The sequence below is a fragment of the Planomicrobium stackebrandtii genome, from assembly GCF_030814955.1.
Classification (GTDB): domain Bacteria; phylum Bacillota; class Bacilli; order Bacillales_A; family Planococcaceae; genus Planococcus; species Planococcus stackebrandtii.
This window is the reverse complement of the sequence record NZ_JAUSWB010000003.1, coordinates 230686-346028: the sequence shown is the minus strand read 5'-3', so window position 1 is coordinate 346028 and position 115343 is coordinate 230686. Positions and strand designations below refer to the sequence as shown.

At 45.4% G+C, this 115343-nt stretch carries 105 protein-coding genes and 1 tRNA gene (2 of these 106 only partly in view); 49 read left to right on the top strand and 57 right to left on the bottom strand.

Annotation, left to right across the window (positions count from 1 at the left end):
• Positions 1–859, bottom strand: partial view of an extracellular solute-binding protein gene (locus tag QOZ98_RS07695; RefSeq protein WP_308786892.1) — the 5' portion only. The gene continues 443 nt to the left of window position 1, outside the view; 859 of the gene's 1302 nt are visible here — the first part of the coding sequence; the start codon lies at positions 857–859; its stop codon lies beyond the left edge, outside the window.
• A 366-nt stretch (positions 860–1225) separates the two neighbouring features.
• On the opposite strand from QOZ98_RS07695, the gene QOZ98_RS07690 reads away from it, so the two are divergent.
• Positions 1226–2428: an ROK family protein gene (locus QOZ98_RS07690; RefSeq protein WP_308786949.1), complete on the top strand. Its 1203-nt coding sequence runs from the start codon at positions 1226–1228 to the stop codon at positions 2426–2428.
• A gap of 445 nt (positions 2429–2873) precedes the next feature.
• Positions 2874–4487 carry a glycoside hydrolase family 43 protein gene (locus QOZ98_RS07685; protein WP_308786891.1) on the top strand — a complete coding sequence of 538 codons (1614 nt, stop codon included), beginning with the start codon at positions 2874–2876 and terminating at the stop codon, positions 4485–4487.
• 554 nt (positions 4488–5041) lie between these two features.
• On the opposite strand, the gene QOZ98_RS07680 is transcribed toward QOZ98_RS07685, so the two are convergent.
• Positions 5042–6100: an AbrB family transcriptional regulator gene (locus tag QOZ98_RS07680; protein WP_308786890.1), complete on the bottom strand. Its 1059-nt coding sequence runs from the start codon at positions 6098–6100 to the stop codon at positions 5042–5044.
• 111 nt (positions 6101–6211) lie between these two features.
• Positions 6212–8020 carry a S9 family peptidase gene (locus QOZ98_RS07675; protein WP_308786889.1) on the bottom strand — a complete coding sequence of 603 codons (1809 nt, stop codon included), beginning with the start codon at positions 8018–8020 and terminating at the stop codon, positions 6212–6214.
• Positions 8021–8311: 291 nt separating this feature from the next.
• On the opposite strand from QOZ98_RS07675, the gene ade reads away from it, so the two are divergent.
• Positions 8312–10039: an adenine deaminase gene (ade, locus tag QOZ98_RS07670; RefSeq protein ID WP_308786888.1), complete on the top strand. Its 1728-nt coding sequence runs from the start codon at positions 8312–8314 to the stop codon at positions 10037–10039.
• Between the two features lie 246 nt (positions 10040–10285).
• Here the strand turns inward: ade and QOZ98_RS07665 are convergent, their stop codons facing one another.
• Positions 10286–11179, bottom strand: a complete 894-nt coding sequence (locus QOZ98_RS07665; RefSeq protein ID WP_308786887.1) for a sulfurtransferase — start codon at positions 11177–11179, stop codon at positions 10286–10288.
• Positions 11180–11363: 184 nt separating this feature from the next.
• On the opposite strand from QOZ98_RS07665, the gene cysK reads away from it, so the two are divergent.
• From cysK to QOZ98_RS07645, 4 genes are all read left to right on the top strand, one after another.
• Entirely contained in the window at positions 11364–12284 is a 921-nt protein-coding gene (gene cysK, locus QOZ98_RS07660) for a cysteine synthase A (protein WP_308786886.1), read from the top strand.
• 431 nt (positions 12285–12715) lie between these two features.
• The gene (locus QOZ98_RS07655) at positions 12716–13504 is read left to right on the top strand and encodes an ABC transporter ATP-binding protein (protein ID WP_308786885.1); all 789 of its coding nucleotides are present in this window, start codon (positions 12716–12718) and stop codon (positions 13502–13504) included.
• Positions 13488–14243 (top strand): ABC transporter permease, encoded by a 756-nt coding sequence (locus tag QOZ98_RS07650; RefSeq protein ID WP_142828354.1) that lies wholly within the window; start codon positions 13488–13490, stop codon positions 14241–14243. Before QOZ98_RS07655 ends, QOZ98_RS07650 begins: the two co-directional genes overlap by 17 nt.
• 59 nt (positions 14244–14302) lie before the next feature.
• Positions 14303–15289 carry an ABC transporter substrate-binding protein gene (locus QOZ98_RS07645; RefSeq protein ID WP_308786884.1) on the top strand — a complete coding sequence of 329 codons (987 nt, stop codon included), beginning with the start codon at positions 14303–14305 and terminating at the stop codon, positions 15287–15289.
• A 181-nt stretch (positions 15290–15470) separates the two neighbouring features.
• Here the strand turns inward: QOZ98_RS07645 and QOZ98_RS07640 are convergent, their stop codons facing one another.
• From QOZ98_RS07640 to QOZ98_RS07605, 8 genes are all read right to left on the bottom strand, one after another.
• Positions 15471–17744: a glycoside hydrolase family 65 protein gene (locus tag QOZ98_RS07640; RefSeq protein ID WP_308786883.1), complete on the bottom strand. Its 2274-nt coding sequence runs from the start codon at positions 17742–17744 to the stop codon at positions 15471–15473.
• A 48-nt stretch (positions 17745–17792) separates the two neighbouring features.
• Positions 17793–18464 (bottom strand): beta-phosphoglucomutase, encoded by a 672-nt coding sequence (gene pgmB / locus QOZ98_RS07635; RefSeq protein WP_308786882.1) that lies wholly within the window; start codon positions 18462–18464, stop codon positions 17793–17795.
• A gap of 47 nt (positions 18465–18511) precedes the next feature.
• Positions 18512–19531 carry a LacI family DNA-binding transcriptional regulator gene (locus tag QOZ98_RS07630; RefSeq protein ID WP_308786881.1) on the bottom strand — a complete coding sequence of 340 codons (1020 nt, stop codon included), beginning with the start codon at positions 19529–19531 and terminating at the stop codon, positions 18512–18514.
• A gap of 61 nt (positions 19532–19592) precedes the next feature.
• Positions 19593–20312 carry a YesL family protein gene (locus tag QOZ98_RS07625; RefSeq protein WP_308786880.1) on the bottom strand — a complete coding sequence of 240 codons (720 nt, stop codon included), beginning with the start codon at positions 20310–20312 and terminating at the stop codon, positions 19593–19595.
• Positions 20313–20337: 25 nt separating this feature from the next.
• Complete coding sequence (locus tag QOZ98_RS07620; protein WP_142828343.1) at positions 20338–21174, bottom strand: carbohydrate ABC transporter permease; 837 nt, start codon at positions 21172–21174, stop codon at positions 20338–20340.
• Positions 21174–22049: a carbohydrate ABC transporter permease gene (locus tag QOZ98_RS07615; protein WP_142828341.1), complete on the bottom strand. Its 876-nt coding sequence runs from the start codon at positions 22047–22049 to the stop codon at positions 21174–21176. The genes QOZ98_RS07620 and QOZ98_RS07615 overlap by 1 nt, the downstream gene beginning before the upstream one ends.
• A gap of 88 nt (positions 22050–22137) precedes the next feature.
• Positions 22138–23376: a sugar ABC transporter substrate-binding protein gene (locus tag QOZ98_RS07610; protein WP_142828339.1), complete on the bottom strand. Its 1239-nt coding sequence runs from the start codon at positions 23374–23376 to the stop codon at positions 22138–22140.
• Between the two features lie 94 nt (positions 23377–23470).
• Positions 23471–25855 carry a glycoside hydrolase family 65 protein gene (locus QOZ98_RS07605; RefSeq protein ID WP_308786879.1) on the bottom strand — a complete coding sequence of 795 codons (2385 nt, stop codon included), beginning with the start codon at positions 25853–25855 and terminating at the stop codon, positions 23471–23473.
• 305 nt (positions 25856–26160) lie between these two features.
• Here QOZ98_RS07605 and QOZ98_RS07600 point away from each other — a divergent pair, with 305 nt between their 5' ends.
• Positions 26161–26877, top strand: coding sequence for a 3-ketoacyl-ACP reductase (locus tag QOZ98_RS07600; protein WP_308786878.1), 717 nt, complete (start codon positions 26161–26163; stop codon positions 26875–26877).
• Positions 26878–27005: 128 nt separating this feature from the next.
• On the opposite strand, the gene QOZ98_RS07595 is transcribed toward QOZ98_RS07600, so the two are convergent.
• A complete protein-coding gene (locus QOZ98_RS07595) occupies positions 27006–28295 on the bottom strand; it encodes an MFS transporter (RefSeq protein ID WP_407676701.1) in 1290 nt (429 codons plus the stop codon).
• Positions 28296–28474: 179 nt separating this feature from the next.
• Here QOZ98_RS07595 and QOZ98_RS07590 point away from each other — a divergent pair, with 179 nt between their 5' ends.
• A complete protein-coding gene (locus tag QOZ98_RS07590; RefSeq protein WP_308786877.1) occupies positions 28475–28993 on the top strand; it encodes a hypothetical protein in 519 nt (172 codons plus the stop codon).
• Positions 28994–29046: 53 nt separating this feature from the next.
• Here QOZ98_RS07590 and QOZ98_RS07585 read toward each other — a convergent pair whose 3' ends face one another.
• The 3 genes from QOZ98_RS07585 to selB form a co-directional block, all read right to left on the bottom strand.
• On the bottom strand, positions 29047–30186 hold the full coding sequence (locus QOZ98_RS07585; protein WP_308786876.1) for a glycerate kinase: 1140 nt from the start codon (positions 30184–30186) through the stop codon (positions 29047–29049).
• Between the two features lie 136 nt (positions 30187–30322).
• Entirely contained in the window at positions 30323–31735 is a 1413-nt protein-coding gene (selA, locus tag QOZ98_RS07580) for an L-seryl-tRNA(Sec) selenium transferase (RefSeq protein WP_308786875.1), read from the bottom strand.
• Positions 31732–33636: a selenocysteine-specific translation elongation factor gene (gene selB / locus QOZ98_RS07575; protein ID WP_308786947.1), complete on the bottom strand. Its 1905-nt coding sequence runs from the start codon at positions 33634–33636 to the stop codon at positions 31732–31734. Before selB ends, selA begins: the two co-directional genes overlap by 4 nt.
• Before the next feature lie 160 nt (positions 33637–33796).
• On the opposite strand from selB, the gene QOZ98_RS07570 reads away from it, so the two are divergent.
• The 7 genes from QOZ98_RS07570 to QOZ98_RS07540 all read left to right on the top strand — a co-directional run bounded on the left by QOZ98_RS07570 (position 33797) and on the right by QOZ98_RS07540 (position 39983).
• A tRNA-Sec gene (locus QOZ98_RS07570) sits at positions 33797–33892 on the top strand.
• A gap of 751 nt (positions 33893–34643) precedes the next feature.
• Positions 34644–35639 (top strand): glycosyltransferase, encoded by a 996-nt coding sequence (locus QOZ98_RS07565; RefSeq protein ID WP_308786874.1) that lies wholly within the window; start codon positions 34644–34646, stop codon positions 35637–35639.
• 51 nt (positions 35640–35690) lie between these two features.
• A complete protein-coding gene (gene selD, locus QOZ98_RS07560) occupies positions 35691–36740 on the top strand; it encodes a selenide, water dikinase SelD (protein ID WP_308786873.1) in 1050 nt (349 codons plus the stop codon).
• Positions 36741–36867: 127 nt separating this feature from the next.
• Positions 36868–37770: a phosphate/phosphite/phosphonate ABC transporter substrate-binding protein gene (phnD, locus tag QOZ98_RS07555; RefSeq protein WP_308786872.1), complete on the top strand. Its 903-nt coding sequence runs from the start codon at positions 36868–36870 to the stop codon at positions 37768–37770.
• 11 nt (positions 37771–37781) lie between these two features.
• Complete coding sequence (gene phnE, locus QOZ98_RS07550) at positions 37782–38537, top strand: phosphonate ABC transporter, permease protein PhnE (protein WP_308786871.1); 756 nt, start codon at positions 37782–37784, stop codon at positions 38535–38537.
• A gap of 12 nt (positions 38538–38549) precedes the next feature.
• Positions 38550–39320: a phosphonate ABC transporter ATP-binding protein gene (gene phnC / locus QOZ98_RS07545; protein ID WP_308786870.1), complete on the top strand. Its 771-nt coding sequence runs from the start codon at positions 38550–38552 to the stop codon at positions 39318–39320.
• 42 nt (positions 39321–39362) lie between these two features.
• Entirely contained in the window at positions 39363–39983 is a 621-nt protein-coding gene (locus QOZ98_RS07540; protein ID WP_308786869.1) for a polysaccharide deacetylase family protein, read from the top strand.
• A 41-nt stretch (positions 39984–40024) separates the two neighbouring features.
• Here the strand turns inward: QOZ98_RS07540 and QOZ98_RS07535 are convergent, their stop codons facing one another.
• A complete protein-coding gene (locus tag QOZ98_RS07535; protein ID WP_308786868.1) occupies positions 40025–40504 on the bottom strand; it encodes a DinB family protein in 480 nt (159 codons plus the stop codon).
• A 144-nt stretch (positions 40505–40648) separates the two neighbouring features.
• Here QOZ98_RS07535 and QOZ98_RS07530 point away from each other — a divergent pair, with 144 nt between their 5' ends.
• Positions 40649–43408, top strand: a complete 2760-nt coding sequence (locus tag QOZ98_RS07530) for a YfhO family protein (protein ID WP_308786867.1) — start codon at positions 40649–40651, stop codon at positions 43406–43408.
• A 52-nt stretch (positions 43409–43460) separates the two neighbouring features.
• Here QOZ98_RS07530 and QOZ98_RS07525 read toward each other — a convergent pair whose 3' ends face one another.
• Positions 43461–45494 (bottom strand): Na+/H+ antiporter, encoded by a 2034-nt coding sequence (locus tag QOZ98_RS07525; protein WP_308786866.1) that lies wholly within the window; start codon positions 45492–45494, stop codon positions 43461–43463.
• Between the two features lie 155 nt (positions 45495–45649).
• Here QOZ98_RS07525 and QOZ98_RS07520 point away from each other — a divergent pair, with 155 nt between their 5' ends.
• The 5 genes from QOZ98_RS07520 to QOZ98_RS07500 all read left to right on the top strand — a co-directional run bounded on the left by QOZ98_RS07520 (position 45650) and on the right by QOZ98_RS07500 (position 50934).
• Entirely contained in the window at positions 45650–46387 is a 738-nt protein-coding gene (locus tag QOZ98_RS07520; RefSeq protein ID WP_308786865.1) for a hypothetical protein, read from the top strand.
• A 180-nt stretch (positions 46388–46567) separates the two neighbouring features.
• A complete protein-coding gene (locus QOZ98_RS07515; protein WP_308786864.1) occupies positions 46568–47716 on the top strand; it encodes an NAD-dependent epimerase/dehydratase family protein in 1149 nt (382 codons plus the stop codon).
• 43 nt (positions 47717–47759) lie between these two features.
• Positions 47760–48899, top strand: a complete 1140-nt coding sequence (locus QOZ98_RS07510; protein WP_308786863.1) for a glycosyltransferase family 4 protein — start codon at positions 47760–47762, stop codon at positions 48897–48899.
• Between the two features lie 27 nt (positions 48900–48926).
• Positions 48927–49382, top strand: coding sequence for a GtrA family protein (locus QOZ98_RS07505; RefSeq protein ID WP_308786862.1), 456 nt, complete (start codon positions 48927–48929; stop codon positions 49380–49382).
• Positions 49383–49788: 406 nt separating this feature from the next.
• Positions 49789–50934 (top strand): CapA family protein, encoded by a 1146-nt coding sequence (locus QOZ98_RS07500; RefSeq protein ID WP_308786861.1) that lies wholly within the window; start codon positions 49789–49791, stop codon positions 50932–50934.
• Positions 50935–51121: 187 nt separating this feature from the next.
• Here the strand turns inward: QOZ98_RS07500 and QOZ98_RS07495 are convergent, their stop codons facing one another.
• Positions 51122–51670 (bottom strand): alpha/beta hydrolase, encoded by a 549-nt coding sequence (locus tag QOZ98_RS07495; protein WP_308786860.1) that lies wholly within the window; start codon positions 51668–51670, stop codon positions 51122–51124.
• 262 nt (positions 51671–51932) lie between these two features.
• Between QOZ98_RS07495 and QOZ98_RS07490 the strand changes: the two genes are divergently transcribed.
• The gene (locus QOZ98_RS07490) at positions 51933–52145 is read left to right on the top strand and encodes a helix-hairpin-helix domain-containing protein (protein ID WP_308786859.1); all 213 of its coding nucleotides are present in this window, start codon (positions 51933–51935) and stop codon (positions 52143–52145) included.
• Between the two features lie 61 nt (positions 52146–52206).
• On the opposite strand, the gene QOZ98_RS07485 is transcribed toward QOZ98_RS07490, so the two are convergent.
• Genes QOZ98_RS07485 through QOZ98_RS07475 form a run of 3 tightly spaced genes read right to left on the bottom strand, consistent with a single transcriptional unit; the run spans position 52207 to position 55829 of the window.
• Positions 52207–53475, bottom strand: coding sequence for a PTS ascorbate transporter subunit IIC (locus tag QOZ98_RS07485; RefSeq protein ID WP_308786858.1), 1269 nt, complete (start codon positions 53473–53475; stop codon positions 52207–52209).
• 24 nt (positions 53476–53499) lie between these two features.
• Positions 53500–53766 carry a PTS sugar transporter subunit IIB gene (locus QOZ98_RS07480; RefSeq protein ID WP_308786857.1) on the bottom strand — a complete coding sequence of 89 codons (267 nt, stop codon included), beginning with the start codon at positions 53764–53766 and terminating at the stop codon, positions 53500–53502.
• Positions 53763–55829 (bottom strand): BglG family transcription antiterminator, encoded by a 2067-nt coding sequence (locus QOZ98_RS07475; protein WP_308786856.1) that lies wholly within the window; start codon positions 55827–55829, stop codon positions 53763–53765. Before QOZ98_RS07475 ends, QOZ98_RS07480 begins: the two co-directional genes overlap by 4 nt.
• Before the next feature lie 447 nt (positions 55830–56276).
• On the opposite strand from QOZ98_RS07475, the gene QOZ98_RS07470 reads away from it, so the two are divergent.
• The 3 genes from QOZ98_RS07470 to QOZ98_RS07460 all read left to right on the top strand — a co-directional run bounded on the left by QOZ98_RS07470 (position 56277) and on the right by QOZ98_RS07460 (position 59005).
• A complete protein-coding gene (locus QOZ98_RS07470) occupies positions 56277–57122 on the top strand; it encodes a DUF4097 family beta strand repeat-containing protein (RefSeq protein ID WP_308786855.1) in 846 nt (281 codons plus the stop codon).
• Between the two features lie 242 nt (positions 57123–57364).
• On the top strand, positions 57365–57742 hold the full coding sequence (locus tag QOZ98_RS07465; protein ID WP_142828289.1) for a YidH family protein: 378 nt from the start codon (positions 57365–57367) through the stop codon (positions 57740–57742).
• Between the two features lie 45 nt (positions 57743–57787).
• On the top strand, positions 57788–59005 hold the full coding sequence (locus QOZ98_RS07460; protein ID WP_308786854.1) for an EAL domain-containing protein: 1218 nt from the start codon (positions 57788–57790) through the stop codon (positions 59003–59005).
• A gap of 50 nt (positions 59006–59055) precedes the next feature.
• Here the strand turns inward: QOZ98_RS07460 and QOZ98_RS07455 are convergent, their stop codons facing one another.
• From QOZ98_RS07455 to QOZ98_RS07420, 8 genes are all read right to left on the bottom strand, one after another.
• Positions 59056–59901: a YitT family protein gene (locus QOZ98_RS07455; protein ID WP_308786853.1), complete on the bottom strand. Its 846-nt coding sequence runs from the start codon at positions 59899–59901 to the stop codon at positions 59056–59058.
• A gap of 287 nt (positions 59902–60188) precedes the next feature.
• Positions 60189–61052 carry a PPK2 family polyphosphate kinase gene (locus tag QOZ98_RS07450; protein WP_308786852.1) on the bottom strand — a complete coding sequence of 288 codons (864 nt, stop codon included), beginning with the start codon at positions 61050–61052 and terminating at the stop codon, positions 60189–60191.
• A gap of 132 nt (positions 61053–61184) precedes the next feature.
• On the bottom strand, positions 61185–61628 hold the full coding sequence (locus QOZ98_RS07445; RefSeq protein WP_308786851.1) for a VOC family protein: 444 nt from the start codon (positions 61626–61628) through the stop codon (positions 61185–61187).
• Positions 61629–61646: 18 nt separating this feature from the next.
• The gene (locus QOZ98_RS07440; protein WP_308786850.1) at positions 61647–62147 is read right to left on the bottom strand and encodes an SRPBCC domain-containing protein; all 501 of its coding nucleotides are present in this window, start codon (positions 62145–62147) and stop codon (positions 61647–61649) included.
• 103 nt (positions 62148–62250) lie between these two features.
• Positions 62251–63375: a zinc-dependent alcohol dehydrogenase family protein gene (locus QOZ98_RS07435; RefSeq protein ID WP_308786849.1), complete on the bottom strand. Its 1125-nt coding sequence runs from the start codon at positions 63373–63375 to the stop codon at positions 62251–62253.
• A 27-nt stretch (positions 63376–63402) separates the two neighbouring features.
• Positions 63403–64851, bottom strand: coding sequence for an aldehyde dehydrogenase family protein (locus tag QOZ98_RS07430; RefSeq protein ID WP_308786848.1), 1449 nt, complete (start codon positions 64849–64851; stop codon positions 63403–63405).
• A gap of 377 nt (positions 64852–65228) precedes the next feature.
• Positions 65229–65786, bottom strand: coding sequence for an MEDS domain-containing protein (locus QOZ98_RS07425; protein ID WP_308786847.1), 558 nt, complete (start codon positions 65784–65786; stop codon positions 65229–65231).
• A 133-nt stretch (positions 65787–65919) separates the two neighbouring features.
• On the bottom strand, positions 65920–66720 hold the full coding sequence (locus tag QOZ98_RS07420) for an SDR family NAD(P)-dependent oxidoreductase (RefSeq protein WP_308786846.1): 801 nt from the start codon (positions 66718–66720) through the stop codon (positions 65920–65922).
• Positions 66721–66853: 133 nt separating this feature from the next.
• Here QOZ98_RS07420 and QOZ98_RS07415 point away from each other — a divergent pair, with 133 nt between their 5' ends.
• Positions 66854–67741, top strand: coding sequence for a GNAT family N-acetyltransferase (locus QOZ98_RS07415; protein WP_308786845.1), 888 nt, complete (start codon positions 66854–66856; stop codon positions 67739–67741).
• Between the two features lie 68 nt (positions 67742–67809).
• Here QOZ98_RS07415 and nhaC read toward each other — a convergent pair whose 3' ends face one another.
• Both nhaC and QOZ98_RS07405 read right to left on the bottom strand, forming a co-directional pair.
• Entirely contained in the window at positions 67810–69267 is a 1458-nt protein-coding gene (gene nhaC / locus QOZ98_RS07410; RefSeq protein WP_308786844.1) for a Na+/H+ antiporter NhaC, read from the bottom strand.
• Between the two features lie 221 nt (positions 69268–69488).
• Entirely contained in the window at positions 69489–69752 is a 264-nt protein-coding gene (locus tag QOZ98_RS07405) for a hypothetical protein (protein ID WP_308786946.1), read from the bottom strand.
• A 348-nt stretch (positions 69753–70100) separates the two neighbouring features.
• On the opposite strand from QOZ98_RS07405, the gene QOZ98_RS07400 reads away from it, so the two are divergent.
• From QOZ98_RS07400 to QOZ98_RS07385, 4 genes are all read left to right on the top strand, one after another.
• Positions 70101–71927 carry an LTA synthase family protein gene (locus tag QOZ98_RS07400; RefSeq protein WP_308786843.1) on the top strand — a complete coding sequence of 609 codons (1827 nt, stop codon included), beginning with the start codon at positions 70101–70103 and terminating at the stop codon, positions 71925–71927.
• 139 nt (positions 71928–72066) lie between these two features.
• Positions 72067–72597 (top strand): TlpA family protein disulfide reductase, encoded by a 531-nt coding sequence (locus QOZ98_RS07395; protein WP_308786842.1) that lies wholly within the window; start codon positions 72067–72069, stop codon positions 72595–72597.
• Between the two features lie 122 nt (positions 72598–72719).
• Positions 72720–73265: a hypothetical protein gene (locus QOZ98_RS07390; protein WP_308786841.1), complete on the top strand. Its 546-nt coding sequence runs from the start codon at positions 72720–72722 to the stop codon at positions 73263–73265.
• A 113-nt stretch (positions 73266–73378) separates the two neighbouring features.
• The gene (locus QOZ98_RS07385) at positions 73379–73714 is read left to right on the top strand and encodes a hypothetical protein (protein ID WP_308786840.1); all 336 of its coding nucleotides are present in this window, start codon (positions 73379–73381) and stop codon (positions 73712–73714) included.
• A 44-nt stretch (positions 73715–73758) separates the two neighbouring features.
• On the opposite strand, the gene QOZ98_RS07380 is transcribed toward QOZ98_RS07385, so the two are convergent.
• The gene (locus QOZ98_RS07380; protein ID WP_308786839.1) at positions 73759–74658 is read right to left on the bottom strand and encodes a 3-hydroxyacyl-CoA dehydrogenase; all 900 of its coding nucleotides are present in this window, start codon (positions 74656–74658) and stop codon (positions 73759–73761) included.
• Positions 74659–74768: 110 nt separating this feature from the next.
• Complete coding sequence (locus QOZ98_RS07375) at positions 74769–75518, bottom strand: phosphatase PAP2 family protein (protein WP_308786838.1); 750 nt, start codon at positions 75516–75518, stop codon at positions 74769–74771.
• Positions 75519–75677: 159 nt separating this feature from the next.
• Here QOZ98_RS07375 and QOZ98_RS07370 point away from each other — a divergent pair, with 159 nt between their 5' ends.
• The gene (locus QOZ98_RS07370) at positions 75678–76583 is read left to right on the top strand and encodes an oxidoreductase (RefSeq protein WP_308786837.1); all 906 of its coding nucleotides are present in this window, start codon (positions 75678–75680) and stop codon (positions 76581–76583) included.
• Between the two features lie 71 nt (positions 76584–76654).
• On the opposite strand, the gene QOZ98_RS07365 is transcribed toward QOZ98_RS07370, so the two are convergent.
• The 3 genes from QOZ98_RS07365 to QOZ98_RS07355 are packed head-to-tail and all read right to left on the bottom strand — an operon-like array spanning position 76655 to position 78621.
• Entirely contained in the window at positions 76655–77128 is a 474-nt protein-coding gene (locus QOZ98_RS07365) for an NUDIX hydrolase (RefSeq protein WP_308786836.1), read from the bottom strand.
• A 42-nt stretch (positions 77129–77170) separates the two neighbouring features.
• Positions 77171–77896 (bottom strand): ABC transporter permease, encoded by a 726-nt coding sequence (locus QOZ98_RS07360; protein ID WP_308786835.1) that lies wholly within the window; start codon positions 77894–77896, stop codon positions 77171–77173.
• Complete coding sequence (locus QOZ98_RS07355; protein ID WP_308786834.1) at positions 77893–78621, bottom strand: ABC transporter ATP-binding protein; 729 nt, start codon at positions 78619–78621, stop codon at positions 77893–77895. The genes QOZ98_RS07360 and QOZ98_RS07355 overlap by 4 nt, the downstream gene beginning before the upstream one ends.
• Positions 78622–78913: 292 nt before the next feature.
• On the opposite strand from QOZ98_RS07355, the gene QOZ98_RS07350 reads away from it, so the two are divergent.
• The 4 genes from QOZ98_RS07350 to QOZ98_RS07335 all read left to right on the top strand — a co-directional run bounded on the left by QOZ98_RS07350 (position 78914) and on the right by QOZ98_RS07335 (position 82783).
• The gene (locus tag QOZ98_RS07350; protein ID WP_308786833.1) at positions 78914–79528 is read left to right on the top strand and encodes a hypothetical protein; all 615 of its coding nucleotides are present in this window, start codon (positions 78914–78916) and stop codon (positions 79526–79528) included.
• A 145-nt stretch (positions 79529–79673) separates the two neighbouring features.
• On the top strand, positions 79674–80567 hold the full coding sequence (locus QOZ98_RS07345; protein ID WP_308786832.1) for an oxidoreductase: 894 nt from the start codon (positions 79674–79676) through the stop codon (positions 80565–80567).
• A gap of 151 nt (positions 80568–80718) precedes the next feature.
• Entirely contained in the window at positions 80719–81732 is a 1014-nt protein-coding gene (locus QOZ98_RS07340; protein WP_308786831.1) for an STAS domain-containing protein, read from the top strand.
• A gap of 139 nt (positions 81733–81871) precedes the next feature.
• Positions 81872–82783, top strand: coding sequence for a DMT family transporter (locus QOZ98_RS07335; RefSeq protein WP_308786830.1), 912 nt, complete (start codon positions 81872–81874; stop codon positions 82781–82783).
• Positions 82784–82841: 58 nt separating this feature from the next.
• On the opposite strand, the gene QOZ98_RS07330 is transcribed toward QOZ98_RS07335, so the two are convergent.
• The 6 genes from QOZ98_RS07330 to QOZ98_RS07305 all read right to left on the bottom strand — a co-directional run bounded on the left by QOZ98_RS07330 (position 82842) and on the right by QOZ98_RS07305 (position 89747).
• On the bottom strand, positions 82842–83963 hold the full coding sequence (locus QOZ98_RS07330) for an NADH-dependent flavin oxidoreductase (RefSeq protein WP_308786829.1): 1122 nt from the start codon (positions 83961–83963) through the stop codon (positions 82842–82844).
• Between the two features lie 202 nt (positions 83964–84165).
• The gene (locus QOZ98_RS07325) at positions 84166–86148 is read right to left on the bottom strand and encodes an ABC transporter permease (protein WP_308786828.1); all 1983 of its coding nucleotides are present in this window, start codon (positions 86146–86148) and stop codon (positions 84166–84168) included.
• A complete protein-coding gene (locus QOZ98_RS07320; RefSeq protein WP_308786827.1) occupies positions 86141–86908 on the bottom strand; it encodes an ABC transporter ATP-binding protein in 768 nt (255 codons plus the stop codon). Before QOZ98_RS07320 ends, QOZ98_RS07325 begins: the two co-directional genes overlap by 8 nt.
• Positions 86909–87211: 303 nt before the next feature.
• Complete coding sequence (locus QOZ98_RS07315) at positions 87212–88228, bottom strand: sensor histidine kinase (protein ID WP_308786826.1); 1017 nt, start codon at positions 88226–88228, stop codon at positions 87212–87214.
• On the bottom strand, positions 88221–88910 hold the full coding sequence (locus tag QOZ98_RS07310; RefSeq protein WP_308786825.1) for a response regulator transcription factor: 690 nt from the start codon (positions 88908–88910) through the stop codon (positions 88221–88223). Before QOZ98_RS07310 ends, QOZ98_RS07315 begins: the two co-directional genes overlap by 8 nt.
• Before the next feature lie 225 nt (positions 88911–89135).
• Entirely contained in the window at positions 89136–89747 is a 612-nt protein-coding gene (locus tag QOZ98_RS07305) for a type 1 glutamine amidotransferase family protein (protein ID WP_308786824.1), read from the bottom strand.
• A gap of 140 nt (positions 89748–89887) precedes the next feature.
• Between QOZ98_RS07305 and QOZ98_RS07300 the strand changes: the two genes are divergently transcribed.
• Both QOZ98_RS07300 and QOZ98_RS07295 read left to right on the top strand, forming a co-directional pair.
• Positions 89888–91360: a protein adenylyltransferase SelO gene (locus QOZ98_RS07300; RefSeq protein ID WP_308786823.1), complete on the top strand. Its 1473-nt coding sequence runs from the start codon at positions 89888–89890 to the stop codon at positions 91358–91360.
• A 232-nt stretch (positions 91361–91592) separates the two neighbouring features.
• Complete coding sequence (locus tag QOZ98_RS07295; protein ID WP_308786822.1) at positions 91593–92480, top strand: fructose bisphosphate aldolase; 888 nt, start codon at positions 91593–91595, stop codon at positions 92478–92480.
• 63 nt (positions 92481–92543) lie between these two features.
• Here QOZ98_RS07295 and QOZ98_RS07290 read toward each other — a convergent pair whose 3' ends face one another.
• The 3 genes from QOZ98_RS07290 to QOZ98_RS07280 all read right to left on the bottom strand — a co-directional run bounded on the left by QOZ98_RS07290 (position 92544) and on the right by QOZ98_RS07280 (position 96001).
• Positions 92544–94100 carry a class I adenylate-forming enzyme family protein gene (locus QOZ98_RS07290; RefSeq protein WP_308786821.1) on the bottom strand — a complete coding sequence of 519 codons (1557 nt, stop codon included), beginning with the start codon at positions 94098–94100 and terminating at the stop codon, positions 92544–92546.
• A 266-nt stretch (positions 94101–94366) separates the two neighbouring features.
• On the bottom strand, positions 94367–94732 hold the full coding sequence (locus QOZ98_RS07285) for a PH domain-containing protein (protein WP_308786820.1): 366 nt from the start codon (positions 94730–94732) through the stop codon (positions 94367–94369).
• 57 nt (positions 94733–94789) lie between these two features.
• Positions 94790–96001, bottom strand: coding sequence for an aminotransferase-like domain-containing protein (locus QOZ98_RS07280; RefSeq protein ID WP_308786819.1), 1212 nt, complete (start codon positions 95999–96001; stop codon positions 94790–94792).
• A 191-nt stretch (positions 96002–96192) separates the two neighbouring features.
• On the opposite strand from QOZ98_RS07280, the gene QOZ98_RS07275 reads away from it, so the two are divergent.
• Positions 96193–96681, top strand: a complete 489-nt coding sequence (locus tag QOZ98_RS07275; RefSeq protein ID WP_308786818.1) for a BsuPI-related putative proteinase inhibitor — start codon at positions 96193–96195, stop codon at positions 96679–96681.
• A gap of 87 nt (positions 96682–96768) precedes the next feature.
• Here the strand turns inward: QOZ98_RS07275 and QOZ98_RS07270 are convergent, their stop codons facing one another.
• The 7 genes from QOZ98_RS07270 to QOZ98_RS07240 form a co-directional block, all read right to left on the bottom strand.
• On the bottom strand, positions 96769–97125 hold the full coding sequence (locus QOZ98_RS07270) for a hypothetical protein (protein ID WP_308786817.1): 357 nt from the start codon (positions 97123–97125) through the stop codon (positions 96769–96771).
• 40 nt (positions 97126–97165) lie between these two features.
• Positions 97166–97318 (bottom strand): hypothetical protein, encoded by a 153-nt coding sequence (locus QOZ98_RS07265; RefSeq protein ID WP_308786816.1) that lies wholly within the window; start codon positions 97316–97318, stop codon positions 97166–97168.
• A gap of 89 nt (positions 97319–97407) precedes the next feature.
• Positions 97408–97854 carry an SRPBCC family protein gene (locus QOZ98_RS07260; RefSeq protein WP_308786815.1) on the bottom strand — a complete coding sequence of 149 codons (447 nt, stop codon included), beginning with the start codon at positions 97852–97854 and terminating at the stop codon, positions 97408–97410.
• A 222-nt stretch (positions 97855–98076) separates the two neighbouring features.
• Positions 98077–98952, bottom strand: a complete 876-nt coding sequence (locus QOZ98_RS07255) for an AraC family transcriptional regulator (RefSeq protein ID WP_308786814.1) — start codon at positions 98950–98952, stop codon at positions 98077–98079.
• 83 nt (positions 98953–99035) lie between these two features.
• Positions 99036–99926: a macrolide 2'-phosphotransferase gene (locus QOZ98_RS07250; RefSeq protein ID WP_308786813.1), complete on the bottom strand. Its 891-nt coding sequence runs from the start codon at positions 99924–99926 to the stop codon at positions 99036–99038.
• Between the two features lie 619 nt (positions 99927–100545).
• On the bottom strand, positions 100546–102159 hold the full coding sequence (locus QOZ98_RS07245; RefSeq protein WP_308786812.1) for a glycoside hydrolase family 13 protein: 1614 nt from the start codon (positions 102157–102159) through the stop codon (positions 100546–100548).
• A gap of 766 nt (positions 102160–102925) precedes the next feature.
• Positions 102926–103579 carry a hypothetical protein gene (locus tag QOZ98_RS07240; protein ID WP_308786811.1) on the bottom strand — a complete coding sequence of 218 codons (654 nt, stop codon included), beginning with the start codon at positions 103577–103579 and terminating at the stop codon, positions 102926–102928.
• A 238-nt stretch (positions 103580–103817) separates the two neighbouring features.
• Between QOZ98_RS07240 and QOZ98_RS07235 the strand changes: the two genes are divergently transcribed.
• Positions 103818–104030, top strand: coding sequence for a TM2 domain-containing protein (locus QOZ98_RS07235; RefSeq protein ID WP_308786810.1), 213 nt, complete (start codon positions 103818–103820; stop codon positions 104028–104030).
• A gap of 38 nt (positions 104031–104068) precedes the next feature.
• On the top strand, positions 104069–104578 hold the full coding sequence (mug, locus tag QOZ98_RS07230; protein WP_308786809.1) for a G/U mismatch-specific DNA glycosylase: 510 nt from the start codon (positions 104069–104071) through the stop codon (positions 104576–104578).
• Between the two features lie 37 nt (positions 104579–104615).
• On the opposite strand, the gene QOZ98_RS07225 is transcribed toward mug, so the two are convergent.
• Both QOZ98_RS07225 and QOZ98_RS07220 read right to left on the bottom strand, forming a co-directional pair.
• On the bottom strand, positions 104616–105155 hold the full coding sequence (locus tag QOZ98_RS07225) for a DUF1697 domain-containing protein (RefSeq protein ID WP_308786808.1): 540 nt from the start codon (positions 105153–105155) through the stop codon (positions 104616–104618).
• A gap of 17 nt (positions 105156–105172) precedes the next feature.
• Entirely contained in the window at positions 105173–106150 is a 978-nt protein-coding gene (locus QOZ98_RS07220) for an Abi family protein (protein ID WP_308786807.1), read from the bottom strand.
• Positions 106151–106790: 640 nt separating this feature from the next.
• Here QOZ98_RS07220 and QOZ98_RS07215 point away from each other — a divergent pair.
• Together QOZ98_RS07215 and QOZ98_RS07210 are read left to right on the top strand one after the other, a co-directional pair.
• Complete coding sequence (locus QOZ98_RS07215; protein ID WP_308786806.1) at positions 106791–107870, top strand: S-layer homology domain-containing protein; 1080 nt, start codon at positions 106791–106793, stop codon at positions 107868–107870.
• A 216-nt stretch (positions 107871–108086) separates the two neighbouring features.
• Positions 108087–108620: a DUF2798 domain-containing protein gene (locus QOZ98_RS07210; protein ID WP_308786805.1), complete on the top strand. Its 534-nt coding sequence runs from the start codon at positions 108087–108089 to the stop codon at positions 108618–108620.
• Between the two features lie 60 nt (positions 108621–108680).
• On the opposite strand, the gene QOZ98_RS07205 is transcribed toward QOZ98_RS07210, so the two are convergent.
• On the bottom strand, positions 108681–109181 hold the full coding sequence (locus tag QOZ98_RS07205; RefSeq protein WP_308786804.1) for a pyridoxamine 5'-phosphate oxidase family protein: 501 nt from the start codon (positions 109179–109181) through the stop codon (positions 108681–108683).
• A 316-nt stretch (positions 109182–109497) separates the two neighbouring features.
• On the opposite strand from QOZ98_RS07205, the gene QOZ98_RS07200 reads away from it, so the two are divergent.
• The 6 genes from QOZ98_RS07200 (at position 109498) to QOZ98_RS07175 (ending at position 114420) form a co-directional block, all read left to right on the top strand.
• Positions 109498–110826, top strand: a complete 1329-nt coding sequence (locus QOZ98_RS07200) for a sigma 54-interacting transcriptional regulator (RefSeq protein ID WP_308786803.1) — start codon at positions 109498–109500, stop codon at positions 110824–110826.
• Positions 110823–112187: a YjiH family protein gene (locus QOZ98_RS07195; protein ID WP_308786802.1), complete on the top strand. Its 1365-nt coding sequence runs from the start codon at positions 110823–110825 to the stop codon at positions 112185–112187. The genes QOZ98_RS07200 and QOZ98_RS07195 overlap by 4 nt, the downstream gene beginning before the upstream one ends.
• Positions 112188–112486: 299 nt before the next feature.
• Positions 112487–112798, top strand: a complete 312-nt coding sequence (locus QOZ98_RS07190; RefSeq protein ID WP_308786801.1) for a hypothetical protein — start codon at positions 112487–112489, stop codon at positions 112796–112798.
• A 645-nt stretch (positions 112799–113443) separates the two neighbouring features.
• The gene (locus tag QOZ98_RS07185) at positions 113444–113923 is read left to right on the top strand and encodes a DUF2975 domain-containing protein (RefSeq protein WP_308786800.1); all 480 of its coding nucleotides are present in this window, start codon (positions 113444–113446) and stop codon (positions 113921–113923) included.
• 10 nt (positions 113924–113933) lie between these two features.
• The gene (locus QOZ98_RS07180; protein ID WP_142828188.1) at positions 113934–114158 is read left to right on the top strand and encodes a helix-turn-helix domain-containing protein; all 225 of its coding nucleotides are present in this window, start codon (positions 113934–113936) and stop codon (positions 114156–114158) included.
• A gap of 52 nt (positions 114159–114210) precedes the next feature.
• On the top strand, positions 114211–114420 hold the full coding sequence (locus QOZ98_RS07175) for a DUF2975 domain-containing protein (RefSeq protein WP_308786799.1): 210 nt from the start codon (positions 114211–114213) through the stop codon (positions 114418–114420).
• Between the two features lie 82 nt (positions 114421–114502).
• Here the strand turns inward: QOZ98_RS07175 and QOZ98_RS07170 are convergent, their stop codons facing one another.
• Positions 114503–115343, bottom strand: partial view of a 2-hydroxycarboxylate transporter family protein gene (locus QOZ98_RS07170; protein WP_308786798.1) — the 3' portion only. 470 nt of this gene lie beyond the right edge of the window; 841 of the gene's 1311 nt are visible here — the last part of the coding sequence; its start codon lies off the right edge, out of view — the gene reads right to left on this strand; its stop codon occupies positions 114503–114505.

The following is a 115343-nucleotide window of genomic DNA, read 5'->3' as shown; positions in this document are numbered from 1 at the left end:
AGTTTGGAAGATCCCAAGTTGCGATCAAGTACATTGGCGATTGTCCGCTCATGAACATGGATTTGGCTTCTTCGTCTGCAAGGCCGTTAAATCCATTGACAAAAGCGCCAGAGTCAACAAGTTCCTGTGTTTTAGCAGCTGCTTCAACCAGTGCCGGGTCTTCAAAAGATCCTGAACGGTCAATTGCTTTATTCAATACCTCTGCGCCGCCGATTCGGTCAGCGAGATACATATACCACATAGAGCCTGTCCAAGAATCCCGGTTGCCTAAAGCAATTGGCTGAATTCCGGCATCGTTGAATTCTGCTATGGCAGTTTCAAGCTCCTCGTAAGTCTCAGGAGGTGTGATGCCCTGTTCCTCGAACATTGCCTTGTTATAATATAAAGAAACAATGTTCAATTCCAATGGAAGTCCGTAAGTAGCTCCGTCCAATGCATAAGCTTCTGTCGTTCCCGGTACAAACGCGTCGCTCAAATCTTCTTCGATCACATCATCCAGCGGTGCAAACATATTGCCGCCAACATAAGGTTCCAAAAATCCAGCTGCCCAAGTCAAGCCGACATCCGGAAGATCCCCAGATGTGGAGAGAACTCTCAATTTATCTTTGTACTGTTCGTTGCTCAATACTTCGAGGTCGACTGACACCCCTTCGTTTTCTGCTTCGTACTCAGCGATGATTTCATTTACCACATCATAATGTTTTTTCGAACTGCCTTCCGGCCATAAATGCATGAATTTTATTTCTGTATCAGATGCCCCCGATGCATCACCTGTTTCGCCGGAATCCGAGCAGCCTGTTAAAACCATTGACAAAGCAAAAGCGGATGATAGAAGTGTAAGCGTTTTCTTCTTTCCCATTTTTTCTCTCCCCCTCGTTCAATTTAGTATTACAACAATTTTCAGATTGTTGTATGCGGTTTCATTGTAGCAAATATATTTTTGTTAGTCTAGTGGCTAAACAAAGTTTTATTTTCATGTTAAAATGCTCATATGACAAGCTTTATTACTCAAAAGGTAAAAATGAAGGTACAATATAAAGATATACTTTCAGCAAATTTATAACTATGTAAGTGGGCAATAGCAATTTTACAGTTCAGTTTCCGGCAGAACCTTGCCCCATTAAAAAATCGTTGCCATTGAACTTTCTCATTTTTTTTGGGCAGTCTTCCTAATAAAATTACTTTAAAACATTCTTAAAAGATAAAGGAGTGGATAAACATGAATATTAGAGAAAATAGGACTTGGAATCATCATGTGGTAAAAGAGGGAAACAAATCCCTGGTCTTAAAAAAAATCATTAACCACTCCCCTATTTCCAGGGCAGCTGTAGCTCAAGAAGTCGGTTTAAACAAAGGCACCGTATCTTCCCTGGTAAATGACCTGCTGGAAGATCATTTGATTTATGAATCCGGTCCTGGAAAATCCAGTGGCGGCAGACGCCCCGTAATGCTGCTTTTCAATGAAAAGGCTGGATATTCGGTAGGCATAGATATTGGAGTCAATTACCTGTTGGGCGTGTTGACGGATTTGAACGGCAATATCTGCAATGAAAAAGAAGTCACCTTTAAGAATTTATCGTATGAAGAAATTGAACTGCAGCTTTTCCATACCATCGATTATCTGATTGCCTCCGCACCTGAGAGCCCACACGGCATCATTGGCATTGGCGTCGGTGTACCGGGAATCGTCGATAACCATGGAGAAATCTTGCTCGCTCCAAACCTTAAGTGGAAAAACCTGAATTTAAAGCTTGTTCTTGAAAACAAATACCATTTGCCAGTCATCATTGAAAATGAGGCAAACGCAGGCGCTTATGGAGAAAAGAAGTTCGGCGCCGGAAAAGATTCCAAGCACATTATCTATGTTAGTGCAGGCATCGGTATTGGCGTCGGTTTGATATTGAATGGCTCTTTGTATAAAGGCTCAAACGGCTTTTCAGGAGAGCTCGGGCATATGACCATTCAAGTGAACGGACCTACATGCCGCTGCGGCAATAAAGGATGCTGGGAATTGTATGCGTCTGAGCAGGCGTTGCTGACCGCTGCTGAGAAAATGAACCTTCCTTCTTTAGCTGGGAAAGAGCTGGAGCTGAGCGATCTTCTGGCACTTGCCGAACAGGGCGATCCAAAAGTGATATCCCTGTTTGAACAGGCAGGCGACTATCTCGGTGTCGGCATCAATAATATCATCAACAGCTTTAATCCCCAGCAGGTAATTATCGGCAATCGAATGGCTTCCTCCTATAAATGGCTGAACAAGACGCTGACTGATCGTGTGTCGAACCAAGCTCTGTGGTTCCAGCAAAATGACTTGACCATCTGTTTCTCAGAATTGAGTACGTTCTCAAGTGCTTTAGGCGTTTCTGCTTTTTCAATTGAAAATTTCCTTAGCGTCAGCATGCAGCAAAAAGTAAGCTTGAATGTGTAAAACATCTGATAACGCATGACGTGCCGATTTCCATTAACGGAGATCGGCTTTTTTATGCCTTAAATCTTAACTATTTCAAAAACTTAGTTTACTCGCTAGACTAAGTGATGTATGATCGTTTATAAGTTACTATATATGTTGAACTAAAGATTTTGATTTGCTGATATTCTGCAAATCAGCTCCGCTTTTGGGTCTTACAGGATGCAGGTCTTGCAGTTGGTACAACAGGGCTTCGCGATAGCAGCTGCCAAAGGCTTCCGGGAGTTCCGTTGATTGGCTCCATCTCTTTGATGGATACAGCGAAAAACTTAGGCTTGCTTTGATTTCACTCTATCTCTTAGCGCCGGCGTGCCCAAAGCGGTTTATAACATGAACATTCTTAAGTTCAACTTATCTAGCTGAATCTTGTAAGCACTTACACATTTTGAATGGAGGATGAACAACAATGAGCGTGATCCAAAATCCGATTTTAACTGGTTTCAATCCCGATCCATCTATTTGCCGTGTTGGAGAAGATTACTATATTGCCGTTTCCACATTTGAATGGTTCCCCGGGGTAGGCATTTACCACTCTAAAGATTTGAAAAACTGGCGGTTGATTTCTAGGCCCTTAAATCGCTTGAGCCAATTGAACATGTCAGGCAATCCGAACTCCGGCGGCGTTTGGGCTCCTGCCTTGTCGTACAGTGATGGCCAGTTTTGGCTGATTTTTACGGACGTTAAAGTAACAGAAGGCCAATGGAAAGACTGCCATAACTATTTAGTTACGTGTGAAACAATCGATGGAGAATGGTCAGAACCTTCGTATCTGAACAGTTCTGGATTTGATCCTTCTCTCTTCCATGACGAGTCGGGAAAAAAATATTTCGTTAATATGTACTGGGACCATCGTGTTGGGCATCATCCTTTTTACGGCATCGTCCTGCAGGAATTCGATCCGGCAACGCGTAAGCTGATCGGTGAATCCAAAATCATCTTTAAAGGCACTGATATTAAATTGACCGAAGCGCCGCACCTCTACAAGATTGGCGAGTATTATTACTTGCTGACAGCAGAAGGCGGAACGAAATACGATCATCAGGCGACCATTGCCCGCTCGCACCAAATTGATGGGCCTTATGAAGTCCATCCTGAAAATCCATTAATCACTTCATGGCCATACCCAAGAATCCCGCTTCAAAAAGCCGGGCACGCTTCGATTGTTCAAACCCATACTGACGAATGGTTCCTGGTGCATTTGACAGGACGCCCGCTGCCGCAGGAAGACCAGGCTTTATTGGATCCACGTGGTTTTTGTCCACTTGGCCGGGAAACTGCTATCCAGCGGTTGGAATGGCGAGACAATTGGCCGTTTGTCGTCGGAGGCAATCAGCCGGCTTCGCAAATTGAAGGTCCCGCCATTGAAGAAGTTACCTGGCCGGCAGATTTCCCTGAAAAGGATGATTTCGATTCTGCCAAATTGAACAGACATTTCCAGACGCTGCGCATTCCACTTGGCGAAGAAATCGTTTCGTTGAATGATAAGCCTGGCCATCTCCGCCTCTACGGACGCGAATCGCTGACTTCCAAGTTCACTCAGGCGTTTGTGGCAAGGCGCTGGCAGCACTTCAACTTTACTGCCGAAACGAAAGTCGCCTTCCAGCCAACTACTTTTCAGCAAGGTGCCGGACTTGTAAACTACTACAACACGGAAAACTGGACCGCTCTTCAAATTTCCTGGCATGAAGAAAAAGGCCGCATTCTTGAACTTACAGTGTGCGACAATTTCTCCTTCTCGCAGCCGCTTCAAGGAGAAGAAATCAGCATTCCTGAAGAGATTGAATACGTTCATATGCGTGTGGAAGTAAGAACAAAAACTTATATGTATTCATATTCTTTCGATGGCGAGAACTGGGTTACGCTGCCGATTAAGTTCAATTCTTCTACACTGTCAGATGACTATATTCAAGGCGGTGGATTTTTCACCGGTGCATTTGTCGGCATGCAATGCCAGGATTTGTCCGGCCAGCAGCAGCCTGCTGATTTCGATTACTTCGTCTATAAAGAATCAAAAGAATAAGCCCACAGAAAAGGCAGCCCCGGACTTAGTGTCTGGGGCTGCCTTTAGCTTGTAGACAAAAGAATAGTGATGAAATTCAATGAATGACTCCTCATTTTTCTTGGTTGTACGGGATCCTGCGCTCCAGGCGGACGCTTTCCGCGGGCTTGCGCCGAACTAACTCGGACTTGGGTCCGAGTGGATTTCGGCACTTCGCTATCCCGCAGGAAAGACATTGGTCGAAGCTAGCGAGACCAAGTCTTTGCGACGAAGCTAGCGCAGCGATGCAGGAGCACATGTTGGCCCTTCGCCGCCTTGCGCTCCGGATCCTGGAGTGACGGAATGACCAGGCTGGTTGGAGTTCTTTTTATGGAAAAACGAACTAATGAGTTTCTCCCTTTGATTAAAGTTGCATGCTCCCAACCGGGCTGGCCACGAAGACTTCTGTGGAATCAGCGAAAGCTGAAGACCCCGCAGGAACGTAGTGACGAGGAGGCTGAAGCTGAGCCCACGAAAAGCGAAGTGGCCGGACCGGTTAGGATGATACACTGCTATTCATTTTGATTAGATTTTGTCTATCCTGCGTTTTCTGCAGAAATTTTTTTCCGCTGTTCGCTGCGGGCGGCAGCAAATTTAACGAACGGCACGATCAATACCGACAGAAACAAAATTCGGAACAGCTGAAACGCCGTTACGACGGTTACATCGGCATGAACCGATGCCGCGATAATGCCCATCTGGTCAAGTCCCCCCGGCACCACGCTCAGAAAGCTGGTGGAAAAACTTAGTCCGTAGAGGTCCTGCAGGATAAAGCTGATGCCGTAGGCAAAGGCGATCAACACAGCACTCGAAAAAAAAGAATAGAAAATCATTCGTTTTGTCAATTTCAAATCCTCTTTCTTCAAAAGCAATCCAATGTAAATACCGATGAATAATTGGGCGATGTGCAGGAAAGAGCCTGGCATGACCGGCACTGCTAGACCAGCCAGATTGAATGCCATGATCAGAAAAACTGGCCCCAGCAAAAAAGCTGTGGGCACTTTTATTTTTTGTGCCAGCATCCCCGCTCCATAGCATAGCACCAGCAACCCGAGGAGCTGCAGGGAATACTCCCCTTGTCCCAGCTCTTCCACATGGGAAGATCCGCCGTTTGCAACGATAAATGGAACAATGGCGACAATCAATAGGACACGGAGAACATGATAAAATGTCACCGCCGTCAGATCAATGGTTTTCTGCTCTTCTGCAAACGTTATGATTTGCGACAAGCCTCCCGGGACGCAGCAGGTCATCGCTGTTGCCTGATCCACTTTTGTCCGGGAAGCCATCAACGAACTGATAAAGAGGAAAAGGACGAAAAAGACGATATTAATCACTACCATCGCCAAAAAATAATGCCTCATCCCTTGCAACGCTTCAAGCGTAAAGGCAAAGCCGATAACATAACCTGCTACTACCAATCCGCTATTGCGGAAACGGGAATGCCATTTCAGCGAAACCGGTGTAAACAATTGCATGAGCAAGACTGCAAACAAAGGGCCCAGCAGCCAGGGCATCGGCGCACCTGCGGCTACAAAAATCCCTGCGCCAGCTAAGCCGATTGCAAAAGCTTTTGCCATCGGGTGAATCGTCATATGGTCATCTTCTTTCTAAAACTTTAACAGCTTATTTCATTAGTATAACTCCTTCAAGCGATGAAATATATCCCTCTATATTTCACAAAAGCCACTCATCAAGTCGTTTTTTTAATCCTGTCGCTTGCCGCCTAAAAATTTATCCATAAACTCTACAATCATTGTATTCATATGGATATGGTTTTCCATTTTCTCGGTTTGATGTCCTTCATCTTCAAAAATGATCAATTCCACATGCTTGTCCTGATTTTTTAAATCAGCAGTCAGTTGCTCTGCTTCGCTTACGGGGACGCGTGTGTCATTTCGTCCATGAAAAACCAATAAAGGCGCTTGGATGTTGGCAGTATGGTTCAAAGGCGCAATCTCTTCAAAAAAGTCGCCATCGTCTTTTAATGAACCATACTCGTATTCGCGCATAGCCCGTCTCCAGGATCCGGTGTTTTCCAGAAACGATTTAAAATGTGAAATGCCTACGATATCCACGCCCGCCGCCCAGACAGCCGGATAGCTCGTTAAAGCTGCAAGCACCATAAAGCCGCCGTAACTGCGCCCCATGATTCCGATTTTGGCACGGTCAGCCCCATGGCTGCTCACCAGGTCTTCTGCCAGTTCTTTCAAATCAGCAACAGAATCCATCCGCTTCCGCACATCGTCGAGCTGCACATATTCCCTGCCATAGCCCATGCTGCCGCGGACATTTGGCGCCGCAACTGCAAAACCATTGGCAGCTAAAAACTGGATAACCGGATTGAATTCAGCACGGATCTGGGATTCTGGGCCGCCATGCACATAGATCACAACCGGCTGGGAATACTCCTGTTTTCCATATAAAAAGTAAGGGACCCGCAAGCCGTCAAATGAAGAGAAACTGCATAGTTCCGGCTCCAACCATAAGTGTTCCACTGTTTTATCTTCACCAACATGGGTCAGGCGTTCGCTTTGGCCAGTGTCCACTGAAACTTTCCAGATATCTCCCGGATAAACGGGGCTTTTCAATCCCAAAACCAATTCATCTTCCGCTAACCAAGAAAGGGATTCGAAGACACCTGAAGGGATTTTTTCAATCATCTTTTGTGTTTGATTATGCAAATTGTAAATGCCCAGTCTTGAAATGCCTCCCTCGTTTATGGTGAAGGCCAGCTGAGAATTATTCGGGGACAACTCAATTTCTTCGATATCCCAGTCTTTCACTGAATGAATTTCATCCAATTCGTAAAGTGATTCAAAAGAAAATTGTCGGATCGATAAAGTATCTCTTCCGACATCCGACACAATTAACCCTCCCTTCCCATCTTTAGTCAATTGAATAGAATGGTGTCTTCCTAAAACATCTTCCGAACCGATTTCCATTTTTTCTTTGGTCTCGATATTCAGTACATAATAGGATTGGTCGATATTCGTATCCGGTATGCTTAAAATTAAACTTTGTCCATCTTTCGTCCAACAAACCGGGTTGCAATTAGCTTCCGTTTCGTAGATTGCCTGCTCCTTCTTTTCGTCGAGATCGACTATAAAGACATCGAAATATCCTGGATGGCGCCGGTTGCTGGAAAAAGCGATTTTTGTTTCGTCTGGAGACCAGCCGCCAAAATGATGGAAATGGTCTGGCGATACAACCAATGCTTCTATGTTTGATCCATCGCTGTCCATCACATAAAACTGCTGCTTTTCATTGCCTTTATGATCCATGCCTACTATGGTCTTTTTTCCCGAAGGCGAATGGCTGACCAGTAATATGCGGTCTTCCAAATCAGTAACTTGCTCCACATCATTTGAATTTCCGTTCCACTTCCACACTTGTGGAAGCCCCGTTTTTTTTGATAAAAATGTAAAAGTTCGTTGATTTGGAATTACTTCTGGCTGCGATGCACCCGTTACGTTCAAATAAGCAAATAAATCGTGAGTTGAAATATCCGACATTTCGATTCCCCTCTCGTTTTAAAGAAAATTCCTATTTTATCAGAAATATCAAACTTTTTAAAAAGGAATTTTATGTTAGTTTATAGCATCTTTTTTTATAAATCAAATAAAGGCAGTTTCTGCATTTCTACTATTCAGTATGAATTCATCTCTCTCTTTGCTAGAGCTTGTTCCTTATTTAATGTAAAATTAGTCAACGCTTAAATCTTTGCATAAAAATCAAAGCATGTTTATCATGCCATCTCCATAAAGCTTTTTACTCAAAACTATTTTAAAGGAGAATGAATAACTGTGAATAAAGAAAAATTAAAAAAGAGGATAGACGCTGCCAATAAGCAAACGAAAGTGGATCTTGTAATTCGACACGCCTCCATCGTCAATGTTTTCACGAAGAACCTTACAATGGGCGATGTGGCAATAAGCGATGGTGTCATTGTCGGCATTGGTGAGTATGAAGGAATCCAGGAGATCGATGCTACCGGAAAATTTGTCGCACCCGGCTTGATCGATGCACACGTTCATATCGAATCATCCATGGTGACTCCCCAGCAGTTTTCGCAGGTAGTCCTTCCACATGGCGTCACCACAGTCATCACAGATCCACATGAAATCGCCAATGTCAGCGGGACAGCAGGATTGGAGTTCATGCTAAAGGATTCTGAAGCCAGCCTGCTCGATATAAAGGTTATGTTGCCATCATGTGTACCGGCTACTCTTTTTGAAACTTCAGGTGCAAAGCTATCTGCAGAACAACTGGCACCCTTTTTAGATCGGGAACAGGTGCTGGGCTTGGCAGAAGTTATGGATTTCCCAGCCGTCTTGCGCGGAGAGGATGCCATGCTGGATAAACTCCTGTTAAGCCAGCAAATCGATGGCCATGCGGCTGGACTCAGTGAAAATGATATCAATGTTTATGGAACTGCTGGAATTTTAACCGATCATGAATGTGTAACCAAAGAAGAGATGATCATGCGCTTAGAGCGCGGCCTGTACGTTATGCTGCGTGAAGGATCCGTAGCCAAAAACCTCCACGCTTTACTTGAAGGTGTGACTGAAAAAAACGCGCAGCGCTGCTTATTCTGTACCGACGATAAGCATTTGGATGATTTGATTGAAGAAGGCAGTGTGGATTACAATGTCCGGGTCGCCATCAAACAAGGAATAGATCCGATTACGGCTATATCCATGGCGAGCATCAATGCCGCACAATGCTTCGGCTTACGCCAGAAAGGTGCTATTGCTCCCGGCTATGACGCCGATTTTCTGCTGCTCGACAGCCTGGAAGAATTCCGCATTTCGGAAGTTTATAAAGATGGCCAGCTTGCAGCGCAAAACGGCCATTACATGGGACCTGTCGGGGAGAAAAGCGAAACTTCCGCCGTACAGAACACAGTCCGAATAGCGGATATCTCTATTGACAGTTTGCAAATCCCAATGGGCCACAGCACTCAGGCACATGTGATTGGCATCAATCCAAACAATCTGATCACGGAGCATTTAATTGAAGAAACTCCGGTAAACGATGGCTTTTTTGTTTCGAATACCTCAAAAGATTTATTAAAGATCGCTGTCATTGAGCGCCATCAGGCCACCGGCAATATCGGCCTCGGCATCGTCAAAGGGCTTGGCCTTAAAAATGGTGCCATCGCTACTACTGTTGCGCACGATTCACATAATATCATCGCTGTTGGAACGAGTGACGAAGACATTAAGGCTGCGGTCGAGGCTCTTCACAAACTGAAAGGCGGATTGGCAATTGTCCAGGAAGGCAAAATATTGGCCAGTTTATCTCTTGGCATTGCAGGCTTGATGTCGGAAGAACCCTTCCCTGCAGTGTATGAACAACTTAAAACGCTTGACCAAAGCCTTTTGAAGATTGGCGCACCCACTCATTTCAATGCTTTTTTAACCTTATCTTTCCTGTCTTTGCCGGTTATTCCCCATTTAAAGTTAACCGATTGCGGATTGTTCGATGTCGCCAGCTTCCAGCATATCGAAGTGGCTGTAGCTTCAGAATAAACATCAAAAGACCGGGGCTGTCTCATAACTACAAAATATAAAACCGGCAGAGAAAAGGATTGCTTTTCTTTGCCGGTTTTTAAACGAGCTGACGGGAATGGAAGCGGCGACTCTTGCGGGAGCAGCGTAGCGACATCGTAAGAAATCCACTCGGGCGTTTAGCCCGAGTCAGTTCGGCGCAAGCCCGCAAAAAAGCGTCCGCTGGAATGGACGTCAGCCCCTTTTGGGACAGCCCCGGTCTTTTAGTCAGCTCTCTGTCACGAGGAGGCAGGATGGGTCGCTGGCCCATTCATTCAGCGATCCGTCGTAGACGGCTACGTTTTTTTGGCCAAGTTTATTGAGGATGAGCGAAGTCCAGGTGGCGGCAATTCCTCCGCCGCAATAAGTGATGACTTTTTTATTCGGATCCAATGCACCAATTTTTTCAAATGGCTCCCGCAGTACAGCATCGCTGAGCATACCTTTCGTCTCCATGTCGGCATGACTGCCAAAAAAGACATTGATGCTGCTTGGGATATGGCCTTTTCTCGGATATGAATCTGTCTCGCCTCTGTAATCCTCGGGCGATAGGCTATTGATCAAGACAATATTGTCATCGCCAGTCGCCTGCTGCACGTCTTCTTTAGTGGCAAGCAATTCCGGACGACGCTGCCCGGTAAAGGATGCAGGTGAATAATTTCCTGGAACAGCCGTCAACGGACGGCCTTCCGCTTTCCATTTCGGCAATCCGCCATCCAGGACGGCAATATTTTCAAACCCTTCATACTTCATCTGCCATGCCAGCCTCGAAGCCCAATAGGCCGCAACCACTGGATTTTCCACAAGTGCCCCTTGATCGTAAATAACGGTATAGTTGCCATCCCCTATACCAAGTCGGGTCATTTTTTCGATAAAATGATTCCGCGGCGGCACCATGAATGGCAACGGGGATTCCGGGTCCGACAGGTCATTCAGCAAATCGGCGTAGACTGCTCCTGGAATATGCGCTTCTTCATTGGAAGCTTTTCCTGAATAGACAGAAGGCGGTCCGCCGTTTTCGGACATTTCCATAAACGTTGTTGCATCCACGATGCGCAGCTTTGGATCACTCAAATTCTGCTCCAGCCAATCCGTACTGACGATTAAAGGTATTTGTTCCATTATGCAGCCTCCTCACTTTTAAACCGACAAATCCAATATGATTAACAAAAATGCGTTATACTAGTAGCGTAAAGTCTGAGTTTCACTGCGTCAACTGAAAAACTCCAGTTTGCGTTCACCCCCTTATTAATTCCATGTAAAAGAACAAACTATCGATTCCATAAGCAAGAAAGGATGTTTCTACATGAAACCATATAACAATATCATCGAATTGATTGGCGATACGCCAGTCGTTAAACTGAATCGCATCGTTCCAGAAGGTGCGGCGGATGTTTACGTTAAGCTGGAAATGTTCAATCCAACAAAAAGCGTCAAAGACCGCGCCGCATTTAACATGATCGAAACAGCTGAAAAAGAAGGCTTGATCCAAAAAGGCGCGACCATCATCGAACCTACCAGCGGCAATACCGGCATTGGCCTCGCGATGGTCGCTGCCGCCAAAGGATATCGTTCTGTTCTCGTGTTGCCGGACAATGCCACAAAAGAACGCATCAACCTGTTAAAAGCGTTTGGTTCTGAAGTCGTGCTGACGCCAAGTGACGACAAAATGCCTGGCGCAATCAGCAAAGCGTTGGAGCTTCAAAAAGAAATTCCGAACAGCTTTATTCCGCAGCAGTTCGAAAACAAAGCGAATCCGGATATCCATCGCACCACGACTGCACTGGAAATTCTCGAGCAGATGAATGGCAAACTGGATGCGTTTGTCGCATCGGCTGGAACTGGCGGTACCATCACAGGAACTGGCGAAACTTTGAAAGAACACCTTCCAGAACTTTATGTTGCTGTTGTGGAACCGAAAGGCTCTCCTGTCCTGTCAGGTGGAAAGCCCGGCAAGCATAAGCTGGTGGGCACGAGCCCCGGCTTTATCCCTGCCATCTTGAACACAGAAGTGTACGATGAAATTATGGCAATCAATGACGAAGACGCGATTGATATCTTCAAAAGAGTGGCGCGTGAAGAAGGAATCTTTGTCGGCCCATCTGCCGGCGCCACCATCTATGCCGCAATCGAACTTGCCAAGCGCTTAGGTGCCGGCAAAAAAGTGCTGTGTATCGCACCGGACACCGGTGAACGTTACTTGAGCATGAACCTGTTCGACGAATAAAAGATTTTTTTCAGATACTGTAGTTTAGGCGGCTGTCTCATAACTACAAAATATAAAACCGGCAAAGAAAAGCAATCCTTTTCTTTGCCGGTTTTTAAATGAGCTGACGGGAATGGAAGCGGCGACTCCTGCGGGGTAGCGCAGTGCCGAAATCCACTCGGGCGTTTAGCCCGAGTTAGTTCGGCGCAAGCCCGCGGAAAGCGTCCGCTGGAATGGACGTCAGCCCTTTTTTATATTTAACTTAGTAGAAATTTTATATACATTCGGTCTTGTCTGAATTGAACTCATCACGATCAAATAACAAGAAAATTACTTTATTCCATAAAAAAACAGTTTTTTCTGCATTCTCATCTTGACAATCCCTATCATTCTACTATACTTTAATAATATTATCCGATAGGAAAGGTAGGTTTTATTACCGGTGGCCATTCATGTTTATTGAAGCAAAGCAAATCAACAAAGTCTATTTCGATAAAAATAACAAACCGAATACCGTTTTGAAGGATATCGACCTATCGATCCAAAAAGGTGAATTCGTTTCCATTTTAGGCCCATCCGGTTGTGGAAAATCCACTTTATTGTCGATGATCGCCGGGCTTGTCAGCTCGACTTCAGGTGAAATCATTGTGGACGGAAAAAAAGTCGTGAAGCCTGGAAAAGATCGGGGCATGGTGTTCCAACAGGCCGCCCTGTTTCCTTGGATGAATGTGACAGAAAACGTCATGTTCCCATTGCGCAAAGAAATGTCCAAAAAAGAGGGATTAGAGCGTGCCCAGCATTTCCTCAAAATGGTGCAGCTGAGCAACTACCCTTCCCATTATCCCCATGAATTATCCGGAGGCATGCAGCAGCGCGTCTCGATTGCCCGGTCGCTGGCAATGGACCCTGCCGTTCTGTTGATGGACGAGCCTTTTGGCGCTTTAGATGAACAAACGAGAAGCCGCCTTCATGGCCAGCTCGAAGAAATATGGATCGATACGAAAAAGACCATTGTCTTCGTCACCCACAGCATTTCCGAGTCGATCAAACTGTCTGACCGCATCATCGTTATGGGCACTCGTCCTGGAACCATCCTGACCGATATCACAGTTGATATCCCGCGGCCGCGTGAACAGCACCGACAGCAAATCGCTGCATTGGAAGAACAGATCATGGGTCTTTTGAAAACAGAAATCGATAAAGTCATAGATGAGGAGCAAGCATATGAAGCCGGCAGTTAAACGCATTATATTCTTCGCCGCGCTCATTGTTTTTTGGGAACTCGGTTCCCGCTTTGAACTGTGGCACGAAACCATACTCCCTTCCCCTGTCAGCGTCTACGATTCGCTGGTGGCGGGATTCGCTGATATGACACTTGTCTACGACCTTGCTGCCAGTTTCCGCAGGCTGCTGATTGGTTTAGTTGCTGCTGTCATTATCGGAACCGGTGTCGGCATCCTGCTGGCACGCTCGAAAACGGCAGATGAAACACTCGGAACTTTGGTGCTCGCACTGCAAAGTGTTCCAAGCATCGTCTGGCTGCCATTAGCCATGATGTGGTTTGGTCTTGGTGAAGGCTCTATCATTTTTGTTGTTATATTGGGCGGAACTTTCGTCATGATTCTAAATGTCCGCACCGGCATCAAAAATGTCGATCCTTTGTTCATCAAAGCTGCACGGACAATGGGATCGAATGGTCTGGATCTGTTCATCAAAGTCATCATTCCCGCATCTGTTCCATATTTCGTGACAGGTGCACGCCTAGCATGGGCATTTGCCTGGCGGGCGCTGATGGCCGGAGAACTTTTAAGTTCCGGCCCCGGCCTCGGCTACACGCTGCGCTATGCATCCGATTTCGGCAATATGTCGCTGGTCATCGGCGTGATGATCATCATCGGCGTCGTCGGTGCCATTGTCGACCTGATGATTTTCCAGCGAATCGAAAACAATGTCCTCAAGCGTTGGGGACTCGAAACATAAAAGCCATCTACAGCAAGAAACTACCCATACCAATTATATTTACAGGAGGAATTTATCTTATGAAACGTATTTTCACACTTATGGCACCAGTCGCTTTGGTTGGCATTTTGGCAGCCTGCGGTTCACCTGGCGCAAGCGAAGACTCATCTTCTGTCACAATCGGCTATTTCCCGAACCTGGATCACGTTCCTGCCATGGTCGCTAAAGATCAGGCTTTGTATGAAAAAAATCTGGAAGAAGGCACAGCTGTTGAATACGTCACATTTGCAGATGGTGCGGATTTTATGACTGCTCTGAAAACTGGTGATATCGATGCCGGCTTGGTCGGACCTGGTCCGGCAATGAACAACTACACAAACGGTGCAGATGTCACCATGGTTGCAGGCGGCGCTTCCGGCGGGACGGTTGTCATGGCCCGCAACGGCAGCGGCATTGAGTCTGTTAAAGATTTTGCCGGCAAGACATTCATCACGCCACGCGTTGGCTGCACACACGATGTTCAATTTGAAACTTTCATGAAGGAACATAACATCACTTCAAACCGCATCGGCGGCGAAATGCTTCACCAAACAGGAAATCCTGCTCAATATGAAGCTTTGTTTGCTACAGAAAAAGTCGATGTAGCAGTAGCTCCAGAACCTTGGGCTTCAGTGTTGAAACAAAATACCGGTGCGAAAGTCATCATTGAGCCGGATGAAATTTCATTTGGTTCGACAATGCCTGCATCTGTTTTGGTGACTTCGAACAAATTGATTGAAGAAAACCCTGAAGTGGTGCAAGGCATTGTTGATGCACATAAAGAAGCTACTAAATTTATCGCTGAAAACCCGGATGAGTCAAAAGAAATTACGATCAATACAATCGATGAAATTACTGGCCAAAAGCTTGAAGCTTCCATCATTGATGGAGCATGGGACAATATGATCTTCGATACCGCTCTTGCACCTGAAGAAATCCAGGCATTTGGCGATTCCTCTTTCGATTTGAAATTCCTGAAAGAACAACCGGATTTCGCTTTATTGACGAATACAGAATTTCTGGACTAAACGATATAAACCCGACAGAAGCGCATTCTGTCGGGTTTTTCTATGTAAGTTAGACCTCGGTATTTATTCCTTCATAAAACACACAATCCCCCCATCAGGCTGAACAGCACCTGATGGGGGGATTGTGGCTTTCATGTGAATCAGTCAGCTATCGAGTCCAGTTGCGGAATGGAGTCTGTTCTTAAACAACTCGAACTTCATTGCCTTGTTCAAGATGCACGGGTTTCGTATGATGCAATATGGTCAACCCGTCACCTTCCACTAATAGATAGGATACAGATTCTTTTGCCTTATGCACCCGGATCAGCCTGCCTTGATACTGCATATGGAACGTATAGGAGTTCCATTCTTTTGGAAGAGACGGTGCCAATGACAGGCCTGCTTCTTTTACTCTAAGCCCGGCAAATCCATAAACGATGCCCAGCCAGGTTCCGCCCATATTGGCCATATGGAGGCCGTCTTTAGTGTTTTTATGGGTATTTTCCAAATCCAGTCGGGCTGTTTCAATGAAATAATCATAGGCTTTTTCTTCATAGCCCAATTTCGATGCCATGATGCTGTGGACACAGGAAGACAAGGACGAATCATGGGTAGTGATTTGCTCATAATAATTATAGGAGTTTTCTATGGTTTCAAAATCCTGCAGATCTTCCAATAGGAAATGGGCAAGCACTGTATCGGCTTGTTTGCAGACCTGGTATCTGTACAGCGTTAACGGATGATAGTTCAGCAGCAGCGGGAACTTCTCTTCTGGTGTATTCTCCAGGTCCCAGCGGGCTTTTTGCAGAAAACTGTCATCCTGCGCGCTGATCTTTTCGGATTCGTCATATGGCAGGTACATGTTTTCTCCAGCATCCTGCCAGTCCGTAACTTCGTTTTCCGTCAGCTGCAGCCTGCCCTGCAATTGCTGCAGACCCTCGCTGTCATGTTCCTTGAACCATTGATAAACTTTCGCTGCCCACAACAGATTATGTTTGGCCATTGCATTTGTGTAGTAATTATTGTTGACGATGCAGGTGTATTCATCCGGCCCTGTAACATCATCGATACGGAATTTCCCGTCCCTCATGTGCCCAGTATCGGCCCATAGGCGAGCAGTCTCAAAAAGCACTTCTGCGCCGTACTTTTTGAGGAACTCATCATCATTTGTCACCAGGTGGTATTGGATATAGCTGTAAGCGATATCCGCGCTTATATGGTACTGCGCAGTGCCGGCCGGGAAAAATGCAGAGCTTTCCGCACCGGTAATTGTCCGCCACGGAAACAGTGCCCCTTTTTCATGGCCCATGGTTTTGGCTCTTTCTCTGGCACTGTCCAAAATAGAGTAGCGATGCAGCAATAGATTTTTAGCGATTTCAGGGTTGGTCATAAGGAAAACCGGAAAAATATAAATTTCCGTATCCCAGAAATAATGCCCTTCGTACCCTTCCCCCGACAATCCTTTTGCAGCAATGTTGCTGGCCGGATCCTTGCCTACAGACTGCAGCAATTGAAAGAGATTAAATCGGATGCCTTCTTGAATTTTTGCATCTCCGTCAATTTCCACATCTGATGTTTTCCAGAACGCATCCAGATATTCCTTTTGTTCTTGAAGCAGCTCTTGAAACGAGATGGTGCGAAGTTGTTGTTGGATGGCAACGGCTTTTTCTACTACCGGTTCGCCGTGCCTTAAGCTGTCTGTATAGACATTGTACTTGGTGAACTGAAGTGGCTCGTTGCTTGAATAGACGTAGCTTTCTCCAATTCCATATTCAGTTTGCTCATATTTATGTTCATGGGTTTCTGCTGTTATGCTCGTCGATGCAACACAGGCAACTTCAAGCTTGGTCGCATAGGTTGTGTTTTTGACAATGCTGAATCCATCTTGTTGGCGGACTTCTGATATGTCAAGGCGCTTAGCGTGGCCGGAAGCTAACCGCGGATCCTCTTTATCCACAAAGTTCGACACATCTCCATTTATTTGGGAAAAGATTTTGATTTGCTGTACGCCGTGAAGCGGTGTTATTTTTACATCGATCGCAAATAACTCTTTTCTAGCAAATGAAATCAGTCTTCTGAAATGAATGTTTACTTCTTTGCCTTTCGGCGATCTCCAATGGACAATGCGTTCCGCATATCCTTTGTCCATATGCAAATTCCGTTCGCAGCTGAGAACCTCTCCCTCAAACATTGAAAACTGTTCACCGTCAAGATAGATCTCGATGCCTTGTCCATCAATCAAGTTGAGGATCTTTTGTTGTTTATCCGGAAAACCAAAAAGTTTTTCTCCATATGTAATTTCGATATCATCGTGAAATGCATTTATATAGGTCCCTCGTATTGAACTAAAACCGGGTTTATAGCCTTCTTCAAAATTCCCTCTGACTCCCAGATAACCGTTACCCAATGATAACAGGCTTTCATTGATCAACAGATTTTCATGATCCAGTTCTGATTTCGTCAACTTCCAAGTCATCGTGTTTCACTCCTTGCTCAAATTACTTTTCGGGCAGATTAATTGGTTTTAGCGTTTGCCATAATGAGCAATAATGTCTTCAAAAATCAGCTGGGCTGTATCTTCTACCAAGTAATCAGCGGCAGCTAAATGATGGACATCGCCCACAGCCACTGAAAACATGCCTGCACTGTTGATGGACTCAACGCCTGCAGCTGCATCCTCGATGCCGACACACTCATCCGGAGCAACCCCAAGGGCAGCAGCGGCCGTCGTAAAGGTTTCCGGATCCGGTTTTCCTTTTTTAACTTTAGACGCATCAACGATGTAATCAAAATAGCCCGTAAGCTGGAGTTTGTCTAAAATGGCCGGTGCATTGTTGCTGGCAGAACCGAGTGCGATTTTTATATGTTGCTGTTTATTTTTTTGAAGCAGAAGTTCAATGCCGGGTAAAATGTGAGATGGATTGATCGATTCGATTAATTCCAAATAGTATTCATTTTTTCGTGTAGCCAAGGTCATTTTTTCTGAATCGGACAATACCCTTCCAGAAGTACCCAATTTCAAAATACGATCCAAAGAGTCCATGCGGTTGATCCCTTTAAGCTGTTCATTAAACTTTCTGTCGATCGGGATGCCGATTTCATCGGCAAGTTTTTGCCAGGCTAAAAAATGGAATTCTGCTGTATCGGTAATGATGCCGTCCAAGTCATATATAAAAGCTTTCGGGTAGTTTTCCATATGTTTTGTTTCCTCCTTGTTCCCTGCGATAAATTGGGATGCATCCTTTACGTGAGGATCGTCTTGACGCTTTCTCTTTCCACTAACTGATGCTCTACGTAGATGTGATGCTTCTCCGCTTTGCTTTCCTTTAAATCCTGCAGCAGCACGGCTGATAATCTGCCGATTTCCATAAAATCCTGGCGAATCGTAGTAAGCGACGGCTGGCTGTAACGGCTCAATACCAAATCATCAAAGCCGGTAACGGATATGTCTTCTGGAATTCTTAAACCCTTTTCCTGTATCGCCTTAATGACTCCAAATGCCATCAAATCACTGAAACAGAGAAATGCGGTCGGCTGGCTTTCCTGCAAATAGGCTTTTGCCAGGCGATACGCTTTTTGCTCGGAAAAATCTGCGTGCAGAATCCTGCCGTCTTCCAGTACGATCTTGTGCTCCTGAAAAGCTTGCCGGGCGCCTTTTAACCGTTCGGAATTCACATACGTTTCCTCTGTGCCGGCCATCACAACGATGTCACGGTGATTCCGCTCCAATAAGTAACCTGCAATTTTCTTTCCAGCTTTTACGTTATCGATTGATACGCTGCCGATCAGTCCATTATCCGTTTCTGTCATAATATCCAGTACGACACATGGGATATTGGTATTGATCAATTCTTTATAATATTGATCATCCGTACGGATTCCCTGTAAAATCGCTCCGCCAATATTCCGCTCCCGGCAGTATTGAACATAGCTTTTTTGTTTTTGGCTCTGGGAGTCTATCAGAAAAATGGACAGTTCATACTGGCTTTCGGACACAGCTGTGTAGACGCCTTTGAATACATCAAAGGCATTATTGTCCTTTTCATTATTATTAAGCACACCTGACGTGATCAATCCGAAAGTCATTTGTTTTTTTGAAGACAAATTCTTTGCCACGATATTGGGTGTATAATTCAACTCGTTTGCCACCGCAAAAATTCGTTGGCGCGTTTCTTCTTTGACGTCTGCGTAATTATTAAATGCTTTTGATACAACACTGATGGATACTCCGGCTTGTTTGGCCACTTCTTTTATTGTCGTCATGACTAAGTCCACATCCTGCGAAATTTTGTATAAATAGAAACGATTTCCAACCTTCCGCAAATCACTTTGGATCAAGCTCCTTGTGGTTGGCAGCTTGCACTTTTTCTTCGACTTTCAAAGTGAAGCGATAAAACATGAGGAAAGACAAGTAAGCACTCAGTACTCCTGTGAAAAACGGCAGTAAAAACTGCAGTTGGGTGATGCTGACGTAAAATAACGCCAAGTTGCTTGCGAATATGAAAAGGCTCATAACCGGCTTTCCGACAGTTATAAAAAAAGCGTTTTTCAGCAGCGCCGTATTTTTCATCTGATAATGGGCGCTCAGTGAAAATAAGTTAATCGTATAGATGAACAAGACACAGCCAAATGCTAAAAATGCCATTCCCCACATTTCGTTCAAGCCCTTGAAAAACTGAAAATCGATAAGCCAGATCAACCAAATGCCTGTTAATGCCAAGCCGAGGCCCATACTCTTTTTATAGGATTTTTTCAAATGCAGTAAATAGGATTTTGTAATAGACGGCTGGTCGTTGTTCAAAATCCATTCTCGGACTGTCGCGAACATTGCAATTGTAGTCGGGACAAACAGGAACGGAATAAAAATCACCAGCGGCAATAAATACGTCACGATGCCTACATCCGGATTACTGAAGAAAAAACTGGCGACAAGGAACACTGTGGGCAAATTGAAGATGAACCATAGGATATTAACTGTAAAGAACCGCATGATCCATTCAGCCAGCGCATATAAGATTCCTGTCAAACCACTAAATTCACGCATACTTTTCCCTCCAGTAAGGATAGGCTCACTTGACTGCGCCTTCCCCTATTCCTTTAATAATGTGTTTTTGTGCCAATGCATAGAAGATTACCACCGGAATAATGGTCAAGGTCAAGCCGGCCATTGCCAAGTTCCATTGAATGGTAAATTCACCAAAAAAGTAGAACGTCGACAACGGAATCGTCCGCAGGTCCGTATCAATCAGCGTCAGCGACGGCAAGAGAAAGTCATTCCAAATACTGATAACATTTAAAATCATTACAGTAGCGGTGATCGGCTTCAGCATCGGGAAAATAATGCGCCAAAAAACACCGAATTTCGAAGCGCCGTCAATCGTTGCCGCTTCTTCCAATGTAATCGGAATCGACTTGATAAAACCGTGGTAAAGAAAAACAGAAAGACTGGAATGAAAGCCGATATTCATGAATATCAACCCTTCAAGCGTGTTGTACATCGGGATATTCAATGTATTCGTCAAGGTGCTCATAAATTGCATCAATGGCATCATTAGGGTCTGGAAAGGAATCAGCATGGTCGCGATGAAGACCATAAAGATCACCATACTCAGCTTATCGTCGGTTCTCACCAGCATCCATGCGGTCATGGAAGACAAGATAACGATCAGCACTACAGAGACAATCGTGATGTACAAAGAATTGCCAAAAGCACTCAAAAAATTCATTTTATCCATTGCTTCCACGTAATACTGAAAACTGAAGCTGTCGGGCAAAGTCAGCGGGTTATCATACAATTCCTGCCGATCCTTGAAAGAGTTGACGATGATTATGTAGATGGGGGACAAGAAAAAAAGCGCAAGCACAATCAACAATGCCGCTTTTAGGAAATCCAGTGTTCTACTCATCACATTTCAACCTCCCGCTTCTTCGTAATGTAAACCTGTGTCAAGGTAATAGCCGCCACGATCAAGAAGAACACGATGGCTTTTGCTTGGCCAAGGCCGTAATTTCCGCTGCCGAAAATTTCATTGTAAATGTTCATTGCAAACAATTCCGTGGCATTTGCGGGTCCGCCGCCAGTCAACGACAAGTTGACATCGTAAATTTTAAAGGCCGAGGAAAGGGTCAAAAACAAGCTGATCGTCAGCGCCGGCATCAACAATGGCAGCGTGATTCTCATGAACCTTTGCCATGGGCTTGCTCCATCTATTTTGGAAGCTTCTATGACATCGTTCGGAATTCCTTGAAGACCTGCGATATAAATGATCATGATGTAACCAGCCATTTGCCATGTGAAAACAAAAACCAATCCAAACAAGGCAAACTCCGGATCGACGAGCCAGTTAAAGAATATTTGATCCAATCCAGTTACTTCACCAAGCAACGTGAATACATCTAAAAAGACGAACTGCCAAATATAGCCCAAAATCAAGCCGCCAATCAAATAAGGCATAAACAGCATCGTGCGCGCCGCATTGGCAGATTTGATTTTAGAAGTGACCAAAAGAGCGAAGGCCAGTCCGATTGCGTTAATGGTGATGACCGATAGCACCGTAAAGAGGATGGTCAGCCAGGCTGACTCACGAAAACGTTCATCTCCTGCCAATTCCACAAAGTTATCGAATCCGACAAACTCTTTGGCGTTTGCTGCGATGCCGTCCCATTCAAAGAATGAGTAATAAATTCCGATTAAAAATGGGATTATAACTACCGTAGTGAAAATGATCAGCAGGGGCACAGTAAAGAGGATATACCATTTCTTTTTGTTTTTGTTTTTCATGTCATCCCTTCTTCCTGGTGGTTTATGCTAGAAGAATTTTTGGACACACCAGAGAAAGGTGTGTCCACATTCAAATCCATTCTATTGATTATTGAGCACCTTGCCACGCTTCATCGAAGCCTTGCAGGAATTCTTCAGCAGTCATATCTTCTGAGAAAAATGCTTGTGCAAATGGCGTAAGGTCATTAGGAACAATATTGGCTGGATAAACGCTTTGCGCCCATGGAATTGTTTCGCCGTCATTCGTAGCATCAAGAACAGCTTGAGATAACGGATCCAGTTCGCCGGCATCGATATTCGTTAAAGCAGGAACAAACCCAAACTCTTCAACAATATAACGGTGTCCAGTTTCGCTTGTTGACATCCAGTTCAAGAAATCATTTGCTGCTTGAACTTCTGCTTCATCTTTTTGGCTATTGATGGCCCAGTTGTTGCCAACTCCGACAGCTAATTTGTCATTGCCCATCAATGGGAATGGCAGCATGCCGATTTCAAAATCATATTCAAACTCTGAAAGGATGCCTGAAGCCCAGTTTCCTTGATGGATCATGGCAGTTTGTCCTGCTGCAAAGTCACCGATCTGCTGATCGTACGTCATGCTTAGTGGCGTCGGTGTGTTTTCTTTGATAGCTACCATGAAATCAGCGAATTCCTGAAATTCCGGTGTTTCTGCCGCTGTCACTTCACCCGCATTCATTTGTTCAACAAAACCGTACGGATCTTCCTGGACAGAGAACGGATAGTTGCTGATGTGTCCGATGAGGAAATAAGCATCTTGCGCCAAGCTAAATCCATTGATGCCTTCTGCATTGAATTCTTCCAGCGTGCTGACGAAAGACTCATAATCAGCTACATCTTCTGGACTAACAAGGTCCTTATTGTAAATCATCCCAAATCCTTCAACGCCATATGGTACACCGACGATTTTCTCTCCAAGTGCCAACTCCATATCCGGAGCAATATGTTCAATGTATTCTTCAGAGCTTAAATCATAAACGTACGATTCTAATCTTTCGGCTTCTGTCACGTTTTGAAGACTGAAAATAGAAGGTCCCTGTTCACTGTTCAAACGAATTTGCAGCTGCTGGAAATAATCGTCGCCCGTGGTGCCTAAAACTTCGACTTCAACGCCTGTTTCTTCCGTGTACTCTTCAGCCAAAGCCGCCAACTGATCGGAAATCTCTACCTTGCTTTGGAAGATCGTGATTTTTTGTTCACTGGATTCTCCGCCGCCCTCACTGCTATCATCTCCTCCGCTGCATGCTGCGAGTGCCAGCATTAATGGAGCTAAAACTAAACCACCAACCAACTTCTTTTGAAACGTCATGTAAACTCCCCCTTGTCATTTTTACTGCTATAGTAAATAAAATGAATAAATCATCTTATAACTACCAATTTTTTAGCATGCCGGCAACAAGCCTTTAATGGGATGCGCTGCTGGCTGCTGCAATCGGAATATCAATGCTTTCTTCACACGTGTAAAGGTTCCCGCCATTCTCGAATGCCAAGGTCTTCCCACCACTTACTGTCACGGAAAGATTGGATGGGGTAATGGAAAATGTGACTGTTTGGCCTTGCCACTGAATTGCAAACTTCAAATGGGTCCAATGATCCGGCAAAGCCGGATTGACTTTCAGTGTCCTATCGGCCAAGCGAATCCCCGCAAAACCAAAAACTGCCGTTTTCCAAATCCCGCCGATCGACGCTGCATGAATGCCCATGTCCGAGGTGTTCATTTTCGGCCCTAAATCGATTTCAGTAGACTTTTTAAATAAGGAATAAGCGAGATCTCTGTCTCCGATATCGCTTGCCACAATGGCATGCGTCGTCAAGCTTAGTGAAGAATCGTGCAAAGTCTTTGGTTCGTAATAGCGGAAGTTTGCTCTTTTCACATTGCCGGCGATGCGCGGATCGTCATGCAGGAAAGTCTGTTCCAGTAAATACAGGAGGATTAACGTATCCGCCTGTTTGGATACTTGAATGGCGTTGATTTGTTCTGAGTTGTAATCATCGTATATCGTTCTGACACGGTCCTGATTTTTGTATTTTGAAAGATCAATTTCTTTTAAATGCAGGTAAGTATCATCCTGCGCGATTACCAGATCCTCCTTACGGGGGGCCGGCAAGTAAATCGCCTCTACTTTTAGGTTCCAGTCTGCAAAGGCTCTTTCCAACTGTAGGAGCCCCTTCAGTTTTTCCAAAAGTTCAGGATTTTCCTTTTCCAGCTTTTCATAATAGCGGATTGCCAACTTCATATTGAAGTAGGCCATGTAGTTGGTGAACGCATTATTGTCTATATGCTCTTTGTATTCATCTGGTCCAATTACTCCGTTGATATGGTATTCCTTTTTCTCGTCGTTCCATTCAAGACGGCTTGCCCAGAACCTCGCTGTATCAAAGACGATTTCATAACCATAATCCTTTAGAAATTCAGGGTCATTAGTTACATTATCGTATTGGTAAACCGCAAATGCGATGTCTGCCGAAATGTGCTGTTCGATAAAGCCTGGCCAAATTTTCGTCTGGGTTCCTGTGACGATATCAATATCGCCCCATTCAGGAGTTACTTCGCCGTCGGAAGGCCACGCCATTTCCCAAGGATACATCGCGCCTTCATAACCATTTTCCATTGCTTTTTTCCGTGCCCCAACCAGTCCGCGGTAACGGTAAATTAGGAGGGACCTGGCAATTTCGGGATTTGAATAAATGAAAAATGGCAAAATGAATAATTCCGTATCCCAAAATGAATGCCCTTTATAGCCCTCGCCACTGAGGCCTTTAGCAGCGATTCCCATTCTGTCGTCGTGTGCAGGTGTCATACAGGTCAAATGATAAAGCGAAAACCTCATTGCCAGCTGATCAAAACCATCCTCACTGCCAATTTCGAAGTTGTAGACATTCCAGACTTTTTCGTCCCACTCTTTTTGATGTGCATTGAAAAGAAGGTCATACCCCTCTTTCACGCTCTTTTTCAGCGCTTGCAATGATTGCTCGCGCAGCTCTGCTAAGCTATATGAGCCATTATCGACTTCCTTGTCTCTGCTCGTGTACAAAGTCGTCAGCTTTTCAACTTCCAGCTTATCGTTTGGCTGCAGCTTGAATTCATAACTCTGCCACACTTTTCGCCGATTCATTTTCATCTTCGGCTCATATTCAATAGGCTGTCCATTCACTGTTATTTTATGCGCCGTATTAATCACAACATCGATTTCCGACTCATTGGTCGTCTGTACCAGCTGGATAAACTGCCTGTCAAAAATTCGGCGGTCTCCTTCCAGGAAATGCTGGCTGCCCGAGTTATCCCTCTGCGCATCTATCCCTGACTCGAACGAAAACTCAACCGGAGCCGTCAGGCATTCGACTTCCATTTTCATGCCGATTAAGTGCAGGTCATGAAGGGATACAAATCGTTTGAAAACAAATCGCAGTTCTTTACCGAGCGGCGACACCCAGTCAAAGCTTCTCGTCAGTTCAGCTGTCTTCAAGTTCAGCTGCCGCATGTAGCTGTTAATTTTTCCAAGTTCCAAACTAAAACGTTCGCCATCAACCCGGATATCCATCCTGGTTATATCCGCCAAGTTTGGGAGTTCGGTTGCCTCATTTTCAAAAGCCTTATTGAATGTCCCGCTGACAAACATATTTCTAGTTTCATTGATGTACGGTTCTTCTGTTATTGACCGCAGTCCCATATAACCATTGCCGAGAGACATGATTGCTTCGCATTTCCCCAGTGAGTCGGGAGAAAATTCCATCTCGGAAACGATCCAGTTCTCAAGCTTATTTTTTCCTTGTGTATAGTCCATCATATGTAGAGAATCTCCTCCTTAAATGCCGTTTCGAAATTTACGAAAACGTTTTTGTTCGAGGTAAAAAATATATACGTTCTATCACAATGGATAATTTCCCCATTCCTCAAAACGTGTAATTTAACATTTAAGCGCTTACATTTGTTAGTATACGTGCGTTTTTTTAAATAGTCAATAAATTAGTCGGCTCTGCCTGCCCCTGAATGTCGTTTGACACTCTTGCAAAAGGCGCTGAACAGGCTTCCTGCTGAGCATTCATGTTAAACTATTTTACGTGAACTTTTATTAAAGAAGGAGCTGTCCATATGCAGAACTTAACAGGAAAAAATGCGTTGATTACAGGAGCTGGGAGAGGAATTGGCCGAGCAACAGCCATCGCTTTTGCAGCAGAAGGCATCAATGTGGGGCTTGTCGGCCGTACAGCTGAAAACCTTGAGAACGTTGTTGCAGAGTTGGCGCAATACGGAGTGAAAGCAGTATACGCCGCAGCTGATGTAGCAGATCCCGAAGCGGTCAATGCAGCAGTGGAACATATAGCTGCAGAACTGGGATCAATTGATATTCTGATTAACAATGCCGGCATCGGCAAGTTCGGCAAGTTCCTTGAACTGTCGCCTGAAGAATTCAAAGAAATTATTGATACGAATCTGATGGGTGTGTATTATGTGACTCGCGCTGTATTGCCGCAAATGATCGATCGCCAATCAGGCGATATCATCAATATCTCTTCAACAGCCGGACAAAAAGGTGCACCTGTAACAAGTGCTTACAGCGCCTCGAAGTTTGGAGTTATGGGATTGACGGAATCATTGATGCTGGAAGTCAGAAAGCACAATATCCGCGTGAGTGCCTTAACTCCGAGTACAGTTGCCACGGACCTGGCAGTTGAAGCAAACCTGACCGACGGCAATCCCGACAAAGTTATGCAGCCGGAGGACCTTGCTGAAATGATGGTTGCCCAGCTCAAGCTGCATCCGCGTGTATTATTGAAATCAGCTGGACTTTGGTCGACAAACCCATAAAACAGTTAGATATACAAAAAGCTCCATTCACAAATGTGAATGGAGCTTTTTTCAATCACAACTGAATTTTCGCAAGCTCGTGCCCTCGTCTTAAGCAAGCCCAAAAATCAAATTTTTTTTAGCCTTTTTCAACCATCCGCTTTTCCCTTTCTCGTTGACCAAAGAACAACCGGGATTAGAGCCAAAGCCAAAAAGCCGCCAACCAAAGACATCGCAGCATAGCTGGTCTGTGCCATAACCATTCCTGAAATCCCCCCTCCTGTCGCACCAGCCAATGCAACGAGCACATCAACTGTCCCCTGCGTTTTTGCCCGTGTGGAAGGATGCGTCGAATCCACAATGAGCGTGGTTCCGCTGATCAATCCGAAGTTCCATCCAAGCCCAAGGAGAGCCAATGCCACAATCAGTACCAATAAGGAATCACTTGGCGCCAAAGCAGCCACAATTCCAGCGGCCATGAACGTTACACCAGCCGCTGCCGTCATGACGATCCGTCCCAATTTGTCGACCAGAACACCGGTGACAATGGACGGCAAGTACATGGCCGCAATGTGAATGCCTATGACCAATCCGACAGCTTCCAGGTCATGCCCATAACGTCCCATGTGGATTGGTGTCATCGTCATAATGGCAAACATGATCAATTGAGTCAGCACCATGACCGCGGCACCCAATACGATTCCTTTTTTATTAATAGGGAATTGGTCCATTTCTGTTTCTGGTGTATTCACTTTAAGGTTCTGCTCATGCGCGGTTAGCGCTTTTGACACAAGCAATGGATCCGGGCGAAGAAAAATCAACAGCACCAAGCCTGCCAGAATATATGCGGCAGCCGCTAATAGAAAAGGCCCCGCCAGAGCCGGGATGCCGTTGGACTCAGCAAACCTGCCCATCACACCTACCAGGTTCGGGCCGGCAAATGCCCCAAATGTCGTTGACACTAAAGCGATGCTGATGGCGGTTCCCCGCTGCGCAGCATCTGCCAAATCCGTACCCGCATAACGCGCCTGCAAATTAGTGGCCGTTCCTGCTCCATAAACCAACAAGGAAGCAAATAACAGAATTACATTACTTGATATGGCCGCCATAACGACACCGACTGCTCCGATTCCACCTGCCAGAAATCCCGAAGCCAATCCGGTTCGCCGGCTAAAACGTTGGGAAAGCCGCCCAATGATCAGCGCTGCCGCAGCCGACCCCAGCGTGAACAGGGCAACCGGTGCTCCCGCAAAGCGATCGGTGCCAAGCATATCCTGTGCAAGAAGAGCTCCGACAGTTACCCCAGCCGCTAATCCTGCTCCTCCAAAAATCTGGGACAGCACGACAATCCACAACGTGCGCCGGTACAATGCCTTGACCTTATCCGGTGATTCAATATAGTCCTGCAGCAGCATTTGCTGTTTTTTATTTTGTTCCATGGTTTCTCCTTCTTTCACACCCAGCTTCGCAAATAAAATATTAAGAATCTTTTTTTCAGTATAACGCTTTTTAGTATGCCCGCTGCAGCCTTTTTTGAAAAAGGAAACACTTGATAAAATAATAGAGGGGATTTCATTTATACTGAAAGAAACGAAGTACGGATTGGAGGGCAATCATTATGACTGGAATGCAGAAGGAGCGGCCATTTCGATTTGCCGTCTGGCTTTGGCTCCTCACAACAGCTGTACTCCTAGCTTCGGGCAGCTGGCTGTTAAAAACAGAATTGCCGGAAGCCGAAAACTTGAAAACCGAGATTCAGGCAATTACTATCGACCGGCTTGGAGAAAAAAACAATATGAACAAAGAACGCATTGACGACATTTCGATTTCTCGTGGTCTTATTGGATGGAACGTGGAGATATCCCTAAATGCGGACAAAAGCTTTACCATGTTTTCAACAAAACAACAAATATGGCAAGATGCCATCGACATACTGGAGCCGCTGTCTGGCTTCGACCAACTGAATGGCATCTCCCTATCCTTTATTCTTCCTGTTGAAAACAGCCTACATAAGAGTGTCATGTCCTTCAGATTAGACAAAGCAACACGTGATCAACTGATTTGGAGCAATGTCGATCCGTCCATCCTGCCGGATATCACTTATGACTATCAGGAACATCCTGTTCTGAATAATTGATTGCACAATGTAAAAGGTGAACCGGCTTGTTCCCGATTCACCTTTTTTTATCATTATAAACCTTGTTTCCCCAAGAATGCGGCAATCACTTTTTCGGTTTTCATTCTTACATAACGATGAGCATTTGCCATGGATTCTTCCGGCAAAATTCCGTCGTCTGATATAGCGTGAATTTCCGTGAAATATGGCGCCAGCTGCTGTTTGTCTGAGTTTTCGACTGTTCCGGAAATTAAAATAACCGGTTTGCCGTGCCGATAAGCTGCTTCTGCAATGCCAAAAGGGGCTTTGCCGGATAGCGTCTGGACATCGGTTTTGCCTTCTCCAGTCAACACCAAATCAGCATGGAAAAGCTGTTCTTCAAAATCGAGCGTTTCCAGCACAAGGTCAATTCCCCGCTTCATTTCGCTTAAAAAGAACGCTTGGAATGTACCGCCTGCACCACCGGCAGCACCTGCACCTTTTTTGTAGTGCAGCGACATGCCGGTAAATCGCTCAACAATATCAGCAAAGTTCGTTAGGACTTCATCAAGTGTCTTCACCATTTCAGGAGTTGCGCCTTTTTGCGGACCAAAGACTGTGGAGGCGCCTTCAGGTCCAATCAATGGATTTTCAACATCGCTGGCAATCAAAAACCGGCTTTCCATGATGCGTTTATCAAAACCAAACGGATCAATCTTCGACAAACCGTTTAAGGCTACAGTACCTGGCCCCAATTCAACGCCATAAGTATCCAGAAATTTCATGCCCAATGCCTGGAGCATTCCAATTCCGGCATCATTCGTGGCGCTGCCCCCGAGGCCAATGATAAACTTCCGGTAGCCCGCATCCAATGCGGCAACTATCAATTCACCGGTGCCATAGGTGGAGGCATGCAAAGGATTTCGTTCTGCCTCTGTTAAAAGAGTCAGCCCTGAAGCTTCTGCCAATTCCACCACACACGTTTTCTGGTCCCCAAGCACACCATAGCTCGCCGTGATCTTACGTCCCAGCGGATCTTCGACAACCGCTTCTACCATTTTCCCGCCAGTTGCTGAAACCAGGGCTGCCATTGTCCCTTCACCGCCGTCAGCTATCGGCATCTTAACCACTGTGCTTTGCGGAAATGCACCTTGAACTCCTTCAGCCATTGCTTCGGCCGCTTCTACTGCCGTCATGCTCCCTTTAAACGAGTCAGGCGCTATCAGGATCTTCACTAATTCCGCCTCCTATGCGAACACTTTTCTTGTTAGATTACAATGACTATTCCCTTATTCCATTTAAATACACTTCACATCAATAAAGCGCTCCCGAAACAAATGTGAGATTTTCATTATTTCTAATGGTAAGCAGTTAAACTTGAGATTCGCTTGCCAAAAATCCTGCCAGCAGCTCGTCCATCTCCGAATCGGCGATGGTGCGGAAATCAATGCATACTTTCTCTTCCTGGATGCGCGACACAATTGCGGGCTTTGCTTGTCTGAGACGCATCGCTAATTGATCTGCACTCAAACTGTCGTGGACAATCGCTGCAATAAAGGTCGGAATCTCCACTCCCGGCATGGTGCCGCCGCCTATTTGAGAAGTGCTTTCCTGAATTTCGATTTGGTATTTATTGGGATTTTCCTGCAAAAGATTGATAAACGACTGTGCCTGGATTTTAATGTCTGAAGCTGAACGGATAATATCCCGGACAGTGGGCAGTTCCGCAACCCTTTCAGGTCCGGAAGAGTAGCTTTTCAAGGTTTCTTCCAGCGCTGCTAATGTCATTTTGTCGACTCTTAAGACACGCGCCAATTGGTGCTTTTTCAACTGGTCAATCAAATCTTTTTTTCCGGCGATCAAACCTGCCTGTGGCCCGCCCAGCAGTTTATCGCCACTGAAAGAAACGAGGTCAACGCCGCTTTCGATCACTTCACGGACAAGCGGCTCATCGCCGATACCATGCTTTTTAAAGTCATAAAGTGCACCGCTTCCCAAATCTTCATAAAAGAGGAGGTCGCGGTGTTTTTCCGTCAATCTGGCCAAGACTTCAGTTTCGACCGCTTCCGTAAACCCGATCATTTTAAAATTGCTGGTATGCACTTTCATGATCATCGCCGTTTCTTCATTCACAGCATCTTCGTAATCAAACAGATGGGTTTTATTGGTGGTTCCCACTTCGACGAGCTGTGCCCCGCTTTCTTCCATAATAGAAGACACGCGAAAAGAGCCGCCAATCTCAACCAATTGGCCGCGCGAGACAATGACTTCCCGCTGTTTGGCCAATGCACTTAAAATGAGAAACACCGCTGCCGCATTGTTGTTCACGACCATCGCTGCTTCCGCTCCTGTTGCCTCTACCAACAGCTCTTCAATAATGTCATGGCGGGATCCACGCTTTCCTTCCATTAACCGATATTCCAAATTGGAGTAATTCGCAGCCGTTCTTACGGCATGCGCGATGGCAGCATCACTTAAACGGGAGCGCCCCAAATTCGTATGCAGCACAGTTCCGGTTCCGTTTATCACCCGCGCCAACCGATCTTCCTGCCACAGTTTGATTTGGGTTTCAGCTGATTTGAAAAGCTGTCCTGCAAAGTCCGGAACTGTCCCTTCAACTGCTGTCTCTTCTGCCAGCAAGCGTTGCCGCAGATTCCCAAGTTCACGCTGCAGAAATTCAGTAAGCTGCGCACTATTCACGTCACATGCCGATTTCAAACTCTCAAACCGCGGGTCTTTCTGCAACTCGTGGACTGCCGGCAACAGCCGCAAATACTGTTTCATGTCTTGTCCTCCATCCAGTAACGCTGGTCTTCTGACCGTCTTGTATAGTTCAGCTCATCCAACAAATCCAGAAACGGAATCATGTATTTCCTTGATAGTTGCAGAATTTCCTTCGCCTGCTTTAAATCAAAAGACCGGCCAGTCTGTAACTGCAACTGGTTTAAAGCCTGATCAAAAGCCGTACGGTGAATAATTGTATCTTCTCTCAACCGATATACCTGGCCGCTATCGAGCAAATAAGCAGTAAGTTCAGCGACCTCCGTCTTCGGCAACGGGCTGCCAATGAAATAATCCTCCCACTTTCCTGCTTGAAAGCCATCCTTTTCGAGTGTGCCGATAACCTGCTCCATTCGAGCACGCCACTCGTTCGGGAGGTGCGGACTGAAACGGGCCAAAGCCACGAACTGGCCATATCGCTGTATTTCATCCTGTTCTACCAATAAATTCAGGCTGTACTCAAGAAGAGGTTTGGGAAAGTTTACGCTCACTGATTGAATCAACTCGGCTTTCCCTATGCCCGTCCGCATCGGGAAATCTTCGTGAAACTGCTGCAGCCTTGCCAGCAATTCCACTCCTATTTTAGTGAACGTTTTGGTTAGGCTGAAGCCGTAGCGAGGGATTTCCAGCCAAATATTAGAAACCAATCCTTCCTCCAAGGTTTCCTTCAAAGTGATTTCGCCCAGCGATGTTTGCTGCATCAGCCCTTGCAGGTCTAGCAGGAGGGATTTGTTCAAGGCATCCATGATCAAATCTTTTGGCGTACCCTGTTGATGGCGGCGAAGCATACTGATGGTTTCAGTGCCAAACCGATACTTGCCGCCGTTTGGCTGAATGACCCAACCGCCGCCTATCGTCTCTACCGGACTAGGGCGCCGCAAAATAAAGCGGTCTCCCCGGCGAACAACGATCTGTTCATCCAGGCGAATTTGGCATAGCACTTCATGCGGAGTCTGTTCGAGCTCGTTGCGGTCAAAAAAGACGATTTTGCCCATTACTTCAGAAGTGCCGACGTGAAGCGTGACCGCTGTCCGCTGCTTAAGAGGTGCGAACTTCCTTCCAATCACCTGGAGCGCCACATCTATGGTATCCGTCACCAGAAAATGATCCGAGTCCACCAGCACATCTCCCCGTTTTACAGCTGTCCGTTCGATGCCGCCGAGATTGATGGCTGTACGCTGCCCAGCACGTGCCTGCTCGTGTTCCTCATGATGCACTTGAATTTGTCTTGCCTTCACAGTAATCCCTTTCGGCAAAACCGTCAGCTGTGTAGATTTCCGGACAACCCCCTCATAGATGGTCCCCCTGACGACTGTTCCCTGCCCTTGAACGCTAAACACCTGATCAATCGGCAAGCGGAATGAACCATAGGCGTCACGGAGGTCCATGGTCTGCAGTTCCGTTCCGATGAGTTTCTTCAATTCATCGATTCCCGTTCCAGACAGGCTATCGAGTGCGACATACGGCGCCTCATGAAACACAGTATTAGACAGCCGTTCTTTAATATCATCGGTCACCAGTTCAAGCATCACTTCATCGACCCGGTCTATTTTCGATATGGCTACGATGCATCGTTCCACACCCAAAAATTGCAGGATTTCCAGATGCTCCTCGGTCTGCGGCATGATGCCTTCGTCAGCTGCAACCACCAGGACAACCAGATCGATTCCGGCCACACCTGCAATCATTTGTCGAATAAAGCGCTCATGTCCCGGCACATCGACAACAGAAACAAAAACTCCAGGTTCCAATTTTAAAGGTGCATAGCCCAATTCAATGGAAATACCCCGCTCCTTTTCTTCTTTTAACCGGTCTGTCTCCACGTTGGTCAATGCTTTTGTCAAACTGGTTTTGCCATGATCAATATGTCCGGCCATGCCGATGGTAAAATACCGTTCTTCCATTTTCTTCACACGCCTTCTCTGATTGCTTATCTCTTTACTTTAGTCTTCAAGGTAAGCTCTTTCAAGCCTGAGCTCTGCTCTTCTTCTCTTAAGGCAAGCCCTGTTCTTGCACAGATCTTTTTTTCGGTATAAACTTGTACAGGTCGGCAAATGACATCTTGGGGTTGGATGGGTGACTGGTGTCCTCCTGGGTCTTCAAAACCTGAGGGGCCTGCGTGCCAGGCTCGGTGGGTTCGATTCCCACACAATCCCGCCAATACATACAGAAAAGCTGAGGTGCCCGTGTAGATTCGACGGGCATAAGGCAGACCAGCAGTGTGGCGTTCTTTGCCACGCAGCTGGGTTGACTTATGACCCTAGAATCTGGGCGCTGAAGCTGGACAATAGAAAAGCTGAGGTGCCTGTTCAGCTCCGACAGGCTTAAGACGAATCGGTTGTGTGGCGTTTTTTGCCACACTGCCGGTTTGGCTTATGACCCTAGAATCTGGGCACCGAAGCTGGACAATAGAAAAGCGGAAGCGCCCGTGTAGATTCGACGGGCATAAGGCAGACCAGCAGTGTGGCGTTCTTTGCCACGCAGCTGGGTTGACTTATGACCCTAGAATCTGGGCACCGAAGCTGGACAATAGAAAAGCGGAAGCGCCCGTGTAGATTCGACGGGCATAAGACGCCCTGGCGAAGCGGCGTGTTTTCAGCCGCACAGCCAGGGTGGCTTATGACCCTAGAATCTGGGCGCTGAAGCTGGACAATAGAAAAGCTGAGGTGCCTGTTCAGCTCCGACAGGCTTAAGCCGAATCGGTTGTGGGGCGTTTTTTGCCACACTGCCGGTTTGGCTTAAGACCCCGAGGAGCTAGGCGCTGAAGCTGGACAAAAAGATTGCCCTAGGCGGCAATCTTTTTTTAATCCAGTGAAAGACGAGTTAAGTGACAAACTTACTCAGTTTTAGGATAATTCAATCTAGCGGGAGTGCCTAAACTTTCAAATTGCAGAACCAAAGGATGAAGAAGATGAAAATTGTTTTAGCTTCACCAAATTACCCGCAGCTTCGCGGAAATACGATAACGGTTCAACGCATTGCAGACAATCTTGAACGTCTGGGTGTGGAGACCAAAATCGTATCTACAACCGATGACAGTATCATCCGTTCGTTCCCAACTGCTGATATTGTCCATGGATTTCATGCTTATAATTTTTATAAATTCCTGCAGAAGCTGGACAAGAAGCCTGCGCATTACATTGTCACCATCACAGGAACCGACTTGAATCAGGATCTTTTTAACCCGAAAAAACGGATGGATGTCCTGGCTTCCTTGCACGGAGCAAAGGCTGTTCATGTGTTTGACAAAAAAGCGAAAGCATTGCTGATTGAAGAAATTCCTAAGCTAGGAGATAAAATCTTTGTTATGCCACAAGGCAATCAGCCTTCCCTGCCTGGAGTTCCGCATTTCACAAAAGAGCCTGACAGCTTTTTGTTCTTCTTGCCGGCAGGCATCCGTAAAGTGAAGAATATTCCAGAAGCGATTGGGATGCTTCAGGAACTCCGCCTGCATCACCCTCAAATCCGGTTGTGGCTTGTTGGCCCTGTTCTTGAAGAAGAAGAAGGCAACCAAGTAATGGACCTTATCGATCGCCATAAAGACTGGATCCATTACTTGGGGCAAGTACCGCATGAAGACATGGGTTCCATTTATCGCCAGACCGATGCTGTCTTGAATACCTCACTGTCGGAAGGCCAGCCGGCAACAATTTTAGAGGCAATGGGCTACGCATTGCCTGTACTTGCTTCAGACATCCCTGGCAACAGCGGCATCATCTCCGATGGGGAAACCGGATTATTATATAAAACCCGAAACGAATTCCTTGATTATGCCGAAAAGCTCGTGAATAATAACAAAATAAGGCAAAGTATCGGCCAGTCCGCTGAAGCTTATGTAAAACAGCATCATTCAAGTGAGCAAGAAGCTGACACTTTGTTGAAGGTTTATCAACAGATTTTAAAATAAGCCGACTTTTAAATGAATAATTAGATTTGAACGCAAAAAGGAGAGATTGGCATGGTTGAAAAAGAAAACGTAAGACTAACTTCTTTATCTACAAAAGGCGGTTGAGGCTGCAAAATTGGTCCTGAGGACCTGGCGCAGGTTCTGCGTCACTTACCGAAAAACGTAGATGATCCAAACTTGCTTGTTGGCCTGGAAACAGCTGATGACGCAGGAGTTTATAAAATTAATGATGAAACCGCATTGGTCCAGACATTGGATTTCTTTACTCCGATTGTCGATGATGCTTATATGTTTGGGCAGATTGGAGCCGCCAATGCCTTGAGCGACGTTTATGCCATGGGCGGAAAGCCATTGACTGTCATGAATATTGTCGCTTTTCCAATCAACACATTGGACAAAAGTATTTTAGCCGACATTTTGGCAGGCGCTTCCGATAAAGTCAAAGAATCTGGCGCTACTTTGGTTGGCGGACACTCGATTGACGACCAGGAGCCTAAATTCGGCCTTTCTGTAACCGGTACTATACACCCTGACCGTATCCGCTCTAATGCAGGTGCAAAAGCAGGAGATCGCCTCATTTTGACCAAGCCTATCGGTGTCGGCATTTTGACCACCGCCATTAAACAAGGCATTTTGGAACAAGAAGATTTGGATGAAGTCATGAAAGTTATGGCAACATTAAATAAAACTGCGGCAGAAGTAATGGAGAATTACAGTGTTAATGCCTGCACCGATGTTACCGGTTTTGGCCTCCTCGGCCATACAATGGAAATCGCCAAAGGCGGCAACGTCGGCGTAACGGTGATTAACCAGGATGTGCCTGTTCTGTCTCGTGCGAAAGAGCTCGCAGAACAAAACGTCATTCCGGGCGGCACACGCAAAAATCACCAATGGCTGGCAGATGACATCGATTACGCTGGGAACATCACTGAAATCGATCAATTGATCCTGTGTGATGCGGTCACTTCCGGTGGACTGCTCATTTCAGTCCCTGAAGCGGAAGCTGATGCATTGCAGCGTGAATTGCTGGAAAACAATGTTCAATCCGCCATCATCGGAAATGTGACAAGTGAAAATGCCGGGCGGATTCAAGTAATTTAAGATTTGGAAGATCAAAAAATGAAAAGCTTACCTATGGCAATAGGTAAGCTTTGGACAAGGACTCTGCTGGGGTCCTTGTTTTATTGCTGTTATTAGCTACATACCAAAGTGTAAAGAGGTGTTCGTATTGAAAAAATGGATTTTAACTGTTTCTGTACCCATGTTGGCATTATTCCTGGCAGCATGCGGAGACGAATCAACTGAAGATGGAAGTTCAACAGCTTCCGAAAACGAAGAGCCTTTCACAATCGGCGTTATTCCCGCGCAAACAGAGGGTGAAATGCAAACGGCTATGGATAAACTGCAAGCTCTTCTAAGTGAAGAATTAGATCGCGAAGTCGAAATTGAAGTGTATCCCGATTACAATGGTGTTGTAGAATCTATGAATTACGACCAGATTGACATGGCTTACCTTGGGCCTTTGACGTATGTCATTGCAGAAGCAAACAGCAACGCGCAAGCAATCATCACGCAGCTAGTCGACGGGGAACCATTTTATAATGCCTATGTCATCACGCATACTGACAATCCTGTGACGTCTTTAGATGAATTATTGGAAAATCCGGGTGAAGTCCAGTTTGCATTTGGCGATCCCAACTCCACTTCCGGTTCATTGATTCCCTCTATTGAATTGCAGGACCGCGGAGTATACGAATCTGAACAGGAAAATCAATTTGAAACTGTGCGCTTTACCGGATCACATGATGCAACTGCACTCGCTGTACAGAACAAGCAAGTAGATGCTGGTGCCATTGACAGTGCCATTTACAATCAGTTATTGGAGTCGGGGAAAATCGACGGCGACCAATTAAAAATTGTTTGGGAGTCAGAGCCTTTGTTCCAGTACCCATGGGCTGTGCTTGAAAGTACAGATGATGAAACTGTCGCAAAACTGCGGGAAACATTTTTAGCGATTGAAGATCCTGAAATACTTGATGCATTTGGCGCTACCGGCTTTACAGAAGCTGACAATGCAGATTACGAAAGCATCAAACAAGCCGCTATAAAGCAAGGAATCATTGAAGAATAGAGTTGATCAGCTTGTGGTTTAAAAAAAGCAATTTCATTACCTTCATAATTATTTTAATACTGATTTATTTCAGCATGCGCATTACGGAATTTGACTTGTCCAAGTTTAGGGACTTCCGCAACATGATCGACTTCCTGTCTCAATGGTGGCCGATGGACTTTTCCCAGCTTCCCGGCATGGTAGAAGATACGTTCGAGACCTTGGCAATGGCTTTTCTCGGCAGCGTATTTGGCTTGTTGATTGCATTGCCGATTAGCTTTATTGCAGCGCGCAACACAGCGCCATCCAAGTCACTCTTCCATTTTACGCGTGTGGCACTCAGTTTTGTCCGTTCTATTCCCGAAATTGTTATCGGCCTTATTCTATTGACTACACTGGGCCTTGGACCTTTCCCGGCAGTTATTGCCATCATGATCCATAATGTTGGCGTCTTTGGAAAACTGGTATCCGAATTGATTGAAGCGGCTGATCCTGGGCCTCAGGAAGCCATGCGTGCCGTTGGCGCAAAAAAATGGCTGGCAAACCTGTTCAGCATTCTTCCTCAAATTTGGCCGAACGTCCTGTCCCAGTTTTTCTATCGTTTTGAAGTGGCTATCCGTACGTCGCTCATTCTGGGCTTTATCGGAGGCGGCGGAATCGGGCAACGCCTGTTCAATGATTTCAAAACCTTTCAATACTCTGCCGTTTCGCTGGACGTCCTAATTATTATGATTATGGTCATCGCCATCGACTTTTTGGCCAGCACCATTCGAAATCGCGTGATTTAAAGGAGTGGCTATATGATTCAAGTGAAAAATTTATCTGTTCATTATCCGGATACAAAAGTAGAAGCATTGACTGATATCAGCCTGTCTCTTGAAAAAGGCGATTTTGTCTGTGTACTGGGGAAAAGCGGTGCAGGAAAATCGACTTTTATCCGCTGTCTGAACGGACTGCAAAAACCGACCGATGGAGAAATTCTTTTTGACGGCCAAAACATTGCCGCTCATAATGAAGAAAAACTGCGGAAAGTTCGCCGGGAAGCCGGAATGATCTTCCAGCACTTCAGCCTGGTGCCGCGTCTGAGTGTTATGCAAAATGTCCTGACCGGCATGTTCGGCTACCGGTCTTCTTTCAAGAACTTGATCGGCTGGTTTACTGCCGATGAATTGGCTTTGGCAAAACGTGTCATTGCCGATGTCGGCTTATCGGAAATGGCCTACCGGAAAGTAGAACAGCTGAGCGGCGGCCAAAAACAGCGTGTCGGCATTGCCCGTGCTCTTGCCCAGCAGCCGAAAGTTTTGCTCGGGGATGAACCAGTTGCGAGTCTCGATCCCGGCACTTCCAACCATATTTTCACCTTGCTGACAGAAATGCATGAACGGTTGGACTTGCTGACCATTATCAATGTCCACGATATTGAATTGGCCAAACGCTATGCCACCCGTATCTTGGCCTTGAAAGATGGCATGCTCATTTTTGATGGCCCACCAGAAAGTTTTACAGACGCTGAATACCGTGAAACGTATACATCCGATCCGCAAACTGCCTTTTTTGACGCTGGAATCTAACGGCGAAAGGAGATGATCTGCATGATTAAAAGTCCATGAGCAGTGGATCAATCCAGGGTCGTGTACGACTCTACTCATCCTCAAATCGTTACTGTCAATGGAGCACAAAGCAATAAATCCGTCATCCTCAGTTTTGATGACGGGCCAAGCAAAGTCCTGCCGCAAATACTGGATATCCTGAAACAATACGATGTGCCGGCCATGTTCTTTTGGCAATCCCGTCTGCTGTATCCGTCACGGCCATGGCAACGGGTGCTTGATGAAGGCCATATTATTGGCACGCATTCAAGAAAGCACCGCAACCTGGTTCAGCTGTCCTACGAGGAACAGCATCAGGATATACAAAATAGCCTGGCGCATATCGAAAAAACAACGGGTATGCCAGTTGCCTTTTTCCGCCCTCCATATGGGCGCTTTAACAGCGATACCTTAAGAGCAGCTAAGATACTTGGCTTAACGACCGTCATGTGGCGCATCGCTTCAATGGACTGGGAACTGAAAGACGATCCCAGTCAAATCATTCGGTATGTCACAGAAAATCTCGAGGATGGCGCCATTATCCTGCTCCATGAGTTAGAGCAGACTGTTGCCATACTCCCTCAACTGATCACAGCCATCAAAGAACAGGGATATAGCTTTTCTGTATTGCCTAATGAACAGTAAAAATCAGCACCGGAAAAACCGGTGCTGATTTTTTATTTGAGTTATTCATCGCTTTCATCGCCATCTGGAGGTGGCCAGGCACCAATCAGCCGGCGGGCATATACAACTTGTCCGGCATGGTAGCTGTTGTGGTTGATGAGTACCATCAGCATATCTGCAGGCGTTCTTTTTCTTCCACCCAGGCTTTCCTCTAATGAATCTTTTGAAGCTTGCTGCGTTGCTCGTCCCAAGCCTTTCAAGAACTGGGTGACCATTTCCGTATATTCTTTTTCACTGGAAGGAAATGGGGAACCCGGCCAGGAATCTGATGGATCTTTCGGACTTTCCGGATTTTCTTCCTGCAGTTCTGCTAATATGAAATCCTGCCAGTAATTCATATGAAACAAGAGCTCCCATACTGAATGATGGCTGCCTTCCGGTCTTTCTCCCGCCATCTCCCAGTTCAGGCCATTAAACAACATGTCCGTCTGGTAATGTGCATACTTCCCTTGAAGCCCGTTCTGTAGAAAACGATTGATCATTATACATTCCTCCTTCGCATATTATTAATAAAGATTCAACATAAAAGTACAAATCCCTTTCTGAAAAAGGTAAAATTGATAAAAACCATCCAGCTGTTCCTGAAACTGAGAATTTGATCATCCCCATAGCAAAGGCGGTGTCTTATGAGAAAGTTTTTTTCCACCTGGAAGCTATTTGTTTTTTTTCTGTTGCTGAGTACTTGTGCACATGCCATTTATTTAAGGGAATGGTCAAATAACCGATTCATGGTTGGACCAAATGACGGCTTATCGCAAATACTGCCATTTAAGACGCTTCTTTATAGGCATTACACCGAAGGAGAATTTTTCTATTCCGCTTTTTTTGGCTTAGGCAGCGGCGTTTACAGTGAATTGTCTTATTATTTTTCTACTTCCATTGTCTTTATTATGACGACTGCAGTTGTCTTTTGGCTCGAATCGATTCAACTGATTTCTGAGCCAGATCCATTGTTCTGGGCTCGCGCTGCGATTTTCATCAATATTATCCGGTTGGCTTTCGTACTTTTTATCGCCTATCATGTTTTTCGTTATTTCGATTTCAAACCTGTTGCGGCCTTGCTAGGTGCTTCCGTATACGGTCTTTCAGGCATGTATTTCCGCCATGCTGTGTATTGGGAATTTTTTGCGGATGCCTATTTATGGCTGCCGCTTCTTGTCCTTGGAGTTGAAAAAGTGTTCCGCGAAAACCGCTCCGCCTGGTTCTTGTTTGCAGTTGCAGTCTCGATGATCGACAACTTCTATTTTGCCTACATCAATTTCCTGCTCACTTCTATTTATATTCTCCTACGGCTCTATCTGCCCTTATCTCAAAATGAAACACCAAGATGGTCCGCAATACGAAAGTTTATCATCAGTGGTTTCATCGGTGCCGGAATAAGCGCTGTTGCTTTTATCCCAGCGGTCTATGCCTTCATGAACAACCATCGACCAGCTTACCAGCATGTATCTCCTTGGCTTTCCTGGTTGGACAATGTCCTGTTTACCAGCAGTTTTATTGTCCTGCCGGCCGTATTCGTCATCCTGCTATTCGTTTTCCCGCTCTATCGCAACCGGTTATTCCAGTTTTTTTCCTTGCTAGTCCTATTGGGGATTGTCCTTCATTACAGCCCTAAAATCGCCAGTGTTTTCAACGGATTTTCAGCTCCTCAAAATCGCTGGGAATACTTTATTTCATTTGCGGCTGGCGGCGCAGTTGCTGCGGGATTCAACAGCTTGCCAAAACTCAAAATCACCCGCCTTATTCCTGCTGGCGCTCTTGCATTGTTGGCTTATGCCGCCTTTTCCTTTATCGATCCGGCTATCGGTGTTCCGAAACATCTTCTCTTGCTTTTCTTCAGCACTGCATTGATCATTTATATTTTGTACGTCGTAGCCGTACAAAAAGAGTCGAAAATTGGTGAGGCTCTGGCAATCGGACTGCTGCTTGTTGGAGTACTGGCCAGCGGGATTCAGCTTGTGCTCGCTTTGATCGTTGAAGGCGCCACCGTTCAAACTCCATTATTTCTTTCGATTGTAGGGACAGTATTGTTTACCGCCATCCTGCTTGTCAGAGCTGTCCGTGACCGTTCACAGGAAGCTATCGCAGCCGTATTCATCGTCCTCACCCTGATTTTTTCAGTTAACGGATTTCAATACGTACTGCTCGTAACAAGTGGAAACACCCAACTGGTGACCGAGGAATTTATTACGGGGTCAGATTACGATGACCCGGAAATTAATGGGCTCCTCGATTCCATCCATCTCGAGGAAGAAGATCCCTTTTACCGCATTGAATGGATGGAAAGCATCCGCAACAACACCCCCCTCGTACAGGATTTCCCGGGAGTAAGTGCATACTCCAGCATATTGAACAAAGAAATACTCGAGTTCTACCTCTATGATTTGGAAATTGATATGGGCCGTGAAAGCGTCAGCCGCTATGCGACACTTGGCAACCGGACAAATTTACATAGCCTGCTGCGAACCAATTATATAATTTCATTAAAAGGCGATCCAAATGTACCCGCAGGATTTGTCCATTTTGTGAGCTCTGCCAACTACTCGGTTTTCAAAAATCAGCACCCGCTGCCATTTATCCGCGGCGCTTCTGCTGTATACAGCGAAGACTCCCTTGCAGGAGAATCGGTGCTGCGGCGGGAACACGCCATGCTGTCAGGTGTTGTTCTGAAAAACCCTGAAACTGCTTCGCCTCTGCCATCTGAATCTTCCCCACTGCCGTATAGCATCCGCACGGAGCAGTCAGACTTTGAAGACGGAACATTGACGGTCACGGGAGATTCCGGAGGGCTCGACCTATTGATGAATAACACTTTTTCCACTGAAGAAGATCTGTATATTTCTTTTCATCTAGTAAAAGAATCACCGGATGGCCTTTACCCTTTAACCGTGAATGGGTACGAAACTTCCCGGAAATCCAACCTGTCTGTCTATAAAACCTTTGTAGATGATTTAACTATCCGCGTGCCAGCTGAAGATCTCATTCGCATCCGTGTGCCCACAGGCCGCTACAAATTAACCGAACTGGAAGTTTACAGGGAAAACTATCAGGTGCTGGCTGCAGAAGCAGCCGAAACAGACCACAGTTCCAATTTCCGTTGGAGCGGCAGCAGACTTGAAGCCTCGTACGAGAACGTAGAAAATGCCCGCTTTTTGGTCTTGCCCATTCCCTATGAAATTGGTTGGCGTGCAAAAGTGAATGGCGAAACTGTCGAAGTATTGGAAGCTAATTATGCTTTTATTGCACTGCCTGCCGATTCTGGAAACAATCACATTGAACTGGCCTATCGCCCCCCGTATTTTTATAGTTCATTGGCCATTTCCATCGCCTCTTTGATCCTGGCTTTTGTTTACTTACAGAAACAGCGAAAAAGAACTCCAACTTAGAAGAGTCTTTTCCGCTGTTTGGGCAATAGTATTAGTTTTGAATGGACCCGGTCTACTCACCTGTTTCGTGCAGGGTGACACTTTCAATGTAATGAATATATCGCCTTAACTCTCTGGCCTGTTCCCTTGTAATATCCCCTGCCACATACATTTTATAAATTTCAGATCGTCCCATATCCATGACAATGACACGCAACTCTTCTTTTTGCAGTTCGTACTTTTCGTCATACAAGTTTTCCGGCTTTTTCAATCGGCTGATCATTTGCTTATAATCCGACAGGACCGCTTCAATGATTTTTTTCGGTTCGTAGTTCCCAGCATATTCTTCAAGTCCTGTTAGGGCCGCCTGCAAAGCCTGCAATTGGATTTGGCGCCCTTCTTGAAATTCCACGAGGCGTGTTTCTTCTTCTTTGAGGTTTTCCCCTCTGAAACGCCTCCATGCCCGGATCAGTTTTCCTTGTAAATAAAGCATGGTTGAACGCGCATTATTGGCGATTACTTCTTCCCGGCGATCCAAGGATTTTTCAAATGCCTCGTATACTTCATGGTTCATTTCCTTTTTGCGGCGAAGTTCCTGAATATATCTGCGTTCCAAACGCAATGCCTTTAAGCGGACTTCCCGCATTTTGCGCTGGTACTTTTTATTTGCTTGCGCCGCTGCATCTTCTTCCGGCTGAATTTGCTGGAAACGCAATTTGTATTCTTCCATCAATTCATAGGCAGCGGCTTCGTTTTCTTCTGTAATTTCAGCCTTAATTTTTTTGATTGAGGCCAGCAAAATTCGTCTTCGTGCTTCTTCCAAATCCATTTTCACTTCGTGTTCGCCATCCGACATTTGCCCTCTGCTGAGCATCGGGAGAAAAATCGTTGCCACTATTAATGTAAAGAGAATCGTTCCCGCGGCTAAAAAGAGGATGAGTGAACGGTTCGGAAAATCTTCTCCATTATCCAGAAGAAACGGCAGCGACAAGACCCCGACCATTGTAACCGTCCCACGGACCCCCGTTAAGCTGACGTAAAGCGTCAGCTTCAAGCTCGGCTTGGCCGACTCCTCCATTTTGCCAAAGCGGTACTCATATATGGAGAACAAATACGCCCAGATAAAGCGGATTCCTAAAATCATCAAGCCAATTGCCGCCACATAGGAAACGATCAGCAACAAGCTGGTATTCGGATTTTCCAGCACCCCGCTCATTGAAGTCGGGATATTCAAACCAAGCAGCAGGAAAACAATCCCGTTCAGGATGAAAAGGATAATCGTCCAAATGTTTTCGGTTACTACCTGCTCTTCGGCAATGAGCGTTTCCGTCTGTTCCCGCACTAAAGAATGCACAATTCCCGCTACGACTACTGCAATAACTCCGGAGGCATGAAGAATATCTTCCGTCACGATAAAGATCAAAAACGGGGTCATTATTTGCAATAAGGTATGAAATGTTACATCGTTGATGCCTTGCTTCCTTAGGACCAGTCGTATGCCAATAATCAATAAGCCCAATGTCAGACCTAACAGTCCACCAGCTACAAATTTATAGGAAAAATCCCATACTGCCTCTGACAGCGAAAAATATCCGGTTACAACAGCAGCCACGGCATAGTTGAATGCCACAAGACCGGATGCATCATTAATCAGCGATTCGCCTCTCACCAGGCTTAACACTTTCTGCGGAATCCGGATACGCTGTGCGATGCCGTTGACCGCAACCGGGTCTGTCGGCGATAGGATGGCTGCTAATGCAAAGGCGGCTGCCAGAGGAATTTCATCAATCAGCCAGTGGATAAAATAACCGCCCACTACAGTGGTCAACAGCACTAAAATGATGGCATTGCCCAAAATGGGGCCTTTCATCCGCCATAGTTCTTCCCGCGGAAAATGGCTGCCGTCATTAAACAGCAGCGGAGCGATGAACAGCAGCAAAAACCATTCAGTTTCAATATCAAAGGAGATATCCTGGTAAACCAAAACCAGAATAATGCCGAGTGCGACTTGGATCAAAGCCGTCGGTATAAAAGGGACGTAATGGCTTACTACATTCGAAATCAATAAACAGATCAATAATAGAAAAATCGTAAGCAACAAGTCCATAGCTGTTCTCCATTCTGCGCTAAGCTTCAGTCAACTTCATGCAAGTCATTTATGTATACCCACAATCCGCTTTTAGAGTCGCTTTTTATCATTTCTTTTATTAAAGAATTGAAATTCGGGTATACTCCTTTTAACTAATGTTGGGAGGTAGCGAAATGTTCTACTTAAGTTTGGCGTTTATCATCGGATTCATGCTGATCCATCTCTTTACGAATTACATTAAATTTCTGGATAGAAAACCGAAAGACAGATTGATGTCATTTGTCTCTGGCGGATCCATCGCTTACGTTTTCCTGCACTTAGTTCCTGAGTTGACGCATTATCAGGAAGTCGCAGAAGAAGCACATTTGCCCGCCTGGCTGGAGAGCCTTGACTATGTTACCTACTTGGCAACGCTTGCTGGGATCGCTTTTTTTTACGGCATCAGCCAATTAAACGCAAAATCTCAAGCAAAAAATGAACGAGAAAACGAAATTACCCGGCCAAGCAAACCCGTATTCGCTCTCGAAATTGTTTCTTTCTCGTTATACAACATACTCATTGGATATTTGCTGGTCGATTTGAGCGGGGATAATTTTGCGGACTACCTTATTTACTTTATTGTCTTTTCTTTTCATTTTATCGCCAATAATCGGATGCTTCATTTGACGCACGAAGAACTGTATACCAATATTGGACGTTGGATATTAGCTGCTGCAGTGTTTGTTGGATGGCTCCTCTACAATTTAACAGACACATCCGAATTGAATATCGCCTTCTTTTCTGCTTTTCTCACAGGGGGCATTATCCTCAATATTCTAAATGATGAACTGCCAGTCGAGAAAAACAGCAGCTTTCCTTCTTTTGTTGCAGGGCTCGTTTTAATCACTGTGCTGCTACAGCTCATACTGTAATCGGAATGGCAAAATGCCGAATAAACCTTCCTCTTTCCCGTCCAGGTTTATTTCCTTTGTTAAAGTGGTACTAAAAATATATCTATTATTACAAAAAAACGATTTGTATACAGAGGATATGACAGAGTTTCCAGCGAAATAGTTGATGTCAGACAAAATGCCTGAATGGGGGAATTTTTGATGAAAATTATTGTAGCAGGCGGAGACGGATTTTGCGGCTGGCCAACTGCCTTGTATTTATCCCAAAAAGGACATGATGTTGCTATCATTGACAGCATGGTCAGGAGACATATTGACGAAGAACTGGGCTCAAATTCAATTACACCCATTGCCGGCCTCGAAGAACGGGTCCTCAAATGGCAAGAACTAACCGGCAAAGAGATACGTACATACGAAGGCGATTTACAGGATTTCGATTTTCTAAAAAACGTTCTTGAAACCGAACAGCCCGAGGCATTTGTTCATTTTGCCGAGCAGCGGTCTGCACCGTATTCCATGATTGACCGGGAACATGCTGTGTATACACAGGTCAACAATGTTGTTGGGACACTCAATGTCCTATATGGCATCAAAGACATTGTTCCAGATTGCCATTTGATCAAGCTTGGGACTATGGGAGAATATGGAACACCCAACATCCCAATCGAAGAAGGCTATTTGGATATTGAACATAAAGGCCGTAAAGACCGCCTGCCTTTTCCCAAGCAACCCGGTTCATACTATCACCTCTCCAAAGTCCACGACAGCCATAACATCATGTTTGCCTGCAGGGTTTGGGGAATCCGTGCAACAGACTTGAACCAAGGCGTCGTATATGGCCTTTCAACAGCCCAAACTTTGCTGGACCCGATTCTGTCAAATCGGCTGGATTATGATTCTGTCTTCGGAACTGCACTGAATCGGTTCATCACTCAGGCTGCGATTAGCCATGATTTGACGGTCTACGGAAAAGGCGGCCAAACACGCGGCTTCCTAAGCATCGAGGATACGGTTCGCTGTGTTGAAATTGCAGCTGAAAATCCGGCCGATGCGGGTGAATTCCGTGTGTTTAATCAATTTACAGAAGAATTTTCGGTTATGGAATTGGCAGAGAGAGTACAAAGAATAGCGGATGAAGAAGGACTGACTGTCGGCATCATCCACCTGGAAAATCCGCGGGTTGAAAAAGAAGAGCATTTCTATGAGGCCGTCAATACGAATTTGCTGGACCTTGGGCTAAAACCGCATTTCCTGACAGATGAAGTCATTCGCAGTATTTTAAAAACTGTCATTACACATAAAGATCGTGTCATCAAAGAAAACGTCCTGCCAACCGTAACCTGGAAATAAGCGGCGGTTGTTAAACCGAAATTTACGGGAAGGAGCTGTTTCTATGAAGATCATGATCATCACCGAAACTTTTTTGCCTTCTACAGATGGCGTTGTGACGAGACTGACTGCCTGTATCCGTTGGCTTCACCGGGATGGCCACGAAGTGCAAATTATCGCACCTGACCTTGGGATTAAGGAATTTGATGGAGCTGTGGTCAAAGGCGTTCCTGCCTACACCTTTCCGTTTTATCGCTCCAGAAAGTTCGCCCTTCCAAACCGTGTCGTAAAAAAATACATGGCTGATTTTAATCCCGATATTGTTCATGTCGTCAATCCGGTGGTTGTCGGCTATTCAGGCGTAACTTACGCAAAAAAGCTCGAGATTCCTTTAATGGCGTCCTATCATACCAATATCCCTCAATATATGACTTATTACAAATATGGTAAGTTTAACTGGCTCGTGTGGTGGTTTATAAAAAAGCTGCACAATCAGGCTGATTTGAACTTATGCACGTCCCAAACAGTTTTAGAGGAACTAACAGAAAGAGGATTTGATCGGATGCAGGTGTGGAGACGCGGGGTTGATACTGAACAATTTCATCCCAGACATTCCTCAGCCGATATGCGGAGCCGGTTATCCGGAGGACGTGAAGATAAAATTCTTCTTCTTTACGTTGGCCGTTTGGCGGCTGAAAAAGAAATCGAAAAAGTGCGAGATGTTTTAACAGCTTCAGACCAATTTTGCTTAGCTATTGTCGGCGACGGCCCTCACAGAAGAGAACTTGAAAAGTATTTTATGAATACTGGCACTGTATTTACAGGTTTTATTCATGGAGATGAATTGGCTTCTGCTTTTGCGTCGGCAGATGCGTTCGTCTTCCCTTCCACTACCGAAACTTTGGGCTTGGTCATCATGGAAGCCATGGCTTCAGGACTGCCGGTAGTGGCCGCAGAGAGTGGGCCGACAAAAGAACAGGTTACAGATTGCAGAAACGGTCTTCTTTATGATTCACGAGATCCCGAAAGTTTCAAGAACACCATTCTCCAGCTGGTAGATGCCAGCTTCCGCCAGCAGCTGGCACAGCAAGCAGTGGCTGATGTTGCTGAACTCGGCTGGGCTGCCGCAGCAGAACAAATTCGGGATCTGTACAGCCAGATAGCCGAAGCGAAATCAGTAGAACCCTTCCAGGCTGTCGAATAAAAACTGCAGTTTGATGGAGGCTATGTCGTGGAGAACCGCAAAAAATCTCGTGCTTCTGTCCAAAAACTGCAATTTACCGTTATTGGCATCTCCAATGCCGCTGTGGATATTGGGTCTCTAAACTTGCTTTTGCTGCTGCATCCCACTGACCAAAGCAGTACTTTAACGCTCTTCAATACAATTGCTTATTGTCTGGCTGTGGGCAATAGCTATTTTTGGAATTCCCGCATCACTTTTCGGCGGTCGGCAAAAGGCGGTGCCGAGCAGCGTTTCAGCTTTTTCCTGCAGGGACTGTTTAGCCTGCTGATCAATAATGGTGTTTTTCTGGCTTTCAATTTGCTGTTTCAGTTTATCGGCATGCCTGTATGGATCCGCCACAACCTGGCAAAGGGATTGGCGATGTTTGCTTCATTTTCAGCAAGTTTCTTTATGATCAAATATCTTGTCTTTAAAGACAAAGAGCGACGACATCGACACAAATAAGTCATTCGATAAACCCCTCTCATCAAAATATTAGAGATGAGGGGGTTTTTATGTTGAATACAACTTCTGCATGCTTTTCACTAGTACTTTTTTCTATAGCTTCTTTTTAAGTGAACTTTACTTCTATACAAAAGAAAAAAAGCGGCTTTACTGATATAACTAGATGTTCTGCATTATACATATTGAAAAAAACTAGTTCTTTAGATTAAATTATCTAGTTAAAATAGCACAACCATAGTAATCTATATATAAAGAGCTAATTTATGAATTTCTCGTATACATAATAACCACCCCTGCTTGGAAAACTTTTTTTGCATTCCTTAATTTTTATACACCGATTAAATGAAAAAACTGGATTTTCTACAGATTCTGTCTGCGGTACTACTAAATTTAAGGAGTGAAACAAGTGAGTTCCCGTAAAAAATCCATTTTGTTGTCTTTTGCTGCTGCGATGTTTCTGCTTGCAGGATGCGCCATTGACCCTGTCACGGCAGAGAAAGACCGACAGCCGGTTGTTTTTGATGTCCGGAAACTTCCCGTTGCCATTGCTCCTTCAGAACTCACTGTGACCCGTTCGGTTTCCTTGTCCGCCATTGGCGATATCCTGATTCATGAACGTGTTTACCTGGATGCCAAAACAGCGAACGGATTTGATTTTAATCCCATGCTCCAAAAAGTCACACCTTTTTTGGAAAGTGCGGACATTACTGTCGCAAATTCTGAGAGCATTATTGGAGGAAGCGAAATCGGCTTGTCTACCTATCCCGCTTTTAACAGCCCTTATGAAGTTGGCGATGCCTTAAAAGAGTCTGGGGTGGATGTGGTCAGCCTGGCAAACAACCATACACTTGACCGTGGAATTCCAGCGATTGAAAATGCGATCCGTTATTGGGACCAGCTTGGAATAACCCATAGCGGTTCCTACTTATCCGCCGATGAGCGGGCAGAAATAGCATTGATGACACGCAATGGCATCACCTTTTCTTTTCTGTCCTATACGTATGGAACGAACGGAATTCCGACTCCTGCCGGACAAGATTATCTGGTCAACCGCATCGATCCCCTGCTCATCAAACGGGACTTGAAGCGCGCAAGAGAAATGTCAGACGTAGTCGTTTTGAGCCTTCATTTCGGGGAAGAATATCAAAAAATGCCGAATGCCGAGCAAATTGAACTGGCCCATTTTTCTGCTGAGAATGGGGCCGATATCATATTGGGGCATCATCCCCATGTACTGCAGCCTCCTGAATGGATCGACACTGAAGACGGGCGCCGAGCTTTCGTCATTTATTCGCTTGGAAATTTCCTTTCAGGACAAGATGAGGTGGATCGCCAGATTGGTGCCATCCTCCATCTTGACATTGAAAAAGAAATGACTGGCAATTCCAGTACTATTTCTTTGCAGAATCCAGCATTTACCACTACTTTTGTCAGAAGTTCCAACTCCAAGGATTACGAAATGGATTTGCTGAAGAACGTTGATGCCGACTTAAACACCGCCACGAAAGCCCATTTGTCCACATGGATTGAAGATCTTCAATTTATCGAATAAAGGGTTTGAATTCCATGCTGATTCGGGTACTTGATAGTATCTTAAAAAAGGTGGCATGATTATGCGAATTTCCTGTATGGGCGGCCTGCTCATTTCAATTATCCTTTCTATCGTCTTGACGATTCTGTTGAATCTGTTGTTCTTCTAGATAACACCCCCATCATGTGCATGATGGGGGTGTTTTTGCTTATACTTTCCGAATTTCTTCCACGAGCTCTTCAAGGCCATCTTGAAAAACGTGGTCGCTTCCCGGGAGCTGCCTTACTGTTGCTTTTGGAATGTTTTCCATGTATTTTTCCATATGATTGAAAGGTACGATGTCGTCACCGATGCTGTGGAAAAGGACAACATTAGGCAAAAGTGAACTTCGGGAAATAAAATCCTCTGCCAGTGTGAAATTCTCTATTTCCCAATCCGCATTGATTCCCCACAACGGTGCAGCGATCGTTATAAGTTTGGCAAACGACTTTCCCAATTCTTCTTCCGATAAAAATTTAAATAACGCCGATCCACCGATTGAATGGCCCACCAAGACCGAACCATCCTCCAGGGAAGCAATTTCTTCTTTTAACTTCTGCTTCCATCTTGCGTATTGCGGATCTTCCGGATCTGGCATTTTTGGCGCAATCACTTGAAAAGTTGATCCCAACTCGTCTTTTAAATACCGCAGCAATCCCGTACTTCCCTCTTGTTCTCCTTGAGGGCCAGCACTGTGGATGAATAAAACCTGCTTCATAGAAGCCGCCTCCTTTAATTTTGACACGATCCTTTTGCGGAAAACTGGAAAGACCCGAACTAAAGATGTTTTCATCTTATATTTCTCCGTTATTTTGTTTTTCAAACATATACTGTCTCTCTAAACCTTGCTAAAATATAGGCAACTAAATTAGTTGCTCCACTGTTTTCGGGACGTATCTCCAAACTTTTTGTAGCAGTGCTTATGTGGAATACAGCATCATTTTACGGACAGCACCCGCCAAATAAAAGGAGCGATCAAAATGGAGAATAAGCTTTCGAAAGAAAATCATGAGTTTCCCAAGAGCATCGGCAAACCGGCACAACGTGCACTTTTGGCTGCTGGCTATCAGCGGCTTCAGGATCTGGCCTCTGCAACTGAACAGGAGTTGCTCGAACTGCATGGCTTTGGTCCCAAAGCTTTGGGTATTCTGCGGCAAGCACTCGATGAGCAGGAGTTGCGTTTCAAATCCTGAATGCAAAAAGCCATTCCAAAATCATCTGATTTTGGAATGGCTTTTGTCTATATGCTGCTGCTTATGCAAATCCTAAAAACTTCATGATGCTCAAAATCAGAATGCCGACAACTCCAAAATCCGAGTCACCGAATGTTGTTCCAGAGAATCCGATATCGCCCATCAAGACCAATAAGATGGCAGGGATAAAACTGATGATCAGTCCGTTGGCAAACGCGCCCATCATGGCACCGCGCCTTCCACCTGTTACGTTGCCGAAGACACCTGCAGCGGCTCCTGTAAAGAAATGCGGAACCAATCCGGGAACAATTACACTTAATCCGAGAACCGGAAGAAGGAACATCGCCAGCAATCCCGCAAAAAAGCTGAACAGGAAACCGATGATTACGGCATTTGGCGCAAACGGGAAAACGATTGGGACATCAAGTGCCGGTTTCGTGTTCGGCACCAATTTATCGGCAATCCCCTGGAAAGCAGGTACAATTTCAGCAATCAACATTCTTACACCCGCCAGGATAATATAGACGCCTGCCGCAAATGTAATCGCTTGTATGAATGAAAAGACCAAGAAGTTCGAACCGTTTGATAAGGTTGTTTCAACAAACTCTTGTCCGGCAAACAAAGCGACCACTAAGAAAAATAAGGTCATTGTCAATGATACCGCGACAGAAGTATCTCTTAGAAAGCCCAGTGATTTAGGAACTTTTATCTCTTCAGTCGTTTTTTCTTTATTGCCGAACCATTTTCCGACATTAGCGGAAACAAAATAGCCGATCGAACCGAAATGGCCTACAGCAAAATCATCGCTGCCTGTGATTTGGCGCACATACGGCTGCAGCAGGGCTGGAAACAGCACCATGCACAAACCTAGAATAATCGATCCTACAATGATCAATGGAGCGCCTTCCAGTCCCCCGACCGACAAAGTTACGGCCAATAGGCATGCCATGAACAAAGTATGGTGTCCAGTAAGGAATATGTATTTGAACGGGGTGATGCGTGCCAATAAAATATTGGTGATCATCCCGAATACCATGATCAAAGCAGTAGACGTCCCAAACTCGCTTTGGGCAGCTGCGACAATCGCTTCATTGTTCGGAATAACGCCCTGCACGTTGAACGCATGGTCGAACATTTTCCCGAAAATATCCAGCGAGCCAATCAACACTGTAGCTCCGGCTCCAATAATTAAAAAGCCCATCACTGTTTTTAACGTTCCCGATACTACGTCAGCACTGCTTTTGCGCTGCAGCAGCAATCCCACAAGCGCAAACAAACCGATAAGAATAGCTGGTGTTCCTAAAATATCGTTCATGATCAGTTGTAACACAGTAGTTCCCCCTTCCCGTTAGACTTATGCTAAATGAGGCTCCAGTTTTGATTTGATTTCCGGAATGCTCATCATGTTCTCTAAATTGACGATGGTTCTTTTTCCGTCCTCCATTTGGCTCATGATATCTGCAGCTCCGATAAAGATATCCGCTTGCACCGATTTGGCTGAAGTCAGATCCGTATGATCCACTTCCGCTGTTTTGCCCAACTCTTTTAGTGCCTTCTTCACATTCAATTCCATAATAAAACTGCTTCCTAATCCGTTTCCGCACACTACCATGATTTTCATTCTGTTTCCTCCTTAGAATAGTTATGGATGATTTCCAAAAGTTGTTCTTTGTCTGTTGCTTCCAGCATCCTTTGGATATTTGCTGGCTCGTTCAGTAAATTTGTCAGCTGAATCAAAGCCCGCAGGTGCGAGTCGCTGTCAGCTGCTGCCAGTACGATTATCAATTGGACTGGTTTATCCGGCGCAAAATCCACCGCTTGCTCGAGCTTCAATAAGCTCATTGATAATGAACGCACCCCTTCTTCGGGGCGTGCATGTGGGATTGCGACCAGCGGAGTGATGACCACATAAGGTCCGTTCTTCTCAATAGATTCGACCATTGCCGTTACATATCGTTCTTCAACTGTCCCTAACTCCACAAGCGGACTGGCAGCCAGTTGAATCGCTTCCTGCCAAGTGGCAGCATGTTGTTTTAATTGAAGTGTTTGCGTAGTCAGTAATTCTCCTAACACAGGTTTTTCTGCCTCCTTTACTGCATGTGTATTTGTTCCTGCTGCTTGCGTATACAAAGTAGCCTGCAGTTCCTTTTCCAGCTGAATTGGGTCATGAATCGTTGCGTATTTGGAAATCAATTTCATCAATCCGGCAACATCAGAGTCTGGAACCGTGTAGCCGTATAGCTCCTGCATTACTTGCCTATTCAATTTCTGCTTGTCCCGCTCCTCCAGAATTGGCGGGACTACAAACAAGGTAGCCTCTGTTCTCATAAAGACCGATGAAAATACCAGATCATAGTCCAGTGGATACTCTGCTGTGTCCCGGACAGAAAGCACATCCAAAAACAGGATGGTCGGAAATAATTCCCGCAGCGTATAGTTGAGGATATTGCTGACGCCAATGCCATGAGGGCAAACGACAATCGCTTTTTTTCGGTCATCCAAACGAGTTCCTTGCCTTTGAAGCCAGCCCCCAAAATAGATGGTGAAGTAGGCTACTTCATCTTCCGGCAGTTGAAAGCCCAGTTCTTTTTCCAGAATCCTCAAGGATTTCCGCGTCAAATGCTGAAGTTCCGGATAAATTTTGGAAACTCGCTCCATCATGGGATTAACATGAGGAAATCCGTATTTAATGCGGTAAAAAGCTGGTTTGAAATGGAGATAGAGTTGTTCGCAAAGCTGTTCTTTATCCTGAAGATGGACAAATGTCAGCCGCTCAAATTCTTCTGTGACTTGCTGCAAAAGTTCATGAAAAACCCGGTCATCTCTCAAAGGCGACCGATCTTTTGTCCGGTTCATGCTGACCAGATGCAAAGTTGCATACAGTTTTTCTGTCAGGCTCCATTGGGATTGAAATGCGGTAGTATCAATCATTTCGTCAATCAGCAGATATTCTTTTGTTTCCGTAAATGGGAGCCAGCTCGGATCTTGATCCAACTCTTCTCCTTTGCCGATCAATTGATCGGTAGAAAAGAAAAGATATGCGAGTTCATGGAGGCGTTCATCCGTAAAGGTGATATCCAATTGCTTTTCAATGTTTTCCAGCTTCTCATGAACCGCTGCTATGCGTTCTTCAAATCCGCTCCAAATACACTGTGTAATCATTTGGCTGTTCGAACTATTCAACACTTCATAAAGCAGCTGCTCGATAACAAAACGTTTTATCCGGCTGTTGCCCGTTATGATGTAACCTGCTTGTTTAGAATAATGAATGGTTAACCCGATTTCTTTAGCCGTTTCTTTCAAACGCTGGAGGTCATTTAATACCGTATTTCTTGAAACGCCCGTCGCCGACTGAAAATGAAATACTGACAGTGGTTCCTGACTCAAAAGAATCATTAAGTAAATTACTTGTTCTCTATCCTTCTCTGAAAAAACATAACTCCGTTTTGTCAGCTTGACGCTTATTTCATCTTCTGCAATCTTATCGGATAGAAAATAGCCGAGTTCGCGCTTATACTGCACTGGATCATAACTATTAAATTCAAGCCAATCATTGACCTTACCCAAACTGTATTGAATCTGTCTGCGTGTCAGCCCTGTTTGATCTTCAATCTCACTCATTGAGGGAATCGATGAATGCTGCAGGAGCTTTAGTAAACTGGCACTTCTTTCGTCTAAAAACATCCTTTGATCCTCCCTTACCTTTACAATAGTCTATGTATTTGCTGAAATACATCTTTTCTCAGTCCCAATATTGTTCTTACCCCTGCACAACACTGTACTGTAGTTTTAAAAGATAGGCTATATAAGTTGAATTTAAGAACCATCATTATATAAACCGCTTTGTCCGCTCTGGGCACGACTCCCGCCCAGAGCGGACAAAGCGCCGTAGCCGATAGAAATACTTTCTAAAATAAACGTTCATGTTTTTTCAATAGCTTGCTGGTTGCTCACATGCAAGTTGTCGACAATGAAAGTTTATTAGTCTGACATATATTTAGGTAATTTGAAGAATTATATTTTATTGATAACGCTAATAATTTATTGATTTTATTACAACATCGGATTATACTGAACGAAAAAAATCCATACATAATCAGCCATCAAATCCAAATATGGGAGCGAAAGCTAATGAGGAAATCTGGAAGGAGCATTCTGTTGTTTGTTCTATTTTCACTCTTAGCCATTGGAGCTATCACCTTTTTGTTCACTATCTTTCCTGCTGTCAGCGGCAGTTTGGAAGAGGCTCTTTTTGAAGAAGAAATTCGGGACATCCACGTTTCTGCAGAACATGCGGATGTGACATTGCTGTCTTCCCAAAACGAAAAAACTAAAGTCGAACTGGACGGAAACAATGGGAAACATCAGCTTTTGACTACACTCCAAGACACACAGCTCACAATTGAAGTCATCAGCAGTTCAAGTTTTTTCAATTTCAGTTCACTGGACCCAGCCGTCTTGACCATCCACGTTCCAAAAAGCAATTCCAGAAATCTTAAAGTTCATTCTGATAATGGGGATCTAGACTTCTCTACTGTCGAAGCCTACGACTTGTCGGCGTATACTGCAAACGGCGAGATTGGGCTGGAGAATGTTTATGCGAAGTTCGCTTCTGTCGAGACAGCAAATGGCCAAGTCAGCTTGAATGGTGTAGAAGCCCAAGGCGTCGATGCTGTATCCTCAAATGGGAACATTCATCTAAAAAATATAAATGCCTATGTAAAACTGACAGCCGATACTTCAAACGGTAGCATCGACCTGCTGACAAGCGACTTGGTTTATCCCATAGAATTTAAAACAAGCAATGGGGACATTACCATTCAAACCGAAAACAAGCCGGCTCAAGGCAGTTTCGAATCCACCGCAATAAATGGCCAGATCGATATTTTTGGCGATAGTTCTGAAATGATCAAATTGGAGGATGAATTCCCTTTGATCAAAGCAAGTTCAGAAAACGGCAATATCCTTGTGGAATGATGCAGCTTTTAATAGGCAAAAGACACATGCTCATGCCTGAGAGCTGTGTCTTTTGATCTTTCAGAAACCTTTGTTTAAAACTTTAGATTTTGGCCGCCTTTCATTTCAACAAGTTGCCTGTCCAATTTCCCTAAATTCCTTTTTATTCCTGAATCATTTATACTGGGAATACCCTAAGGTTTTTCTCGATTCCAGATTGTGAAAATTCCAGAACCACTAATTGCTGGGAGGAGAGAATAGAAATGTCACGGCAGACTTATCGCAAAGAAAAAAATCAACTGATCTATACACAGCAGCATCTCGCCAATGAGCGCACTTACCTGGCTTGGATCCGCACCGTCATTTCGATTGTCGGGGTCGGTTTTTTAGCAACCAGCCTGCATTTTACAATGGGTGTCACACGCAATCCTTTCGTTGATGTCTTCACGGTTGCACTCGGCATTTTTGCCTGTATTTTTGGCCTCGCTGTTATTTTTTCAGCAACCCAAAACTACAAAACCAAGCGCCAGCAAATCATCAATGAAACATTCACGCCATCGAATATGCACATCACGCTGATATCTTCGATGCTTGCCGTCATGATTATTATGGTCATCATTTACTTCTTTATGATTATGTAAGCTGTACACGGCTTATCAAAGTTTAGCAGCAAAGGAGCACACGCTATGGATCCATTAGATATTCTTGAAAACTTACATAAGGTCAAGCCTGCTTTCCAGCCGATCATTAGCGCGGTCAAGCACAATGTTATCGGTTATGAAGTTCTCGGGAGATTCCAGTTTGAAGGCACTTGGATCAGCCTTGGCGACTTTTTTCATAACAGTGATGTGCCCGATGAGTACAAAGTTGAAGTCGATCAGCATTTACTGAAACTGGCTATCAGCCAAATGCTCGATTCCGGGAATGACGGACTGCTGTTCATCAATCGAAATGCCAAGCAATTGCTGATCAACAGCGGAGAAGATTTTCTGGAATCTTTAAAAGTATACGCAGAAAAAGGCTTCTCCATGAATCGGATTGTTTTGGAAATTACCGAACATGATTTTGATGAAGACTTTGAAGTGCTGGAACATCTTTTGATCTACTATAAGACGTATGGCATTCAGATTGCTGTCGATCACGTAGGAGCAAAAAGCTCCAATATCGACCGGATTCGCCAGCTCCGTCCCCATATTTTAAAAATTGATACCACTTTTGTACGGAATTCCAATCCGGAAGTATTCCAGGATGTTATCCAAACCCTTTCTGTGCTGGCGCGGCGTATTGGCGCTAAACTTTCCTATGAAAACATCGAAGACAATTACCAACTATATTTTGCCTGGAAACATGGCGGACATTATTACCAGGGCTTTTACTTGGCAAAACCGAATTTTGAACTTCCAGTAAATGGCTCTATCCCGATCGATGTGGGAGAAAAGATTGATGCGTTTGTCCAGCAAGAAAAATTGATGGTGGAAAGCCGCTACGCTTTTACCCATACCCAGGAAGAAAAAGTAAAAAAGCTCCTGCCCAAATGGAACGGTCCCCAGACTGCAGACCATTTTATCGAAGCTGTGGCTGATCCTTTTAAAGACGAAAGTTTCCGCCTGTACATTTGCAACAGTGATGGCCGGCAAGTGTCGTCCAACTTTAGGAAACACGGCAGCAACTGGGCTTTAGAACCGGATCAAATTGGCTCACATTGGGCTTTTCGGCCATACTTCCTTGAAAATACAATGCAGATGAAGACTCGGCATAAAGGGATTTTATCAGACATCTATTCAGATATTGAAACAGGCGAGATGATTCGCACATTCAGCTATCCTTTGTCCGAAGACTGTTATTTGTTTATCGACCTCAGCAACGAGTTTATTTCTGAAAAGGATTACCTGCTGTTTCAGTAGTCGATAAATGAGCAGCCTAAAAAAAACTCTCCAAAAATGGAGAGTTTTTTTCACAGTATTGGATTTTTCATAAAGTTATCGTCTTTTCTGAAATTCCCCATGACTTCCATCGTTTCGCTGATGCTGACGAATGCCTTTGGATCGATATTTTTAATCAACGGCCGAACAAATGCCAGCTCGTGGCGGCTAATGACGCTATAAAGAACTTTCACTTTAGCTGCTGAATAAGCCCCTTCGCCATCGACTACCGTAATGCCGCGGTAAAGATTATCAAGCAATTCTTTTTTAACAGCATCGCCTTGATTGGTCACCACCATCAAGCTCAGTTTAATATGGCGCGTATGGACTCGGTCAATCACCAGACCACTGATGTAGATGGAAGCCATCGTGTACATCGCCAGTTCCCACGAAAAGATAAAACCTGAAACGAAAACGACTGCGCTGTTGAGCACAAAAACGAGCGCTCCCAGGGGAATATCCCGTTTCATGGAAAGCAACAGGCCAATGACGTCAAATCCGCCAGTCGAACTGTAATAGCGAATAATAATTCCGATGGCGGCTCCTGAAATCACCCCGCCAAAAACCGAAGACAATAGTGCATCTTCTGTCAATTTCACAACCGGAATATACAACATTGAAATTGATGTAACCACAACAGAAAACAGGCTATTGGCAATGAAGGTCTTGCCCAGCTTCATCCAGCCGAGAACAAGAATCGGAATGTTCAAAAGGATCATCCAAAGCCCCGCATTCAAAGGTGTTACCAATCCCAGCATCATTGCAATGCCGGTTACTCCGCCCGCCAGTACCTCATGGGGCAATAAAAACATATTAAACGCAAACCCAAGAACAATTGAAGAAACAAAAACCAGCAATAATCTTGACCATTTATTCATAACAAAACTCCAATCTTAAGGCTTCCCTTACATAATCTATTTTGTTCAGCACACAAAAAAAGGCCGTGCATCTGCACGTCACCTTAAGAGCATTTATTATCATGTAATCTTTTACTTTTCAATAAAAACTACGAAAAAACGAATAAATTGTTCTTTTTATAGTGAACCAATAGCTCATATTATAGGGGATTCAAGGACTAAAAAGCAAGCCTTTCTTCTTTTATTCGCCGTCTTTTCGCTCACTAAAAAAGGGAGCCGGAATAATGCTATCCCGAATCCCTTTATCTCTATTCTTCTTTTTCCAATTTGCGAATGGCTTTTTCCAACTCTTCTTTTTCTTCCCCTGTAATTTCCGGGTATTGCGGATCAATCTGCTCCAGTGCCTTAACCATCACTTCCGAAACAATATAGCGTGTGAACCATTCATCGTCAGCTGGAAGTGCATACCAGGGCGCGTACTCTGTTGACGTTTTGCTCAACATATCTTCGAAAATTTCCTGATATCCGTCCCAATGCTCGCGTTCTTTTACATCGCTAAATGAAAACTCCCAGTTTTTATCCGGGTTTTTCATACGCTCAAGTAAGCGTTCTCTTTGTTCTTCATAAGACATGTTGAAAAAGAACTTAACAACTGGAAAGCCATTTTCCACCATATAACGCTCAAAATCATTGATTTGGCGGTAGCGCAAATTCCAGATATTCTCGTCGATCAGCTCGTCTGGCAGAGGTGTCTCCTCAAGCAAATCATGGACTCTCGGCGCAATTACTTCTTCGTAATAAGAGCGGTTCAATATCCCGATCTGCCCTCTTGCTGGCATCGCTTCCCGGAATCGCCACAAGTAGTCGTGGGCAAGTTCATTTTCGGACGGTTTTTTAAACGAAGTTGTCTTTATTCCCTGTGCTGTCAAATTCGAAAAGATATATGTAATGGCTTCATCTTTCCCTGCGGCATCCATTGCTTGAAGCACCACAACAATCCCTTTTTCTTCCTGGGCATGAAGCTTCATGTGAAGTTCTTTCAGTTTCTTGACACTTTCTGGAATCAGCTTTTCTTTAAGCTCTTGTTCACTGAATTTATCTCCATCAGTTGTTGGATAATCGGCGAGTTTTATTTTTTCATCTTTATTGACTAAATATTTATCGATATTCATAATCATCCTCCTTTTTGCTTTTCATACGGTGAGTTGATTGGCTTACCTCCTACTATACCCTCTATCAGGAAAAATCTAACGGCCTATTGGAAAACCGTGATCCTCATTTGGGGATCACGGTTTTCCAATAGCTTATTCGGTTTCATCTTCGACTGAAACTTGCCATTCGATTCCAAATTTGTCGACCAGGCTGCCGTATAGCGGGCTCCAGAAAGTTTTCTGCAACTCCATGCTGACCGTACCGCCTTCAAGCAATTTGCCAAAAACGGTACGTGCTTCCTCAATGTCATCAAAGAGTACCGTGACTGACATATTATTGCCTTTTTGAAAAGCTGGCATTCCCATTCCTGGAGGCACATCAGAAATCATCAGCGTATCGCCATTTTTCATGTCGATCTGCGCATTCATCACCATATTCTTCACTTCCTCGGACATGTTTTCCATATCCGCTCCCTGCGCTTCACCATAGGTCATGATGCCAACCAGTTCACCACCCAGCACATCCGTATAAAAATGTGCCGCTTCATGTCCGCTGCCGTCAAAATTCAAATAAGGAAATAGCTTTGTAATCATCATTGCCCTTCTCTCCGGTTTTTATTTTGATTGCTGAACCTCCGTCAAATACTTCTCCAGGCGGTCATAGGTTTCGGTCATTCCTTCTACCGCCTGCATATCAATTACTTTCTGCAGTTCTTCCTGTGAATCGAACTTCGTGGTAGAAATCACCTTGCAGGAAGCCTCATCATCAACAAAATCCGTCGTAATCAGCATGACTGGCATATCGGCGACTTCATTTTCCTGTTCATCGGAAAAGGCGTCCACATAAACAAGGCGATTTGGCGGATCAATTTCCCGGTAAGTCGACTTCCCCCATGCTTCCTGTCCTTCAGGCGAACGCATGCAATAATGCCAGATGCCGCCGGGTTTGACTTCCATTTTGTAAACAGTCGTATCCCATCCGGTTGGGCCCCACCAGCGCGCAACATGCTCCCGCTCCACAAACATTGAAAATACCAGATCTCTTGGTGCATCAAAAGACCTTTCCATAATCAGTTCCAAGCCATCCACTTTCGAAGAAACTTTATTTGCAGACATCGCAAATCCTCCTTGTTTTTGGTTGATCCCAACGGCTTTGCAGCGGTTGTTTTAAAACCTGATATCCCTCCTCCTGTATTCTCGAATTATTTTGAGCTTCCTTTTAAAATTTTATAATGATCCGTGAAGAATCGCCTTTTGCCAAAATGTCGAAGCCTTTATTGACTTCCTCCAATGTGATGAAATCGGTGATCAGTTTATCAACAGGCAAGCGATCTTCCTGAAACAGATTCATGTAACGCGGAATGTCACGGCTTGGCACACAGCTGCCCAAGTATGATCCTTTAATTGTCCGTTCTTCAGCAGTTAACGACAAATATGGGAAGGAAAACTGATGTTCCGGATGAGGCAATCCCGTCGTAACCGTAGTCCCTCCACGTTTAGTAACAGCGTAGGCAACTTCCATCGCCGGAACAACGCCAGCGGTTTCGAAAGCATAATCCAATCCGCCGCCTGTCGCTTTTCGAATCTGTTCGACGACATCCGGGTCTTTAGAGTTAAACACATCCGTGGCTCCCAGCTCTTTTGCTTGTTTCAATTTATTTTCATTGATATCGACAGCAACAATACGGCTCGCGCCTGCAGCAATTGCGCCAAGTAAAGCACTTAGCCCAACCCCGCCAAGACCCACAACTGCAACTGTGCTTCCAAGTTTAATGCCTGCTGTATTGACTACTGCTCCGACACCTGTAATGACAGCGCAACCAAAGAGGGCCGCTTTTTCGAAAGGAATATCTTTATTCACTTTAACGACTGAATTTCTCGATACGACGGCATATTCCGAAAAAGCCGATACGCCTACATGATGGTTGACGATTTCCGTTTCTGTATGGAGACGGTTTCCCCCACCCAATAAGGTGCCCGCCGTATTGGAAGCAGCCCCCGGTTCACATAAAGCTGGACGCCCTTCGCGGCACGGACCGCATTGGCCACAGCTCGGAACAAATACGCAGGCGATATGATCGCCAGGCTCCAAATCGGTTACGCCTTCTCCGACCTCAATAATTACACCCGCTGCCTCGTGGCCAAGAGCCATAGGCAACGGCCGCGGCCGGCTGCCATTCATCACTGATAAATCAGAATGGCATAAGCTCGCTGCTTTTATTTGGATTAACACTTCACCTTTTTCCGGCGAATCCAGCTCCAATGTCTCGATGTGAATCGGCTGGCTTTCTTCGTAAGGAGTTGTTGCTCCAATTTCCCGTAATACCGCTGATCTCACCTGCATACTTCCACCATCTCCTCAATCAAATTTTCAATATAGTTTAATGCCGATAAATTTCACATCGGTCATTTCTTCAATTGCATAGGTGACCCCTTCTTTTCCGATGCCGCTGTTTTTCACTCCGCCATAAGGAATATGATCGTAGCGGCGAACTGAAACTTCATTGATCCAGACGCCTCCCGTTTCCAGCGCATCTGCCATCCGCATAGCCCGGTTGATATCGGCAGTAAAGACACCTGCCTGCAAACCGAAATCTGACTCATTGGCATGCTTCACTGCTTCTTCTTCTGTACCAAAGGACATGACGCTGACAATAGGTGCAAAAACCTCCGCACATATCACCTTCATGTCAGGTGTTACGTCACTGACTATGGTCGGCTCCATCATGGTGCCTTTGCGATTTCCGCCGGCCGATAATGTCGCGCCTTCCCTAAGCGCTTCTTTAACCCACGATTCTGCCCGTTCAGCTGCTTCCTGGGTGATCATCGGTCCCATATCAGTTGTTTCATCCAGTGGGTCTCCCGTTTGAAGCGCTTTCACTTTTTTTGTCAGTTTTTCCAGAAACGCAGAATAGACGGCTTCCTGCACATAAATCCGTTGTGCAGATACGCATGCCTGCCCGGCATACGTAAAACCGCCGATTAAGATAGCATCGACAGCAACGTCCAAATCCGCATCTTCAAAAATAATATTTGGAGCATTTGATCCCAGTTCCAATGTAACTTTTTTCCGTTTGGCCATTTCTTGTATTTTCCATCCGACAGCGCTGCTGCCAGTGAACGTCACCCGTTTCACTTTCGGATGAGTTACTAATGTTTCCGCCAGTTCCTGTCCCGGCCCCATGACAATATTGATGACGCCTTTTGGCAGTCCGGCCTTTTCAAACAGCCGGTACAGAAGAACAGGAGAAAGAGGCGTTTTCTCGGCTGGTTTCAAGACCACCGTATTGCCGGCCGCAATCGCCGGGGCAACTTTATGAAGCACCAGATTCAATGGGAAATTAAAAGGCGTAATGGCTGCAACCACGCCAAGAGAAACACGTTTCGACATGCCGATTTGATTTTCTCCGCCAATCGCACTGTCCAGAGGAATCATTTCCCCATAAATGGATTTGGCCCCTTCCGAAGCAAACCGCAGCACCTGAACAGCACGCGCCACTTCTACCCGGCTTTCCTTGATGGGTTTTCCTGCCTCCAAAGACAATAGATGCGCAAAATCATCGCCCTCGATTTCCAGCAAATCAGCCGTTTTCCGAAGAATTTCAGAACGTTTATGCGCCGGCATCTTTCTCATGGTCTTCACATAAACGCGATGCGCACTGACCACCGCTGCAGCTGCATCTTCCGGTGTGGCGCAAGAAATCTTTCCGATAACTTCATTGTTGTAGGGATTAAACACACTAATTTCGTCGCGTCCATCTTTAGGCAACTCCTTGCCATCGATAATGGAACCGAAATGGTACTTTCCGATTTCGATCATTTCGGATTCTCCTCCTTTTCAATTCGTAAGAACCTGTTCAGCTTAAAGAGCATTGTTTTCTTATGTGGACTCACTACTTAATATAGTATGCTTTTATCAAGAATTGTCAATATTCTGTCAATATAAAATTCTTTTAAGAATATTGATTTTAATACCGGTTATTGACGTTAAATAAAATTTATTAATTCACCAAAAACCTCTCCACGGAATATCCGTAAAGAGGTTTTTCGATAATATTATTTGAATTGACCAACGATTTTCGCCTGCTAAGGTTCCGCAAATTGGTTCTACTTTCTCCAAATCCACTCGGGCTGGGCGAAGTGATGGGTAAAAGCTGGTTTCTGCAGTTCAACTTTTATCGTACCTCATTCAACAACTTACCTCTGAATAGGCATGATATCCTCATCGGTCATCAAGAAGCCATGGCAGTTCATAAGCGCTTCTTTGAGCTCGTCCGAAACCCGCGGAGCATCATACGCACATATCGAAATTGCTTTAATTCGAGGTATAAGCTTATCAACCGCAATTTCATATTCCTCAATATCCTTCGTAATTTCGTCCTCTTCCCGCCATTCGACATGTACCCATGTACGGAAACTAAGTTCATTTTCCATAAACGGGCTTATTAAATGTGAGAAGTAATCGAGTACAGTCGGTGGATGAAAATTTCCGGTCTCCCAATAAAACTTAAAGTTATTAACGTGATGAATATTCTTCAGCTGTTCGTCAGACACCAGCTCTTCTACACGTTTCAGGATCATCGGATAAATCCGTTCGCTTTCAATGAACAAAACCTGGTCTCCGCGCTCGATGCCGGCAACAATATACGAAACGGCATTGTAAATATAACATTCCAACTCATTGACATAATAAAAAACATGGGCGCCTTCAGATGTTTGTAAGGTATCTTGAATGTCTTTAATTTCTTTTCTCAAATTCTTGATCTCCTTTTAGCCAGCTGATAGACGGTTGTACAGACTATCTTTTTTCATCTTGTTCACTATACACAAGTAGAGCCATAAAAGATAATGTCAACATTCTTCACCATTCACGAGAATCCCGGCAGCTTTACCTCATAACGCTTCCTCCGGAAATCTTCAGCGACTCGCCTACAATGTTTCCGGCAGCATCGGTCATTAGGAAAGCGATGGCATTCGCTACTTCTAGAGCCGTGGATAATCTCCCTGAAGGAATCTCCTTTTTCGCATTATCCAGCTCTTCTTCAAAACTCGTGCCGTTTCTCTCGGCTTTTTTGCGCAGGCTGTTTCGTGCCATCTCCGTATCCACATAGCCCGGGCATACCGCATTGACCCGGATGCCGTGTCCGATCGCTTCCACTGCCATCGATTGAGTCCAGCCGACTACTGCAAATTTGCTTGCGGAATATGCCGTATTGCCGTATGTTCCACGCAAACCTGACAAAGATGCCAGATTGACAATATTCCCTTCTTTCTTCTCCAGCATCTTGCTGTACACTTCCTGCGTCAGCAGGAAAGTCGATACAAAGTTCAAGTTCATCATCTCTGCCAGAAAGGCTTCATCTATTTCCTCGACACGCTTGCCTCCTGAAACACCTGCTGAATTTACCAATCCGTTGATAAAACCCAACTTCCTTTCAGCCTGTTCAATAAGCCGCATACGATCTGCCGGGTCTGTCAAATCCGCCTGCTGTACACAAAGTCTGTCGACTGGCATCTTGCGGAGCAACTCTGCTTTCAGCTGCTCCAGCTTTTCTTTGTTTCGCCCAGTAATGGTGATGCTTGCCCCCATAGCTGCCAACGTCAGAGCCGCCTCGGTGCCAATGCCGCCCGTTGCTCCCGTAATCAGTATGTGTTTATGTGCCAATGCCTCACTCGAAAAGATAGTCATCCGACAGCCTCCTTTTGAATATGCTTCCCTTTTCCCGCATGCTCCTGCGACTTAAACCTGCATACATGCAAAACCAGGCTTATCCTGTATATAATATCAGTAGTGATTTCAACATGAACGAGGAGTGGCGAGTATGGAAACATCAATTCGGCAATTAAATTCAGATGATTTGCATCTATTGGAAGCAATGGAAACAGGCATAGAAGACGATTATATTCTCCGGGTATACAACCGGATATCCAGCGGCTCCAGCCGGATGTACGGATTATTTCAGGAGGGCCAGCTGGCAAGCGTTGGGGGCTATACGATCTTTGCCAAGCAATACGTCATGCTCGGCCGGATGCGCAGCGATTTGCGCTTCCGAGGAAATAATTTGTCCACTCGATTGATGTCCTATATTATGGAACAAGCCTTTTCGCTTCCTGCCATTCAATGGATTGGAGCCAATACGCAGCTTGAGAACGCATCCGCTCGCCGCGTCATGGACAAGCTTGGCCTTACAGAAGTATCCACACTCTACAGCGCCATTTCATCCACTGCTTATTCACTTGAAACAGGCGGATCGGTCTGGCAGGAAGTAACCGATCTTCGTCAAAAAAGGGCGTGGATAGACCGTCTATACATTAAACCCGGCGCCGTTTTCCCTTACGAATGCTATTACACTTTTCCTGCCTCTGAAGAATTATTTGCTGATGCCAAATTGGCACAATGGTCATTTTTCGAAAATCCCAGTAAAAACCGGTTGCTGATTACCAAAAAGGATTACAAGCGAGAATATTATCTGCATACCGTTTATCCATGGGATGATCTTATGGAACAGCCGGGATTATGGGAAACTGTTTCCATGGCACAGCGGCAACTAAGCGAAAAAGTGAAAACCAATGCCTTGCTTTGGATGGACTTGAGCCCTGGACAGGTCAGCAAGCTGCCTGAACATCATACCTTCGAACTGCCTTCTCCTTGGCTGTTATATGGCACTGAACGTTTTAAAAAGCAATTTGGCTCTGCTTCTGTTCAATAGAAGAAAAGCGAGCCTCCTCTTTTGGATTTCCAAAGAGGAGGCTCGCTTTATTGTGCTACGTGAAAAGTTTAAACGCCTTCGGTCAATTCGTTTTCGCGATCAATTCTTTGCTGCTTTACTTTCAGCTGTGCCAGTTCATCTTCTGTTAAAAATTGAACTTTATAGCCGATAAACGCCATAATGATTCCAAGAATCGGAACTGCGTAATTGAGTACCGCATATGGAGCGTAGGCGAATGGATGGACCGCCAGCGTTGCCAGGATAAAGACTCCGCATGTGTTCCATGGAATGAACGGAGAAGTCAAGGTTCCGCCATCTTCGAGCGCACGTGAAAGGTTTTTCGAATGCAGCCCCTTGTCCTGATAAGCTGTAGCGTACATTCTGCCTGGCAGAAGGATCGATATGTATTGCTCGGATGCCGTTGCGTTAGTGAAAAAAGCGGAAACGATGGTCGCCGCGATGAGGCTGCCGGCAGACTTTGCCACTCTCAATATTTGTGTGACGATGGCCTTCAGCATTCCTGTATGCTCCAAGATTCCGCCAAAAACCATCGCAAAAATGGTCAGTGAGACCGTAAACATCATCGAAGCAATGCCGCCGCGATTAAACAGCTCATCAACCATGTCATTGCCGGAAGCAATAACAAAGCCATCATGAAGTGCATTGACTGCCTCACCCACATTGCCTCCCTGCACCAGAATCTGGCACATAAAACCAAGAAACACACCAATCAGCAAAGCTGGCAGCGCCGGTACTTTCAATGCCACCAGTACGACAATCGCTGCAGGAACCAACAGGAGCCAAGGTGAGATAAGAAAGTTGCTGTCTAATGAGGACATAATTCCTTGTATGTTCGCTTCATCAATCGCTGTACCGCCAAATTGACGCCCAAGGAAAAAATATACGACCAGGGCAATGACCAATCCCGGAACGGTAGTATAGGTCATATGCCGAATGTGTTCAAATAAATTTGTATTGGTAATGCCAGCTGCCATGTTCGTTGTATCCGAAAGCGGCGACATTTTATCACCAAAATAAGAGCCGGAGATGACCGCTCCAGCGACCATTGCGGCCGGGATTCCCATACTTATGCCAATTCCCATGCCAGCGACGCCAATTGTCCCCATCGTCGACCAGGAACTGCCGATCGCAAGCGAGACAATTCCGCAGATGATGCAGATTGTCATTAGAAACAGAGCAGGCGTAATAATCTGCAGGCCGTAATAAATCATAGTGGCAATGATGCCGCCGCCAATCCACGATGCGATGATCATGCCAACCACGATAATAATCAGAATGGCAGGAAGAGCAAGCCGGATTCCTCTATAGGCCCCTTCTTCAATCGTCTCCCATTTATAACCGAGACGCCAGGCAATAACCCCAGCAACTATGGCTCCCAAAACTAATGGGATATGCGGACTGCCTTCGAATACAATAATGGTCACCGCCATTGCCGCAATCATGGTGATCAATGGGATAAGCGCCAATAAATATGGTGTTTCAATCTCTTGCTGATTTGTCTTCATCCTATGTATCCCCTTACTTGTAGTTTATGATCTAATATTACAGCAAAATTTGAACTAATCTATATTTTTATAAATGAACTGGAGAAGTTTTATCTTTAAACTATTCAAAGGGTCCAGATATCCCCTCCTAGTCGGTACTTTGCGCATGTTGGGACAATACTATACAAAAAATAAAAGCCATCCTTGAAAAGGACAGCAGTTCTTGGTATACAAAACGGCAATTAAGCTTGTTCTCCCAATGCTCGATAAATTTCACGTTCAAAAAACTTGCGGCGATGATCCGCTGATTTCTTTCTGGATACTATTCCATTTTTAAAAACACGTTTGCATAAATAAAACGGTGCCTCATCATTCTCTGCTACTTGCCACGTGCCATGGAGCGAGGGCTGTCCGCCAAAATCCACGATGAAATTTTGGCCGACAGGCACTAAAGGATACTTGCATTTCGCTTTGGCCGGTTTATCTACAGATGTCTTTTTCGGCATTTCCACAATCAACACTCCTTTCTATTGCTGGCTGCAACGAATAATTATATTTTGGAAGCTGCATCCCAAACGGCAGAGATCATCAATATGCATGGACAGCAGCTAAAATTATCATTTGAACCTCGCTATCATTTCTCTACTTTCCAATACCCGTTCTCCAAATGCCATCAAACTTTCGCCAATCCGGCTCTTTTGCCACAATACAGACATGTCGTAATGTTTTCGCCCATCTGAAGAGTGGTATTTAATAGGAACAGCTTTGTTTTGCAGCAAGTATTAAATGGTTCACTGGCAAGTGCTTTATTTGCATTGAACAGCAAAGCGTTATAACTTGTCCGGAGGTGCACCATGAAATTCCTGGAGTATTGGATTTACCTGCTATTGTCCATTTCTAAACTTTTTCTGTTCAGCTTGTATGCAGGGACTGAATTCCCTTTCAGCTTTTTCGTTCTTAATTTGGCCTCTATAGTCGTCTTATCCAGCTGGACGCTGTTGCTGGGCAGTAAAAAACGGCGTTGGGTTTTATTGGCGCTGCTATTCTTGCACAGCACTCTGCTTGTTTCGGATCTTTGGTATTATCGCTATTTCAGCGATCTCCTATCCATTGCTTTGCTTTCTGACATCACGCAGATGAGTGATGTCGGAGGCGGTTTTCTGACTTTGATCCAAATGAAAGATATCTTATTCTTTGCCGACTTGTTGATTTTTTCGGTGGTTCTTTTTGCCATCCGCAATCGACAAGATCTTGTAAGCCGCCGACAAAAAAGAGTTTTTGCCGGTGGAGGTGCTGCTCTGGGCCTTGCATTGTTTGTAATTCCTTTGGCAGCAAGCTATACCAACGAAGAGGAATGGCTGGTGGATGAACCTATTTCCAATATGCGCGAGTATTACCAGCTTGGATTTTGGGGTTACCACGGTTTGGATTTTGCTCAAGGTGTCGGATCTTTATTTAAGAATGACAGCGTCACTGCTGAGGAAGAATCCCAGATTCGTAAGCTGAATCCCAATACCCCTTCAGCTGTATCCGACTCAGCAAAGCCGAACATCATTGTCGTCCAGTTAGAATCGTTTCAAACTTCCGTGATTGATCAGCAAGTAAATGGCCAGGAACTGACGCCGAATTTAAATGCGCTAAAAGAAGAAACGCTGTTTTTCCCGTCGTTCTATCATCAAACGCACGAAGGCCGGACATCAGATGCGGAATTTATCACACTGACATCCTTGCACCCTTTGAAATCAGGTTCTGTCTATACGCAATACGCCGATAATGAGTTTGACGCGCTCCCGGAATTGCTGAAAGCCGCTGGCTACGATACTGCGGCTATGCATGCGTTTGAGAAGGATTTCTGGAATCGCGACGATTTCTACCAGAACATCGGATTTAACCAGTTCTTCAGCCAGACAGATTTTCCGGACAATCAGGAAATCGGCATGGCATTGAACGATGAAGATTTCTTGACCACTTCCATCGAATTGGCCGAACAGCTGAAAGAGCCCTATTTCGCCTTTATGGTTGCGCTGTCGAGCCATACACCATATGAAATACCGGCGGAACTGGAACAGTTGGATTTGACCGGTTATGAGGATCCATTGCTGAAGGGCTATTACGAAACCATTCATTATGTCGACGGAGCTGTAGGGTTAATGATTGAAGAACTAAAACAGAAAGATATGTGGGATGATTCCCTTGTCGTTTTCTATGGAGACCATGACAGCGGGTTGACTCAACCTCGCAGTGAAATGGCTAAGGAACTAGGGGCTGAAACTGAGGTCGAGTTGTTTGAGCTCGATCATCAGGTGCCACTTTTCATTAAACAACCTAACACGGATAAGGGAACCACCATTGAGGATACAGGAGGACAAATTGATATTGCCCCCACCATCCTTGATATTGTGGATATCGAGCCATCTTATATGCTCGGTCAATCTCTATTGGATGAAGACAGCAACTTGACGATTTTCCGCCACGGTGCGTTCCGCTACGAAGAGTTTTATTTCGAACCCGATTTGACTAAGCCTGGCGGCAGCGGAACCTGTTATGAAACTGCTTCAGGTGAAGAAGTAGGAATCGAGCAATGCAGCGAACAAATTGAAACGGCTGCCGATCAGCTCCGCATATCTGATCTGATCATTCAGAAAAACGCACTCCAAAAAATTGGCCAAAGCGAAAAGTGACAGAAAATCATCTTCGTGTAAAAACGGAGGTGTTTTTTTGCAGCGAACCGAGGTGCCTCAATGTCTTTTATCCCATATCCACTATATGATGGAATTACAAAGAACTGAGCTGCTATTTTTATAGAAAAGGAGGATGGCCATGAGAGCGCTGACAAAAATCCTGCTTTTGCTTGCCCTTATCGTCTTATTGAGTGCATGCAACGGCAATTCACAGGGCAGTGAAGCAAATGCTGGGCAATTGAACGAGGGCAATCCGGCACCGGCTTTTGAGTTGATGGATTTGGAAGGAAACCAGCAAAATCTCGCTGATTATGCCGGCCAAAAGGTTTACGTGAAGTTTTGGGCGTCATGGTGTTCTATTTGTTTATCGGGTATGGAAGAGTTGAATACATTAGCTGGCGAAGAAACGGATTTTGATGTATTGACTATTGTATCACCCGGCTCCAATGCTGAAAAAAGCACCGAGTCTTTCGCCAAATGGTTTGAAGGATTTCCAAACGCCGAAAACATCACCGTTCTATTGGACGAGGGCGGCACCTTTTTCGATGAATATGGCATAATCGGCTATCCGACTTCTGTCTATATTGGAACTGATGGAACACTTGTCAAAAGCATGACTGGACATTTCAGCAATGAAGAAATCAAGGCCACCTTCGAGACAATCCAATAATAGTCTAAACTTTTTTTAAACGCATGCTGCTCGCCTCCTGGCTTGTACAGCATGCGTTTTTTCTGTAAAACACTTTACTGCAGACATCTATTCTGTCTAAATGAAAGAATGAGGTGAACGGCATGGATAAAATGATTGAGCAACTATTCCTGGATTCAAAATCAGTGGACAAGAGCGCGAACTCGCTCGCCTATCAGCAAATTCTTATCCTGACCGAGAAAAAAGTCGATTGGACATACCAAATATGGGATCGTTTGCTTGAGGACTTGAGCCACCCAAACAATCACCAGCGTTCCAGGGCTGCCCAGTATTTAGCCAGCCTGGCCAAGAGCGATCCAGAAAACCGGATTCTCACGGATTTTCCGCTCCTTTGGCAAGTGACAAGAGATGAAAAGTTTGTCACGGCACGGCATAGCCTACAGGCGATATGGAAAGTAGCGCTGGCGGGACCCGATCAAAAGAAAATGGTACTCCAACACTTAATCGAACGCTTTCTTTCCTGTGAAGATGAAAAGAACTTCACACTCATTCGCTCAGATATTCTGCAGGGAATGCGGCAACTATATGATGAAACACATGATGAAAGGGTCAAGCAGAGCGCCATGGACTTGATCGAAAGAGTATATGATCCGAAATACAAGAAAAAGTACAAAACTATCTGGAAATGAAAACAAGCCGCCACCGAAATGTTTTATGGTGGCGGCTTGTTGTTTTTTGGAACCCGTTCTGGAGATTTTTCGTTATAAACTGAAATTCCAGTTTCAGGAGGCGTTTCCTCAGCATGTATACCTACAGTTCATTTGAAAACTCTGGCACATTCATTTTGCTTAGGCCAATGCTTTTTCTACTGCTCGCCGTGATGCTTGTTTTATTCACAGCATTGCTGATTCCCAAAATCCGCATAACTCTGCTAAATGGATTTGCGGTCATCAGCTTGTCGGCAGTTGCCGTACTTGTCGCGATTCAAGTCGTTTACTACCACGCCATCATTGTAGATGAAATCGGTCTTGGCGGCGATCCTGTTTCACTTTTGCTATTTCTTATTGTAGCTTTTTTTGCGCTGCTGAATATCCTGCTTTATTTTACGCTAAGCTTCTGGAAAGAAACTTTTTGCTAACCAGAACAATCATGCACACCATTAAAGGAAGTATACAGCTGCTTTCAGTTTTTCAAGAAATCCCCTTTCATAAAGGCCGGGTTCGGGTAGCTATAGAATCCCTCTCCTGTTTCTCTTCCGAGCTTTCCTTTGTCCAGGTACTCGCTCTTGAGCATATGTGCCAACTCCACAAACTTTGGGTTGCCGGTCGCTGCGGCTTTTGCTTTGACAATATTGTGGGCCGTGTTAATGCCGACCACATCCAAAATTGCAAAAGGTCCAAGCGGCGCACCGGTAGCAATCATCCATGTTTTATCAACCGTTTCAACATCAGCTACCTTTTTAACCAGCAGCAGTTCGGCGGCTTCCAGAAATGGCACCAACAAAGAATTTAAAATATAGCCTGGCTGCTCTTTATGCAGCGGCAATGGCACCATCCCGATAGCTTCCGCAAATTGGATCACGTCTTCAAACACCTGGCCAGCCGTTCCCGGATGCTTCATAATTTCAGCGGTGTTGTTGATGCGGATCGTATTGGCAAAATGCAGCGCCAAAAATTTTTCTGGCCGTCCTGTTGCTGCTGCAAATTGGCTTGGCAGCAGCGTCGAGGAATTGGTCACAAATACTGTTTTTTCAGGAGCTGCTTTGCCCAAGTCCTTGTAGAACGCTGTTTTTATGTCCGCGACTTCCGGAATTGCTTCGATCACCAAATCCGCATCAGCCACAGCTTCAGCCAAGTTTGTATGGAAAGACAACCGGCCATATGCAGCATCCAGTTGTGCTTCACTTGCACCCATGTCGTTTCGGTAGTTTTTCTTCAACTTTGCCAATCTTTTTTTTGAGCTTTCAATCGCACTATCATTGATGTCATAAATCGCCACATTGAATCCTTTAAAGGCTGTCTGATAGGCAATCTGGCTTCCCAAAACACCGCTGCCTGCAACTGTAATATTTTTATAGTCCATCATCATTCTCCTTTAAGTAAAATTATTAGATTTGTTGAACCAAAGACTCCATATTTTTACCGCATTTCCGGTGAACTTCCACAGAAAAATCAGAAGAAGTACTTAATGATTTAATCCGAAAAAAAAGGCAGCTTTGTCCGCACCGCTCTGTACAATGGCCCCAGCAGCTTGCGCAGCGCATGGACTGGAGGCACTGGACTCCTGCTATGCCACTGGATCCATTCCAAAGCAATCAGGCTCAATAACAGCCAGATGGCTCCTGCAATATAGCCTGCAATGACATCGCTCGGGAAATGGGCTCCGAGGTAGACGCGGCTGCTGCCGATCATTATAATAAGCACGCTCAAAACAACGACCGTCACCCACTGAATCCAGGGCCGTTGCCGCGTCCGAATCACCAAGTACATCACAAAACCATAGAATACTAAAGACCCCATCGAATGGCCGCTTGGGAAACTGTAGCCAAGTGCATCAATTTCAGCGTTGATGCTAGGACGTTCCCTGACGTAAAGATGCTTAAGTAGCAGCGTTAGGAGCGAACCGCCGCCCACTGCAATAACAAAAAACAGCATGCCCCATTTATCTTTCATTTGGAATCCCAAAACGGCCAAAATTATAACTGATGACAAGGTTAAAAACCAAACAGAACCCATTTCGGTGAAGATGAACATTACATTGTCCAAGGTTTCACTAGATCCTGCCTCCATCAAAGCAATGATTGCGCGATCAAACAACCCAAACTCTTTATCCATCACTTCTTCTGCCAACTCCGCAAACAATACAATAAACAAAGCCGCAATGCCCAGCCCACCAAGCAGCAGCAAAAAAGCCAGGCCAGCTATTTTTTCATTCTTATCCATTCTATCGCTCCCGCCTCTTATCTGATAATATACTTCTACCCTGTAGGGGCAAAAAGTATGTAAAGGAAAACGGGTCTTTCAAATCCTACTATTTGTTACAAGAGCTGCTGCATGGTACTTTTATCGTAAGACAAAGTTTATCACTCAGGAGCTGATAGTTTGAAACAGTTAACCGGAAAGACAGCGATCATAACGGGAGCGAACAGCGGCATCGGCTTGGAAGCCGCAAAAGCGTTTGCCGAACGCGGAGCACATGTCATCATGGCCGTGCGAAATACAAGAAAAGGCGATGCTGCCCGTGATCTGATCATAGATACCAACAAAGACGCACTCGTAACTGTGATGAAGTTGGATTTGGCAGACCTTGCCAGCGTCCGTGTATTTGCGGAAAGCTTTAAAAGCCAGCATAAGTCACTCGACTTATTGATTAATAACGCCGGCGTCATGACTCCGCCCTACTCGAAAACGAAAGACGGCTTTGAAATGCAATTTGGCAGCAATCACCTTGGCCATTTCGCGTTAACTGGCCTGTTGCTGCCTTTGCTGAAAAATACAGCAGAATCACGCGTCGTGTCCCTCAGCAGCCTGGCCCATAAAGGCGCCTCTATCGATTTTGATAATCTTGATGGCGCTAAAGGATACAAAGCGATGAGGTTTTATGGCCAAAGCAAGCTGGCCAATTTATTGTTTGCGCAGGAATTGGACAAGCGCTTCAAGCAAAACGATCTAAATAGCTTAAGCCTTGCCTGCCATCCAGGTATTTCTGCAACCAATCTGTTTAAGTTTGGCAAGCGCGATGCTCCAAAGTTAATGAAAACGCTCATGCATAACTTTCTGCAGCCGCAGGAAATGGGCGCTTTGCCGACTGTTTATGCGGCCACTGATTTACGGCTCATAGGCGGTGAATATATCGGACCCGACGGCAAAGGCCAGCGCAAAGGCTATCCGACATTGGACACGCCCCATGCAGCGGCCGGAGATGAAGCCGTTTCAAGAAAGCTTTGGGAAGTCTCAGAACAATTGACCGGAGTGAAATTTGATTTTAACGAACCAGTTATACAATAAGAAAAGCCGCTTTCATGTTCTTCCATGAAAGCGGCTTTTCTTATACAGTAGACCTTTGGAGCAAGCAGCAGTTATTCCTTAATGGATATTGAACGGTATTTATCAAGAAAATCCTCAATTACTGCGCGGTGGCTGCCGACCATTTTTTCCGGCAGCCCGTCCGGAGAGAAAAACTTGAAGCTCAAAGATTCTTTTTTATCGACGATCAGCTCGCCGTGGTAATCTTTTGAATAATAGGCTACCGTCACAACATAAAATTCATCGCCGTTTTCTGCTACCACGAAATGCTGCGGACCAGAATAGACATTGATCAGCTGCAATGCTTCAACTGTTAGTCCCGTCTCTTCCATGACTTCCCGCTTCGCTGTGTCCTCTGTGGATTCTCCCAGCTCCATCAGTCCGCCTGGAAGACCCCACAAGTCTTTTGGGAATTTCCGCTCTTCCAACAGCAGCCGTCCGTCGCTATCCACAATCACCACTACAGCTCCTACAAATATGAGCGGCCGGTGACCAACAACTGCCCGCAATTCTTCTATATAGCCCATCTTCTGAAAACCTCTCATTTTTAGTCTTGTACTGGCCAGATTTTAACCGCGCATCCGCTTCTTAAATCCCCACACCGCAATTCCGAAAATGACCGCTGTATATGCCATTACCCAGAGCATAGGTATAAACACTGCCCCATAATCGCCTGCAAAAATCGCGCGTGACGCATCGACGGCATGTGCGAATGGCAGCAAGTAAGCGACTCGCTGGAAAGTGCCCCCAATCATATCAAGTTCAAACCACGTTCCGCTTAACCAAGTCGTGATGTTGACGAAAATTGCAAACATCGCCCCCACTTGCCGGTCTGTGAAAAAAGTGCCAAAGAACAGGCCAAATCCGATATAAAGAAGCGAAATGATTGAAAGCACCCCAACAGCCGGGATGGCATCAATAGTGAATGGCATTCCCAACAGCAGAGCGGTTCCATAGCAGGCAGTTATCTGAAGAAACGCAATCGGCAGCAGCGGCAAGGCATATCCCGCAAGGTAATCAGTCGCTGCCATCGGAGACGCGAATATCCTCATCAAAAACGAGCTGCTTTTATCACGGCCAATGAGCATGCCTGTAAACAAAGTAATAAACGAAAAACTGAACACGATGATGGCAGGTGCCAGTTTTTCCAGGGTGAAAAGATCGAAGGGCATATTTTCAGCCATCATCGAAAACAGCCACAGCATCAGCAGCGGCAAAACCATTCCAAAAAGCAGCGTCATCGGATCACGTAAAATTTCTTTGCGGTTGCGCTCGGCAAATGTCAAAGCCCTCATTGGATTTCCGCCTCTGCAGTCAATTGGAGAAAGATATCCTGCAATTTGGCTTGGCCTGTCTGCTCTTTTAACTCTTCAAGAGTACCAAGTGCATGCAGCCTTCCTTTATGCATAATGCCGATGCGGTCCGCCAATGCTTCCACTTCCTCCAAATAATGAGTTGTCAAAATAATGGTGATCTGCCCTTTTAAATCCAGTAAAATTTGCCACAGGTCTAACCTGGCCCGGACATCAAGCCCCACTGTCGGTTCGTCGAGGAAAATGATTTCCGGTTCTGAAATCATTGCCATCGCGATGCTCAAGCGACGCTCCAAACCTCCAGACAAGGTCCTTCCTTTGCTTTTGGCACGATCCATTAAACCGAACTTATCCATCAGCCCCATTGCTTTTTGTTCTGCTTCCCTTTTATCACTGCCATAAATCTTTGCAATAAACTCCAGATTTTCTTTTACGGTAAGATTGCGTGCAACCGCGGTTTCCTGCGGTGAAATGTTCAGCTTTTTCTTCACAGCCTGCGGGTTTTCAACAATGCTGTCACCCAGCATAATGGCATCCCCGCTTGTCGGTTTCATCAAGCAGCTCAATAACTTGATGGTCGTGGTTTTACCTGCTCCATTTTCACCTAATAGCGCAAAAAATTCTCCTTGCCCGATTGTCAGCGAAAGATGATCGACAGCAATCCGACCCTTGAATGTTTTGGTTAGTTCCTTAATCGCAATTTCCATAGATCCGCTATCGCCTCCTTTTCTCCATTCTAACGTCTGGCATCGCCAATGAGTAACAAAGCGGTAACGGCTAAAGCTTTTTTCAGAACATGAGAAAAAAAGATAAAAAAAATTCAAAATATCGTAGTAATTATTTGCCTTTAGTAATATAATTTAGTCATAAACAATGAACCCCTATTTCATGCGGCCGCATAAAAAGAGTTCATTTATAGCTTTGTTGGATTTGTCTGTGACGTTTTTCGAAGACTGCTGGGACGTACACAAATCTATCAATCAAAAGGAGAAAAAGAAGATGAAAAAGCTGTTGATGATCTTGTTTACTGTTGTACTCGTATTCGGTTTTGCCTCCGGCTCATTGGCGAGCAGCGGCAATGACGACAGCAATGTAACGAAAACCGTGACGTTTGAAAAAGGCGTTACAACCATTGTAACTACGACAGTTGATGTAAGCCATGACAAAGAGGTAAAAGAGAAGAAATCCACTGATACTTCAACTGTTAAAAAATCCAAAAAAGCGGTTTCCGAAAAAGTTGATGTGGTGGTAACCAAAGAAAAACATCCAACCAACCATAAATTATACCGGGACGTCAAAACCGCTACGACCTACAAAGTCGTCAAACTCACTAAATGGGACGAAGTGACAAAAACGACCAAAATCAAAACCACCATTACCCCTGTCAAGATCATTAAGACGACTGTCAACACTTTGAAACATAAAGGTGCACCTGGCAGCAACGGCAAGGTGATCAGTGATGAAACCACAGTTGATAAAGATAAAAAATTCGGGGAACCGAAAGTGAAAGTGACGACCAAAAAATCCGTCTCAAAAGAAAATGTCAAAACCTCCACAAGCAAAAAAGCCATTGATAAAAAAGTGACTTACAGCGAGTGGAAAAAATATCATTAACCACAACTTGAAAAGAGGTTCCATCAGTCAATTGATGGAACCTCTTTTTTTGTTGAAGATGTTTCCAAATAGCGCAAAATACCGATAAAATAATCCTTAGAGATTCCAGTTTGTCTGGGATAATGGAATTGAAGGGAGTGATCTTTTGCTTACAGGAAAAACGGCCATCATCACAGGCGGCAATAGCGGCATCGGCTTTGAAACTGCAAAAGGTCTGCTGGCAATCGAAGCACGTGTTATTCTGGCTGTCCGCAATACCGAAAAAGGAAACAGAGCGCGCGCCGCATTGATGGAGCTCCATCCCTCTGCCCAAATTGACGTCATGAAACTTGATCTGGCTGACCTTGAATCGATTCAGGCGTTTGCCGAAGAGTTCAGAAACGCCTTTGATAAACTCGACATATTGATCAATAACGCAGGCATCATGGCTCCTCCTTATTCAAAAACGAGAGATGGTTTTGAACTGCAGTTCGGCAGCAATCACCTTGGCCATTTTGCGTTGACTGGCCTATTAATGCCTTTGTTGGCAAACACACCAGGTTCGCGTGTAGTGACCGTCAGCAGCCGTGCACATAGCCGCGGCTCTGTCGACTTCGCCAATCTCGACGGATCAAAAGGCTACCAGGCGAAAAAATTCTATAACCAAAGCAAATTAGCCAATTTGTATTTCGCGATGGAGCTCGATAAACGTTTAAAAGAAAATGGACTTCAAACAATCAGCGTGGCTTGCCACCCCGGCGTTTCTGCCACTAATATTCTAAAGTTTGGACAAAGGGAAATTCCAACTTTCTTTAAAAGCATCGCCAATCTTTTTCTCCAGCCGCCGGACATGGGCGCTTTGGCAACAATCTATGCAGCAGTTGACGCCCATCTCACAGGAGGCGAATACATCGGCCCTGTCGCTCAATTTCAACGACGAGGCTATCCAGCACTGGGAACGCCGCACGCCAATGCAACCGATCAGGAGATTTCCCTCAGACTGTGGGAAGTATCGGAAAATTTGACAGCAGTTTCATATGATTTTGAACGTCTGGAATAAAATTCACTGGCTTTGGGGCCATTTCCATAAGTCTTTCCAAAAAATTTTGGCACCAGACATATTGTTTTGCTTCCTAGGGAATACTTAAAGCAAGGTCTGAAGTTAATACTCTCTACACCAATTTTTCATTATAAATGGAGGAATTTATAGCATGAGCAAAAAAAGCATCATTGTCGGCGGCGTTGAACTAAAGTGGGATTTGGAAACTGGAGAGGCTCTTTTTGAAGGCAGAGACGTCGTACTCTTTTGGACAAGTGCCATGGAAACTTTTTTTGACACGATCAAAGACATCTCAGGAATTGAAGCGACGCAGCTCGTATTGGAAACAACCGGATTCCGCCAAGGCGTCATCGTGGGTGAAGGATTTAAGGATATGAAGCACATCGATACTTCAAACGTGGTCGAGTGGATTTCCAATACATACGCACCTGCAGGTTGGGGAAAAGTTGAAATTGTTGAAATGGACGTTGAAAAAAACACCTTTACCATGCATATCCAGAATGATTGGGAATACAAAATGAACTTGCTGAAAAATAATAATGCGGAAGGCATATTTGTGCCTTCCCATTATGCAGGTGTCTTGACGGGTTTGTTCGGCAGCAACTTCTGGTACAAAACCATTCAATATCAGAACGAAGACACCCCTTACAGCATTGTTGAATATTTCCCTTCCGAAGTGACGGTCCAGCAAAACATTCATGAGCTGTCCCGAAAACAGGAAGCTGATCAAATCCGAAAGCTCGAAGCACTTGTCGACGACCATACAAAAGCTCTGCAAAGTTTGGTCAAGGAACTTTCTTCTCCTATTATTCCCGTTCTTGAAGGCATTATTGTCGTTCCGATGATCGGCAGCTACGACGAACAGCGGACAGAGGATTTAATCTTTAAAACCTTGACTGAGCTTCCGAAGCATAAAGCTCATTACCTACTAATTGATTTGACCGGTTTGAATCAGCATATTACAGAGCATACAGCTTCCCTTATCGATAAACTCGGCGCTTCTGCCAGGCTTCTGGGAACAGAGGTCATTCTCGTCGGCATTTCACCTGAATTGGCAATCATCATTGCACAATCCCAGAACAGCTTGAAGACTTTCGAATCGCTGCAAAGCTTGCAGCATGGAATTTATTACGCGCTTGGCCGCAGCGGACGAAAAATTATCTGATGCACCGAGCCAGATATCCGTTCAATATCGTTTCTTCCTGGAGACATGCTCTCCGGAAAAGAATATAATAGTTTTTGTCTGTTTCTGACTGCAGACAGGATAGCCATTGGCCACATCAATGGTTCATGGAGGAGATCAATTGAACGCAAAAGCTTTTTCACTGGCATTATTCTCTGTTTTAATATGGGGCTCTTCTTTTGCAGCTATAAGAGTTGGCCTGCAGGGCGGCTATGATGCTGGACAGAATGTACTCGTCCGCTTCCTCATTGCTTCGGCCCTGTTCCTTATTTTCGCTCTGTGGCCAGGAACGAAATTCCGCCTTCCTCAAAAAGGCGATGCCATCCGAATTCTTATATTGGGATGGATCGGCATCAGTATTTACCACATCTTCGTTACGTTCGGCATGGAGACAATCTCTGCCGGCACAGCCGGCATGCTGGTCGGTTCCGGTCCCATCTTTACGGCGCTGATTGCGGCATTTGTCTTGAAGGAACGGCTGACAGGTCTTGGCTGGATCGGCCTTGGAATTGGCTTTATCGGCATCTTGTTTATTGCTTTCGGATCTGCAGGCGCTTCTCTTACACTGACAAATGGAGCCCTGCTCGTATTGATCGCGGCGTTTGCATCTGCTATTTTCTTTGTTTTTCAAAAACCGCTGCTGACACGCTATTCGGCGATTGAACTGACTGCCTACTTTACATGGGCCGGCACTTTGCCGTTTCTCATTTTCTCGCCGGGACTGTTTACCGCCATGCAGGGAGCTACGTCGGAAGCGCATCTGGCTACATTGTACGTTGGCCTGTTTCCTGCAGCAATCGCTTATGTAACTTGGGCGACTGCTTTATCACTGGCCAATGCCAGCTCTGTTTCAAGCCTGATCTACCTGGAACCGGCTGTGGCAATCCTCGTTGCCTGGATGTGGCTGCATGAACTGCCGACTCCTCTGTCGCTTATTGGCGGAGTTATCGCAATTGGCGGAGTCATGATCGTCAATCTGATGGGCCGGAAACGTCGGGTGCTTTCCGGAAAAACAGCAGATTCTTCGTTATAACTTCAAAACAGCGCCATTTGGATCTTGTCCAAGTGGCGCTGTTTTTATGGTTGTCGGATTACTCTTCGACCCGGAACCAGCCCGGAGCATTCGTGACCATATTCCACAGGTCTTCCGGAATATCGAGCTGTTCTTTTTTGCTCAAATGGATTGCCTGGAAAATCTCCTCATCGCGGCTCCCTTTGACTTTTGCCAACCAGTCCGGATCCATGATCAGTGCATGGCCAAGCGATACGAGCGGCGTGATTTCCAACGCTCTCTTTACTTGTTCAAGCGTCTGCAGACCACCTACACCGATTACCGGCACCCGTTTGCCAATATGCTCTTGGATCATTTCCACACGCGATCGGCTGTCTTCCGAGCGGATCGATCCGCCGAAAAATTTGCCCACGGATATGTGGATATAGTCGATGCCCTGGTCTGCGATGGCAGTCAAAAACGCTAGGGTATCATCCATCGTGATGCCCGGCTCTTCCCGCTCTTCCGGACTGATGCGATAACCGACCACGAATGGTTTATTGGCGTGCTCGGCGACAGCTTCCTGAATCGACCGGATGACCGCCAGCGGAAACGCCATGCGCGCTGTAACATCTCCTCCCCATTTGTCGGTGCGAATATTCGAGTGCGGCGAGAAAAATTGCTGAACCAAATAGGTATTCGCGCCGTGGATTTCCACGCCATCAAAGCCTGCCTCAATGGCGCGCCTTGTTGCTTCTCCGAACGCAGCAATCGTTGCTTCGATTTCTTCTGGCGCCATTTCACGAGGCGTTGCTGCATTGGGGCGCGGAGCCGGAACAGCACTTGCCGAAACCGGCTGCTCGCCTTTCAACAGCTCTTTGTTCGACATGCGTCCAGCATGGTAAAGCTGAAGAATCGCTTTTGCGCCGCCATCTTGAATCGATGCAGCCAAGCGCGCCAGACTGTCAATCCGTTCGTCACTGTCTGCGCCAAAAGGGTTGAGAAATCCCACGCCAAGCGGCTCAACATGCGCACAGGCTGTTATGACAGCACCCAGTCCGCTTTGGGAACGGCGCTTGTAATAAACCAGCTCTTGTTCTGTAACATCGCCATTTTGATCTGAGGACGATGTTGTCATCGGTGCCATCAGAACACGATTTTTAAGGGTCAGCCCGGACGTAAAAGAGAACGGTTCGAATATACTTTGTGTAGTAATGGTCATGAAAAATTCCTCCTTGGCTATTCTTTTACCCATCTGGAGGCGTATGCAAGCCTTTGCCTCTACTACTTTCCATGGTACCGGAAGGCTGAGCAAAAAGAGTCAGATATGCTTAGTTCCAGCCTAAATTCAGTCCTTTGACTGAAATGCCAAAAGCCGTCCAGTAACTGCAAGTCTGCTGGACGGCTCATTATTTCTTTCTTCTCTATTTGACAATGCTGTAATAGGTTTTTGAAGTAAGGCGATAGATAACCCAGTAGATGGCCGCAAATGCGATGACGACACCGACAAATGACAACAGCCAAGTGGTTTCATTCGTTACGCCAAAAATCAGCAGCAGCTTCCGGACAATCGGATAAGCGAAGATAACATGAATCGTAGCGATGACAATCGGCAGCACAAACATCCAGACAATCTGGGATCGTGTGGATTCCTGAATCGTTTCCCTATCGAGGCCGACCTTCTGCATGATTTGGAATTTCTCCCGGTCATCAAATCCTTCTGATACCTGTTTGAAATACGTGATCAACACAGTGCCAATTGTAAACAGCAGGCCGAGGAATATCCCCAGAAACAGGAAGCCCCCGTTCATTCCATACCATTCTTCGCGCTGAAGCAAACGCGAGTCGTAAAGGTTGCTGCCTCCTGCCCCCAAGCCATATTCGCCGTTGAATTGTTTGGCCAATGCTTCTTTCTGCTCTTCAGTGCCAGAGGTATTCCAGCCGACTTCCGCATCAATGGTCAAATAGTTGGTTTCTGGATATTGTTCTTTAAAATCTTCCTGTATTTCCAGAAGATGTGAAGCATCGGGCACAACGATCGCCATGGATTCGACTAAATCCATATCCTCCCCGAACTCATTGGCTACTTCCGCCACCCGGTATGTCTTATTGCCGAGTGTCAGTTCACTGTCTGTATATGCATTTGTTGAATGGTAATAAAGGGCTGCATCGTCATCCAGCGTATAGGATTTACCCGTCATCCCATTAAAATCTTCAAGCGGAAGAACCATCAGAACGGTCGGATTTTCTTGGTCTGCATAACTTTCATCAAAAACAAATTCATTGCCCTGCACCCCGCCAAAGAAAGTCGCGTACCGGTAACTCTCACTTTCTGTCACTTCCAGCCCTTCAGCATTGACGGTGTTCTGAACTCGATCCTGAAGTTCGAAAAAGCGCGTATTCATTTCCTCGACATCTTCGACATCCCCGAAAAGGGTCATGTTGTTTTCGTATGGAAAGCGGTTTTCCAAAGTTTCCTCTGCCCCGATAAAAATGGTTAAAGTCGTCGAAACCGCAATAATGACCATCGACGCCAGGATGCAAATGTTTGCGAGCCCGACGGCGTTCTGCTTCATGCGGTAAAGCATGCCAGAGATGGAAATAAAAGCGCCAGGGCGGTAATAAATCTGTTTGTTTTTCTTTAAGGCTTTCAAAATAAAGATGGAACCCGAAATGAACAATAAGTAGGTGCCGATGATCACCAGCAGCACTGCCAGGAAAAATTTTGTAATGGCTTCGAGTGGATCTGGAATCGTCACGGAAATCCCATAGCCCCAAGCTAAAAAAACAAGTGACAGGATAAAGAGGATAATCGAGCCTTTCGGTTCTTTTTCCCCTTCCTGCTTTCCTTTCAGCAACTTGATCGGATTGGCAAAAGTAAACTGGCTGACATTGTATAAAAAGGTGATGCCGAAAATTGCCAGAAACAAACCGACCGTGGCCAGTACTATCAAGCTCGACGTCGAATAAATAATGTCTACAGGCAACCTGACCATGTAATTTAGCAGCATGAAAAACAGCCGTCCAAAGATCAACCCGCCCACCAGTCCTGCGGCAATACTTAAAATGCTCGTGAAAACTGTTTCAAAAAACAAGATTTTCGCTACATGCTTTTTCTCAAGCCCTAAAATGCCATACAGGCCAATTTCTTTTTTTCTCCTTTTAATGAGAAAGCTGTTTGTATAAAGAATGAAGATGACCGAAAAAATGCCGATCACTACCGTACCCAGCACAAATAACGGGGACAAAGAACTTGATCGTTCCTGCACGAATTCATTGTCCAATAAAGAAGCCATCAAGTAAAACATCATGATAATAGTGATTGAAGACAGTAAATACGGAATGTACAATTGTTTATTTGATTTGATGTTGCGCAATGCCAGCGATGAGAAAAAACGGTTATTCATCCTGCTCACCCCGGCTGGACAAGACTTTCAGCGACTTCGAAATGCGGTCCATAAATTGTTCAGCTGGCGCGTCGCCCCGGTATATCTCATGGTAAACTGCCCCATCCCGGATAAAGAGGATGCGGTTAGAAAAGCTCGCTGCCTGTGCACTGTGCGTCACCATCAAAATCGTCTGGCCGGCTTCGTTAATGCCTTTAAGAATTTCCATCAGGTTTTGGGAAGCCTTCGAATCGAGTGCTCCTGTCGGTTCATCCGCCAAAATGATTTTCGGTTGGGTGATCAAAGCCCTCGCCACCGCAACCCGCTGTTTCTGTCCGCCTGAAACTTCATAAGGAAACTTATCGATATGGGCTTCAATTCCAAGATTTTTCACAATCGGCATCAGCCGTTCTTCCATTTCCTTCACCGGTGTTTTCGACAGCACCAGCGGAAGCAGGATATTGTCTTTGATGGTGAAATTGTCCAACAGGTTAAAGTCCTGGAATATAAAGCCAAGTGTATTTCTGCGGAATGCGGAAATCTCTTTGTCTTTGATTTTCGATAACGGGCTGCCCTCCAAAAAAACTTCTCCTGATGTCGCGTCATCCAATGTGGAAATGATGTTCAGCAGCGTCGTTTTGCCTGAGCCCGACTCCCCCATAATGGAAACAAACTCGCCAGCCTCTATTGAAAAGTTGACGGTCGTCAGCGCTTCTGTCTGCTGATTCGAAAATCGTGCTGTATATACTTTCTTTAAGTTCTTGATTTCTAATAAGGTCATTGCCAACCCCTCCTTGCTTTTAATCATACGGCAGGATCGGATGGGCTGCCTGTACCTATTCTTACAAACAGAAAGGCAATCTTACGGTTTCGTAAGATCTCTTGGAAAAGAGCAATTTTAATGACTTATATACGTTGAACTAAAGAAACCAGCTTTTATCCATCGCTTCCCCTAGCCTCACGCGCCGGCGCTAAGTGAAGGAATAAATTCAAAGCAAGCCTAAGTTTCCTGCTGTATTCATAAAAGATATGGAGCAAATCAGCAGAGACTCCGAAGGGAGCGGTACAGCGACATACAAAATATTCAATCAAAAACCTGCAAATCCGCACGCGACATATCGATGGCAACACGGGTTCCCTGGTCCGGCAGTGAGTCAATCATAATGCGGTGCCCTAAACGCTGGCAGATTTTTTTGCTGAGGAACAGGCCAAGGCCCGTGGACTTTTCATGGAGGCGGCCATTCATGCCGGAGTAGCCTTTGTTAAAAATCTTCGGCAGATCTTCTGAACGGATGCCAATGCCGGTATCTTCGATAATCAGCGTTTCTGAATGCGCCGAATCCCGGTAGATCGAAATCGTTCCTTGCGGCGTATATTTCAGGCTGTTCGACAAGACCTGTTCAAGCAGATTTTGCAGCCACTTGCCGTCCGACAGCACTTTCATTTCAAGCGGCTGATAATCGAGACGGATGCCTTTGTAGATGAACAGGATGGAATATTTTTTGACGGCTTTTTTAACGAGTTCATCCACATCAACCAGCGATAAATCCAAATCTGTTCCAGACTCTTCCAGCTTGATGTAATTGAGCGCCATGTGCGTATAATCCTCAAGGCGCACCAATTCCTGCGAAATTTGTTTTGCTTCTGCCGCCTTTGAACTTTGGGTCAAGAGGCTGATGGCAGCAATCGGCGTCTTGATCTGATGAAGCCACAACGTAAAATAATCCAGCTGATCGGTTTGGCGCTCGGCATGTAGATTTTCCGATTCCCGCAGCTGTCCAAGCAAGGTTTCCATCTTTTCTATATAGAGGCGGTCAACAGGTCCGGAAATGGATTGTAGATCTTCCAGGCTGGAGGCGGTCACGAGGTCCAGGCTGCTGATCAGCTTATAGCGCTTGGCATATTGAAAGTAATGGATAAACAAATAAATCAACAGCAGAAATGCCGACACTTGCATGCTGTAGAAAAACAAACTCAGCGGCTGTCTGTTCAAAAAGTATATCACTCCAAAAATGATTGCCATTCCGGCAAACAAAAACAGCTGGGGCCGCACCGACAGCAGAAAACTTTTAAACAAAGCCCCTCTGGATTCTCTATGCATGAGCAGCCTCCTTATTCAATGCATAACCGATGTTCTTTTTAGTCAGGATGAAATCAGCAAGACCGGCTTTCGCGAGCTTTTTTCGCAGCCGAGCGATATTGACAGCCAATGTATTGTCGTCGATGAACGATTCGTCTTCCCATAGCTTGACCATGATTTCTTCTCTTGTGACATAGTCGCCTTTTTGAAGAAACAGGAGTTCCATAATTTTCAGTTCGGTGCGCGTCAAGTCTACTTCCTCATCATCCACGAACAGCTTTGATTCGCCCGGCTTCAAAAGTGTCCGGTTAAAACTCAGGAAGTTGTCCGATTCTTTAAAATCGTAGGTTCTTCTGAGCAGCGCCTGCGTTTTTGCAACTGCCACCGTCAAATCGAAAGGCTTGGGAATAAAATCGTCTGCGCCCATTTGAATGGCCATCACAATGTCCATATTCTCGTTGCGGGAAGAAATGAAAATAATCGGCACTTGTGAAACCTTTCGAATTTCCTGGCACCAGTAATAGCCGTTAAAGGAAGGCAGCTGAATATCCAACAGGATCAGCTGGGGCGATTTGGACTTGAACTCTTCCAGCACCCGGCTGAAATCATCTGCCAAGAACGCTTCGTAATTCCACTTTTCCAGTTCTTCTTTCAATATTCCTGCAATCGTTAAATCGTCTTCTACGATCATGATTTTGAACATCTTATCATTCCAATCTTTTCATCTGTATTGAATTAAAGGTGTGGAAGAAGAAATCGCTCCAGGTGGACGCTTTCCGAGAGGTACGGCTTCGCTGCTATCACAGGAGCCGCCACGTTCCACTCTTTCTTCTCAGTGTAGCGAAGTTTCTTCCAGTCGACCATCAAAAACAAACCACCTCCAATTGTGGGGACAGTCTCACAATGGAAGGTGGTTCGCTCAGCTCTCTTATTGTTTGGTTTTCATGTATTCGTGGTGGCCTTTTTTGAAAAAACCGTACCATTCATCAATTTCTTCCTGTGGTGCCGCGTTTAAAGCCTCAAGCACTCTTTTTCCAAATTCCAAAAATGCCGAGCCGTTGGCGGTGATGATGTTTCCGCTCCGAACAGCTTGCTGCTGCAAGTAGCCGGCTTCATTGCTGTAGCTGTCACCTGCTGTTTGTTTCAAGTCTTCCAAGTAGTTGCTGGTATGCGGAATATCATTAAGCAGTCCGCTTATCCCCAAGAACACCGTCGCATCACAAATTGCTCCGAGTACAACGTCCTTTTCCAGAGCTTTGTCGACAAGGTCCATGACCTGCTTGCTTTCTTCTTTACGCCAGGAATTGCCGCCAATCAGGATCAATCCGGCAAACTCCTCCGGCACATCGTCCAACCCGTAATCCGGCAGCACCGTAAAACCGCCGATCGATTTGATCGGATCTTTCGTCAAAGACACAGTTTTCACGTCAAATTGCTGCCCCTGCCCTTCAGGTTCTTCGTTCAGCGCAGCCGCCAGTGAAGCCGCTTCCCAATCTGCATATTCGTCCAGCAAGACAAAAAGAACTTTTTTGTTGCTCATGCTGTTCTCTCCTTTCGCTTGAATATTCACTTTCTTAATAACTGGATTATAGCACATGCCGATTACTCAAACAGCTGGGACATGATCATCCACTCAAGAGGGTATAATAAGAATAAATCCTCGATAAAAAAGGAGAATTTATGATGAATAAAAAAGAACTAACCCATACCGGATGGCAGCTGGACGACAGCTATTCACGCCTGCCTGAAATTTTTTACAGCAAATTTACCGTCAATCCTGTGCGTTCGCCAAATCTCGTGATTTTAAATGAGGCACTGGCAGAAACACTTGGACTGAATGCTGAAGATTTGAGAAGTGAAGACGGCGTTGCCATTCTTGCCGGAAACCGGGTTCCTGAAGGCAGCGTGCCGCTTGCCCAGGCCTATGCAGGACATCAATTCGGCAACTTTACGATGCTTGGCGACGGCCGCGCCTTACTGATTGGTGAACAGCTGACGCCTTCTGGCAAGCGGCTGGATATTCAATTAAAAGGATCCGGCAGAACCCCTTATTCCCGCGGCGGCGATGGGCGTGCAGCGCTTCGGCCAATGCTGCGTGAATACTTGATCAGCGAAGCGATGCATGGCCTCGGCATCCCGACGACCCGCAGCCTGGCAGTCGTGGAAACCGGTGAAATGGTCCGCCGTGAAACAGCGCTTCCGGGTGCTGTCATGACACGCATTGCCGACAGCCACCTGCGCGTTGGCACTTTCCAGTATGCAGCTCGATTCGGCACGAAAGAGGATGTCAAAACGCTGGCTGACTATGCGCTGGCACGCCACTTTCCTCATGTCCAAGATGCTTCGAACCCCTACTTGGCGCTTTTCCAGGAAGTCATCAAGCGGCAGGCAGCTTTGATTGCAAAATGGCAGCTCGCCGGTTTTATTCACGGCGTCATGAATACCGACAACATGGCGATCAGCGGCGAAACGATCGACTACGGACCTTGCGCATTTATGGACAGCTTTGATCCGAAGACGGTCTTCAGCTCGATTGATGTCCAGGGCCGCTATGCGTATGGCAATCAACCGATGATCGCCGGATGGAATCTGGCGCGCTTTGCGGAAAGCCTTCTGCCTTTGCTGCACGATACTCCAGAAGAGGCGGTCAGCATGGCTCAAGAAGAACTGACCCAGTACATCGAGCAGTTCCAGAGCCACTGGCTTGCCGGCATGCGGAAAAAGCTCGGGCTCTTTAGTGAAGAGCCTGAAGACATGGCATTGGCGGAAGAGCTGCTGAATTTGATGCACGCACACACTGCCGATTACACCAATACGTTCCGTGCCTTGACCTTCGACAAGCTGCAAGGCAGCAATTTATTTGATGCACCGGAATTCAAGGAATGGCACAGTTCTTGGCAGGCACGCTTGGATCGCCAGGAAGGATCGCCGGAAGCAAGACAGCAACTGATGCGCGACAGCAATCCGGCAGTCATCCCCCGCAACCATCGTGTGGAAGAAGCTCTAGAAGCGGCTGAGTTCCGAGGAGATTACAGCGTCTTGCACCGGCTGCTTGAAGTTCTGGCCAATCCGTATGCCCACTCACCCGAACAAGAGGCCTATGCACAGCCACAAGAGCCAGAAAGCGGGTACCAGACTTTCTGCGGGACGTGATGATTTCCTGCGGCCCGGCGAAGAGACTAAATCCAATCGGACGCTGAGCCCGATTGGATTTAAACAACTATTCTTATCGTGGCATATACAAAGCCACCTTAAATAGTAAAAAAATTCTTTTTGTAGTTTCCCCTTTATATTGTTACAATATTCAGTGAAAGGGTTTCTTTGCTGTAAATTTTTTAAGATGAAGGATTAACCTGTCAAAAAATTTATCTAAGGAGCTGGGACGATGAATCAGGAACAAATGGAATTTGTAAAAAATGGACAAGGTTTTATCGCTGCGCTTGACCAAAGCGGCGGCAGCACACCGAAAGCATTGGCGCTTTACGGCGTATCGGAAGACCAATACTCAACGGAAGAAGAAATGTATGACTTGATCCACGAAATGCGGACGCGCGTCATGACGGCCCCTTCCTTCAATTCCGATTCGATTATCGGCGCAATCCTTTTCGAGCAGACGATGGACCGTAAAGTGGAAGGCCATTATACGCCTGACTATTTATGGCAGGAAAAAGGCGTTGTGCCTTTCTTGAAAGTCGATAAAGGTCTGGCAGATGAAGAAAACGGCGTTCAGGTCATGAAGCTGATTTCAGACTTAGACGATGTATTAAAACGCGCCAACGAACGAAATATTTTTGGGACAAAAATGCGTTCCGTGATCAAGGAAGCAAATCCGGAAGGCATCCGAAAAGTAGTCGAACAGCAATTTGAAGTCGGCAAACAGATTCTTGCAGCCGGACTGGTGCCGATTCTGGAACCTGAAGTCGATATCAACAGCAAAGACAAAGAGCAATCCGAAAAAATCCTCAAAGAGGAAATGCTGAAGCACCTCGATCAGTTGAGTGAAGATCAGAACATCATGATCAAAATCACCATTCCAACCGTCGATAATTATTACAAGGAATTGATCGATCATCCACGCGTACTTCGTGTAGTTGCACTATCAGGCGGCTATAAACGTGACGATGCCAACAAAAAATTGGCAGCCAATGAAGGTCTCATTGCCAGCTTTTCCCGTGCTTTATCCGAAGGCGTCAACGCCAGCCAGTCGGATGAGGAATTCAATACAATGCTGGATAATTCCATCAAAGGCATATACGAAGCTTCCATCACTTGAAAACCACAAAAATGTGCCCCGTCGCCTTGATTGGCAGCGGGGCATATTTTTGTGCAGGTTGGCCTAATAGCGGCTCTCTGGAATTTTCCGGAACCATTCGAATTCGCTGATGTGCAGTTCACGCAACTGGTATTTCATAATTTTCCCCGAAGAATTACGCGGCAGGGAATCAGCAATGAGGTACTTACGCGGAATCTTGTACCCAGGCAACTGCTCCAGGAAATAATCCATCAATTGTTCTTCGTCGATCGTCTCTCCTTCTTTCGGAACGATGATCACACCAACAATTTCTCCCCACTCCTCTTCCGGCAATCCAACTGTTGCGGCTTCGGCCACTTGCGGATGGCCATTGATGACCCGTTCCACTTCGATGGAATAAATATTTTCTCCGGCAGAAATGATGCGATCCGCTTTGCGGTCCACAAGCGAGATAAATCCATCTTCGTCGATGGTTGCCAAGTCCCCGGTCAACAGCCAGCCGTTTTTGAACGCTTCTCCAGTTTCCTCTGGTTTGTTGTAATATTCCTTCATAACCAGATCGCCCTTGATGACAAACTCCCCGATAGTTCCAGGTTGAACGTCCAGAAATTCCTCATTCACCACGCGAACTTCCGTGAAGTACATCGGCTTGCCACCGGAACCTAATTTGTATTCATGCTGCTCCGGCAATAGAAAGACCCCGCCAGGACCGCCTTCAGTCAACAAACAGAGATTGTAGAATTGCTGGTGGCCGAAAAAGTCCATCGCCTTTCTCACGAGATCCGGATCAATCGGATCTGAACCGTACATGCATTTGGTGACAGAAGACAATTCGGCTGCTTCTGTATCTGGTACTTCCAGCAATGTACTGTACATATCCGGCAAACCGAAGAAAACAGTGACTTGGAATTCATTGATGGCTTGAATCGCCTTTTCTGGATGGAAGTCACGCAGGATGACGTTCGATGTTCCAAGCAAAATGCCAGTCACCAGAAATAGATTCAATTGAGCAGAGTGAAAAAATGGCACGGCATGCAAAAGACGGTCGTTGGCACCAATTTCAGCTCCAAAGACAAATGACATACTGACATTGACGATACGCTGATGATCAAATACAGCACCTTTAGGCTTCCCTGTAGTGCCGGAAGTATACAGAATTTCAGCGTCATCGGTGCTCAGCACTTCAATAGAAGGCTCCAGTGCATTTTCACTCAGCACACTTTCCCAGTTCAGATATTCTGAGCTGCCAGATGTCGGGAAGACAATGACCTGCTGAAGCAACTCAGCCTGTTTTATCCCTTCTGCGATCACTCGCTCAAATTCTGTATCACAGAAGATAAACCTGCTTTCTGATTGCTCGAAAATATAGCCGCTTTCATCCGGACTCAGCAGGCAATTGACCGGTACAACAACACCACCGGCCTTTAATACTGCAAAAAAAGCCAGAACATAATAATCAGAGTTTTTCATAAAGAACGATACCTTATCGCCTTTTTGCAGCCCTGTTTCAATCAGTCCATTGGCCAGCCGATTTACTTCTTCGTTCAGTTCCTGATACGAATACATCCGGCCATCACAAGTGATGGCCATTTTATCTGGAAAACGCTTTGCGTTCTGCCTGAGTGGGGCCGTGATGTTCATTCCATCTCCTCCTTCTGCTGTCAATTGAATGCGCTAATAACCAACTCTCTCTTTCTATCTCAGAAACATCCAGTGGCTGAACAGCCGTTAGAATTACCCAGATTTTCTTAAATAGTATAATTAATTTTACAGTATTCTGAAAATATAGTCAATTTGCATTACATGCCTTTTTGCTCATCAGTAATAATTTGAAAAACCGCGCTCCATCATAATTTTGATAGGCGCGGTTTGGGGCATTTTTTATATTCTTTTTTGAATGGATTTCTCTACAATATGTATTGAGCTATCAGTTTGTCCAGTTTTCGGATATCCACTTTTTTGTTTAAATTCAGTTTGAATTTTCCTGCTTTCGTCCAAAACTCGAGCTCGGCATTCAAATCAAAAGTTCCACCATTCTCTGAAGAGTACATAATAATGGATTTAAACGGAATCGTGTACACTTCCGTTTTCTTTCCCGTTATCCCTTGTTTATCCGAAATAATCAGCCGTTTGTTGGTAATGACTGCTATATCGCGAATCGTTTTATAGGCAATTTGAGCTTTCTCACCTGCAATCAATAAATCTTGAATATCTTCTGGAATATCCACTTCTTGTGTAAAAGTCCATGCTAAAGTTGACGACAAATCTGCCATTTTAATCCATCCCTCCTTATATAATATGCTATTAATCATTTTCGGACCTAGAAAATTTTATTCTTTGTCCTCAGCTGCCGGAATGTTTACACCTGCTACCTGCCCCAGCAATTCTACACCTTTAACAATCTCTTCTTCATTGGCATAGCTGAATGACAGACGGAGGTATTCGAGCCCATCCTGCTGATTCAAGAAAAAATATTTGCCGGGTACAAACGAAACACCTGCGGCCAATGCTTCGGGAAGCAACTTCGACGTATCGACGCCTGGTATTTTGACCCAAACAAAATACCCGCCTTTTGGCACGAACCACGAAACCGCAGGCGGCAGAAATTCTTCCAACGCCGACAGCATAGTTGCACATTTAGATTCGTAAGCATTTGTCAGGAATTTCAAGTGCTCATCAAAATCTGTCGTTTCAAGAAACGACGCCATTGTTGCCTGGTCAAAAGGATGGCTCAGATCTTTCTTGAACCAATTTAATGGATCGATTATGCGGCTGTCCGCCACTACCCAGCCGATTCGCATGCCGGGAGCCACCACTTTAGATAATGAACCCACATACATCACACGGTTATTGGTGTCCAATGCCTTCAGCAGGCTCGGGCTGTCATAAAACCCCAGTTCCCCGTAAGCATCGTCTTCCAAAATGAGAAAATCGTATTGTTCTGCAAGGGCCAGCACATGCTTGCGGCGTTCAGGCGACAAGGTGGTGCCCGTCGGATTCTGATAAGTTGGAATGGTATACAACAGGCGAGGAAGCGGCTGCCCTTTTTCTTTGCGATCGGCCAGCATGTCCGCCAACAGCTCGGTCTGCAATCCATTTTCATCGATCGGGATGGCCAAATAATGCTCAGTATAGTTTTGGAAAATCTCCAGCGCTTCCATATAGGTTGGTGATTCAACAGCGACGACAGCTTCGTCATCCAATATGACGCGTGCAATCAAATCGATGGCCTGGCAGGCGCCGGAAGTCACAATCAGTTCGCTATCGGATGCTGCTACACCCCGCTGCGCCATCCGTTGACGCAAAAACTCTTTTAGCTGGGGAACCCGGGGACTGCCGAGATAATGAAGCGGCAAGTCCCGTTCTTCGTCCAGCAAACGGGCTACCGCTAATTTGATTTTTTCAGATGGAACTAAGGCAGGCGCCGGGTAGCCTGAACTGAGGCGCAGGCAGCCGGGAGGCAAAGTGGAAAGCCATTGGCCCGGGGGATCATTTTTAAACGCCATTTCAATGTCTTTCGAAAAATGGAAGTCTGTTTTCACGTAAGTCGTTCCCCTTTCTTCTAGCTGATGGAATAATGTGAAATCTCTTAGTCTTTATTCTACAGGGTGCAGACCGCAATGTGTAGGGCGGCGGCGAAATACATCCTTGATAAACTGTAACTTTTCCCTCCCTCCAACGGTCTTATGCTAAAGTGATCCACTTATTCCTTACTATACGAGGAGGCATATCCATGAAAAATAAATTTTGGCTTGGCATATTTTTGATTGTCCTGGCGAGCCTGATTCTCGCCGCTTGCGGAACTGAACAGGAAGATTCTGCCGAAGAGCCTGCGGCGACAGAACCAGGCACTGGCGATGAATCAACCGGCGGCACCATGGAAGGTGAAATGAAACCTGATATTGAACAAGTCAACGAAGATACGTACCGCTATAACTTAACGAATGAGACAGGAGAAGCGATGACCTTCGACTTCACCAGCAGCCAGCGCTACGATTTTTCCCTCGCAAATGAAAGCGGAGAAGAGGTTTTTCTCTTTTCATCCGTTAGTACGTATATGCAGGCATTGGGTGAAGAAGCTGTGGATCAAGGAGATAAACTGAGTTATGAATTTGAAATTCCCGCGCTCGAACTCGAACCTGGCACTTATGAGCTGACCGCTTGGCTGACACCAAGACAAGGCGAGACGTACGAAGTGACAACAGAGCATGTTGTGGAATAAAAGGAAGCCAGTACACAGAAAAAGCATTCCGCCAAACCCTATTCGGGCAGCAGGAATGTTTTTTTCACTTCCATTCTTTATTGAAAACTACCTGACTTTTACTCCTGGAAAATAAGATTGGGAAGCATAATCTTCTTCTTTTTCCTCACCGGTCTCTTTTACTTTTTTCTCAAGCTGCTCATGCAGGTCCTTGCGGATAGCGTCTTTCCGTTCTTTTTCCTGGCTGAAATATTGGATGAGAGTTTCGTGTCTGATGTCGACCAACTCGTTGTATCTGTCGACTGCTTCCTCGTCTTTAAGCTTCCCAAGCTCGTTCAGCCTATACTGCAAACGATGCATTTCTTTGTTTTCAGCCAAGGATTTGCCGTAGATTTCGTTGTTGTATTTCAGCAAATCCCCTGCAATATCCTTGCTTTGTGTGAGGATTTCTATATAGCGAGCCATTCCCAATAAAGGCGGCTGTACTCTTGTTTCAAGTACTCATTTAAATCACTTTCCGAGTAGACGGACTTGTACTGTCCATTGCCAGCTTCGCTACACCTTCCTGCTGCGTTTGGCCCTCATTATCGACGTCAAAGCCGATAATGTTGACCTCTGCCTGGATGTCCGAAGCATTCAATGAAACAGCCGCTTCCATTCCCGTCAGCTCGTAAAAAACGGCAAAGAAAAGGATTGCTTTTCTTTGCCGCTTTTATATTTTGTAGTTATGAGACAGCCCCATCGCTTTTAATCCGTTTCGCAAATATCTTTAAGATTATTCATGGTCTGTTCCAAAGAATTGTCCATGAGCTTTTTGACGACCAGCTTGTTGGCGACTTTTCCAAGAACACTGCCGGGCAATTCATATTCCATGTCGAGATTGACTTCTGTTCCAGTTCCTTCGGCATTGTAGGTCCAAGACTGAGTTGAACTGACAGCGCCTTTGATATGACCGCTCCAGAAACAGCTATTGCCTTCACGCGAATTTTTGGTGACCTCCAATGTGATGGGGAGGTGCACACCCAGCATGGTGTATTTCATGTTCATGGTTGTTCCTACTTCGCCATTTCCCTCCAAATTCTCAGGTTCAGAAAGGCCTACATAAAACTGATACCAATTTACAGGATTTGAGGCGTAGCCAAAAACCTCCTTAACCGGCCGATCAATCACCATTGTTTTTCGGATGGTCCACATGCTATTCTCCTCCTTGGTTTTGCAGACAATTGCTGTTTGCTCCTGTCCGCGCTATGTAGAGAGTGCATCCAACTCCGATTTCAATTATGTAAGTTCAGAGTATTCTCCTTTGGGATTATTGTAAAAGAAAAGAACTCGACAGCGCCGCAATTCTATTCTGCAATTAAAAACTCTCCACCACATCCATCAGCTGTTGAGAGCCATTGATGCGTGGAGAGTTTTTTATTGCTGGCGTTTCTTCACTGGAATCCATATTTCGCTGTATACATTCTGCAAATCCGACAAATCGCCGTTAAAGGAAATTTCGGGCCCAGCGATCAATTCATAGTTTGACGACGGCAGCCAGTCAGAGAAAATCTTCCCCCATGTGTCCTGCAGCTTTTGTGGAAAAGGTCCCTCGATGCTGAAAATCGCCCAACTCGCTGCCGGCACCTCCACAACATCGAAGCCTTCGAAGCTGTCTTCCAATGTCGTGATCGACCCCACCATGTGATCCAGCTGCCCTTTTTCCTCATAGCGTCCATCATCAAAATTAAACGATGCATTAACAGCACTATCAACGCCAGTATTGCGCCATTTTTGAAGCTGTTCACGCTGATCGGCTGTGATGGACTGCACCATCTTTATGATTTCCTCATTCTGTCCTTCGAAAACGATAGGCACCCGTCTTTTGATTCCTACCAGTTTAAATGCTTCTTTTTTAGCAATGCGGTATTCCATCTCTATTCCTCCTTGAATCGTCAATTGGAAAGTCAGGCGCGGAAATGATTTAAAGTGATCACTGTGCTTCACTTCCGATGGATTGATGCCCGACCATTCGCGAAACGCACGGCTAAAGCCATCAGCCGAGTCGTAGCCGTATTTGATGGCCACATCAAGAACTCGCCCCTGATCCTGCTGCAGGTCCATCGCAGCCAAAGATAAGCGCCGGCTGCGGATATAGCTGCTCAACCCCATGCCTGACAGATACGAAAACATTTTACGAAAATGAAATTCTGAAACTCCGGCAATCACTGAAACTTTGCCAAAATCAATTTCTTCATCCAAATGTTCTTCGATATAGCGCAATGCTTCGTTCATATCCTTCAGCATATCCATGCATGCCCTCCTTTCTTATCCTATTCTAAGGGGAACAAATCGGGTGCATCCGATTTTCTGTGTACGGAAACAATCGGTTGCCCTTATTCCTGCAGCATCTTTCGCGCCATCTCCATGTATTCTTCACTGTCCGATTTAATGGCAAACTCTGCAATGTCGATCGGCGTAGTCGTGGCAAGTTCCATAATATGTTCTTTCATATTTGGCCAGACCTTGCCGCCTGCTTGTCCGTATGCCAAAATCAACCGGTCCAGCTCAGCTTCACCATAAGCCACAAGGTGTCCCAGAAAATCAGTGGAGACATCCGCCACACGTGCTTCGGTCCAATCAATAAAACCGGTAACCCGCTCTTGTTTGTCAATCAGCATATGCCCGGCATGCAAATCACCATGGATAAAACCGCTTTGCTCAGGCCAATACGAATCCTCATCTATCCATTTTTTCCAGCGGCTCCACAGCTGGTCGGCGACATCCATCTCTTCCTTCACTTTATCCATGCGCTGCTGCATCTGATTTTTAACCTCACTAATCGACTGAACGGGAAGTCCCCCTTCCCGAACTTTATCGAAAGAGATCGAATGCAGCGAAACCATCGCTTCTGCCAGGGATGAAACAAAGCGGTCCGAAAGATTCTTCGGGTCAAGCACCCATTCAAACTGCTGCACTTCAGGATTGTAAGTTCCGACTGGAACACCGCGCAAAGCTCTGTAAGCAATCAACTCATCATTCACCAGTTCCCAGTTCGGTGCCTGCACCTTTAAGTTCGGCACAACCACATCAAGAATCCTTTTTTCCTTGAGGACTTGATTTTGCACGTCCTCTCTTCTGGGAATACGCAATATCCAGGAAACACCCTTTTCATCTTCAAACTGCACCACTGAAAAATCCAATCCGGATTGATTCAGCACCCAATCGCGCCCTTCGATCATGAAGTTGTGCTTTGCCGCCAGTTTTATAATTTCATTTCTCTCCATAAAAATTCCACCTTTCAAAAACTGCTCTATTGCTGCCCTTATTCCTACCTTCCCTTTACCATTCGCCAAAAAACGCAGCCAGCAGCCGAGGAGTTGACAGATCGGAACAGATGCTCTATTGTTAACTACGCGATGAGCTCGTTTGCGTAAGACGGACAAGCACTCCTTTTAGGAACACGTTGTGGAGCGTGGCTTGGAACGCCGCAAACTATCGAAACCATCTTGCCCTCGGGCAAGATGGTTTTTTTCTGTTTTTTAGCCTCAAAAAAGTCTAGAAGCCATACTAAAACAGCCCGCTTTAAGACGGATTTACAGGATCGCGTCTTAAAGCCATTTTTATTCCTATTAATTAGAATAAAGTCGTTTTACTTTCTAATATATTCACCTTGCAGGGAGTTTGTTTGCGGTATTTCTGGGTTTGTTTGCAGAATCCCGGGGTTTGTTTGCGGAATCCTCGGGTTTGTTTGCGGAATCCTCGGGTTTGTTTGCAGAACCTCGGGGTTTGTTTGCGGAATCCTCGGGTTTATTTGCACAATAGTAAATTTCCGGATATCCACGGAAAATCTCCGCCAAAAAGACCCTGCCTTCAAGCAAAACGCTTGAGGGCAGGGTCTCCTTTTTACAATTCATAAACTCGCGCTTCAAACGGCAGCAATTGCTTTGGATCCTGCTGACCATAGTTGTTTAACAGGCAACGCGCCCCTTCTGGCTCGTCCCAGTAACAGGAATACTCCGTCAAATTGGTGATGACCAGTACCGTTTTTTCTTCATTCATGCGGGTATAGGCATAAATCGATTCGTGGCCGACATCCTGCAGCTCATAATTTCCGTAGACGAGGACATCCTGCTGCTTGCGCAGCCAAATCATTTTCCGGTAAAACCAGAGAACTGAATTTGGATCACGCAGCTGCGCTGCAACATTGATTTTCTCGTAATTCGGATTGACGCGTAGCCAGGGCTCACCGTTTGAAAATCCGGCATTTGAACTTTCGTCCCATTGCATTGGCGTGCGTGAATGATCGCGGCTCTGCGCCTTGATAATCGTCATCACGTCGTCGTGCTCCATGCCTGCCGAACGGTTGAAATGGTAAAGACTGTGGGTCTGGATATCGTTGTAATGATCAAGCTCCTCAAACGGCGCATTGGTCATGCCGATTTCCTGCCCCTGGTAAATGAACGGCGTCCCTTGCATGAAGAAATACATGGTGGCGATGGCCGTTGCGCTTTCACGCCAGTACTCCTTATCATTCCCCCAAGAAGAGACAATGCGCGGCTTGTCGTGATTTTCGACAAACAATGCGTTCCAGCCATGGCCTTCCACAGCTTTTTGCCATTTGGTCAGCACTTCTTTCAGCTTCGGCACATCGATGCCGGTTGTTGCATCAGTATCCCACAAGCCCATGCTTTCAAACTGGAACACCATATTGAATTTCCCATCATCCTCTGAAATCCATTCATCAATATTGTCTGCCTGCACACCGTTTGCCTCGCCTACCGTCATGATGTCGTGCTTCGCAAATGTCTCATCACGCAGTTCTGCAAGCATCGGCTGTATGCCTTTGACATTCATCATTTTTTCCCACGCCGGCACATACAGATTCTGTTCCGGATCCTCGATGTCGCTCAACTCTTTTTTGATGTGGCTGATGGCATCTACACGGAAGCCGTCGATTCCTTTGTCCAGCCACCAATTGACCATGTCATACAAAGCTTGCCGCACTTCCGGGTTTTCCCAGTTTAAATCCGGCTGCTTTTTAGAAAATAAATGCAAATAATATTGTTTCGTTTCCTGATCGTACTCCCAGGCGGTACCGCCAAAAATACTTTCCCAATTGGTCGGTTCATCGCTCCAGATATACCAATCGCGCTTGTCGTTGTCGCGCGACGCACGTGATTCCATAAACCATGGATGCTCGTCGCTCGTATGGTTGATCACCAAGTCGATGATCAGCTTCATATCCCGTGCATGAACTTCCTCAAGCAGGCGATCAAAATCCGCCATCGTGCCGAACTCTTCCATAATCGCCTGATAGTCGCTAATATCGTAGCCGTTGTCATCATTGGGGGATTTATACATGGGACAAATCCAAATCACATCAATGCCAAGGTCTTTCAAATAGTCCAACTTACTGGTCACACCGTTGATGTCGCCTACGCCATCACCATTCGAATCCATAAAACTTCTCGGATACACCTGATATGCAACTGCTTCTTTCCACCATTTTTTATTCATAACTGATCCCTCACAAAGACCTTGGCCATTCTCCCCATCCATCAATCGGCTGTAACCTCTGATTTCGTTTGAAGATGCCCGATCGTCTATTTCGTCTCTATCTATTCCATCGTCCAGCAACATTTTCTTAGAAAATTAATTTCAAGTTGATAGTGTAGCAGAGTTCGCAAAAAATTACCAAGTTATCAGACCCATTTTATTAGTGGATTTTAGCTGGCGCAGCCACCCTCTCTTTTTTGAATATCTTACATTATAACCGCTGCAGCAATAAAAAAACCTTATTTGTAAAGTTTTCTAACATTAATTTAATGGTACCGTTTTCATCTTCGTATATTTTTATTTGCCTGCTACTTTCTTCCTTATATTGGCCGATTTATTCTATATGAGTGATATTTAAATAATATTTTTTCCTTATTCCTCGGACAAACTTTCTCACCTTCAACTCAAAAAAGCAGGTTCCTGACGCTCAGGAATCTGCTTTGAATTAGGAAAATACTATTTTTTGGAATATAGCAGTCTGTTATTAAGAATATGTTCAACCGTCGACCATTTCCTTAAGCCTGTCAAAGAAAAGTCCATTCCCTTTTCATACTTTTCGATATGCTCTTCTCTCGGCATATTCCCGGCATGGACTGCACACTTGAATTTTTTCATCGCGATCATTCCAATAGATGGCTAAAGGAACAATTTTTCTCCTGCATAAAGAGCATGGCTTCTTAAAAAAACTGAACAACTGACCTCTTCCTTTCTATCATTTCGTTCACATTTATAGACCATACTCATAAGATATACTGCCATCCTCCAGTTGCTCAAAAGTCATTCCTTCGTTTGCCAAAAGCTTCAGAAGCACCTCATCTCTTCTTTCCAGCAACTTATTTTGCTGCTCGATGATGTAAGCAAGTTCCCGGTTCGTCGCTTCTGAATTTCCCAGTTTCAGCACATTGGCCATCTGATAAGCAAGATTAAATTGTTCATCGGTATACGCGTGCATGGCGATAAACCGCTCATCCGTTGTCTCCATCTTCTGTTGCAGCTCCAAAAGCTGCAGCCGGACTTCCTCAATTTGATCTGAACTTAATAGGTTGTCATTATGAAGTGAAACCAGCATGCTGATCGAGCCAGCCAATTCCATTTCCACCTGGCTATTTTTCTCAATATACTGATGTACTTCCAGCTCTTCTTTTGATAACAAACCAGCCTCTCCATTTGGCGCAAAGTAAGTGGAAAAGGCAAAGACATTCCACAACAGCAGGATCATTCCAAACGCTCCGCCAACTTGCAAAATCTGCTTTTTGCGCTTTCTCGGCTTTTCATTCGTAAAGCGCTTGTCATGGTAACTGTAAATATCATGATGCTGCTCTTTTTTGTTTTCCGCACTCTCTACCTTTTTCCGAAATTCACGTTGTTGATAGTTCAGCATCCTACACTCTCCATTTATTCATTATAAAAGTATTATAACAAATTAAGGGAACTATATGAACATATTTTCACGATCATAAATACCTATAAAAAGCACGCCATTTTATCATTGTTCCTTGCAACACTGCTTTTCATCTTTTGGGTAAGCTGCACGCAAAATGCACACAATCTTTTTCTTTTTCACCCGTTAACTTTCCGAAATTCGGGAATAGTAGTATATCTGGAAAGGATGAGAATATATGAAAAGAAAAAGCAAATTAGCGTCAGCGTTACTCGCCATTTTCCTTGGCGACTTTGGCGCACACAAATTTTATTTGGGGCGTCCAGGCATGGGAATTTTTTACTTGCTGTTCTTTTGGACAGGGATTCCTGCAGTTATCGGAATCATTGAAGGAATCATGTATCTGCTTCAATCTGAAGAAACTTTTCAGGAAAAACACGGCAGACGCTAAAACAGCCTTCTGCTTCCACACAGTTAAGGAGAGAATCTATGTTGCATCTTGAACCGATTCCTGACCATCTGCAGGAAGACTTGAAAATTTTATTCGTTGGCTTCAATCCGAGCATCCGCTCTTCTGAAACCGGTTTTCATTATGCCAACCCGAACAACCGGTTCTGGAAGATCCTTTACGAAGCTGGACTGACGCCGCGAAAATTTCGGCCTGACGAAAACAGCGAGCTGCTCACTCTCGGCTACGGGCTGACGAATATCGTTGCACGGCCGACCAAAGAAGCCGCGGAGATTTCCAATGCGGAATACAGGGAAGGCGCCGAGCTGCTGGAGCAGAAAATCCGGAAATTCCGGCCAAAAGCCGTCTGTTTTGTCGGAAAAGGTGTTTACCAGCAGTTCAGCAAAAGGAAGGCGGTTTCCTGGGGCCTGCAACAACAGCCGGTCATTCCGGGCATTGTTGAGTATGTCGCTCCATCCTCAAGCGGCTTGGTCCGCATAAAGATGGATGATATTGTCGAGATTTACAGTGGTTTAAACAATTACAAATAAAAAATGTCGCCCTCTCACTAAAAGAGGGCGACATTTTTTAAGCTTGCGGCAGCAACGCCGCTATTTTTCGGACGGTATTGACGTTTCGGACCGTAATGCGCCGGTAAAGAGCCGAACCGGTGACTTTCATCATGCCGCTTTTGGTGACTTGGTCCTTATCCACTGACCAAAGGACAGCTCCTGGAACATAGCTGACGCGGTCGATTTGGGGCTTGATGACCAACCTTTCGAGCACGGTTGCCTCGTCCACATCCTGCCATAAAAACAAGACATCGCTTTTCATTTGCGAGTCATTTGACCAGTTTTTCGGAATAGCTGCGTTGATTTTTTGAAACTCCTCCGAGCTGTAAAGGAGCACTTTGATTTGAAGTTCGAACTGGCTGTAAATTGCCTGTTCCAAAATCGGCGTTAGTTGTTCTTTAGTGTGAATATCGGCAGCAAAAACAATATTTCCTGAATTGATATAGGTGACGACCGACGTCATCCCAACTCTTTCGAACGCCTGCTTGAGCTCCTTCATGCCCACCTTGTTTTTGCCGCCTACGTTGATTCCGCGCAGCAATGCCACATAAATCATCAGAACCCTCTCCTCAATTAACAGGATTTGCTTCCACTGCCGTCAAAGCCAGCATCTTTCATAATTTTTGCAAATGCAGATTTCTGAACCGACTCTTCAAGTTCGTTGACCAAACTTTCGACTTTCTTCGAAAATACTGCATACTCACCTTTTGCCAGCACGAGTTGAAGCAGGCACATCACAGAGAACACTGTTGCTCCGCTGAGGCTCCCTTTTTTCATTGCCAGCATCGACTCGACACTGCCCAGTTCCACTGGGTGAGAGAGATGAAATCGGTACAGCACTTCCTCGTGCGCGGATTTATTGCGGTATGGAAATACGATGCGCAGGATGGCATCCAGGTCGCTGGCCGCCAAGCGGATTGGCGCGTGTTCTTCACTGTATTCTTCCGCAAAATCATGGGCAATGCGCTCCCTCAGATCTTCGTCAATAACGGCATAGAAATGAGTAATCTGGCCAAGCGACAAGAAATTGACCAGTACCCAAAGCGGCACGTTCTTGTGCTTGTCATAAAATTCCCGGATAGCCGGGTACCTCACTTTGTCTCTTTTCTTATGGCTTTTGATCAGATTGCCAAGCGTCGAAATGATGCGGTCACGCTCATGATGGTGGCGGCTGTCCGGACTATAGTTGCCAGCTTCCAAAAAGCTTCCCGTTTCCCTGAACTTTTCGGAAAAGCGGTATGCCACTTTCGACTTGATGTTTTTTTCGAACTTCAGCAATTCACTCAGCAAAAGCAGCCGCAGCTTCCGGTCAAAACTGTGCAGCGCATACAGATGGCTGAACTCGGTGCCTGCCTGATACTGCTCAAGGCCATATGGATTGATCCGTTCATTTTGCTCCAGAAAAGGCTTCTTGTAACCATCAATCAATGCATAATAATTCTCGCGCGACAAAATCCGTTTTGCAGCCGCTTTGTCCGTGACCTTTAAGCCCCGCTTTTCGAGTATCTCCAGCTGTTCGTCGTGGGAGGCAAAATCTTTCACATATCTCATCCTTTGCATATTCATCTCCTTTTACTGTAAGCGAAACTCCTTTATTTAGGAACCACTTGCTCGCTAAAATAACGAATATATTCTATATATGATGAACTAAAGAATCTAGCTTTTACCCAACGCTTCGGACGCTTTGGGCATAGCTCCCGCAAGAAGCCAGGCAAAGAGCGCCCGTCTTCTTGCTTCGCCTAGCCCCTGGGCGCGCCGGCGCTAAGAGAGAGAGTGAATTCGAAGTGAGCCTCTGTTATCTCACTGTACTAATAAAGGATATGGAGCAAATCAGCGGAGACTCCTAAGGGAACAGCGCAGCGATGCAACGACATACAAGAAATCCACTCGGGCTAAAAGCCCGAGTTAGTCCGGCGCAAGCCCTTGGCAGCTGGCCCGAAAGCGGAGCTGATTGGTGGAATATCAACAGGTGAAGATCATTAGTTCAACTTATATAGTTGGTGATTTCTCTGTCTGTTTCCGCAATCCCGCTTCTATAAGTAGGTTTTTTACAAAAGGCAAAAATGCTTTCCCTTTTAATGTTCTGCAATAAGGGGTATGGGTGAATAAAAAAGTTTGCTTGGGAAGTTTAGAATGATTCGAGCCTGATGGTCCGTGGAATGGTGAGAAATAAGGAGAAGGAGTGAGGGCATTGAAAAAGTTATCGTTATTGGCCGTATTGGTATTGATGCTTGGTTTGGCACTTCCTGTCGAAGGGGCTTCCGGTTTACCGGAGTCTCATGAATTTTATGAAGAAATCACCTATTTGAAGGATCGTGATGTGTTGAAAGGTTACCCCGATGGCACGATGCGGCCGGATACAGGCGTAACGCGTGCAGAAGCGGCAATTATGATCAGCCGACTGAAAAAATTTGACACTACACCCCGTAATACAGGGTTTCCGGACGTCCCTGCTTCCCATAAAGCGAGCGGCTCCATTGCTGCAGCAGCGGAAGCAGAGTTGATCGAAGGCTATCCAGACGGCACCTATCGTCCTGAAAATACGATTACGCGAGCCGAAATGGCATTTATTTTATCGCGGCTGTTCATCGTTCCGTTCCGGGCGGATGTGAGTTTCACGGATATAACACCGAGCATGAAGGTCTACGAGCCGGTTCAGAAAATACTGGCTGCGAACATAACCATCGGATTTCCCGACAAGACCTTCCGCCCGAATTCAACTGTGACTCGCGGCCAATTTTCTGCATTTTTGGCACGCGGCCTTGAACCTGAGTTTAAAAATGATGCGACCATTGCGCAGTCCTATTTGAGAGATAAGACAAGAAGCTATGTCTATGATACGGAATTCGGCATCGAGCGCCATGTCTATAATTACGTGCCTATACGCAATGGATTGGAAATGGGCTTTATTTGGAGCATCTACAGAGAAGACGGATCGTTATTAACGGATTCAACCGAATTCGAAACCCATGAACGTTACACATTCGGTCTGCCCTATTCAGAATCGTATAGCGATTTAGAGTATCCGCCGGAAGTAGGACAAACTTGGTACACCGATACGCTGTATGCGGCTGCGCGTGAAATCACCGGAACCGGCATGACTGTAGAGACACAATATCAGGTTTTTACGGAGGCTGTGGAAGTAACGGTAGCGGCTGATCCAGAATTTTTAGAAGAGGGGCACATCTATTATATGGTTGAAGGATTTGGTGAAGTGAAATCGGTGAAAATGGATGGCACTGTAACGAAAGAGTTGACTGCTGTTGAATGACAGCTAAATTTGATAAAAGCTGGCTGCCTTTTGGGAGCTAGCTTTTTTTTTCCCGAAATCCTCTACAACATCATGACGATAAAGCGCTGTCTAAAAAGACACACAATAGACACTTACATCGAAATTCCGTACTTGTTATAGTAACAAACAGACCGCTAAACGTATGAAATTTAACGTAAAAAAGTCGAGAATAGGTACTTTGAAAGGGAGAAGAATGTGCATCAAGAAAAAAGATTGCCACGCAATGGAAAAGAGGGTCTTCTCTACGGCAGCCTCATTTCTACCATGACCGTAATATTTATGAGTTCGTTCAGTGCAATTTACTTTGCCGGAGAATTTAATGCCGAAGTTGCCTGGAGCATTGTCAAAATGATTCCGATCATGTGGATCATCGTCATGGTCATCGAACCGGTTATTTTTGGCCGGATTGCGGAAGCTTTGACCGCCAAGTTTACTCAGGCTACAGACAGCTTCAATTCTAAAATTCTGTTCCGTATCCTGTTCACCGTACTCGGCATGTCAGCTGCAATGACCTTGATCGGCGATATCGTTGGCAACGGCTTTCACTCAGAACTCTTTAGCAACTGGCTTGCAAACTGGCCACGCAACTTCGCAATTGTCTTGATTGCCGAAAGCCTGGTCATCCAGCCGATTGCCCGTTTTGTTATGGTGAAGCTGCATGAAGCTCAAGATAGAAAAGCAGGGTTGGCACCAGAAGATGTACAAGTATTAAAAACAGAAGTTATTTAAGTCAGCAAAAGCTCGGAGACAATTAATTGTCTCCGAGCTTTTCTACGTCATGAAGGTTCTTTAGTTGAAATCCACTGTATCGTTAATTTCTTTACGGTCTTTTTCAGTGTCTTTATTGGTCAGCTTTTTAACAAAAGTCTTGACTGACTTTAAGGTATTGCCTGAATCCCAATATTCAGCTGAATCCGCATCGACTTTTATCAGCACGACGTTCGGGTCGTCATAAGATGTGTCCAGCATTTTGTCAAAAATCGGATTCCAGTATTCTTTTTTCTTCGCTGCATCTTCAATAAATTCAGCTGTTCCGCTGATGGATACATAGGAACTGCCTGCGTATGCCAAATTGACGTTCGGATTGCTGATGATTTCCTCGTACTTCTCCGTATCTTTCATTGTCAGGAACCATAGCTCCCCATCAAATTCCACTTCCTGTGTCTGCATTGGACGTGAAATGATTTTATTGTCGGATGAAATCGTCGTGAACATGGCCACTTTGATATCCTTGATCAGCTTATTAACCGTTTGAATAGATTCCAGATTGCTTGTTGTATTGTTTACCATAATTAATTTTTCCTCCTATAGTATGTTGGATAGAGTAAGTTGACTACACTGTTTAGAATTCCCTTCCCCACGTTCTTTAAACTTCATGTATAGATGCGGCGCTGCTTTTATGTACCAAGAAAGTATCGGCTTTACATTAATAAAAATACTCAATAACTCATAAGAATTACATAATCATCTGTAGCTGTCTCTTCTTGATCGACACCTTAAAATCCTTAATTCGTATAAAGTTATTCAAGAATAATTAATTATTCTCTTGTAATGTGATTATTCAATCATGTATAGTCTATACAAGAATGAATAACGGAGGTCAATGATGAATACTTTGTTTCTGCTTCCCAATACTGATGAAGAAATCATTGATACCTACGATGAAGATATCATTGTCACTACCCGGGAAGGCCGCATCATTAAAGTCTCTCCACACAGCGGTGAACCTTATGGTGTGACACCTAAAGACCTGCTTGGTAGATCCGTCTATGACCTGGAAGCAGCCGGAATTTTCTCTCCTGCCATTACGCCGCTGGTACTGGAGCAGAAAAAAAAGGTGGTGCTGCGCCAGGATACACCTTCCGGAAGAAAAGTGCTGATTACTGGAATTCCATTGTTTAATGACAAGGGCGATGTTGAGTTTGTCGTCAGTTATTCCTACGATATGTCCCAGCTGATGGTCATGAAGGAATATTTGGAGAACCTGGAATCGGAGATGTCCAAAGTCAAAGGCGAGCTCGCTCACTTGCGCAATCAGCAGCTCCATATCGAAGGCTGTGTCATGGAAAGCCCTTCTTCCGGCCGGGCACTTCAAACGGCGACCAAAATGGCACAGCTCGATGTGCCCGTTGTCATCCAAGGAGAACCCGGAACTGGAAAAACGGCTCTTGCTAAATTTATCCACTCGCAAAGCAGCCGGCGGGACGCCGCATTTATTGAAGTCCATTGCAGCGCCATCCCGGAATCGATATTCGAAATCAGTTTTTGGGGATTGGACGGTGAAGGCTATATGAGTCTCGCAGCTGGCGGAACTTTAGTCTTAAATGAATTTGATCAACTCTCCGCTGCTTCTCAGGCAGCGCTGTTCAAAATTTTGCAGCCGCCGCACACTGCGCGCATCATCGCCATATGCACCACTCCAGTTGAAGAAGCTGTTACAGACGGACGTTTCCGTGAGGACTTGTTTTATTTGCTGCACCTGGCTTCCATTGAACTGAAACCGTTGAGAGAGCGGCCGGACGATTTGGACCTGGCCATCAGCCATTTTCTCGATGAACTGAACAGCAATTACCGCCAGCTGAAAACTTTGACAGATGATTTGTACTTTCATTTCCTGCAGCTGCCCTGGAAAGGCAATTTCCGCGAACTGCGCAATGTACTGGAACGCAGTTTCATTGAAAGCGAGTCGGCACTCATCACACTCGACGACCTTCCCATCGCCTATCAGCCGGATTCGGATGAGCGCATCGGTTTTGAACTCAATGGCCAAACACTGCCGCACATTCTGGAATCTGTTGAAAAGAAAGTTTTGCTGAACGCACAAAAGCGTTACCGCACCACCACCGAGATGGCCAATATTTTGGGCATCAGCCAGCCATCCGTCGTCCGCAAACTAAAAAAATACGCAAACACCACTGGAGGGAAAATGACATGACCATGCTTCAAAGCGAAAAAAAGACCATCCAACCGGCTGATACTTGGAAGTTTCTAATCCCTTCCATAATCGGCGCACTGTTATTTCTATGCCCGATTTCCTACAACGGCGAAATCACCATCGGGGTCGGCATTCTGGCATCGTTCCTCCTGACAACGTTCGGTGACGTAATCCCGCCGTTCATTGTGATCCTGCTCGGCTTCTCCGCAATCGCCAGCTTAACGGCAACTGCCTTGAAACCTGCTTTTGTACAGAACTCACCTTTTTTACGTTCTACCTTCATCAACGGGCCATTCGGACTGATTGTTCGTGTCCTCGCTTTTGCATTTGGCATCATGGCCTATTATGAAATCGGCCCTGAAGCAATTGCTTCACGGAATACCGGAGGCGTGGTTCTCTATGACTTGGCGCCCGTATTGCTTACCTGGTTCCTGTTCGCTGGAATTTTGCTGCCTCTGCTGGTGGAATTTGGCTTAATGGAATTTGTCGGTGCATTGGTTAATAAGTTTATGCGCCCTGTCTTCACTTTGCCCGGCCGCTCGTCGATTGATGCAATGGCATCATGGATGGGCGCTGCGCCGGTTGGTGTTCTGGTGACCATGAAACAGTATGACGAAGGCAATTACACTGAGCGTGAAGCTTCCGTCATTGCGACGACTTTTTCAATCGCATCCGTCGCCTTCAGCCTGGTTGTTGCAAATGTTGTCGGCATTGGCCACCTGTTCCTGCCGTTCTACTTGGCGGTATCGGTCGCCTGTCTGGTAGCTGCGGTCATTATGCCGCGCATCCCGCCGTTGTCACGCAAAAAAGATACATATTACGCGCCGGTCGGCAAACAGATCGATGACACCATTCCCGAAGGAGCTTCCTTATTCCAGTGGGGATTTGATGAAGCCCGCCGCAAAGCAAATGGTGCCGCAAGCCCGAAAAAACTTGCGCTGGTCGGCATTGAAACCGTACTTGATATCTGGCTGGCATTGATCCCACTGGTCATGGCTCTTGGTACACTAGCCTTGATTGTTGCGGAATATACACCACTGTTCCAAATCATTTCTTACCCACTGATTCCTGTGCTGACTTTGATGGGATTGCCTGAAGCAGCGGCAGCCGCCCCTACTTTCCTTGTAGGATTCGCAGACATGTTCCTTCCGGCTGTTCTCGGAAGCGGCATCGAAAGTGAATTGACCCGCTTTGTTCTGGCCGGTGTATCTTTGACGCAAATCATCTACATGTCCGAAATCGGCATTTTGATCCTGCGTTCTAATATTCCGGTGAAGTTCTGGGAACTGGCTGTAATCTTCATTTTGCGTACCATTATCACTTTGCCGATTCTTGTATTGTTCGGCCATCTATTTGTATAAAAAAGAAACTCCACTTCCAGAATTCTGGAAGTGGAGTTTTTGCGTTTGAATGTTCTTTATCGTGAAAACGTACAAACCAAAGCAGGACACAGAAACTTGAGCCATATTCAAAGAGTCTGCAATGCCATTTTTCACTCTTTACTCGCTTTCATGTACTCAGATAGTTCTTGTTCCCAAAGAATCTATCAAAATGGAACGAATTCTGTCATACTGAAATAATATATGTAAGCATAAGTCTTACATTTTCGATTTCCCTTTTTGGCAGCTGTAAGATTTTAAAAAACGAAGGAGGAATCCTGATGAATAATCGCAATCGTTTTGGAAGACCCAAATTTACCTTTAAGAGCTTTGTCCGCAACCTTCCAGGTTTCCGATCAAACACTTTATGGAAGAAAGTGCTGGCTGCTCCAATTTACTTGCTGATTGCTTTAGTTTTGCTGCTGGGGCTATTTGGCGGCGGCATCAGCAGCATCGTCAATTTAGTTGTTTTTATTGCCGTCATCATCGCAGTTGTCGCGTTGTTTAAAGGCAGCTTGCCACACTTTAAAATTCCAAACCGGAAAGTTGCAGCTGTTCTTCTTGTTGCTGCCCTCGCTTTAAGCTTTTTTTAACCGAGGCAAGGGAGACTACAGACCAAACAGCGGAGGCTAAATCGATAGAAACTGATCTTTCTGCTGCTGCGGAAGAAGCTGAACAGGTACGGTATGTAAGTATCCAGATCGGGCGACCTCACGGATTGAATGGGAATGACAAATATGGCCTTCCACGTGAGAGTCTCCTTAGCTTTTTGTTTCTGCTTTTTACAAAGACCCTGAGTGGATAACACGGTTAACGTGCTATCCATCCAGGGTCTTTTGGGTTTTTAGTATCCGTTGCAGCAGTCCGATACAAAAAGCCGCATAACAGCATGCGGCTTTCCTGTTCAATACTCATTTTGCCCAGTGATGGAAGAAAAAATAGGACACGATGAGCACAACGACAATGGCGGAAAGGACGAGCATGGGCACAAGCCCAAAGGTAGCCTCCATTTAAACTCCTCCTCCTTTTACCTTTATCATACTCCGCTTCATCAAAAAATTAAATCAAAATAAACCGATAATTCAGATTTCAAAAAACCCAATTAATGCCATGCTTTCTCTTGGCATAAACCTATCTTGCAATCGCTAATATAAATTAAAAATCAATATTTATTTATTGTAATTCGATAAACATTATTTTATACTAGAGTTAATCTTAAATAAGTGAGGTGCTTTAAAATGAAACGGGAAACCCTATTTTTAAAAATTGTTCTTTTTCTGATGGCTCTTCCAGTTTTGGCTGTGTGCATCTTTGTGGTGCCTCCACTCTCACAGTTCATCGGAGAAATTCTGCCGAAATGGTCATTTCTGCAGTACGTTTTCTTAGTTGCCATGTATATTACGGCAATCGCCTATTTTTCGGCATTATATCAGGCAATGAAGCTTTTAGGCTATATTGACCGGAACACCGCTTTCTCGGAAAGATCCGTAAAGGCGCTGAAGAACATTAAATATTGCGCCCTCATCATCACTGTACTGTATATGCTATGCTTGCCGATCATCCTGTATACGGCCGAAGTAGATGATGCGCCTGGCCTTGGTGGACTTGGGATGGTCATTACATTTGGCGCGATCGTAATCGCGGTCTTTGCGGCAGTTCTCCAAAAACTATTGGAAAATGCGATTGAAATAAAATCTGAAAATGATTTAACAGTCTGAGGTGAATGATATGGCAATTATAATCAATATCGACGTGATGCTGGCCAAACGCAAAATGAGTGTTACCGAGCTATCAGAAAGGGTCGGCATCACGATGGCTAACCTGTCCATTTTGAAAAATGGCAAAGCAAAAGCTGTTCGTCTTTCCACATTGGAAGCAATCTGCAAAGCATTGGATTGTCAGCCTGGAGATGTTCTGGAATACCGTCCTGAAAAAGATGAGCCGTCTTCGTAGCCAGTATTTTCACTGCTCTCTCAATCAATGAATGACAAGCGAGGTGTTCTTGGTGAAACTGGCAAAAGGTCCTTTACTTTTTCTGAAGTCTGTCCTTGCTCTTCTGACACTTGCCTTCTGTATTTTCGCCAGCCGCAGCGTATTCATGTTGTGCTTCATCTGCATCATTCTGTCAGTAGCAGCCGGCTCTTTTGCGGCGGTGCTGGAAAAACTGACAGTCCAGGCAATTCGGATGAAAGCAGAAAATGAGATGACGGTTTGAAGGATCGTCCATTGCGGCGGCAATGAGTTAGAAACTAAAAATCCACCCACAGTATTCGCTGTGAGTGGATTTTTTCTGTTTACTAGATAAAGAACGGAATGAATATGCTGGCCAGCAGCAAAATCAGTGCACCGCCAAGACGGGATGAAATTTGTGCAAATGGCATTAATTCCATTCGGCGAGCTGCCGATAATACAGCTACGTCGCCTGTCCCGCCCATGTTTGCCATACAAAGACCAGCTGTAATAGCTGCTTCGATCGGATAAAAGCCCATGAACTTTCCGACGACGGCGGAACCGATGACCGCTCCCAAAACTACCGCAAGAACGATTAGCACATACTCAATACTTAGAGCATTCAAAACAGCAGCCAAATCTGTATATGCAACACCGATGCCGATCAACAGGGCGTTGGTCCAGTTTCTCGCAACAAACTCATACCACTGGCTAGCACCGTCTACAATAATTTCCGGCATGACATTGGCCACTTTCAACCCTGCCACCAGGATGATCATAATGGCGTATGGATGCAGTGGAATGAAATCACCTAGTAGATTTCCTAACATATAAAACGACACTGCGGCCAGGACACCAATGCCCATTTTAGCCAGGCTGTATTCAGGCGCCTCTTTTTTCTCATAATGAAATCCTTTGATCAATTGTCCATTCCCAGTCAAACTCGGGTACTTCTTGCCGACAATGTTCAATACACTGGCCAGAATAATGGCGAATACATTTCCCAGCGCAAGTGCAGGAACTAATATCGACAAGTAATAACCCGGTTCGTTTCCAAGCATTTCGGAGTAAACTTGTGACATTGGCACTGCACCGGCACCCATGCCTCCACCCATGATAGGCATGGCGATGACCAGTACCGCATCCTGAATACTAAATCCAATCAGCATACCGACCAAAGCCGCAAGC

Coding starts and splice junctions, on each gene's coding strand:
- QOZ98_RS07685 (WP_308786891.1), top strand. CDS start 2,874: ATGAGCGTGATCCAAAATCCGATTTTAACTGGTTTCAATCCCGATCCA.
- QOZ98_RS07680 (WP_308786890.1), bottom strand. CDS start 6,100: ATGACGATTCACCCGATGGCAAAAGCTTTTGCAATCGGCTTAGCTGGC.
- QOZ98_RS07675 (WP_308786889.1), bottom strand. CDS start 8,020: ATGTCGGATATTTCAACTCACGATTTATTTGCTTATTTGAACGTAACG.
- QOZ98_RS07665 (WP_308786887.1), bottom strand. CDS start 11,179: ATGGAACAAATACCTTTAATCGTCAGTACGGATTGGCTGGAGCAGAAT.
- cysK (WP_308786886.1), top strand. CDS start 11,364: ATGAAACCATATAACAATATCATCGAATTGATTGGCGATACGCCAGTC.
- QOZ98_RS07655 (WP_308786885.1), top strand. CDS start 12,716: ATGTTTATTGAAGCAAAGCAAATCAACAAAGTCTATTTCGATAAAAAT.
- QOZ98_RS07650 (WP_142828354.1), top strand. CDS start 13,488: ATGAAGCCGGCAGTTAAACGCATTATATTCTTCGCCGCGCTCATTGTT.
- QOZ98_RS07645 (WP_308786884.1), top strand. CDS start 14,303: ATGAAACGTATTTTCACACTTATGGCACCAGTCGCTTTGGTTGGCATT.
- QOZ98_RS07640 (WP_308786883.1), bottom strand. CDS start 17,744: ATGACTTGGAAGTTGACGAAATCAGAACTGGATCATGAAAATCTGTTG.
- pgmB (WP_308786882.1), bottom strand. CDS start 18,464: ATGGAAAACTACCCGAAAGCTTTTATATATGACTTGGACGGCATCATT.
- QOZ98_RS07630 (WP_308786881.1), bottom strand. CDS start 19,531: ATGACGACAATAAAAGAAGTGGCCAAACAAGCCGGAGTATCCATCAGT.
- QOZ98_RS07625 (WP_308786880.1), bottom strand. CDS start 20,312: ATGCGTGAATTTAGTGGTTTGACAGGAATCTTATATGCGCTGGCTGAA.
- QOZ98_RS07620 (WP_142828343.1), bottom strand. CDS start 21,174: ATGAGTAGAACACTGGATTTCCTAAAAGCGGCATTGTTGATTGTGCTT.
- QOZ98_RS07615 (WP_142828341.1), bottom strand. CDS start 22,049: ATGAAAAACAAAAACAAAAAGAAATGGTATATCCTCTTTACTGTGCCC.
- QOZ98_RS07610 (WP_142828339.1), bottom strand. CDS start 23,376: ATGACGTTTCAAAAGAAGTTGGTTGGTGGTTTAGTTTTAGCTCCATTA.
- QOZ98_RS07605 (WP_308786879.1), bottom strand. CDS start 25,855: ATGATGGACTATACACAAGGAAAAAATAAGCTTGAGAACTGGATCGTT.
- QOZ98_RS07600 (WP_308786878.1), top strand. CDS start 26,161: ATGCAGAACTTAACAGGAAAAAATGCGTTGATTACAGGAGCTGGGAGA.
- QOZ98_RS07595 (WP_407676701.1), bottom strand. CDS start 28,295: ATGGAACAAAATAAAAAACAGCAAATGCTGCTGCAGGACTATATTGAA.
- QOZ98_RS07590 (WP_308786877.1), top strand. CDS start 28,475: ATGACTGGAATGCAGAAGGAGCGGCCATTTCGATTTGCCGTCTGGCTT.
- selA (WP_308786875.1), bottom strand. CDS start 31,735: ATGAAACAGTATTTGCGGCTGTTGCCGGCAGTCCACGAGTTGCAGAAA.
- selB (WP_308786947.1), bottom strand. CDS start 33,636: ATGGAAGAACGGTATTTTACCATCGGCATGGCCGGACATATTGATCAT.
- QOZ98_RS07565 (WP_308786874.1), top strand. CDS start 34,644: ATGAAAATTGTTTTAGCTTCACCAAATTACCCGCAGCTTCGCGGAAAT.
- phnC (WP_308786870.1), top strand. CDS start 38,550: ATGATTCAAGTGAAAAATTTATCTGTTCATTATCCGGATACAAAAGTA.
- QOZ98_RS07535 (WP_308786868.1), bottom strand. CDS start 40,504: ATGATCAATCGTTTTCTACAGAACGGGCTTCAAGGGAAGTATGCACAT.
- QOZ98_RS07530 (WP_308786867.1), top strand. CDS start 40,649: ATGAGAAAGTTTTTTTCCACCTGGAAGCTATTTGTTTTTTTTCTGTTG.
- QOZ98_RS07525 (WP_308786866.1), bottom strand. CDS start 45,494: ATGGACTTGTTGCTTACGATTTTTCTATTATTGATCTGTTTATTGATT.
- QOZ98_RS07520 (WP_308786865.1), top strand. CDS start 45,650: ATGTTCTACTTAAGTTTGGCGTTTATCATCGGATTCATGCTGATCCAT.
- QOZ98_RS07515 (WP_308786864.1), top strand. CDS start 46,568: ATGAAAATTATTGTAGCAGGCGGAGACGGATTTTGCGGCTGGCCAACT.
- QOZ98_RS07510 (WP_308786863.1), top strand. CDS start 47,760: ATGAAGATCATGATCATCACCGAAACTTTTTTGCCTTCTACAGATGGC.
- QOZ98_RS07495 (WP_308786860.1), bottom strand. CDS start 51,670: ATGAAGCAGGTTTTATTCATCCACAGTGCTGGCCCTCAAGGAGAACAA.
- QOZ98_RS07490 (WP_308786859.1), top strand. CDS start 51,933: ATGGAGAATAAGCTTTCGAAAGAAAATCATGAGTTTCCCAAGAGCATC.
- QOZ98_RS07480 (WP_308786857.1), bottom strand. CDS start 53,766: ATGAAAATCATGGTAGTGTGCGGAAACGGATTAGGAAGCAGTTTTATT.
- QOZ98_RS07475 (WP_308786856.1), bottom strand. CDS start 55,829: ATGTTTTTAGACGAAAGAAGTGCCAGTTTACTAAAGCTCCTGCAGCAT.
- QOZ98_RS07470 (WP_308786855.1), top strand. CDS start 56,277: ATGAGGAAATCTGGAAGGAGCATTCTGTTGTTTGTTCTATTTTCACTC.
- QOZ98_RS07465 (WP_142828289.1), top strand. CDS start 57,365: ATGTCACGGCAGACTTATCGCAAAGAAAAAAATCAACTGATCTATACA.
- QOZ98_RS07460 (WP_308786854.1), top strand. CDS start 57,788: ATGGATCCATTAGATATTCTTGAAAACTTACATAAGGTCAAGCCTGCT.
- QOZ98_RS07455 (WP_308786853.1), bottom strand. CDS start 59,901: ATGAATAAATGGTCAAGATTATTGCTGGTTTTTGTTTCTTCAATTGTT.
- QOZ98_RS07450 (WP_308786852.1), bottom strand. CDS start 61,052: ATGAATATCGATAAATATTTAGTCAATAAAGATGAAAAAATAAAACTC.
- QOZ98_RS07445 (WP_308786851.1), bottom strand. CDS start 61,628: ATGATGATTACAAAGCTATTTCCTTATTTGAATTTTGACGGCAGCGGA.
- QOZ98_RS07440 (WP_308786850.1), bottom strand. CDS start 62,147: ATGTCTGCAAATAAAGTTTCTTCGAAAGTGGATGGCTTGGAACTGATT.
- QOZ98_RS07435 (WP_308786849.1), bottom strand. CDS start 63,375: ATGCAGGTGAGATCAGCGGTATTACGGGAAATTGGAGCAACAACTCCT.
- QOZ98_RS07430 (WP_308786848.1), bottom strand. CDS start 64,851: ATGATCGAAATCGGAAAGTACCATTTCGGTTCCATTATCGATGGCAAG.
- QOZ98_RS07420 (WP_308786846.1), bottom strand. CDS start 66,720: ATGACTATCTTTTCGAGTGAGGCATTGGCACATAAACACATACTGATT.
- QOZ98_RS07415 (WP_308786845.1), top strand. CDS start 66,854: ATGGAAACATCAATTCGGCAATTAAATTCAGATGATTTGCATCTATTG.
- nhaC (WP_308786844.1), bottom strand. CDS start 69,267: ATGAAGACAAATCAGCAAGAGATTGAAACACCATATTTATTGGCGCTT.
- QOZ98_RS07405 (WP_308786946.1), bottom strand. CDS start 69,752: ATGCCGAAAAAGACATCTGTAGATAAACCGGCCAAAGCGAAATGCAAG.
- QOZ98_RS07400 (WP_308786843.1), top strand. CDS start 70,101: ATGAAATTCCTGGAGTATTGGATTTACCTGCTATTGTCCATTTCTAAA.
- QOZ98_RS07395 (WP_308786842.1), top strand. CDS start 72,067: ATGAGAGCGCTGACAAAAATCCTGCTTTTGCTTGCCCTTATCGTCTTA.
- QOZ98_RS07390 (WP_308786841.1), top strand. CDS start 72,720: ATGGATAAAATGATTGAGCAACTATTCCTGGATTCAAAATCAGTGGAC.
- QOZ98_RS07385 (WP_308786840.1), top strand. CDS start 73,379: ATGTATACCTACAGTTCATTTGAAAACTCTGGCACATTCATTTTGCTT.
- QOZ98_RS07380 (WP_308786839.1), bottom strand. CDS start 74,658: ATGGACTATAAAAATATTACAGTTGCAGGCAGCGGTGTTTTGGGAAGC.
- QOZ98_RS07375 (WP_308786838.1), bottom strand. CDS start 75,518: ATGGATAAGAATGAAAAAATAGCTGGCCTGGCTTTTTTGCTGCTGCTT.
- QOZ98_RS07365 (WP_308786836.1), bottom strand. CDS start 77,128: ATGGGCTATATAGAAGAATTGCGGGCAGTTGTTGGTCACCGGCCGCTC.
- QOZ98_RS07360 (WP_308786835.1), bottom strand. CDS start 77,896: ATGAGGGCTTTGACATTTGCCGAGCGCAACCGCAAAGAAATTTTACGT.
- QOZ98_RS07355 (WP_308786834.1), bottom strand. CDS start 78,621: ATGGAAATTGCGATTAAGGAACTAACCAAAACATTCAAGGGTCGGATT.
- QOZ98_RS07350 (WP_308786833.1), top strand. CDS start 78,914: ATGAAAAAGCTGTTGATGATCTTGTTTACTGTTGTACTCGTATTCGGT.
- QOZ98_RS07340 (WP_308786831.1), top strand. CDS start 80,719: ATGAGCAAAAAAAGCATCATTGTCGGCGGCGTTGAACTAAAGTGGGAT.
- QOZ98_RS07330 (WP_308786829.1), bottom strand. CDS start 83,963: ATGACCATTACTACACAAAGTATATTCGAACCGTTCTCTTTTACGTCC.
- QOZ98_RS07325 (WP_308786828.1), bottom strand. CDS start 86,148: ATGAATAACCGTTTTTTCTCATCGCTGGCATTGCGCAACATCAAATCA.
- QOZ98_RS07320 (WP_308786827.1), bottom strand. CDS start 86,908: ATGACCTTATTAGAAATCAAGAACTTAAAGAAAGTATATACAGCACGA.
- QOZ98_RS07315 (WP_308786826.1), bottom strand. CDS start 88,228: ATGCATAGAGAATCCAGAGGGGCTTTGTTTAAAAGTTTTCTGCTGTCG.
- QOZ98_RS07310 (WP_308786825.1), bottom strand. CDS start 88,910: ATGTTCAAAATCATGATCGTAGAAGACGATTTAACGATTGCAGGAATA.
- QOZ98_RS07305 (WP_308786824.1), bottom strand. CDS start 89,747: ATGAGCAACAAAAAAGTTCTTTTTGTCTTGCTGGACGAATATGCAGAT.
- QOZ98_RS07300 (WP_308786823.1), top strand. CDS start 89,888: ATGATGAATAAAAAAGAACTAACCCATACCGGATGGCAGCTGGACGAC.
- QOZ98_RS07295 (WP_308786822.1), top strand. CDS start 91,593: ATGAATCAGGAACAAATGGAATTTGTAAAAAATGGACAAGGTTTTATC.
- QOZ98_RS07290 (WP_308786821.1), bottom strand. CDS start 94,100: ATGAACATCACGGCCCCACTCAGGCAGAACGCAAAGCGTTTTCCAGAT.
- QOZ98_RS07285 (WP_308786820.1), bottom strand. CDS start 94,732: ATGGCAGATTTGTCGTCAACTTTAGCATGGACTTTTACACAAGAAGTG.
- QOZ98_RS07275 (WP_308786818.1), top strand. CDS start 96,193: ATGAAAAATAAATTTTGGCTTGGCATATTTTTGATTGTCCTGGCGAGC.
- QOZ98_RS07270 (WP_308786817.1), bottom strand. CDS start 97,125: ATGGCTCGCTATATAGAAATCCTCACACAAAGCAAGGATATTGCAGGG.
- QOZ98_RS07265 (WP_308786816.1), bottom strand. CDS start 97,318: ATGGAAGCGGCTGTTTCATTGAATGCTTCGGACATCCAGGCAGAGGTC.
- QOZ98_RS07260 (WP_308786815.1), bottom strand. CDS start 97,854: ATGTGGACCATCCGAAAAACAATGGTGATTGATCGGCCGGTTAAGGAG.
- QOZ98_RS07255 (WP_308786814.1), bottom strand. CDS start 98,952: ATGGATATGCTGAAGGATATGAACGAAGCATTGCGCTATATCGAAGAA.
- QOZ98_RS07250 (WP_308786813.1), bottom strand. CDS start 99,926: ATGGAGAGAAATGAAATTATAAAACTGGCGGCAAAGCACAACTTCATG.
- QOZ98_RS07245 (WP_308786812.1), bottom strand. CDS start 102,159: ATGAATAAAAAATGGTGGAAAGAAGCAGTTGCATATCAGGTGTATCCG.
- QOZ98_RS07240 (WP_308786811.1), bottom strand. CDS start 103,579: ATGCTGAACTATCAACAACGTGAATTTCGGAAAAAGGTAGAGAGTGCG.
- QOZ98_RS07235 (WP_308786810.1), top strand. CDS start 103,818: ATGAAAAGAAAAAGCAAATTAGCGTCAGCGTTACTCGCCATTTTCCTT.
- mug (WP_308786809.1), top strand. CDS start 104,069: ATGTTGCATCTTGAACCGATTCCTGACCATCTGCAGGAAGACTTGAAA.
- QOZ98_RS07225 (WP_308786808.1), bottom strand. CDS start 105,155: ATGATTTATGTGGCATTGCTGCGCGGAATCAACGTAGGCGGCAAAAAC.
- QOZ98_RS07220 (WP_308786807.1), bottom strand. CDS start 106,150: ATGAGATATGTGAAAGATTTTGCCTCCCACGACGAACAGCTGGAGATA.
- QOZ98_RS07205 (WP_308786804.1), bottom strand. CDS start 109,181: ATGGTAAACAATACAACAAGCAATCTGGAATCTATTCAAACGGTTAAT.
- QOZ98_RS07200 (WP_308786803.1), top strand. CDS start 109,498: ATGAATACTTTGTTTCTGCTTCCCAATACTGATGAAGAAATCATTGAT.
- QOZ98_RS07195 (WP_308786802.1), top strand. CDS start 110,823: ATGACCATGCTTCAAAGCGAAAAAAAGACCATCCAACCGGCTGATACT.
- QOZ98_RS07190 (WP_308786801.1), top strand. CDS start 112,487: ATGAATAATCGCAATCGTTTTGGAAGACCCAAATTTACCTTTAAGAGC.
- QOZ98_RS07185 (WP_308786800.1), top strand. CDS start 113,444: ATGAAACGGGAAACCCTATTTTTAAAAATTGTTCTTTTTCTGATGGCT.
- QOZ98_RS07180 (WP_142828188.1), top strand. CDS start 113,934: ATGGCAATTATAATCAATATCGACGTGATGCTGGCCAAACGCAAAATG.